At 31.7% G+C, this 115,343-nt stretch carries 105 protein-coding genes and 2 tRNA genes (2 of these 107 cut by a window edge); 46 read left to right on the forward strand and 61 right to left on the reverse strand.

The features are described from left to right. Nucleotides 1-398, reverse strand: partial view of a LacI family DNA-binding transcriptional regulator gene (locus tag RCH18_RS00415; protein WP_326934780.1) — the 5' portion only. 628 nt of this gene lie to the left of the window's left edge; 398 of the gene's 1,026 nt are visible here — the first part of the coding sequence; it begins with the start codon at nt 396-398; its stop codon lies beyond the left edge, outside the window. A 340-nt stretch (nt 399-738) separates the two neighbouring features. Here RCH18_RS00415 and rplM point away from each other — a divergent pair, with 340 nt between their 5' ends. From rplM to RCH18_RS00440, 5 genes are all read left to right on the forward strand, one after another. After that, nucleotides 739-1,194 (forward strand): 50S ribosomal protein L13, encoded by a 456-nt coding sequence (gene rplM / locus RCH18_RS00420; protein ID WP_073016233.1) that lies wholly within the window; start codon nt 739-741, stop codon nt 1,192-1,194. After that, the gene (rpsI, locus tag RCH18_RS00425; protein ID WP_326934781.1) at nt 1,194-1,580 is read left to right on the forward strand and encodes a 30S ribosomal protein S9; all 387 of its coding nucleotides are present in this window, start codon (nt 1,194-1,196) and stop codon (nt 1,578-1,580) included. The genes rplM and rpsI overlap by 1 nt, the downstream gene beginning before the upstream one ends. Before the next feature lie 197 nt (nt 1,581-1,777). After that, nucleotides 1,778-2,593: a 30S ribosomal protein S2 gene (gene rpsB / locus RCH18_RS00430; RefSeq protein ID WP_326934782.1), complete on the forward strand. Its 816-nt coding sequence runs from the start codon at nt 1,778-1,780 to the stop codon at nt 2,591-2,593. Between the two features lie 137 nt (nt 2,594-2,730). Then, on the forward strand, nt 2,731-3,555 hold the full coding sequence (tsf, locus tag RCH18_RS00435) for a translation elongation factor Ts (protein ID WP_326934783.1): 825 nt from the start codon (nt 2,731-2,733) through the stop codon (nt 3,553-3,555). Between the two features lie 117 nt (nt 3,556-3,672). Further along, entirely contained in the window at nt 3,673-4,233 is a 561-nt protein-coding gene (locus tag RCH18_RS00440) for a DNA-3-methyladenine glycosylase I (RefSeq protein ID WP_326934784.1), read from the forward strand. Between the two features lie 44 nt (nt 4,234-4,277). Here the strand turns inward: RCH18_RS00440 and aat are convergent, their stop codons facing one another. The 3 genes from aat to RCH18_RS00455 all read right to left on the reverse strand — a co-directional run bounded on the left by aat (nt 4,278) and on the right by RCH18_RS00455 (nt 6,332). Continuing rightward, nucleotides 4,278-4,916, reverse strand: coding sequence for a leucyl/phenylalanyl-tRNA--protein transferase (aat, locus tag RCH18_RS00445; protein ID WP_326934785.1), 639 nt, complete (start codon nt 4,914-4,916; stop codon nt 4,278-4,280). A 130-nt stretch (nt 4,917-5,046) separates the two neighbouring features. Then, nucleotides 5,047-5,427 (reverse strand): DUF3127 domain-containing protein, encoded by a 381-nt coding sequence (locus RCH18_RS00450; protein WP_326934786.1) that lies wholly within the window; start codon nt 5,425-5,427, stop codon nt 5,047-5,049. 29 nt (nt 5,428-5,456) lie between these two features. Beyond that, nucleotides 5,457-6,332, reverse strand: a complete 876-nt coding sequence (locus RCH18_RS00455; protein WP_326934787.1) for a flavin reductase family protein — start codon at nt 6,330-6,332, stop codon at nt 5,457-5,459. Between the two features lie 173 nt (nt 6,333-6,505). Here RCH18_RS00455 and RCH18_RS00460 point away from each other — a divergent pair, with 173 nt between their 5' ends. Then, complete coding sequence (locus tag RCH18_RS00460) at nt 6,506-7,654, forward strand: sensor histidine kinase (protein ID WP_326934788.1); 1,149 nt, start codon at nt 6,506-6,508, stop codon at nt 7,652-7,654. A gap of 97 nt (nt 7,655-7,751) precedes the next feature. On the opposite strand, the gene RCH18_RS00465 is transcribed toward RCH18_RS00460, so the two are convergent. The 5 genes from RCH18_RS00465 to ruvC all read right to left on the reverse strand — a co-directional run bounded on the left by RCH18_RS00465 (nt 7,752) and on the right by ruvC (nt 11,555). Continuing rightward, nucleotides 7,752-8,462, reverse strand: a complete 711-nt coding sequence (locus tag RCH18_RS00465; RefSeq protein ID WP_326934789.1) for a PH domain-containing protein — start codon at nt 8,460-8,462, stop codon at nt 7,752-7,754. A 60-nt stretch (nt 8,463-8,522) separates the two neighbouring features. Then, nucleotides 8,523-8,894, reverse strand: coding sequence for an MmcQ/YjbR family DNA-binding protein (locus tag RCH18_RS00470; protein WP_326934790.1), 372 nt, complete (start codon nt 8,892-8,894; stop codon nt 8,523-8,525). 10 nt (nt 8,895-8,904) lie between these two features. Then, on the reverse strand, nt 8,905-9,675 hold the full coding sequence (locus tag RCH18_RS00475) for a cyclase family protein (RefSeq protein ID WP_326934791.1): 771 nt from the start codon (nt 9,673-9,675) through the stop codon (nt 8,905-8,907). Nucleotides 9,676-9,762: 87 nt separating this feature from the next. Then, nucleotides 9,763-10,920, reverse strand: coding sequence for a radical SAM family heme chaperone HemW (gene hemW / locus RCH18_RS00480; RefSeq protein ID WP_326934792.1), 1,158 nt, complete (start codon nt 10,918-10,920; stop codon nt 9,763-9,765). 80 nt (nt 10,921-11,000) lie between these two features. Further along, nucleotides 11,001-11,555: a crossover junction endodeoxyribonuclease RuvC gene (ruvC, locus tag RCH18_RS00485; protein WP_326934793.1), complete on the reverse strand. Its 555-nt coding sequence runs from the start codon at nt 11,553-11,555 to the stop codon at nt 11,001-11,003. Between the two features lie 185 nt (nt 11,556-11,740). Between ruvC and RCH18_RS00490 the strand changes: the two genes are divergently transcribed. Together RCH18_RS00490 and RCH18_RS00495 are read left to right on the forward strand one after the other, a co-directional pair. Further along, a complete protein-coding gene (locus RCH18_RS00490) occupies nt 11,741-12,727 on the forward strand; it encodes a hypothetical protein (RefSeq protein WP_326934794.1) in 987 nt (328 codons plus the stop codon). Continuing rightward, nucleotides 12,724-13,839: a glycosyltransferase family 2 protein gene (locus RCH18_RS00495; RefSeq protein WP_326934795.1), complete on the forward strand. Its 1,116-nt coding sequence runs from the start codon at nt 12,724-12,726 to the stop codon at nt 13,837-13,839. The genes RCH18_RS00490 and RCH18_RS00495 overlap by 4 nt, the downstream gene beginning before the upstream one ends. A 76-nt stretch (nt 13,840-13,915) precedes the next feature. Here the strand turns inward: RCH18_RS00495 and RCH18_RS00500 are convergent, their stop codons facing one another. Then, a complete protein-coding gene (locus RCH18_RS00500; protein ID WP_442788131.1) occupies nt 13,916-14,341 on the reverse strand; it encodes a hypothetical protein in 426 nt (141 codons plus the stop codon). 447 nt (nt 14,342-14,788) lie between these two features. On the opposite strand from RCH18_RS00500, the gene RCH18_RS00505 reads away from it, so the two are divergent. Together RCH18_RS00505 and RCH18_RS00510 are read left to right on the forward strand one after the other, a co-directional pair. Then, nucleotides 14,789-15,289, forward strand: coding sequence for a DUF456 domain-containing protein (locus RCH18_RS00505; protein ID WP_326934797.1), 501 nt, complete (start codon nt 14,789-14,791; stop codon nt 15,287-15,289). A 523-nt stretch (nt 15,290-15,812) separates the two neighbouring features. After that, entirely contained in the window at nt 15,813-16,670 is an 858-nt protein-coding gene (locus tag RCH18_RS00510) for a class I SAM-dependent methyltransferase (RefSeq protein WP_326934798.1), read from the forward strand. Nucleotides 16,671-16,676: 6 nt separating this feature from the next. On the opposite strand, the gene RCH18_RS00515 is transcribed toward RCH18_RS00510, so the two are convergent. From RCH18_RS00515 to greA, 9 genes are all read right to left on the reverse strand, one after another. Further along, the gene (locus RCH18_RS00515) at nt 16,677-17,378 is read right to left on the reverse strand and encodes a DUF3291 domain-containing protein (protein WP_326934799.1); all 702 of its coding nucleotides are present in this window, start codon (nt 17,376-17,378) and stop codon (nt 16,677-16,679) included. A gap of 78 nt (nt 17,379-17,456) precedes the next feature. Then, nucleotides 17,457-18,098 carry a carotenoid biosynthesis protein gene (locus tag RCH18_RS00520; protein ID WP_326934800.1) on the reverse strand — a complete coding sequence of 214 codons (642 nt, stop codon included), beginning with the start codon at nt 18,096-18,098 and terminating at the stop codon, nt 17,457-17,459. Continuing rightward, nucleotides 18,095-19,555, reverse strand: a complete 1,461-nt coding sequence (gene crtD / locus RCH18_RS00525) for a 1-hydroxycarotenoid 3,4-desaturase CrtD (protein ID WP_326934801.1) — start codon at nt 19,553-19,555, stop codon at nt 18,095-18,097. The genes RCH18_RS00520 and crtD overlap by 4 nt, the downstream gene beginning before the upstream one ends. A 146-nt stretch (nt 19,556-19,701) precedes the next feature. Beyond that, nucleotides 19,702-20,160 (reverse strand): carotene hydroxylase, encoded by a 459-nt coding sequence (locus RCH18_RS00530; protein WP_326934802.1) that lies wholly within the window; start codon nt 20,158-20,160, stop codon nt 19,702-19,704. A gap of 873 nt (nt 20,161-21,033) precedes the next feature. After that, nucleotides 21,034-21,107, reverse strand: a tRNA-Asp gene (locus RCH18_RS00535). A gap of 86 nt (nt 21,108-21,193) precedes the next feature. Then, complete coding sequence (locus RCH18_RS00540) at nt 21,194-22,132, reverse strand: DUF58 domain-containing protein (protein WP_326934803.1); 939 nt, start codon at nt 22,130-22,132, stop codon at nt 21,194-21,196. A gap of 609 nt (nt 22,133-22,741) precedes the next feature. Beyond that, nucleotides 22,742-23,914, reverse strand: coding sequence for a transglutaminase domain-containing protein (locus tag RCH18_RS00545; protein WP_326934804.1), 1,173 nt, complete (start codon nt 23,912-23,914; stop codon nt 22,742-22,744). A gap of 93 nt (nt 23,915-24,007) precedes the next feature. Next, the gene (locus RCH18_RS00550) at nt 24,008-24,394 is read right to left on the reverse strand and encodes an HIT family protein (RefSeq protein WP_326934805.1); all 387 of its coding nucleotides are present in this window, start codon (nt 24,392-24,394) and stop codon (nt 24,008-24,010) included. A gap of 18 nt (nt 24,395-24,412) precedes the next feature. Continuing rightward, nucleotides 24,413-24,889 carry a transcription elongation factor GreA gene (greA, locus tag RCH18_RS00555; RefSeq protein ID WP_326934806.1) on the reverse strand — a complete coding sequence of 159 codons (477 nt, stop codon included), beginning with the start codon at nt 24,887-24,889 and terminating at the stop codon, nt 24,413-24,415. 161 nt (nt 24,890-25,050) lie between these two features. Between greA and RCH18_RS00560 the strand changes: the two genes are divergently transcribed. Further along, on the forward strand, nt 25,051-25,464 hold the full coding sequence (locus RCH18_RS00560) for a Rieske (2Fe-2S) protein (protein WP_326934807.1): 414 nt from the start codon (nt 25,051-25,053) through the stop codon (nt 25,462-25,464). Here the strand turns inward: RCH18_RS00560 and RCH18_RS00565 are convergent, their stop codons facing one another. From RCH18_RS00565 to RCH18_RS00600, 8 genes are all read right to left on the reverse strand, one after another. Next, nucleotides 25,465-28,131 (reverse strand): carboxypeptidase-like regulatory domain-containing protein, encoded by a 2,667-nt coding sequence (locus RCH18_RS00565; protein ID WP_326934808.1) that lies wholly within the window; start codon nt 28,129-28,131, stop codon nt 25,465-25,467. A 51-nt stretch (nt 28,132-28,182) separates the two neighbouring features. Then, nucleotides 28,183-28,932, reverse strand: coding sequence for a GLPGLI family protein (locus RCH18_RS00570; RefSeq protein ID WP_326934809.1), 750 nt, complete (start codon nt 28,930-28,932; stop codon nt 28,183-28,185). 65 nt (nt 28,933-28,997) lie between these two features. Continuing rightward, nucleotides 28,998-29,237, reverse strand: a complete 240-nt coding sequence (locus RCH18_RS00575; protein WP_326934810.1) for a hypothetical protein — start codon at nt 29,235-29,237, stop codon at nt 28,998-29,000. 220 nt (nt 29,238-29,457) lie between these two features. After that, nucleotides 29,458-31,668: a TonB-dependent receptor gene (locus RCH18_RS00580; protein WP_326934811.1), complete on the reverse strand. Its 2,211-nt coding sequence runs from the start codon at nt 31,666-31,668 to the stop codon at nt 29,458-29,460. A 387-nt stretch (nt 31,669-32,055) separates the two neighbouring features. Continuing rightward, the gene (gene arfB / locus RCH18_RS00585) at nt 32,056-32,457 is read right to left on the reverse strand and encodes an alternative ribosome rescue aminoacyl-tRNA hydrolase ArfB (protein WP_326934812.1); all 402 of its coding nucleotides are present in this window, start codon (nt 32,455-32,457) and stop codon (nt 32,056-32,058) included. 21 nt (nt 32,458-32,478) lie between these two features. Continuing rightward, nucleotides 32,479-34,593, reverse strand: coding sequence for a DUF4301 family protein (locus RCH18_RS00590; protein WP_326934813.1), 2,115 nt, complete (start codon nt 34,591-34,593; stop codon nt 32,479-32,481). After that, nucleotides 34,554-35,177 (reverse strand): nicotinamide riboside transporter PnuC, encoded by a 624-nt coding sequence (gene pnuC / locus RCH18_RS00595; RefSeq protein ID WP_326934814.1) that lies wholly within the window; start codon nt 35,175-35,177, stop codon nt 34,554-34,556. The genes RCH18_RS00590 and pnuC overlap by 40 nt, the downstream gene beginning before the upstream one ends. 57 nt (nt 35,178-35,234) lie before the next feature. Beyond that, nucleotides 35,235-35,963, reverse strand: a complete 729-nt coding sequence (locus RCH18_RS00600; RefSeq protein ID WP_326934815.1) for a geranylgeranylglyceryl/heptaprenylglyceryl phosphate synthase — start codon at nt 35,961-35,963, stop codon at nt 35,235-35,237. An 88-nt stretch (nt 35,964-36,051) separates the two neighbouring features. Between RCH18_RS00600 and RCH18_RS00605 the strand changes: the two genes are divergently transcribed. The 4 genes from RCH18_RS00605 to RCH18_RS00620 all read left to right on the forward strand — a co-directional run bounded on the left by RCH18_RS00605 (nt 36,052) and on the right by RCH18_RS00620 (nt 40,134). Beyond that, nucleotides 36,052-36,447, forward strand: coding sequence for a group III truncated hemoglobin (locus RCH18_RS00605; protein WP_326934816.1), 396 nt, complete (start codon nt 36,052-36,054; stop codon nt 36,445-36,447). A 333-nt stretch (nt 36,448-36,780) separates the two neighbouring features. Next, nucleotides 36,781-37,167 (forward strand): DUF423 domain-containing protein, encoded by a 387-nt coding sequence (locus tag RCH18_RS00610; protein ID WP_326934817.1) that lies wholly within the window; start codon nt 36,781-36,783, stop codon nt 37,165-37,167. 79 nt (nt 37,168-37,246) lie between these two features. Continuing rightward, complete coding sequence (gene pckA / locus RCH18_RS00615) at nt 37,247-38,848, forward strand: phosphoenolpyruvate carboxykinase (ATP) (protein WP_326934818.1); 1,602 nt, start codon at nt 37,247-37,249, stop codon at nt 38,846-38,848. Between the two features lie 182 nt (nt 38,849-39,030). After that, a complete protein-coding gene (locus RCH18_RS00620) occupies nt 39,031-40,134 on the forward strand; it encodes a DUF4407 domain-containing protein (RefSeq protein ID WP_326934819.1) in 1,104 nt (367 codons plus the stop codon). A 365-nt stretch (nt 40,135-40,499) separates the two neighbouring features. Here RCH18_RS00620 and trxA read toward each other — a convergent pair whose 3' ends face one another. The 3 genes from trxA to dnaE form a co-directional block, all read right to left on the reverse strand. Next, the gene (trxA, locus tag RCH18_RS00625) at nt 40,500-40,817 is read right to left on the reverse strand and encodes a thioredoxin (RefSeq protein ID WP_326934820.1); all 318 of its coding nucleotides are present in this window, start codon (nt 40,815-40,817) and stop codon (nt 40,500-40,502) included. A gap of 334 nt (nt 40,818-41,151) precedes the next feature. Then, nucleotides 41,152-42,039, reverse strand: a complete 888-nt coding sequence (locus tag RCH18_RS00630; RefSeq protein ID WP_326934821.1) for an outer membrane beta-barrel protein — start codon at nt 42,037-42,039, stop codon at nt 41,152-41,154. Between the two features lie 201 nt (nt 42,040-42,240). After that, nucleotides 42,241-46,800 (reverse strand): DNA polymerase III subunit alpha, encoded by a 4,560-nt coding sequence (gene dnaE / locus RCH18_RS00635; RefSeq protein WP_326934822.1) that lies wholly within the window; start codon nt 46,798-46,800, stop codon nt 42,241-42,243. A 406-nt stretch (nt 46,801-47,206) separates the two neighbouring features. On the opposite strand from dnaE, the gene RCH18_RS00640 reads away from it, so the two are divergent. The 7 genes from RCH18_RS00640 to leuB all read left to right on the forward strand — a co-directional run bounded on the left by RCH18_RS00640 (nt 47,207) and on the right by leuB (nt 54,843). Then, entirely contained in the window at nt 47,207-47,461 is a 255-nt protein-coding gene (locus RCH18_RS00640; protein ID WP_326934823.1) for a type II toxin-antitoxin system RelE/ParE family toxin, read from the forward strand. Between the two features lie 190 nt (nt 47,462-47,651). Further along, entirely contained in the window at nt 47,652-48,881 is a 1,230-nt protein-coding gene (locus RCH18_RS00645) for a DUF2254 domain-containing protein (protein WP_326934824.1), read from the forward strand. A 528-nt stretch (nt 48,882-49,409) separates the two neighbouring features. Beyond that, nucleotides 49,410-50,807: a 3-isopropylmalate dehydratase large subunit gene (gene leuC, locus RCH18_RS00650; protein WP_326934825.1), complete on the forward strand. Its 1,398-nt coding sequence runs from the start codon at nt 49,410-49,412 to the stop codon at nt 50,805-50,807. Between the two features lie 162 nt (nt 50,808-50,969). Further along, nucleotides 50,970-51,566 (forward strand): 3-isopropylmalate dehydratase small subunit, encoded by a 597-nt coding sequence (gene leuD / locus RCH18_RS00655; RefSeq protein WP_326934826.1) that lies wholly within the window; start codon nt 50,970-50,972, stop codon nt 51,564-51,566. A 64-nt stretch (nt 51,567-51,630) separates the two neighbouring features. After that, entirely contained in the window at nt 51,631-52,137 is a 507-nt protein-coding gene (locus RCH18_RS00660) for a GNAT family N-acetyltransferase (protein WP_326934827.1), read from the forward strand. Between the two features lie 49 nt (nt 52,138-52,186). After that, a complete protein-coding gene (locus RCH18_RS00665) occupies nt 52,187-53,710 on the forward strand; it encodes an alpha-isopropylmalate synthase regulatory domain-containing protein (RefSeq protein WP_326934828.1) in 1,524 nt (507 codons plus the stop codon). 77 nt (nt 53,711-53,787) lie between these two features. Continuing rightward, entirely contained in the window at nt 53,788-54,843 is a 1,056-nt protein-coding gene (leuB, locus tag RCH18_RS00670) for a 3-isopropylmalate dehydrogenase (RefSeq protein ID WP_326934829.1), read from the forward strand. Nucleotides 54,844-55,104: 261 nt separating this feature from the next. On the opposite strand, the gene RCH18_RS00675 is transcribed toward leuB, so the two are convergent. Together RCH18_RS00675 and RCH18_RS00680 are read right to left on the reverse strand one after the other, a co-directional pair. Further along, a complete protein-coding gene (locus RCH18_RS00675) occupies nt 55,105-55,470 on the reverse strand; it encodes an RNA recognition motif domain-containing protein (protein ID WP_326934830.1) in 366 nt (121 codons plus the stop codon). 188 nt (nt 55,471-55,658) lie between these two features. Continuing rightward, on the reverse strand, nt 55,659-56,138 hold the full coding sequence (locus RCH18_RS00680; protein ID WP_326934831.1) for a DUF6252 family protein: 480 nt from the start codon (nt 56,136-56,138) through the stop codon (nt 55,659-55,661). Between the two features lie 198 nt (nt 56,139-56,336). On the opposite strand from RCH18_RS00680, the gene RCH18_RS00685 reads away from it, so the two are divergent. The 4 genes from RCH18_RS00685 to RCH18_RS00700 all read left to right on the forward strand — a co-directional run bounded on the left by RCH18_RS00685 (nt 56,337) and on the right by RCH18_RS00700 (nt 59,581). Continuing rightward, the gene (locus tag RCH18_RS00685) at nt 56,337-56,894 is read left to right on the forward strand and encodes a 30S ribosomal protein S16 (RefSeq protein ID WP_326934832.1); all 558 of its coding nucleotides are present in this window, start codon (nt 56,337-56,339) and stop codon (nt 56,892-56,894) included. Between the two features lie 14 nt (nt 56,895-56,908). Next, nucleotides 56,909-57,433 (forward strand): ribosome maturation factor RimM, encoded by a 525-nt coding sequence (gene rimM / locus RCH18_RS00690; RefSeq protein ID WP_326934833.1) that lies wholly within the window; start codon nt 56,909-56,911, stop codon nt 57,431-57,433. A 54-nt stretch (nt 57,434-57,487) separates the two neighbouring features. Next, the gene (locus RCH18_RS00695; RefSeq protein ID WP_326934834.1) at nt 57,488-58,201 is read left to right on the forward strand and encodes a tRNA1(Val) (adenine(37)-N6)-methyltransferase; all 714 of its coding nucleotides are present in this window, start codon (nt 57,488-57,490) and stop codon (nt 58,199-58,201) included. 201 nt (nt 58,202-58,402) lie between these two features. Next, nucleotides 58,403-59,581, forward strand: a complete 1,179-nt coding sequence (locus RCH18_RS00700) for an acyl-CoA dehydrogenase family protein (protein WP_326934835.1) — start codon at nt 58,403-58,405, stop codon at nt 59,579-59,581. Between the two features lie 141 nt (nt 59,582-59,722). Here the strand turns inward: RCH18_RS00700 and RCH18_RS00705 are convergent, their stop codons facing one another. From RCH18_RS00705 to RCH18_RS00715, 3 genes are all read right to left on the reverse strand, one after another. Continuing rightward, on the reverse strand, nt 59,723-60,055 hold the full coding sequence (locus RCH18_RS00705; protein ID WP_326934836.1) for a ferredoxin: 333 nt from the start codon (nt 60,053-60,055) through the stop codon (nt 59,723-59,725). A gap of 432 nt (nt 60,056-60,487) precedes the next feature. Beyond that, nucleotides 60,488-60,727, reverse strand: a complete 240-nt coding sequence (locus RCH18_RS00710) for a NifU family protein (RefSeq protein ID WP_326934837.1) — start codon at nt 60,725-60,727, stop codon at nt 60,488-60,490. Nucleotides 60,728-60,960: 233 nt separating this feature from the next. Next, nucleotides 60,961-62,100 (reverse strand): Mrp/NBP35 family ATP-binding protein, encoded by a 1,140-nt coding sequence (locus RCH18_RS00715; protein ID WP_326934838.1) that lies wholly within the window; start codon nt 62,098-62,100, stop codon nt 60,961-60,963. Between the two features lie 232 nt (nt 62,101-62,332). On the opposite strand from RCH18_RS00715, the gene RCH18_RS00720 reads away from it, so the two are divergent. Next, complete coding sequence (locus RCH18_RS00720) at nt 62,333-62,929, forward strand: hypothetical protein (protein WP_326934839.1); 597 nt, start codon at nt 62,333-62,335, stop codon at nt 62,927-62,929. Continuing rightward, complete coding sequence (locus RCH18_RS00725) at nt 62,919-63,707, forward strand: hypothetical protein (RefSeq protein WP_326934840.1); 789 nt, start codon at nt 62,919-62,921, stop codon at nt 63,705-63,707. The genes RCH18_RS00720 and RCH18_RS00725 overlap by 11 nt, the downstream gene beginning before the upstream one ends. Nucleotides 63,708-63,743: 36 nt before the next feature. Here the strand turns inward: RCH18_RS00725 and RCH18_RS00730 are convergent, their stop codons facing one another. The 3 genes from RCH18_RS00730 to trmB are packed head-to-tail and all read right to left on the reverse strand — an operon-like array spanning nt 63,744 to nt 65,465. Further along, nucleotides 63,744-64,070: an MGMT family protein gene (locus RCH18_RS00730; protein ID WP_326934841.1), complete on the reverse strand. Its 327-nt coding sequence runs from the start codon at nt 64,068-64,070 to the stop codon at nt 63,744-63,746. A 38-nt stretch (nt 64,071-64,108) separates the two neighbouring features. Then, on the reverse strand, nt 64,109-64,753 hold the full coding sequence (locus RCH18_RS00735; protein WP_326934842.1) for a LysE family transporter: 645 nt from the start codon (nt 64,751-64,753) through the stop codon (nt 64,109-64,111). Between the two features lie 34 nt (nt 64,754-64,787). Beyond that, a complete protein-coding gene (gene trmB / locus RCH18_RS00740) occupies nt 64,788-65,465 on the reverse strand; it encodes a tRNA (guanosine(46)-N7)-methyltransferase TrmB (protein ID WP_326934843.1) in 678 nt (225 codons plus the stop codon). A 248-nt stretch (nt 65,466-65,713) separates the two neighbouring features. Between trmB and RCH18_RS00745 the strand changes: the two genes are divergently transcribed. Continuing rightward, nucleotides 65,714-67,309, forward strand: coding sequence for a L,D-transpeptidase family protein (locus RCH18_RS00745; protein WP_326934844.1), 1,596 nt, complete (start codon nt 65,714-65,716; stop codon nt 67,307-67,309). A gap of 44 nt (nt 67,310-67,353) precedes the next feature. Here the strand turns inward: RCH18_RS00745 and RCH18_RS00750 are convergent, their stop codons facing one another. Both RCH18_RS00750 and RCH18_RS00755 read right to left on the reverse strand, forming a co-directional pair. Then, nucleotides 67,354-67,860: a nuclear transport factor 2 family protein gene (locus RCH18_RS00750; protein ID WP_326934845.1), complete on the reverse strand. Its 507-nt coding sequence runs from the start codon at nt 67,858-67,860 to the stop codon at nt 67,354-67,356. A gap of 12 nt (nt 67,861-67,872) precedes the next feature. Next, on the reverse strand, nt 67,873-70,329 hold the full coding sequence (locus RCH18_RS00755; RefSeq protein ID WP_326934846.1) for an AsmA-like C-terminal region-containing protein: 2,457 nt from the start codon (nt 70,327-70,329) through the stop codon (nt 67,873-67,875). Between the two features lie 490 nt (nt 70,330-70,819). Between RCH18_RS00755 and RCH18_RS00760 the strand changes: the two genes are divergently transcribed. Next, nucleotides 70,820-72,412, forward strand: coding sequence for a L,D-transpeptidase family protein (locus RCH18_RS00760; RefSeq protein ID WP_326934847.1), 1,593 nt, complete (start codon nt 70,820-70,822; stop codon nt 72,410-72,412). 169 nt (nt 72,413-72,581) lie between these two features. Here the strand turns inward: RCH18_RS00760 and RCH18_RS00765 are convergent, their stop codons facing one another. Beyond that, nucleotides 72,582-72,896 carry an HPF/RaiA family ribosome-associated protein gene (locus RCH18_RS00765; protein WP_326934848.1) on the reverse strand — a complete coding sequence of 105 codons (315 nt, stop codon included), beginning with the start codon at nt 72,894-72,896 and terminating at the stop codon, nt 72,582-72,584. Nucleotides 72,897-73,181: 285 nt separating this feature from the next. Between RCH18_RS00765 and RCH18_RS00770 the strand changes: the two genes are divergently transcribed. The 4 genes from RCH18_RS00770 to RCH18_RS00785 all read left to right on the forward strand — a co-directional run bounded on the left by RCH18_RS00770 (nt 73,182) and on the right by RCH18_RS00785 (nt 76,313). Continuing rightward, complete coding sequence (locus RCH18_RS00770) at nt 73,182-73,949, forward strand: TatD family hydrolase (protein ID WP_326934849.1); 768 nt, start codon at nt 73,182-73,184, stop codon at nt 73,947-73,949. 65 nt (nt 73,950-74,014) lie between these two features. After that, a complete protein-coding gene (locus RCH18_RS00775) occupies nt 74,015-75,151 on the forward strand; it encodes a 1-acyl-sn-glycerol-3-phosphate acyltransferase (RefSeq protein WP_326934850.1) in 1,137 nt (378 codons plus the stop codon). Beyond that, nucleotides 75,141-76,172 (forward strand): asparaginase, encoded by a 1,032-nt coding sequence (locus RCH18_RS00780; protein WP_326934851.1) that lies wholly within the window; start codon nt 75,141-75,143, stop codon nt 76,170-76,172. The genes RCH18_RS00775 and RCH18_RS00780 overlap by 11 nt, the downstream gene beginning before the upstream one ends. A gap of 56 nt (nt 76,173-76,228) precedes the next feature. Beyond that, nucleotides 76,229-76,313 (forward strand) — tRNA-Ser (locus RCH18_RS00785). Nucleotides 76,314-76,583: 270 nt separating this feature from the next. On the opposite strand, the gene RCH18_RS00790 is transcribed toward RCH18_RS00785, so the two are convergent. From RCH18_RS00790 to RCH18_RS00845, 12 genes are all read right to left on the reverse strand, one after another. Further along, nucleotides 76,584-76,829, reverse strand: coding sequence for a hypothetical protein (locus RCH18_RS00790; RefSeq protein ID WP_326934852.1), 246 nt, complete (start codon nt 76,827-76,829; stop codon nt 76,584-76,586). 125 nt (nt 76,830-76,954) lie between these two features. After that, nucleotides 76,955-77,140 (reverse strand): hypothetical protein, encoded by a 186-nt coding sequence (locus tag RCH18_RS00795; RefSeq protein WP_326934853.1) that lies wholly within the window; start codon nt 77,138-77,140, stop codon nt 76,955-76,957. 38 nt (nt 77,141-77,178) lie between these two features. Beyond that, on the reverse strand, nt 77,179-78,279 hold the full coding sequence (locus RCH18_RS00800) for a DUF6371 domain-containing protein (RefSeq protein ID WP_326934854.1): 1,101 nt from the start codon (nt 78,277-78,279) through the stop codon (nt 77,179-77,181). Then, the gene (locus RCH18_RS00805; RefSeq protein ID WP_326934855.1) at nt 78,279-80,204 is read right to left on the reverse strand and encodes a DNA primase family protein; all 1,926 of its coding nucleotides are present in this window, start codon (nt 80,202-80,204) and stop codon (nt 78,279-78,281) included. Before RCH18_RS00805 ends, RCH18_RS00800 begins: the two co-directional genes overlap by 1 nt. Before the next feature lie 4 nt (nt 80,205-80,208). Then, the gene (locus RCH18_RS00810) at nt 80,209-80,496 is read right to left on the reverse strand and encodes a DNA-binding protein (protein WP_326934856.1); all 288 of its coding nucleotides are present in this window, start codon (nt 80,494-80,496) and stop codon (nt 80,209-80,211) included. Next, nucleotides 80,483-80,662, reverse strand: coding sequence for a helix-turn-helix domain-containing protein (locus RCH18_RS00815; protein ID WP_326934857.1), 180 nt, complete (start codon nt 80,660-80,662; stop codon nt 80,483-80,485). Before RCH18_RS00815 ends, RCH18_RS00810 begins: the two co-directional genes overlap by 14 nt. Nucleotides 80,663-81,108: 446 nt before the next feature. After that, a complete protein-coding gene (locus RCH18_RS00820; protein WP_326934858.1) occupies nt 81,109-82,359 on the reverse strand; it encodes a tyrosine-type recombinase/integrase in 1,251 nt (416 codons plus the stop codon). 880 nt (nt 82,360-83,239) lie between these two features. Beyond that, a complete protein-coding gene (locus RCH18_RS00825; protein ID WP_326934859.1) occupies nt 83,240-84,400 on the reverse strand; it encodes a cytochrome c peroxidase in 1,161 nt (386 codons plus the stop codon). 79 nt (nt 84,401-84,479) lie between these two features. Further along, entirely contained in the window at nt 84,480-85,943 is a 1,464-nt protein-coding gene (locus RCH18_RS00830) for a hypothetical protein (protein WP_326934860.1), read from the reverse strand. Further along, nucleotides 85,930-87,387 (reverse strand): RagB/SusD family nutrient uptake outer membrane protein, encoded by a 1,458-nt coding sequence (locus RCH18_RS00835; protein WP_326934861.1) that lies wholly within the window; start codon nt 87,385-87,387, stop codon nt 85,930-85,932. The genes RCH18_RS00830 and RCH18_RS00835 overlap by 14 nt, the downstream gene beginning before the upstream one ends. Nucleotides 87,388-87,397: 10 nt before the next feature. After that, nucleotides 87,398-90,466: a SusC/RagA family TonB-linked outer membrane protein gene (locus RCH18_RS00840; protein ID WP_326934862.1), complete on the reverse strand. Its 3,069-nt coding sequence runs from the start codon at nt 90,464-90,466 to the stop codon at nt 87,398-87,400. A 21-nt stretch (nt 90,467-90,487) separates the two neighbouring features. Continuing rightward, nucleotides 90,488-92,086: a T9SS type A sorting domain-containing protein gene (locus RCH18_RS00845; RefSeq protein ID WP_326934864.1), complete on the reverse strand. Its 1,599-nt coding sequence runs from the start codon at nt 92,084-92,086 to the stop codon at nt 90,488-90,490. 330 nt (nt 92,087-92,416) lie between these two features. On the opposite strand from RCH18_RS00845, the gene RCH18_RS00850 reads away from it, so the two are divergent. Further along, on the forward strand, nt 92,417-93,118 hold the full coding sequence (locus RCH18_RS00850; protein ID WP_326934865.1) for a porin family protein: 702 nt from the start codon (nt 92,417-92,419) through the stop codon (nt 93,116-93,118). On the opposite strand, the gene RCH18_RS00855 is transcribed toward RCH18_RS00850, so the two are convergent. After that, the gene (locus RCH18_RS00855) at nt 93,113-93,718 is read right to left on the reverse strand and encodes a hypothetical protein (RefSeq protein WP_326934866.1); all 606 of its coding nucleotides are present in this window, start codon (nt 93,716-93,718) and stop codon (nt 93,113-93,115) included. The two genes, RCH18_RS00850 and RCH18_RS00855, sit on opposite strands and share 6 nt — an antisense overlap. 727 nt (nt 93,719-94,445) lie before the next feature. Here RCH18_RS00855 and RCH18_RS00860 point away from each other — a divergent pair. The 7 genes from RCH18_RS00860 to RCH18_RS00890 all read left to right on the forward strand — a co-directional run bounded on the left by RCH18_RS00860 (nt 94,446) and on the right by RCH18_RS00890 (nt 104,877). Continuing rightward, the gene (locus RCH18_RS00860; RefSeq protein ID WP_326934867.1) at nt 94,446-96,890 is read left to right on the forward strand and encodes a bifunctional UDP-N-acetylmuramoyl-tripeptide:D-alanyl-D-alanine ligase/alanine racemase; all 2,445 of its coding nucleotides are present in this window, start codon (nt 94,446-94,448) and stop codon (nt 96,888-96,890) included. A gap of 89 nt (nt 96,891-96,979) precedes the next feature. After that, the gene (gene mscL, locus RCH18_RS00865; protein WP_326935007.1) at nt 96,980-97,393 is read left to right on the forward strand and encodes a large conductance mechanosensitive channel protein MscL; all 414 of its coding nucleotides are present in this window, start codon (nt 96,980-96,982) and stop codon (nt 97,391-97,393) included. Nucleotides 97,394-97,833: 440 nt separating this feature from the next. After that, nucleotides 97,834-98,829 carry an aspartate-semialdehyde dehydrogenase gene (locus RCH18_RS00870; RefSeq protein ID WP_326934868.1) on the forward strand — a complete coding sequence of 332 codons (996 nt, stop codon included), beginning with the start codon at nt 97,834-97,836 and terminating at the stop codon, nt 98,827-98,829. Nucleotides 98,830-99,050: 221 nt separating this feature from the next. Beyond that, nucleotides 99,051-99,440 (forward strand): hypothetical protein, encoded by a 390-nt coding sequence (locus RCH18_RS00875; RefSeq protein ID WP_326934869.1) that lies wholly within the window; start codon nt 99,051-99,053, stop codon nt 99,438-99,440. Nucleotides 99,441-99,569: 129 nt separating this feature from the next. After that, complete coding sequence (locus RCH18_RS00880) at nt 99,570-101,789, forward strand: TonB-dependent receptor (RefSeq protein WP_326934870.1); 2,220 nt, start codon at nt 99,570-99,572, stop codon at nt 101,787-101,789. A 121-nt stretch (nt 101,790-101,910) separates the two neighbouring features. Next, nucleotides 101,911-104,013 (forward strand): prolyl oligopeptidase family serine peptidase, encoded by a 2,103-nt coding sequence (locus tag RCH18_RS00885; protein ID WP_442788133.1) that lies wholly within the window; start codon nt 101,911-101,913, stop codon nt 104,011-104,013. A gap of 423 nt (nt 104,014-104,436) precedes the next feature. Next, entirely contained in the window at nt 104,437-104,877 is a 441-nt protein-coding gene (locus RCH18_RS00890) for a retropepsin-like aspartic protease (RefSeq protein WP_326934872.1), read from the forward strand. A 64-nt stretch (nt 104,878-104,941) separates the two neighbouring features. Here RCH18_RS00890 and RCH18_RS00895 read toward each other — a convergent pair whose 3' ends face one another. From RCH18_RS00895 to RCH18_RS00910, 5 genes are all read right to left on the reverse strand, one after another. Beyond that, nucleotides 104,942-105,694, reverse strand: coding sequence for a ThuA domain-containing protein (locus tag RCH18_RS00895; protein WP_326934873.1), 753 nt, complete (start codon nt 105,692-105,694; stop codon nt 104,942-104,944). A gap of 290 nt (nt 105,695-105,984) precedes the next feature. Next, a complete protein-coding gene (gene odhB, locus RCH18_RS00900) occupies nt 105,985-107,232 on the reverse strand; it encodes a 2-oxoglutarate dehydrogenase complex dihydrolipoyllysine-residue succinyltransferase (RefSeq protein ID WP_326934874.1) in 1,248 nt (415 codons plus the stop codon). Nucleotides 107,233-107,259: 27 nt separating this feature from the next. Next, nucleotides 107,260-107,385: a DUF2442 domain-containing protein gene (locus RCH18_RS00905; RefSeq protein ID WP_326934875.1), complete on the reverse strand. Its 126-nt coding sequence runs from the start codon at nt 107,383-107,385 to the stop codon at nt 107,260-107,262. Nucleotides 107,386-107,476: 91 nt separating this feature from the next. After that, nucleotides 107,477-107,647 carry a DUF4160 domain-containing protein gene (locus RCH18_RS16100; protein WP_442788134.1) on the reverse strand — a complete coding sequence of 57 codons (171 nt, stop codon included), beginning with the start codon at nt 107,645-107,647 and terminating at the stop codon, nt 107,477-107,479. 59 nt (nt 107,648-107,706) lie between these two features. After that, a complete protein-coding gene (locus tag RCH18_RS00910) occupies nt 107,707-110,481 on the reverse strand; it encodes a 2-oxoglutarate dehydrogenase E1 component (protein WP_326934876.1) in 2,775 nt (924 codons plus the stop codon). Nucleotides 110,482-110,600: 119 nt separating this feature from the next. Here RCH18_RS00910 and RCH18_RS00915 point away from each other — a divergent pair, with 119 nt between their 5' ends. After that, nucleotides 110,601-111,143, forward strand: coding sequence for a hypothetical protein (locus RCH18_RS00915; protein WP_326934877.1), 543 nt, complete (start codon nt 110,601-110,603; stop codon nt 111,141-111,143). Between the two features lie 41 nt (nt 111,144-111,184). Here RCH18_RS00915 and RCH18_RS00920 read toward each other — a convergent pair whose 3' ends face one another. Together RCH18_RS00920 and RCH18_RS00925 are read right to left on the reverse strand one after the other, a co-directional pair. Further along, the gene (locus RCH18_RS00920) at nt 111,185-111,538 is read right to left on the reverse strand and encodes a hypothetical protein (protein ID WP_326934878.1); all 354 of its coding nucleotides are present in this window, start codon (nt 111,536-111,538) and stop codon (nt 111,185-111,187) included. A gap of 79 nt (nt 111,539-111,617) precedes the next feature. Next, entirely contained in the window at nt 111,618-112,592 is a 975-nt protein-coding gene (locus tag RCH18_RS00925) for a polyprenyl synthetase family protein (protein ID WP_326934879.1), read from the reverse strand. Nucleotides 112,593-112,840: 248 nt separating this feature from the next. Here RCH18_RS00925 and RCH18_RS00930 point away from each other — a divergent pair, with 248 nt between their 5' ends. The 3 genes from RCH18_RS00930 to RCH18_RS00940 form a co-directional block, all read left to right on the forward strand. After that, nucleotides 112,841-113,362, forward strand: a complete 522-nt coding sequence (locus RCH18_RS00930) for a YceI family protein (protein WP_326934880.1) — start codon at nt 112,841-112,843, stop codon at nt 113,360-113,362. Nucleotides 113,363-113,515: 153 nt separating this feature from the next. Then, nucleotides 113,516-114,112: a TetR/AcrR family transcriptional regulator gene (locus tag RCH18_RS00935; RefSeq protein WP_326934881.1), complete on the forward strand. Its 597-nt coding sequence runs from the start codon at nt 113,516-113,518 to the stop codon at nt 114,110-114,112. Continuing rightward, nucleotides 114,112-115,343, forward strand: partial view of a TolC family protein gene (locus tag RCH18_RS00940; protein ID WP_326934882.1) — the 5' portion only. 133 nt of this gene lie beyond the right edge of the window; 1,232 of the gene's 1,365 nt are visible here — the first part of the coding sequence; the start codon lies at nt 114,112-114,114; its stop codon lies beyond the right edge, outside the window. Before RCH18_RS00935 ends, RCH18_RS00940 begins: the two co-directional genes overlap by 1 nt.

Below are 115,343 nucleotides of genomic sequence, written 5' to 3' on the forward strand. Positions count from 1 at the left end.
GCTTTTTGAGCTTCTTCAGAAACTGAAACGATAAAACCATCAATAGTTCCATTACTTAACATTTCTAGTGTGTGTGTTTCTTTTTCCAAGGATTCATTAGAAATACACATAATAACGTTGTATCCTTTCTCATCAGCCACTTTTTCGATGCCACTAAAAACTTTCGCAAAAAAGGAATTTAAAATATTTGGAATAATAACTCCTATGGTTTTAGTTTTTCTATTTTTAAGATTAAGTCCTATAACGTTTGGCTTATAATTTTTGAGTTTAGCATATTCTTTAATTTTAACTTTAGTCAAATCACTAATTTCTGGACTATCATTAAGCGCTTTTGAAACTGTAGAAACAGAAACATTTAGTTCTTTTGCAATTTGTTTTAAAGTAGCTTTGGCTTTCATAAAGAAAATTTATAATAGTTAATAGGTTAAAAAGAACCCAATAAAATAATTAAAAACAAATATAGGTGTGATTTATAAAAATACCTATTAATAAATAGATTTTGCAATGAAAACGGAACAAAAGTTCATTAAAATTAAGAAAAAGAAAGATCCTTCTCTATATATATATTTTGCACACCGTCCACAGGAATTATAATTATACCATTTATATCAATATGCATTTGATAATCAGCACTAAAAGAGAAAAGAAATAATCTTTTAAGGTATTTGTATTTAAAATAATAAATTGTACTTTTGCAACCCCTTTATTGGGGATGGAATGTTTAATTAAAATAATATTATGGACGCATTAAGCTACAAGACAAAATCAGCAAGCAAAGCCACCGTTACAAAAGAGTGGATTGTTGTTGATGCTGATGGGCATAACTTAGGACGTATGGCTTCAAAGATCGCAATGATCTTGAGAGGTAAATACAAAGCAAGTTATACACCACATGTTGACTGTGGAGATAACGTAATTGTTATCAACTCAGAGAAAATCAACCTTACAGGTAACAAAATGGACGAGAAGACTTACATTCGTCACACAGGTTATCCAGGAGGACAAAGAACTTTAACTGCTAAAGTATTGCAATCAAAAAACCCTGCATTATTAGTAGAAAAAGCAGTAAAAGGAATGTTACCTAAAAATAAATTAGGAGCTGAACTTTTCAGAAATTTAAATGTTGTTGTAGGTTCTGAGCACAAACAAGGCGCTCAAAAACCGAGAACAGTTAACCTTAACGATCTTAAGTAATGGGAGTTATTCACAAAATCGGTAGAAGAAAAACCGCTGTTGCACGTGTGTATGTTTCGGAAGGAACAGGAGTAATCACTGTAAACAAAAAATCATTCGAAACTTATTTCCCTACTGCAACTTTACAGTACAAAGTATTACAACCTATGTCTATGACAGAAAATGTAAGCAACTTTGATGTAAAAGTTAATGTTTATGGAGGTGGTTCAACTGGTCAAGCAGAAGCTGTAAGAATGGCATTAGCACGTGTTATGTGTGAAGTGAACGCTGAAAACAGAGCTGTATTGAAACCACAAGGTTTATTAACAAGAGATCCAAGAATGGTTGAACGTAAGAAATTCGGTCAGAAGAAAGCTCGTAAGAGATTCCAATTCTCTAAACGTTAATATTACTTGTCTTGTTCAAGTAGGACAAGACATCATCAATTATTTATTGAAATTAAAAAACACAGTTGTTGTTGCTCTCCTACCGAGGTAGGGAATAGTTTAGCATCTAAATAAGCCGAAAGTCTTAAAGTCGAAAGTCTTAAAGTCGTATCAAAGAAGCATATTGCTAATCAACAGAACGTAAACTAGAACAAAAAATGGCAAACAAAATAGAAGTTAAAGACTTACTAGAAGCAGGTGTTCACTTTGGACACATGACTAGAAAATGGGATCCAAACATGGCTCCTTACATCTATATGGAACGTAATGGTATTCACATTATCAATCTATATAAAACTGCAGCAAAAATTGAAGAAGCAAATGACGCTTTGAAAAAAATTGCTGCATCAGGTAGAAAAATATTATTTGTTGCTACCAAAAAACAAGCAAAAGATATCGTTGCTGAAAAAGCAAAAGCTGCAAACATGCCTTATATCACTGAAAGATGGCCTGGTGGAATGCTAACTAACTTTGTAACTATCCGTAAAGCCGTTAAAAAAATGGCTACTATTGATAAAATGAAGAAAGATGGTACATTCTTGACTCTTTCTAAAAAAGAGCGCTTGCAAGTAGATCGTCTTCGTGCTAAATTAGAGAAAAACTTAGGTTCAATCGCTGACATGTCTAGACTACCAGCTGCTTTGTTCGTAGTTGATATCAAAGCGGAACACATCGCTATAAAAGAAGCTCAAAAATTAAACATTCCAGTTTTTGCAATGGTTGATACTAACTCTGATCCACGTGAAGTAGAGTATGTAATTCCTGCAAATGATGATGCTTCTAAATCAATTGATAAAATTTTAACTTTAGTTACAGCTGCAATCGTTGAAGGACTTTCTGATAGAGGATCTGACAAAGAAGGTGAAGCCACTACAGAAGTTGCTGCTCCTGCTGCTGAAACGGCAGAAACTGCTCCAGTTGCTGAAATTGCTCCTGTTACAGAAGCTGCTGCTCCAACTGCGACTGAAGAATAAAAACAAATTTTAAGTTCCAAATTTTAAATTCCAAATTCCATAAAGATTAGTAACCACAAGTTAATAATTGATTAAAATTGGGATTTGGGATTTAAGAATTGGAATTTTTACTTTTATAACATTTAACACAATATATTATGGCAACAATTACTGCTGCAGACGTAAATAAATTAAGAACAGCTACAGGTGCAGGTATGATGGACTGCAAAAAAGCCTTGGTTGAATCAGAAGGAGATTTCGATTTAGCGATTGAAAACTTACGTAAAAAAGGACAAAAAGTAGCTGCAAATCGTTCTGATAGAGAATCTACAGAAGGTGCTGCAATTGCTGTTGTAAATGCTGATAAAACTGCTGGAGTTGTAATCACATTAAACTGTGAGACTGACTTCGTAGGTATGAACGAAAGCTTTGTGAAAATGGCCACTGAAATGGCTAATCAAGCATTAAACTATGACAACTTAGAAGCATTTTTAGCTTCTGATTTTAATGGAATCACTGTTGCTGAAAAATTAATTGAGCAAACAGGAGTAATAGGAGAGAAATTAGAAATCAGAACTTTTGAGAAATTAGAAGGTGCTTTCGTTGGATCTTATATTCACTCAGGTAATAAAATTGCCACTATTGTAGCGCTTTCAGCTAAGGTTGATGGTGCTGATGATGTTGCAAGAAACGTAGCGATGCAAGCTGCTGCAATGAACCCAATTGCTTTAAACGAAGCTGGAGTTGATGCTGCTGTTATCGAAAAAGAAATTGAAATTGCTAAAGATTTGTTGCGTCAAGAAGGAAAACCAGAAGCAATGTTAGAAAACATTTCTAAAGGAAAAATTCAACGTTTTTACAAAGACAACACTTTAGTAAATCAAGATTATATTAAGGATAGTTCTATGAACGTTGCTTCTTATGTAAAATCTGTAGATGCTAACTTAACAGTTACAGGTTTTAAAAGAGCTGCTTTAGGATAAATAGATTTTTGATTTACGTCCCGAAACGATCGAGATGATTTCAGATTTTTAAAAACTCCATTTCAAATCAGTTTGAAATGGAGTTTTTTCATTTATATTTGAGATTTAGATTTAAATATGGAAAATATAAATCGCTGCAAGTGGTGTTTATCAAGCGAACTTTACAAACAATATCATGATCAGGAATGGGGAATTCCCGTCTTTGATGATGCAGTTTTATTTGAATTTTTAATCTTAGAAACCTTTCAAGCTGGACTGAGTTGGATAACTATTCTAAACAAAAGAGAAAATTTTAGAATTGCTTTTGAACATTTCGACTTTAAAAAAATAGCTAACTATCAAGAAGAAAAAATTCAGGAATTACTTTTAAATGCTGGCATTATTCGCAACCAATTAAAAATTAGATCAGCTGTTTCTAATGCGGTTGCTTTTATAAAAGTTCAACAAGAATTTGGTAGTTTCTCTAATTACATTTGGCAATTTACCGATGGGAAACCAATTATAAACCACAGAAAATCATTAAATGAAGTTCCCGCTACCGCTCCACTCTCTGAATTTATAAGTAAAGATTTAAAGAAACGAGGATTTAAATTTGTAGGCCCTACAGTAGTTTATGCATTTATGCAAGCTGTAGGGATAGTCAATGATCATGTGGAGAGTTGCTGGAAAAGTTGTTAAAAACCAGTGGTCAGTGAATACAAAATGTATACTGTAACCATGTTCTATTCTTCTTTCAAAATTTTTATAAATGCATCTCGCTCAATTTCTCTACATCCTAAACTTTCTAGATGTGGATTATACACTTGACAATCTACTAGTTTGTAGTTTTTCTTTCTTAATATTTCTACTAATGCGATAAAAGCAACTTTTGAGGCATTAGAAACAAGCGAAAACATGCTTTCTCCACAGAAAACATGTCCTAAATCTATTCCATATAATCCGCCTACTAATTCATCATTTTGCCAAATCTCAACCGATGTGCCAACTCCCATTTCATGAAGCTTAACGTATGCCTCAATCATATCATTTGTAATCCAAGTGCCATTTTGTCCTTCGCGTTTTACTTTTTGGCAATTTGATATTACGTCTCTAAAATTTTGATTAAAAGTGATTTTAAAATTATTCCTATTGAGAATATTTCGCATGCTTTTGGAAACTATTAATTCGTCTAAAAAAAGCACCATTCTTGGATTTGGCGACCACCAAATAATTGGATCTTTTTCGTCAAACCATGGAAAAATACCGCTTTTATAAGCAAGTAGTAATCGCTTCGTTGATAAATCACCACCAAAGGCTAAAATCCCATCACGATTGGCTTGCGATACAGCTGGGAAAAATAAATCTTTAGTTAAGTGATACACGTTTTTTAATTTTAGTAGCAGTATCAATTTTATCTGCAATTCAATAGCATTATTGAATGAAAAAAACCAAATTCCAATTTTGAGATATACTCAATTTGAAATTTGGTTTTTATAAATTTAGAATTATATTTTAGAATGGCAAATCGTCTGCTTCTTCCTCATTTAAATTTGTAGCTGGCGCAAATGTTTGTGCAGCTGGCATAGGAGGCATTTGAGCAGCAGAAGGATTATCTCCTTGCAATTTAGCTATTCTCCAACCTTGAATTGTATTAAAATAAACAATTTCTCCTTGCGGATTCGTCCATTCTCTACCTCTCAAATTAATGTCGATTTTTACTGGTTCTCCGACTTGAAAATCATTTAGCAAATCACACTTATCTTGAACAAATTGTACTAAAATGTGCTGTGGATATTGCTCATCAGTAGTAACAACAATGTCTCTTTTCTTGAAACCTCCAGATCCAACTTCCTTAGTTTGATCAATCATCTTAACTTTTCCTGTAACTTCCATCTTCGCTGTTTTTTATTGTTTGGCTCTATTTATTTTTTTGCTAAAAGCACTTTCCATGCCGTTAACACTTCATTTTTAAGTAGATAATCTTTTGCAAGTAGATGTTTTTTAATAATATCATCCGCACTTAAAACACCTTTTACTTCAAAGTTATCTTTTACAAATATAGTAATTTCTTGCTCAGTTGGCAAAGCTTCAACGTTTCCTAACATGCCTAAATCATTTCCATTAAAAACAATACTTTGCTTTATTGAATTTGGAATTGCATCTACTCCAATTCCTAATGTCGAAACTGGTTTTGGCACTTCAAAAAGTCCTTGATTGGCTCTTGAATACCAATTCCCTCCTAATCTTGAAACCAAATCAATTTTATACTGATCAATTGCGCCATTCTCGTCTAAAATATTTTGATCAATATGGATTCGCAACACTTCGCATAAAATTAAATTTCCTGCTCCACCTTCTGATCCTAAAGCAATAATTTGAGTTACTTTACACTCAAATTGCACAGGCGCTTCCTTCACTCTAAAAGGGCTTACCACCTCTGAAGCAACAGGAGTCAAACCTGATTTGATAAATTCATCAACGCCATCTGCATACTCGGTGCTAGCAAGCGAAATTTGTTGTACCATATCATAATTAACAACGTTGATCACAACTTCCCTTGTTGCCTCAGCATTTATTAGTGTGTGTTTTATAGAATTGTCCCGAACACGTCTGGCTGGTGAGAAAACAAGAATAGGCGGATTGGCACTAAATACATTAAAAAAACTGAATGGCGAAACATTTGGATTTCCCTCTAAATCAATTGTACTTGCAAAAGCAATTGGTCTTGGACCTACAGAACCTTGTAAATATCCTTGTAATTTGGCCGTAGTTATTGTTGCTGGATCAATAGTAATCATACCTTAATTTTATTTCTTATCATTACAAAAGTAATCAAATGGTTTTAGTTATAAAGATTGTAGTACATAATTACGATTAGTAAAGCACGCAATAATTAACACTTTGAAATCTTAGACTGAAACTAAAATATTTACTTATTTATTTAGTTATATTTATCATTAAAATTCAATTTATGCAGTTTTCTGAAAGAATAAATTCAACTCGTTGGATCATTATTTTCGCTTCCTTTTTAATAATCTCTTTAATCCTATGGAATACTTATACTTTTTTTCAAATCTTTAAAAATGAAGAACGTATAAAAATGAATCTTTGGGCACTCGCTCAGAAAACATTAATCAATGCAAGCGAGACAACCGATGTGAGTCTTTCTCTTCAAATTTTTAGCAATAATACTTCAATTCCTATTATACTTACCGAAAACGAGCAAATAATAAATACCGTAAACATTGATGAATCTATTGTAAAAGATAAATCTCAAGCTCTAAAATTTTTAACTAAGCTTAAAAGTGAAAATAACCCTATTGTAATTGAATATGTGCCTGGCAAATTTCAAAAACTGTATTATGGCAACTCCGCCTTACTGAATAAATTGAAATATTATCCCGTTGCACTCGTACTGATCATTGTTCTTTTTAGTGGTTTAGTTTATTATTTTTATCGTACCACAAAAATGGCTACTCAAAACAAATTGTGGGCAGGAATGGCTAAAGAGACGGCTCATCAAATAGGCACACCACTTTCATCATTAATTGGTTGGGTAGAAATTCTTAAAAGTGAAGATGTGGATGAAAGTACTACTCTAGAAATCGAAAAAGATATTGAACGCTTACAAACAATAACCGATCGCTTTTCAAAAATAGGATCGGAGCCAAAATTAGAAACTAAAGATATTATTGCCGAAACACAACAATCTTATGATTATCTGCAATCTCGATTTTCAAAACAAATTGAGTTTTTATTTATTGCTCCGCAGTTTCCAATAATGGTTTCTATTAATCCTACTTTACATAGTTGGACTATTGAAAATTTAGTAAAAAATGCAATTGACGCCATGAAAGGAAAAGGCAAAATTACTTTAGAAATAGCTAATTACGGTGATTATGTTAAAATAGAAATCTCAGATACTGGCAAAGGAATTGAAAAAAAACTATTTAAAACTATTTTTGAACCTGGCTTCACCACTAAAAAAAGAGGTTGGGGTTTAGGTCTTTCATTGACTAAAAGAATTGTAAAAGAATATCACAAAGGCACTATAAAAGTACTAAGTTCTGAAATAGGAATAGGCACTGTCATACAAGTTTGCTATAAAAAACAAATTTAATCGATTACAATTTCTGATTTTAAAATTTTAAAACCTTTTTAGATTTTTAACAAAATTAAATTTAGAATTAGCTTTTCTTAAAAATCTAAATCACCTATTACATGTGGTTTAATATTTCTTTTTTAAATGCATCGTATTCCCCTTGCAAAATCAATCCATTGTCGAGTAATTTTTTATAATTCTGTAATTTTTCAAAAAGTTCGTCTTGTGACAATCCTTTTAGCATATCTTGTGCTGTATTTTCGATTGGCGCTTCTAATTTCTCGTTATTTGAATTATATAATGACGAAGTACTAGGCATTATATCTAGAAAACTAGTTACTTCTTCTGTTTCGATTTCTTCGATAACTTCTAAATTATCTCTAGTATCGTCAATAGTTTCTTCTATAATAACGGCATTCATTACTTCTACATTGATCACCATTTCTAGTTGTTCTTTAGCGTAAGTGTAAATTTTTCGAGCCTGCGTTTTTGGAAGATAGTCAATTGTAATTGTCATCTCCACATTCGTAGCAAAAGAAAATTCTGAACCTAAAATATTTTCCTTTACAAATACATCCTCGATAGTATCCCAATTGTAATCAATGAAATCCATTGACAAGCCAAGATTTTTTGGTTGGCAAATAATAATTCGTTTATTAGTTAGCACAATACTATCTGGTAAAACGGTGATGGCGGGCTTTTTTTGAACAGCTATATACCCTATCTCTTCATTCTTCATCAATAAATCACTCAATTTAGAAGCTATTTTCTCTATTGCTTTAGGATCTTGCTCTTCGTTTAAAAAATTCTTAAATTGCTCTTTCATATAACACGTTTGATTTGTATTTTACTTTTTTCTATTTATCTTCTAAAGTAAAAGTAAGACCTAATTTTCTAATTCTATAATTTCCTGTTGTAAAATCTTTTTTAAAGAATTAAAAATTAATTCATAAGAATGATCTATTAATTGTTTTATCAATTCATCTGAAGCAGATTCATTGACTGCTATTGTATTCCAGTGCTTTTTATTCATGTGAAAACCAGGCTGAATAGCATCATGTTCTATACGAAGCGCTATTGCAAGTTGCGGATCACATTTTAAATTGATTGATGGCCTTCCATTTTCCCATTGCGATAATGAAGATAAAGCAAAAATTTTTTCACCCAACTTAAAAACTAATATATCATCATCAAATGGGAAATGTTCAGTCACCCCTTTCTTTGATAGACAATAATTATAGTAGTTTTCTATCCCCATGGGTTATCCTTTATACGTTTGTTAAAGCATATAAAATGGGTTTACTAGGACTGGCATCATTCTCAAATGATGATATTTGTAAATTAAGTAAATAATCTCCATCTAAATTCTTATTTTCAACAAAGATCATCTCGGTAATCGTACAATCAATACGTGCCTCTTTGTTTAAATGATCAATATCTTTAACATTCCAAAAAGCTTTATGTGCTAGCAATTTACCATCATCTTTTTCTTTATCTACACTAGGCAAATCAATTAATAAATGCTGAATGCCGCTTTCGCAAATGAAACGCGCGGCAGCTTCACTCAAAAATGGTGGATTACTATTAGAATATTTTCTAGATACTTTATCAACAGAATTTGCTAATGTCCTAATAACGATTGCTTCAGGGATTGATCCATTTAATGCTTGTTCGACTTGATTTTTTGAAATTACAAAGTCATCATTGATTTGTTCTGGCTGAATTGTAATTAATTTAGCTGTAAAAAAGAATTGTTGCAAACACTGATTAATAGAATAAAACTTGCGTGTAATATGTCCTAAACATTCGGTATGAGTGCCATGACCGTGCGGATTAAATTGAATATTATTGAAATTTGTAGAAGCACCTTTTTGCACGCTGCCAATCCATTCTCCAAAAACAACAGGTTCTATTACCGGTTTTTCAATATACCAAGCAATTGGATTTTCATCTGTATTTGTTAATGGAATCGAAATATCAATAGGTTTTGATAAATTGACCTTTAAAACCTGATTTTTATGTTGGATCGTTGTTTGCACTTGATGATTTTTCTGCTAAAAAAAACTGAAAATAAAAATTTAAAAAGGATTTCTTTTTATTCCATACGAGTTTTTTAGCGAATTAACTTATTCCAAATTTAAGTAAAACAAATCACTTGCGATTCCATCAGTTAAAAACTTTCCTTTTTTTGTTGGTCTTAGAATTTTATTTTCAATAAACAGCAAATCATCTTTTAAATACTTGGTCGCTTGTTTATCCAGATAATTTAAATAATGAATTCCAAATTCCTTTTCAATTTTATCCAAAGACACTCCCCAAATAGTGCGCAAACCTGTCATAATATATTCATTATAACGATCTGAAAGTGAGAGTATTTCTACTTCACTTGGTAATTCATCCTGATGAATAGATCGTAAATAAATAGAATTATTAGACACATTCCAACTTCTAGAAAGTCCGTCATAACTATGTGCCGACGGACCAATCCCTATATATTTTTTACCTAGCCAGTACGCCGAATTATTTCGAGAAAAATAGTCTTGTTTACCAAAATTTGACAATTCATAATGTACAAATCCTCGACTTTCTAGCGTTTCCACTAAAATTAAAAAATGCTCAGCAGCAACTTCATCACGTGGGGGGGGAATTTTTCCGGTTTGGATTAATTTATATAATGCAGTCTTAGGTTCAACGGTTAATGCATAACTAGATATATGCGGGATTCCAAATCTTAAAGCTATTTCAATATTTTGTTTCCATTTTTGATTACTCATTTCAGGCATTCCATAAATCAAATCAATTGAAATATTATCATAATATTGAGTAGCTACTTCCAAACATTTTAACGCTTCCGCCGAGTTATGAGCCCGATTCATCGTTTTCAAATCGTCCTCACAAAAAGATTGAATGCCAATGCTCAATCTATTAATTCCAATAGCGCGATATTCTTCAAAAATATTTTTAGTATGTGAATTAATTGAAAGGTTGACTAAATCATCTGGATTTGCTTCTAAAGTAATCTCCACATCCTTAGAAACTTGATAATTTGCCGTTATTTTGTCAATCAAAAATTTCAGTTCTGAAACCAGCAATACTGATGGTGTTCCTCCACCAAAATAAATGGTTTCAACAACTTCATTTTCAAACTCTTTACCGCGTATTGATATTTCTTTGGCTAAAGCCAACACCATTTCTTCTTTCTTTTTCATAGAAGTAGAAAAATGAAAATCACAGTAATGGCATGCTTGCTTGCAAAAAGGGATATGTATATATATTCCGGACATTTTTAAATTAGATAATTTGGAAATTAAAAGATGAGTACATAATTAAAATTATTTAATTGACACACTTTCTAATTATCACATTACTTTTTCACTCTTACTTCATTTTGTTTTACAAAAGCATCCCAACCTGTGTAGCTCTTATCACCTATTACTTTTCCTGAATTAAAAAAATGACATACTGCGGCGGCTAAGCCATCCGTTGAATCAAGATTTTTGGGTAATTCTTTTAAGCCTAATAGTTGTTGTAGCATTTTAGCAACTTGTTCCTTAGTGGCGTTTCCGTTTCCGGTTATCGCCATTTTTATTTTCTTTGGCTCATATTCAGTAATAGGAATATCTCTTGAAAGTCCCGCGGCCATAGCTACCCCTTGCGCACGACCAAGTTTTAACATCGATTGCACGTTTTTACCAAAAAAAGGAGCTTCAATAGCAATTTCATCAGGATTATGAGTGTCAATTAATTCAATGGTACGCTCAAAAATCATTCTCAATTTTTGATAATGATTTTCATATTTGGACAATTGCAATTCGTTTAGTTGTAAGAAATACATTTTTTTATTGACTATTTTTATCAATCCAAAACCCATGATTGTAGTTCCTGGGTCAATTCCTAATATAATGCGTTCGTTTGCCATTTTGTTCTGGGATCGTTTTATGCCTACAAAGGCTCAAAGACACAAAGCTTTTTGGGATAAAAATTCTTTTAAAAGACAGCAAAAGAGTCGCCACGCTACTTTAATAGCTCGGGAAAGCATTGCCATTTTTTTGTGAATCTTTGTAAAATAGCTTTTACGCTTTAATTTTCCTTTACTTTGCATTGATGATTTCAATTCCCCACAAAACTAAGCAATTCCTTGTACTTCTAATCAAACTTTTGATTGTAGGCGGAGCGTTTTATTTTATTTACAATCAATTAGCCAATAATGAAAAACTAGATTGGCAAAAATTTATTGTTTTATTCCAAAAAAATCAGTCAATTGGAGGCATAGTGTTTATTTTGCTTTTAAGTGTTTTGAATCGATATTTTGAAATTTTAAAATGGCAGAATTTAGTACGCGTAATCCAAAAAATAAATGTTGCCGAAGCTACAAAACAAGTTTTAGCAGCATTAACAGCTGGACTTTTTACTCCTAATGGTGTGGGAGAATATGCTGGAAAAGCGCTATTTTTTGAAAAAAAAGACACAAAGAAAGTAATTTTTTTAAACTTAATTTGCAATGGCATCCAAATGGTTTTGACTGTTATTTTTGGAATTTTTGGATTGCTCTATTTTAATACGCAGCATGCGGTGATTACTTCTGAAACAGTTATTTTAGTATTTGGAGCACTTCTTTTACTTATTGTTATTTTATTTTCAATTAAGAAAATCACCTTAAAAGGATATTCGATTGAAAAACTAATTTATAAAATTAATGAAATTCCAAAATCGATTCATCAAAAAAATATATTCTTAGGAATTTGTAGATATATCGTTTTTTCACATCAGTACTATTTTTTATTTGTAGCTTTTGATGTTGATTTACCCTATCTAACCTTGATTGCAACCATTTCTTCCGTATACTTTTTAGCATCTTCATTGCCTACATTTCAGTTTTTAGATTTTGCTGTAAAGGGAAGTGTTGCAGTTTATTTCTTTGGGATTTTAGGAGTAAATGAGTGGATTGTTATCTTTATTTCGACTTTAATGTGGTTTTTGAACGTAGTGCTGCCCGTGATCATTGGAAGTTATTATGTATTAAATTTTAAAAGTAGAATTCCCGTGAAAACGGACTCAGTAAACAAGAGTAAAACTCCTTTTGAAAAATGATTGCCTTGCTAGTAAGTACTGTAACGCTACTTTATATTTCTTTTATTGGACTTTTACTGTATGGCTTTAATAAAGTAATTGATATTGATTCAACTAGTTTAAAGCCAAAATTTAAGTCTGCTTGTACAAAGTTTACAATTATAGTTCCTTTCCGCAACGAAGCACAAAATTTACCTGTCTTATTAGATAGTTTATCTAAGCTTAATTACCCTATAGATTTATTTGAAGTTATTTTAATTGACGATGATTCAGATGATCAATATAAAATTACAGAAAAAAATTACAGAATTAAAATCATTAAAAATATTCGAGTATCTCACTCACCTAAAAAAGACGCTATTACTACTGCAATGGAATACGTAAATTCAGATTGGGTAATTACCACTGATGCTGATTGTGTTGTACCTATAAATTGGTTGTCAGCATTTGACCATTATATTCAAAAAGAAGATGTAACAATGATAGCAGCGGCAGTAACCTACAACTGCACGAATTTTTTTATACACCATTTTCAACAATTGGAATTGGCTAGTTTACAAGGAGCTACCATAGGAGGCTTTGGTATAAATAAAGCGTTTATGTGCAATGGTGCCAACTTTGCTTACACTAAAACACTTTTTAAGACACTTGATGGGTTTAATGGAAACAACAATATAGCAAGTGGCGATGATGTGTTTTTATTACAAAAAGCGGTTGCACGTTTTTCAGAGCAAGTCCATTATTTAAAATCAAAAGAAGCAATTGTAACCACAAAACCATTGAATAATTGGAAATCTTTATTTTATCAAAGAGTGCGCTGGGCATCAAAAACGAGTTCATATCAAAGCGTTTTTGGTAAGACTACAGGTTTAATTGTTTTTTTAGGGAATTTGAGTGTTATAGCTAGTCTGACCCTGCTAATTATAGATTACTTATCTTGGAATTACTTTTTTATCCTTATTTTATTAAAATTCACAGTCGATAGTTTATTGATATACAGATCAAATAATTTCTTGACTAAAACTAAAATACAGCACTTAATTTTGAGTAGTTTATTATATCCTTTTTTTAGTGTTACCGTGGCTATTTATTCTATATTTGGAAAGTATGGATGGAAAGATCGGCGATTTTAAGACTTTCAAGTTATCAAAGATGATTTTATTGAAAAACTGTCAATTGTTTATAATTTCCATTATCAACATTAATTGATTACTCCACTTTTATGATTACAGGAAGTATAAATTGAGTTTTTACAGGAATACCCCTTTTTATTGCAGGATTTACTTTTGGAAAATTAACTAAACGCACTTTTAAAATGCTATCGATTTTAATACGATCATAATTTAAAGAATCATTTGGAAATTGCGGTTCAAACTGCATTGTAGCATTTGGAAAAATAGTGACTTTTACTTCTATCGTATCAAGTTTTGGATAAAGAAGTGAAAGAGTATCAATATTTAATTTTTCTTGAATTAATTGGGTGAGTACCGTAAAAAAGCATTGTTTTCTCTGTGCTTTATCTTCAATTTTATCGCACCCTGCAACTGATGGATATTCATCAACCTCTTTCCAGTTGATAGCTTTCAATTCTTTTTGCAACAACTCCTTTTCCGACGGCACTTGTTTATCAAACAATTGACAGGAATTAAAAAGTATAATTATTAAATACAGAAAATAATGCTTCAAGATTTCGGTGTTTCAGATATAAAATTACGGTATAAAAATACAATTATTTTTTGTGCTTAGCTTGTTAAAGCAAATAATCTTCATTTTTTAGATACATTGCTTTATAAAATAAAGCAATTAAAATTACAGACCTTTAGTGTAGTAATCTTGTTTTTAACATAAGCTAATACTTTACACCTATTATTATAATTGTAATGGCGCTCATTCAACTTTAAAATTAAATAACATTAAATTCTTTTTATTAAGTTTGATTACATTTACTTTAGAGCGATCAGTTATCTTTATATTATTTTCTTGGATTTAACATTTATCAATAAAAGTCAAGTAGTCAATAAAAGGTAACCGTTCTATCGCTACCATCAAGTGACAAACTGCTAAATTTTAGAAAATAAATTTATGGATATTTTATTTGTATCATTTGGTTTCTCATTTATGCTATTGGGATTGTTAGGAAGTTTTCTGCCTGTTATACCTGGGCCAAGTATTAGCTGGCTTGGTTTGGCACTACTTTATTTTACTAATGCTATTCCAGCTAATTACTGGATTCTTGGATCAGCTTTAGTCATCACAATTATTATATCGATTTTAGATTATATAATTCCTTCTAAAGGAACTAAAAAATTTGGAGGAAGCTCTTATGGAATATGGGGAACAAATATTGGCTTAGTAATTGGAATAATTGCGCCTATCCCTTTTGGTTTTCTCATTGGTCCATTTTTAGGCGCATTGATTGGTGAATTAATTTATGATAATAAAGATCATAAAAGGGCATTGAAAGCCGCTGCAGGATCTTTTGCGGGTTTTTTAGCTTCTAGTTTTTTGAAATTTATAATTTGTATAATGTATTTAGGATTATTTTTATGGATCGTGTGGGAACACAAATCTCAATTGTTCTAATAGCTCTTAAACTAATTTTTACTTCGTAATAGAGTATTATAATTTTAATTGGTTTTTTTATGGAAATATAAAAATACTGGAACAGCAACCATTTTTATAGTTTGCGAAAAAAAATGTTATTTAACTTTGAATCGTATATAAATAAGTTTGGCAGGACTTTTAAAACTTTACTTAAATACCATTATTTTCACGCTAATTTAGATAAATAATGAATTACAAATAGTATATGATATATTAAAGTATTTATTTAAACTTGCACCACTATTAAAAATGAAATTATTACTTCTCGCTAATTTAAATCAAAGTGAGCTAAAGTTTATAATTCTAATTGCAACAATTGATTTAGCAAGCGGGGTTAAAATATTTTTGACGTAAACATTTTACTTGGACTATGCAATATTGCATATTCAAAATCATAAACAGAATTTATAAAAAACATACGGAACACATTATGTACCAACTTAACAATTGCCCAATTTGTAATTCAACAACTATAAATTCTTTTATCCAAACAACGGCTCAAATGCATTCAAGCAAAGATTTATTTAATTTTGATCAATGCGCCGAATGTCAATTAGTTTTCTTAAATCCCAGAGTTGCTTTAAACAAATTAAAAAATTATTACACCTCCCATTATTTACCTTACAGGGGTTCAGAAGCTTGGAGTAAATTCGAAAAAATAGTTGAAGGAAGTCAGCATAAGTTAGATTCAAAGCGAGTGAAAGTCGTGAAAAATATTCAAACCCTATCATCAAATCCACTAATTTTAGATATTGGATGTGGCAAACCAAGTTTTTTAAAAGCTTGTCAGCAAAAGCTCAAATGTCAAACTATGGGAATTGACTTTAGTGATGAAGGATGGAAGGGCCAAGAATCTAATTATAGTGAACTGGATTTACAAGTTGCAGAAATCAAAGATTTGCCAAGTGATTTGCAACCCGATATAGTTACAATGTGGCATTATTTAGAGCATGACTATACACCATTAGAAAATCTTACCTATTTAAAATCTATTGCAAAGCCATCAACTACCCTTGTCATTGAAATTCCTAATTTTGATTCGACTAGTAGAAAAAAATATAACGAAAAATGGGCAGGTTGGCATACACCTCGTCATATTTCTTTATTTTCTCCCAATAATATAGAGCTGTTACTCAATAAAAGTGGTTGGAAAGTAGATAAATTAGTAACGTATGGTACAATGAATCCTTATTTACTTTATTGGATGAGTGAAATGGAAGAAAAAGGAATTGAATGGGATAAAAATATGCAAGACGAATTTCTAGGATTTATGGTGGGAATGGTACAATTTGTGCCTAAAAAATTAATGGAAAAGAAATCATCACTTGGTATTATGACTATAATTGCAACGCCACTATAAATCATTTTAGAGACTCAAAAGATCATTTCCTTCCCAAGTTCCTGTTGATTTATAAGGCTGAAATCTGGAGAAAAGTTCTTCTGAATACCATTCATATTTCCGTGTTTTCTTAATAGCCTCTTGATGTTGCTTGCTTTTATAAGCAAATTGTTTTACCGATTCAAAATCTTTCCATAAACTAAAGGTTGCCATTTGAATAATGGGAACTTCCCCCACACCTTTAGTATAAATTAATCCTTCATTTCCATCTAATCCTTCTTCAGAAGTAGGTACGTACTTCCAAAATTTATATAGCCAATTCCACTTGATTGTTGCTCTAGTTATAATGGCAATCGGTAAATTTAGATCTAAATCAGCCGTTTTCTCGAAAGGATTCTTGCCAACCCAAGTCCCAGACGCGGATATATTTTTCATATAAAGAGTAAACAGTTCCTGGGTATGATTGTTATATTGCTTTATTAAATCTGAAGAGTTGAAAAAAGTTTCTGCCGCTGCTTCAGATTCCCAAACTTGTAATAGACAATATACAGACCAATCAGGCATTGGATTAAAACCTCTCCCCTTTCCACTACCCATTAATCTATAAAATGTGAGTCCTTTTATTTGACGTAAATCTTTATTGGCAAATTGCATCATCCCAAAGCCCCACGCTTTGTCACTTAGCGAAGCATATTTAAAAAAGGTAATAGTGGTGATTTGTTTGCTCATTTTAAGAATGGTACTAAAAATTTTTTATCTACTAAAGATATTATGGAATGCAATAAACTATGAACTACTAATTAATATTTAGGTAATCAGAGCATATAAAATGGTAAAAAAGAAAAATTGAACAAATAAAACGACAAAACTGATTTTAGCATTTATTTCTGGACGGAAATAGTAGATTATTCCATGAATTAATGCACTTGTTACAAACCACATCACATAATTTTGAAATGGAATTATATTGTTTTCCCAACCCCAAAAGCCCAATTCCATAGCAACTGGTTCTATAAAAAAGTCCAAACCAGTCATTATTAAGGAGGGAATGATGATTAAAAGTATTGACTTTTTGGTAAAATATTGAACAACTCCATGAGAACTTAATGCTAAAAACAGCCAATTGACACCAATCAGTAATGGAGTTTCAAAAAGTTTAATTCCAAAATATTTACCGTAGGAATAACTTCCAAATAAAATTCCTGTTGCAACGCCTATCGCCTCAACTGAATATCCAATTAAAAAAATTATAAATGACAGCAATAAAAAACGTTTACTAAAATCATTATTCACTTTATAAAATATAAAAAGTGTAAGTAATAAATTGAAAGGAGTAAGTGGCAGAAAGAAGTGTTTAAACTCCTCAGAAGATATTCCTAGTGTTCCAAAAAAATAGAACAAAAATAAAAGTCCAATCCAACGGTTTTCTCTACTAATGTTTTTTATCATTTTACTAATTTGTCAATAATTTTTGCAGATAATAATGCCAGTGGTATTCCACCACCAGGATGTACGCTTCCGCCACAAAAATAAAGGTTTTTATATTGCGATGAAAAATTCTTATGCCTAAAAAATGCTGCAAATCGATTGTTACTTGATGTTCCGTATAACGATCCTTTAAAAGAATACGTTTTATCTTGTATTAGTTGTGGAGTTAATTGCTGTTCAAATTGAATTAAAGTCTCAATATCCTCGCCTAAAACTCTTGAAATTTTGCTTACAATATTCCTTCTAGCTTCTGCAATCATTTTGTCCCAATCTTGCCCGTAAACTGAAGGTACATTTATCATTACAAACCAGTTTTCTTTTCCTTTCGGCGCATCACCTTCAATCTTTTTACTAGTAATATTGATATAAACTGTAGGATCTTCATAGATAGTTTTAGATTCAAATATATGATCAAATTCTGTTCTATAATCCTCAGTAAATATAATATTGTGAACATCTAATTGCGGAAATTCTTTATCGATTCCCCAATAAAAAATAAGCGCTGAACTTGATCGTTCTTGTTTATCTACTTCTTTTAACTTCTTGGCTGAAGGAATTAATTTTTCGTAAACAGTGTGAATATCAGCATTACAAACTATAATATCAGCAACATAATTAGCAGATGTTGTGCTAACGCTCTTTGCTAAATTACTTTTAGTTGCAATAGCAATAACTTCCTGATTAAAATGAAATTCAACCCCAATTTCCTTGGCTAATTTCACTAAGCTGTTTGTAATTTCATGCATACCACCTTTAGGTAGAAAAGCACCCAATCCAAATTCCAAATGGGGAATAATGTTTAAAATTCCTGGAGCTTTATATGGATTTGATCCATTATAGGTAGCATATCTATTGAATAGTCTAATTGTTTTGCTATCGTTAAATACACTTTGATTAACTTGATTCATGGAACTAAAAATGTTTAAAAAGGGCATTTTAAACACAGCAATTAATGTCGAAAGAGAGAAAAAAGAACTTAATTTGTGAAGTGATTTGTTAAGAAATTGTTCTTTAGTAGCGCCATATATAAAGGCACTTTTTTCTAAATGTCTTTTTACATTTTCGGCAGAATCGTTTGTTTTACGTTCCATTTCTTGTGCAAAGGTATCTATATCTGAGCTTGCTATGATTTGCGTCCCGTCCTCATAAAAGTAATTACATAATACGTCAAGCTGATCAAAATTAAAATAATCAGAAGATTTCTTTCCTGAAAGTTCAAAAAGCTCCGTAACTAAATTAGGCATTGTAAAAAGAGAAGGGCCGGCATCAAACCGAAAACCACTCCCTGATAGTTGAGTAAGTTTTCCGCCAGGATAGGCGTTTTTTTCAAGAACCTTTACAGCGTAACCTTTATTTTGCAGTCGAATTGCAGCGGCAATACCCGCAATTCCTGAACCAACGATAATTGCCTGCTTCATAAAGATTTACATATTAAAAAAATGACAATATTGAGATTATTATAAAATTAATTTTAAACTCTCAAAAGTAATATGATATCTAAAAATTTTGAAATTTGAAGCTATTGCAAATCAAATTTTTAGAATCGTTTATATAGATTACAAAATTAGCTGTTTTCTTTTTTAAGTTCCTGTTTTAAAAATTTCCACGGAACAATTAACATCCCAAAACATTCTCCTTCTTCTTTACCTCTATGTTTGTGATGCACCTTGTGAGCGCGACGAATGGCTTTCAAATAAACATTATTCGTATTTCTAAACCATTTGAACCTTTGATGAATAAATACTTCATGCACTACAAAATAAGCAAGTCCGTAAGCTAAAATACCAAATCCAATATACATAACCGGCCAGATACCGTACATGGAACCCAACATAATACACAACCAAGAAGGAACTGCATATATTAGAAAAAACGCATCATTTTTTTCAAAAAACACTTCTTTATTAGGCGTATGATGATCAAAATGTAAATTCCATAAAAAACCATGCATAACATATTTATGGGTCATCCAAGCCATAAATTCCATTCCCCAAAATGTTAAAAAAATAATTAGAAACCCCATACCTATATTGTTTAAAATTTGAACTGATATTAAAAATCTACTTCCTTGAAATTCTAAATACTATTATAAATAATAATTACCTTATCTGGCTACTTAATCCTTTAATTGATCAAAATTAGTATTTGAAGATCATTTTTTGACAAAAATAACAGCTAAAAAATCATTATCAATTTATATTTTTTCAAGGGTGTAAAATTAAGAATTTAAAAATATATTAAATCAAATTTTTTGAATTTTTTAATATATCATCTCATTTAGTACAGGCGTTTCCGCAATTAATAAATATAAAAAAATGCAGACTGATTTTTAACAATTGTTTTATAAAAAAAGTCAATAAATCTTTATATTTTGCAATATAGCATGTTCTTAAAAAATATTTCATAAATAAAATAGTAGTTAAATATAAAGGACCATCCTTTTTAAATTATGTAAACATGGATGTTATTTGTAATAGTTCGTAATATTGATTGAAAGCAGAAAAGTGTTATCTGGGAAAATAGCTAAACTGTTTACCAAGTATTACTTTCAATTGTATTAGTAATCCGTTGACAAAGATTATAGAAATATTTTGAGGCGAGCACTCTACACTCTATCTAAAACTCTCTTTATTAAAATGAGTATTTGAGTTTTTAAATGGGTGAAATAAAAAACTGTTATATTTAAATCTAATTTTGTTTTATATACCTAGTAACACTTTAAAATAAAAAACGCTTCTAAAGCAAAAAAGCTATTCGCCGAGGCGAAAAGCTTTTCATTGGTCTAACTACTAAACCCGCTACGAGTTACAAATTCGTAGCAAACAACACAACTAACGTTAAAAACGGTAAAGGGGCAAAAAAGCCTTTCCGTTAAGAAAGGCTTTCCCCAATATTGCGGTCTGGACGGGACTCGAACCCGCGACCCCATGCGTGACAGGCATGTATTCTAACCAACTGAACTACCAAACCTCTGCGTTATTGCGGTGGCAAAGATACAATAGATTTCCGTTTACACAAGTGTTTTTTGAAAAAAAATTTCATAAAATTTCATTATTTTATCCAAAGTTTTGTTTCTCAACCAAGTAAGTAAGTAATATTTTTTCAAAACTTTCGTCAACACTTACTGGAATGTACTTTATTCTATTTTGTGAACATGTCAAAGCCAATTTTTCAAAGTAAATTTTTGTTTGTTTTTCGTATTCTTCCTTTACATTATCGGCAAATACCACCACTTCTTCACCTGTTTCTACATCAGTAAATTTTCTAGGAGCATTGTCAAAGTCAAAATTTAGCTCCGTTTTCTTATCGACAACATGAAATAATACAACTTTGTGCTTATTGTGTTTTAAATGTTGAAGAGCATTAAATAAGGCTTCTTGATCATTCAGCCCTGAAAGTGTTTGAAACATATCTGTAAACAATATAATCATTGAACGGCGATGAATTTTTTCAGCTATCTGATGTAAAAACGTAACGGTGTCTGTAGATTTTTGTACAGTGGATTTTATAAGTAAGCTTTCAAGCATGCTTAAAATCATTCGATGATGACGATCACTGCCTTTTTCAGGTGCATAGTACTCATATTTATCTGAAAATACACTTAGCCCTACTGCATCGCGTTGTTTCTTTAAAAGATTCATTAAAACTGCAGCTGCTAAAACAGAAAATCCAATTTTATTTTCAAAAAAATTTTGACTCTCTCCTAATTTTGGATAATGCATGGAGGATGAATTGTCAATAATAATATGACAGCGCAAATTAGTTTCCTCTTCATAACGCTTAGTGTACAACCGATCCGTTTTAGCAAATAATTTCCAATCGATATGTTTAGTGCTTTCACCAGTATTGTAAACTTTATGTTCAGCAAATTCTGCTGAAAAACCATGGAAGGGACTTTTATGCATTCCCGAAATAAAGCCTTCGACTACTTGATTGGCTAATAATTCTAAGTGTTGAAAACTAGCTACTTTTTCTAATTGCGATTCAATTTTCATGTACTAAATATATTAGAATATTATTTTTTTTGCCGTCTGTAATTAAACTATTTACTTTTACATTATTCGCAACTATAAACTATGTAGAATTACTGTATTGTAAATTATAAAAAAATTGCAGCGCAATAAGTCTTAAACAGTTAACAATTACTAAATACCACTATTGAGTAGTTGCAATTTATTTTTTTAGATAATCTTTTTAAATATGTCTTATCCATTAGTATTAAAAAAATCTATGAATTTTTCTATCTAATTACAATTTTTTTTTGCACCATTAAAAAAGTATAATTTAAGCAAAGTATAATTGCAACTGAACTAAAATTATTGTTTAAATAATAGCCATTTTTACTACTTCATATCAACAAACCACAGTTAAAAATAATCGAAGTGTAAACAGAAAGTTGCTAGATAAATCATTAATTATCAGATTCACAATGCAACATATTGATTGCGAAATTTTAATAAAAAACATATTCGTCTATTAGTTAATAAACATAAAATATAAATTTATTAAAATATCATTAACAAATACCACAAAATTTATTCTATATCTCTATTTTAAAATTATAAAAAGATGAAACAATAATAATTGTCAAAGAAAAGACAACTCTACTTTAATGGAATGCCAAACCATGATGCTTTTGAAAACATCGTTTTTCGCACTAATTTAGATTTGCTGAGATACGCTTTAACAAATTCTGAGTGTTCTTCCGCTTGCGCCAAAGTGCTAGCTATTGATTTTTTCATGCCAGACACTTGAGCCTCATTCTCTTTATTGACAGATCCTACTTTATAAATATCATCTAAGCATTTAGTCAATTTCTGTTTTGGTAACTGAATCATCGTACTTAGTTGATCATCAGGAATTACAGGTTTGAATTTATTATTTCTATAAAATATAAAATCATTTAGCAATACCACAGCCTCATTCATTTCATTTACAATTGCATTTAGCTTATCTATGCTATTGTTATTTCTAACAGTAGCTAACTGCGATTTTTTTCCTTGGTAACGCTCAACAATCATCCCGTTTTTTAAGCCGTTTTTCTGAATCCGGTCTGCTGATTCAAACAATTGATCTACTTCACTTAAAGTTATGTGTTTCTCGATCTCTTTCTCAAAATCAAAATACTTTTTAGCTTTATTGATTTGCGTTTTGCCTGCATAAAACTCTACGTTAGTAATAGGATAATTTAAAAATTGCCACAAATAATCAAATGGAATATGTGACACAATCATCTTAGCGGGATCGACTTTAAAATAGCTGTTGTTCAGTTTTTTAAAAAATTTTTCTTTATCGACATAACCAGAGCCCCATGTGGGATCAAATAAATACCACTTATTATCTATTCTTGCAGCATTCCAAGCATGGGCTAAATCTGCTACTCTGCCCTCTTTTTTAGTGTATCCATCAATTACATAGGATTGAATTCCCATTTTGCTATTGATATCATTAAAAATTTCAGCATAATGAATACAAACTCCTTTTTTAGACTTTAAAGTTCCTGATATTTTTTCCTGAATAGTGTTATTGTAATCAATATCAAACATATTGGCAACGTCATAACTGATAGTAGAGGCTGTCCAATAAAATGATGCCCTTACCCTATCTGAATCAGTTTTAAAATTAGATTCAATATATTTAGCAATTTCAGTTGTTGAGGTAATGGAAGCAGCTGGAATAGCTGCCATTTTAGCATCAATTACTGCGTATCCATTAAGAGTTTGGCCAAAACTTATAAATGATATTAAGAAGAAAAAAAATAAAAAAATGTTTTTCATAGTGTAGCGTAGAAATTATATGACAAAAGGGAGTAGTTTTCACTTTCTCCCTTTTAACGAAAACCATACCAATATATTTTAAAGAATACGACCTTATAAGCTATCTTTAATTTTTTGAGCTAAAGTTTCAAATTCCTCTTTAGTCATCGAAACTTTGTTTTGGAAACGCATATCATCCATTTCGTTCAACGGAATTAAATGTACATGTGCATGTGGCACTTCTAATCCTATGACTGCCATACCAATACGCTTACATGGAACCGCTTTCTCTAAAGCAATGGCAATTTTTTTTGAAAACTGCATTAAACCTAAATACAAAACATCATCTAATTCAAAGATTTTGTCAATTTCTTGCTTTGGAATACAAAGTGTATGCCCTTTTGCATTGGGGTTTACATCTAAAAAAGCCAAGAATTTATCATCCTCAGCAATCTTATAACAAGGAATCTCACCGTTTACTATTTTGGTAAATATTGACATTTATAGTTGTTTAAGTAGTTAATCTCTTGAAATTTCTAATATTTCAAATTTCAATACACCATTAGGAACAGTGATTTCGGCAACTTGACCTACTGATTTGCCTAGTAAACCTTTACCTATAGGCGAGGTTACTGAGATTTTTCCGGTTTTTAAATCGGCTTCACTTTCTGCTACTAAAGTATATTTCATTTCCATGCCGTTCGTTTGATTTTTGATTTTCACATTAGATAAAACCAAAACTTTAGAAAGGTCTAAATGCGTTTCGTCAATTAAGCGAGCATTTGAATGTACCTCTTCCAGCTTTGCAATACGCATCTCTAACATTCCTTGTGCTTCCTTAGCAGCATCATATTCAGCATTCTCAGAAAGATCACCTTTATCTCTAGCTTCGGCTATATCAGCTGATGCTTTTGGACGCATAACGCTCTTTAAATGGTCCAGCTCTTCCCTTAATTTTTTTAACCCTTCAGCGGTGTAATACGATATTGTACTCATAACTTGCTTCTTTATATAAATAGAAAAAATCCCATCAGGACGGGATTTCTTTCCACTAAGATTTTACTATTTTTTTTCGTTTATAAATATATGTTAATCATATATAATTCAAAGTTAAATAAATTAAATTTGTTTCACTAATACTTTGACACTATTTTAAAATGAAAAAATATTCCTTCTTTTTATTATCTATTATACTATTAACTTCATGTACTGAACAAGGAATTAGAAACAACAATCCTTACTTACCAAATTATGCTGTACTAATCGATTTGAACCTCAAATTACCCGAATATTCCAGCCTTAAATTTGTGAGTAATGCTGTTTTAATTCCCGGTAAAGGTGTGCGAGGAGTTGTAGTTTTCAACACCGGTAGTGGTTATAATGCTTTTGACGCAGCTTGTCCTAATCAAACTTTATCATCCTGCTCTACTATGACAATTAAAGGAATTAACTTATTATGTCCTTGTGATAATGAAGAATACAGCTTGTTTTCTGGTCAAAGTAAATTACAATATCCGCTGAAACAATATCGAGTTCAAGTAAATGGCGATGTGTTGAGGGTATATAATTAATTATAATTTATAACTTACTGAAAAGAGGAAAACACGCGGTAAAACATAAGTTGTTCTCTCGCTGATTAAATAATCAGAAAAAGAATAATCGTTTTTTAGTTTATTGTCAAATAAATTATTAGCAGTTAGCTCAAATCCAAAAGGACTATTTTTCTTTTGGTAACGTAAAGAAGCATTAGCAATATCATAAAAATTGCTTTGATTTGCGTTATTTGTATTTTTCAAGTTTTCATATTCCAATTTAAAAATCCACGATTTAAAAAAATTCACATTTGCATCTGCATTTATTGCATCGGTTTTGTAATTTGACTTTGTTAATCCTGAAAGCTGACTAAAACCTTTATTATAACCAATGCTGAAATCTGGCCATTTGCGATAAGCCGTTTTAAATACCAAACCTAAATTTTGACTATTTCTATCATTTGTGCTAACAATAGCATTTATAGTTTGACTGTAATTGAACCAATTTAAACGTGTATTTAATTTCAAATTAAAACGATAAATCCGTTTACTAAAAGAACCATTTAAACCATAAGTAGTTTCTGGATTATCACTTAAAATTGGCGTGTTAAATTGATCAATTCCATCTAATTGAATCTCATTTCGAATGCTTTTTACTTTTTTATTGAAATTAGCCATTGCATTCCAAGTAATACCTCGATACATATTCATTTTGGAATACCTTAAATTAGCCGTGTGGAATTGTTCGTTCTCTAAAATTGAATTTCCTTTGTACACCAAATTGTAATTTTGCAAAGTATAATTAGTAGCTAACTGGCTTACTTCTGGAAAATTATTTTCTAATTTATAAGTAAAATTAAGCGTTTCAGATTTATTAAATTCATACTCGCTATTCCATTGTGGTTGTAAAAGTGTTTTAGATACGTGTTGTTCTTTACTATTTTGATCCGTTTTCAACTTATAAAAATGGAGATAAAGACCAGGTTTATTAGTCCATTTTCCTATTCTAAATTTATACTCAACGCCAGCGTAAGCATCATTCAATTGGTATTTTACATCGTTACCAAATCCAGCCGATGCAAAATCATTACTAGTTCCGTTAGTAAGAATTTGTTTTTCGGCAGTTACAAAACTTGAAGTACCCAAATTATTCCCAACATTAGTATACAAATGGTTGAAATTATTAATAATCCAATAATGCTTAAATAAAGCATCAATACTATTAATTCTTACTTTTTTGATTTGGTTAATCGTGTAAGAAACATCATTTTGCAACGGAATTAAGCCTACAAAAAAAGGTTTATCAGTAAACCATTGATTTTTTGGTGTATTGTTATCATACGCTTGGTTTATTACAAAAGTAGTAGTGTGCTGCTCATTGTAGCTTTTGTGCCATTCTAAATATTGCTTTACCGAAACATTATCTGCCTTGCTGATGGTTTCAAAAACAGTTGAATTTGCAGCTGTTATTGAATTTACAGTGCTCGATAAATCATTAGTACTAGATTGATATTGGGCGTTATAATACCATTTCTCTTTATTACTAGGCGAATAATCTAGTTTGACATTCCCTATTCCCAATACGGAACGATTTTCGCCATTTTGTAATTTATTTTCGAAAGCAATGGCACTATTTTGTAGATATTCGTTTTTACTTTCTGTTTTGGTTGTAGTAAATACTTTAGAAAAAATACTAAAACCAGAAATCGTTAATTTTGAAGAGGTTTCGTGGCTAAAATTTAAAGCTGCAAATTGCGATTGATTGGTTACCAAATCCGTATTATCGTTAGCAAAAGAATACAGATTAGTAAACGATTTTCTACCCGAAAGAAACGTGCTCATGCCTCCGCCAAAACGCATTAAATCATCAAAAGTAAACGTGCTTCTACCGATGTTATTGGCATCGCCTATAAAACTCAAATTTGTTTTGGGCGCATAATAAAACAAAGCAGTATGAGCGAGATAAAAACCGTTATCAGCATTGCCTACTTCGGCTCCAGCTTCGACATCACCAAAGACAAACTTTTTTTTATTGGCTTTTAGTTTTACGTTCATAGCCAGTTCATCACTATCCGAAACTTGTTTCATAAAGCCTACCTCATTAAAGTTATCTATAACTTCAATTTTGTCCATCGCATCCGCAGGAATATTTTCGACAGCTAGTTTTGAGCCTCCGCCAAAAAAAGATTTTCCCTCAACGAGCATTTTGGTTACTTTTTTGCCTTGTACCGTAACATTTCCTTTTTTATCTACTTCAACACCGGGTAATTTTTCTAGAATTTCTTTCATTTTGCGCTCGTTACCGTTGGCAAAACTTTTAACATCAAATGTCATCGTGTCTTTCTTGATGACTATAGACTTAAACTCATGTTTGATGACAATTTCTTTGAGTTGTTCCCCCGTAGGTTTTAGCTTAAAATTATGACTTGTACTAGTGTCTTCAGGTTTCATTATAATGACCTCTTCTACAAAACCAATATAGGAAACAGTGATTTCGTATTTTACGTCTGCATCTAGTTCTAGACGATAGCGCCCTTTGTTATCTGCAATAGCAAATTTTAGATTGGCTTTTTCTTGCAATGGTTTTGCAATAACGTTGGCAGATTCTAGTGGTTTATTTAGATCGTCAGAAACCACACCAGTTATTATACGGCTTTGAGAATAAGAAAGTGTTGTTATTAAAAAAAAGAATAGGATTTTAAACATGATGTATTAGATAGTATGGAGAATGAAACTTGCCTAGCAACTTGTATTAATTTAATTTTTCTCTTTTGCTTCTTCTCTTTTTTTCGCAAGTAAAATACCACCAATACTGCTTTCCATTGCGTTTTGATAATCCTTTTTTGTTATCGTATTCCCTTTAGGGAAAGTTATATTCAAATCTTCTTTTTCAATTGTGATTTTGCTAGCTACATATGTGGTTATTCTATTTGCTGCCAATTCTAGAATAAGGCCCGGTAAACCACAAAAATTCTCTGGGCCAAAAGCATAGGGTAAACTAGGTGCAAACCAAGCTTCTATTATTTTAATTTTTGATTCTCCAAATCTATTAATGTAAGGCGTCTTTAGAATTGCTTTATAGCATAAATAGTCTCCTATTTTTTTTGATTCGTTAAGAATTTGCCAGTTTTTATTAATAGTATCTTGAACTATAGTACCATCTCTTTTTTTACTAAACTCAGTATTGGTGTTTAAATCAATAAATACATCATCATTAGATGTATACGCAGATTTTGCTAATTTATTTATTTTATCGTCAAAATTTATATCAGAATTTAACCTTTCTTTATATTTAAAACTTGATTGATTCTTGCCAAATATCAATTCAAATTGTTGCATCATGGCATATTTATTCATTTTCATATCTATATCAGCCCATTCCTTTGTTAATTTAGATCTAGTTTTATTATGACCTGTGGTATCTAATTGTATAGAATAAATAACGACCCCTGACTGTGCAAATAAAATATTTGCAAATAATAGAAATAAGTAAAGTATATTTTTCATAAGTATTGTTCATATTTAAAAAACACTATCAAAATGTATTTTTGATAGTGTTTACATTTACCTTTTTAATGACATAGTCCTATAAGATCGTTTAATAAATCGATGTCGTCTTCTTTGTCATATCTATTACTAATAATTACTTCATAAGCATCAATAGCCGCGTCTTCACAAGGTGTCGCTTGCAGCATCTCAGCTTTTTTAACGGTACTCTGCAAAGTTGCAACTTCTTTTACTTCTGCAGATTTTGCCATTGCAACTCCACTAAATGCTACCACTGCAAAAGCGGTAAATACTAATTTTTTCATAATTAAATTATTTTACAGTTATAAATAGTTTTTTGGTTAACCAAGGTAAAGATGAAAAAAAAAAAAAAACTAATTAGTAAGTATTTTTTTTAATAAAAAATTAACAAGTCTTATCGCTTAAACCACTAAACATGCAGATAAGTAAAATTCCTATAAAAAATTAAAAAAGGCTAGAAGTTCATAAACTCCCAGCCTTCTTCAATATAAAGTTTACTTTAAATTAAAACTTCAAAGTCAAACCTACTAAAAAGTTAATTCCTGCTTGTGGATAATAACCTGCGCCTTCTACTGTAGCAATCGCTGGCGGATTAGAATAATCATCATCGAAGGTGTAGAAAAAACCATTCGAAATGTATTTATAGTTAAAGATGTTGTTCACTAATGCCGAGAGAAAAATTGATTTAAAAACCGCTTTTGGTGTAAACTCATACGAAAAATTCAAATCATTCGTAAAATAGGATTTTAGTTTAGATCCTTCTGAATCAATGTTGGCCATATACTGCTCTCCTACAAACTTTGATAAAAATGATATTTGAAGATTTTTTAGTGGCACGAAGCTCACAATATTTCCTGCAATAAAATCAGGTGAAAAAGCAATATTCGTATCACCTAATGAAGTTAAAACTCCATCTCTTTTAAAGAAAAAATCTTTATTTTTATTAGTACTTACGGTCACGTTTGGTCTAATAAATAAATTATCTAAAACTGAAATCGTTGCATCTAGCTCAACTCCTAAACGGTAACTATCGCCACTATTTTCACGTATTGGTGCTCCTACATCGTCTAGCGCTCCAGTTACAATCAACTGATCTTTGTATGCCATGTAATAAATATTAGCATTCAGTTTTAATTTTGAATCTAGATGACGCAATCCTAATTCAAAATCATTTAATTTCTCTGGTCTTGGACTTCCATTTTCATAATCAGATCTATTGGGTTCGCGATTAGCTCTAGCGTAGGAGATATACAAAGCATTTTTATCGTTAACTTCATAATTTAAACCTGCTTTTGGATTAAAGAAATTAAAATTATCATTCACTATTCCTGCCTCTGCACTATTGGCTTTATAATGCACATTTCTAATTTGTAAATCACCGTACAAGTTAAGCTTTTCAGCGATTTGATAATTGGCTTTCGCAAAAAGATTACCATCTGTTTTTGTTGCAAAATCTTCATAATAACGATCATCTAATTCCGATTTTGAAGCATATCGAGCCCAGATAATTTGCCCGTAATGATCGCCTTCATATTTATTATAACCGCCACCTAAAACAACATTTAATTTCTCCTGTTTATAATTGGCTGAAAAAGTGGTTCCATAAAAGTCGTTTTCCAACCATTTTTGGCGAATTAAATCAGTTTTATTAATGGTAGTTCCTCCAACAACTATTGGAGTTAAACCATAACTAGAAAATTTTGCGTTCTCTTTATAATTTTCATAATACCCCTTTCCCATTGTGTAATGAACAGCAAGATTGGTACTCCATTTTTCATTTATTCTTTCATTCCAGTGCAGCTGATAATGATCTTGCTGGTAATTATCGGTTTCATTTTTATAAAAACGCTTTTTTCCAAATTCATCAGTAAACTTTCCGGCAGGATTGAATGTTCGGTCATTTCTTAATTTATCCAAATCTTCTAAACCATTCCAGGCTTGATAAGTTTGCTCATTTCCGCCAAAAGCCAAAGCTTTTATCAAAGTAGTTTTCCCAACATAAGTTCCCTGCAAGAAATACGATTTTAAATCAGAAAAAGCTCTGTCAATATAACCATCTGATTTTAATGCAGACACACGTCCTGCTAATTCAAAATGATCGTTTAATAATCCTGTGCTGAATTTGACGGTGTGTTTTCTGGTGTTAAAGCTTCCAAAAGAGTTTGAGATTTCGCCAGAGCTTTCGTTAGAATAACTATCAGTAAGCATATTCAAACTAGCCCCAAAAGCGCCAGATCCATTTGTTGATGTTCCTACGCCTCGTTGCAGTTGCAAACTTTCTAAGGACGAAGCAAAATCAGGCATGTTTACCCAAAAAGTTCCATGACTTTCAGAGTCATTGTACGGAATTCCATTTATGGTAACGTTTACGCGGGTTGCATCACTACCACGCACTCGGATTCCTGTGTATCCTACTCCATTTCCGGCATCTGTAGTGGTTACAACTGAAGGTAAAAAGTTCATCAAGATAGGAATGTCTTGTCCAAGATTACGAGATTTAATATCCTTTTTGGTTAAATTACTAAAACTGACCGGCGTTTTAGAAGTTGCACGAACAGCAGAAACTAATACAGCATCGAGCTGATTTACCTCAGTAGTATCTGTGACTTGTGCGAAAGAAAGAAATGAGAAAAGTAAAAAGAAAATAGACAACAAATAAGATACACTCTGTGTCTTTGTGCCTTTGCGGCGAGAGAAATTTGAAATAGTTTTCATCCGTAAAAGTTTACGAATAAAAGGGGCAATTATTCTTTTTTGTTAATTAATGATTGTTTCCTACGACATAATAATAGCGTGCACTCTACAATTGTATCGTTTTTTCCCTTAGCAACATTACTTGCTCAGGTTCGTTGGGTATAATCTCAGCCTATTTCTGAATTTTAGAATTAAGCACCCCTTTGAGACGCAGCAAAGATAAAGCTATATATTCTTATAAAACAAATTTAAAATTCCAAAAAAAAGAGTAAAAGTTCAGTCGTTTTTTAGCGTAAAATTAAACGAATCAACACCAAGAAAAGTAGTTTAAAAAAAATTTTATTCTTCAAAACGTAGTATACCTTTTAATCTTTTGAATTTGTGTGTTTTGTGTCTGACTTAGATTTTTTAAAACTCTGGTCTTTTTCTATTCTTCTTAATTTCAGAAATGCTTTTCTTATCCTTAATTCGCTTACGAATGACTGATTTTGGAATTCGAGTCGGTTTTCTTTCTTTTGGAATGAACAAAGCTTTTTTTATCAGCTCTAAAAATCTTTTAGTAACAATTTCTTTATTTCGAAACTGACTTCGATCCTCATCACAATTCAAAATCAAAATTGAATCAGTAGTTAATCGGGAGGCCAAATTATTTTCTATTAATTCTTTTTGCTCCTCAGATAAAGCTTGAGAATTTTTTAAATCAAAGCTCAACACCACTTTTGAAGAGACTTTATTGACGTTCTGACCGCCTGCTCCACTACTTCTAACAGCCTTGAAATTAAGCTCTGACATTATTTTATAGATTTCCATTAAATATGCTTTGTAACTAAATTAAAGCGACTGATGCGCTGGTTTCAATAAATCATTCACGGTTTTTACCGGATTAAAAGTAGCGAGCGGGACTTCGACAAAAATAGTTAACCAGCTTGACATTGCTCCGTTCCACAATCCTGGTAATTCGTAGCCTTTTATTTTTTTTCCTAACACATTTTTATCGACTATAAATCCACTATTTTGATCTATAAAAGTGGTTAAATCATATCGTTCATTCTTGTAATTTTTGATTCCACAAACGAGATCTACAGGGTTAAAATGCGTTGCCGACGAGAGAATATTTTTTTGCTGCTCATTGTCTAAATCCACTTGCGAACTCTCCACTATTTGTAGCGAAATTTCACCAGCACTATTTGTTACCCAAAATGGACCGCCGCCTGCTTCGCCTTCATTTTTAACCATTCCACATACACGAAAAGGTTTATTTAAAGTTTTTATAATATAATTATTTTTCAATTCTAAAGTCAATTCATCAAACGAATCACCAACATTGATAAAAAGTTTTTCTTTCAAAAAAGCTTTTATTTCTTCTGATTTTTGAGGAGTTAGTTTACCCTTTTCGACAGTTTCTACAAAGCTAAAAACCTGTTGCTGCAAATCAAGTAAAATTCCTGCCAAAGCGTTTTTATACAAAGTGATTTGTGGATTGTTTCCATAATTAACGTTGTCAATGTTTTTTATAAAAATAATATCTGCGTCTAATCTATTTAAGTTTTCAATTAGTGCACCGTGTCCGCCCGGTCTAAAAAAAAGTTCATTTGAATTATTTCTAAAAGGTTTATTTTCTAAATCGACGGCGAGCGTGTCTGTGCATTTGTTTTGATAAGAGTAGCAAACTGTAATAGCTAAATTTGTCTGCTCTTCTAAATCACTTTTGACTGATTTAACAATGGCTTCAAATTGTGGTTGATGTGCTTCCGAAACCGTAAAATGCAATTGTGAATTTCCATTAGCATTGCAATACGATATACATTCTTTCAAGTGTTCCTCAACTGGTGTAACTGTACTTGTTGTATATTTATGAAAAGGCAAAATTCCCTTTGGCTTGTTAGCAAAATCAAAATAGTCAACAGATAACAAGATTTTTATAAAGTTAAAATTCTTTTCGTCTGTGGTCAAATTAACAAATTCTGGAATTGTATTTTTCAATACCGCAACAATAGTTTCAAAAAATGGAAGTTTCTCTTTTGATTCTATAAAAAGGGCAAGTTCATTATCTTTTTTTCGTTTTATATAATCGCTTATTATTTCATTTTTTAAACTATATTCCTCTAAAAAAGTGATTAAAAATTTAAACATTCGCGTTGCAGCGCCTGAAGCGGGAACAAATTTTAAAAGCTTTAATGAATGCTTATTATTTTCAAAAACAATGGCTTTACTTTCAATCTCTTCGTCTGAAAGTCTAAGTATTCCATCACCAATTACGGCTGGCTTTACTAAGTTAGTTTTAGAGATTCCGTTTTGTAAAAAGTGTAACTGTTGCTTGACGTTTTTTATTGAAACTCCTCTATCATAAATTTGCACAAAATCTAATGACGAAAGTCTTAATTCTTTTGCCTGAGCTAAATCGTCAATTATCGAAATCGCCTTTTTCAACCTCAACTCTTTATCGCCTGATAGCGTTATAAAAGGCTTTTGGTTATCAATTAATGACTGTTTAAATAATTCAAAAACGCTTTCTCTACCTTCTTGTTTGTCTCGTAAATCGTCTTTTTCCCAAGGCACATCGATATCGGTGAGGAAAAATAATTCATATTCATGTTCCGTTGCAGCTTTTTCTAGTAATGGATCACAAAAATTATAATACACCTCTGAAAAAACTTTTGTAACTAGCAAATTAGTATCACAAAAAAGATATGTATTGGCCTGAGCTAACTTTTCATTTTCGAGTTGCACTTGACCATAAGCAATAGGCAACATATCACTACTATCGCAAGTATGCTGATTTTGATTCCATTTTTCTTGCAAATAATCACGTGCAAATTCAGGAGCCCAAACCGTTTTATAATGCAGTGCAAGTTGTTTTGCTAAAGTTGTTTTGCCAGTGCTTTCTGGTCCAAACAAAGCAATTTTTAAAATTGCTGAGTGTTTTTGTTCAAGATTTTTCTCCATTCTAAATAGGCTGAAATTGCCAGTAATGTAAATATTAAATATTGCAGTGATAATATTCCTAATCCGCGGTATGCGTACAAAGGAGTTACAATGATGTCACCGATAATCCAAAGTGTCCAGTTTTCAATTTTTTTATTAGCCATAAACCACATTCCCGTAAAAAATATTCCCGATGCAATGATATCGAAAATATTCTCAAAATGGATTTCATAGTTAAAGTACTTATAAATGCCATAAACGAATACAATTGTAATCAAAAAAAGTAGAATGCCAATACCTTTTTCTCTTGTATTTGTTCTAGTGATGGGCAAATCATCGGTTTGATTTTCTTTTTTAGACCACCGATACCAGCCGTAAATACTCATTATTGAAAAATAGCCATTAATCATCATATCGCCTAAGTAACCAGCAACGTACAATAAATACACTGAAATAATAGTGGCGATCAACCCAGTAGGATATACCCAAATATTCTCTTTTTTAGCAAACCAAACGCTTAAAATTCCAAAGATAAAAACGATAATCTCTAAATTAATCTGAGTTAAAGAAGCATTTTTATAAGCATCAAGAAAAAAATCTATCATATTTTAATAATTGTTTTTTGATTCTATCACAAAGCTCTAAATTAATTTTTACATCTATTAAGAATCAAAGAAATGAATGTTATTTTCAAATGCTGTACCTATAACGATCAAGTCAGCTCCAGCATTATATGCGTCTTGAATTCCTTGCAAACTTACAATTCCACCACCAACAATTAATGGGATTCCAATATTTTTAGAAACTAATGTTATCACTGTTAATGGAATCGATTTTTTTGCACCACTTCCCGCCTCAAGATAAATTAATTTACTGCCTAACATTTCCCCTGCTTGGGCTGTTGCCAAAACTAAACTCCCATTTTCCCTGTCCATTGGTTTAGTTTTACTCACGCGCGCCACTGCAGTTTCATTACCGCTTTCTACTAAGATATAACCCGTTGAAATAATTTCAAGTTTTGTTTGTTTTAATATAGGTGCCGCTTGTACCTGATGCTCTATCAAATAATCAGGATTTCTACCTGAAAGAAGCGACAAAAATAAAATAGCATCTGCTTGATCAGATATTTGTGATGGATTTCCTGGAAACAACACAATTGGTAAAGTAGTTTTTTGTTTTATTTCCAATATCAATTGGTCAATACTATTATTTTCGACTACGCTCCCACCGATAAAAACATGGGATGCTGGAGATTGATTGATTTTCAAAATAATATTTTCTAAATTCTCCCAAATAATTTTATCAGGATCTAGTAAAATAGCTAGTAATTTGCAATTTTCTGACTTTGCATGAAGCATTTGACTGTAAAAATTAATATCTTTATTATTCATAATACAAGCAAAAGTAATTAGTATTCAATAAAAAATAACATTTTATAAATTTTAAATTTTGAGCTTTTAATAGAAATAATAGATACCGATGATTCCTAAAAAACAAATTGAAAACCGCAACGATATTGCATTACTTGTAAAAGAATTTTACAGTAAAGTTAGAGCAGATAATGAAATTGGGTATGTATTTAATGAAACAATAACAGACTGGGATGAACATCTAGAAAAACTTACTGATTTTTGGGAAACAAATTTATTTGGCACAAAAAAATACAACGGAAATCCTATCATTGTTCACAATGAAGTTGACAAACGTTTTAATGAGGTTATCACTTCTACTATGTTTGGAATTTGGCTAAACCATTGGTTTGCTACATTAGATGAATTATATGAAGGCGAGAACGTCAGTATTTTAAAACGAAGAGCACAGAAAATGAGTTCATTCCTGTTTATAAATATATTTAAAAGCCGAGCTAAAAGTTAATTTATTGATCATTAATAGCTCATTGTGTGCTTTTATTCTTTATTCAATATAGCGCAATATCATTGAATTTGGATTCTCATATTTACTGAAAATAGTTCTAGAAAAGCGATTATATATTTAAAATAAATCTTTTATTTCACTTTTATTTAATCGTGTTCTTAAATAAATAAGCATCGAGGTATTGGATTAAAAAAGGAAAAAATTACAGCAACGCAATACAATGTACTTTTGTAGCCTCTTGTAAAATTTGAGATGTAAATTGCGTTAAACAAAAAATAGGATTGGTACGAATTTCACTGAATAATTAATAAGTTTGCACAATAAATCTAAGTAATGGAAAAAAAAATATTTTCAACAGCAGCCGTATTAGGTATGATTGCTATAATATTAGGAGCTTTTGGAGCTCATGCCTTAAAAAAATTATTATCAGTAGATCAATTAGCTACTTTTGAAACTGGAGTGCGATACCAAACCTATCATGCCTTATTTCTACTTATTATTGGAATAATTCCCAACTTGGCACTAAAAACAAAAAGAATAATTTATTACTTCACTATTTCTGGAGTTATATTATTCTCTGGATCTATATATTTATTAGCCACAAATAGTCTCACTTCATTTGATTTTAAAGTTATTGGTTTTGTAACGCCTATTGGCGGACTGCTATTAATTCTAGCTTGGGGAACCTTACTCTTGCATTTTTTTAACAAAAAAACATAAAAACTCAATAATCAAAACTTTTCTAAGATATAATTTCTATTTTTGCAGTCGATAAACTAATCCAAAATATTAAAATTATATGAATAATAACACACCGTTTACGAAATCGATTTCGCTTACAGACATAGGAATCGAAAACGCAAAGATTCATTATCAATTATCAGCCAACGAATTGCACCAAAAAACTATTGAACTTGGTCAAGGAGTTGAAGTTTCAACAGGAGCCCTAGCCCTTGATACTGGTAAATATACGGGACGCTCTCCTGAAGATCGTTTTATTGTTAAAGATGCTACAACAGAAGATAAAGTTTGGTGGGGCAAAGTAAATATCCCTTTTGAACCGGCTGCTTTTAATGCGCTTTATGATAAAGTTACGGCATACCTTTCTAATAAAGAAGTTTATGTTAGAGATTCTTACGTGTGTGCTGATCCAAATTATAGATTAAATATTCGTGTGGTTACAGAAACTCCTTGGGCTAATTTATTTTGCTACAATATGTTTTTACGACCAGAAGAAAGTGAATTGGATGACTTTACAGCTGATTGGACTTTAATATGTGTTCCAAGTTTTATGGCAGACCCAGCTGTAGATGGCACACGTCAGAGTAATTTTGCAATAATCGATTTTACCAGAAAAATTGCTCTAATTGGCGGAACTGGTTATACTGGAGAGATGAAAAAAGGAATTTTTTCGGCTTTGAATTTTATTCTTCCTGTTGACAAAAATACTTTACCTATGCATTGTAGTGCTAATGTTGGAGACAATGGAGACACAGCCATTTTCTTTGGTTTATCTGGAACAGGTAAAACGACACTTTCTGCAGATCCTGAAAGAAAACTTATAGGAGATGATGAACATGGCTGGACTACTGAAAACACCGTTTTTAATTTTGAAGGCGGTTGTTATGCAAAAGTGATCAATCTTTCTGAAGAAAGTGAACCGGAGATATTTAGAGCTATTAAAAAAGGTGCTATTTTAGAAAATGTAATTATTAATAAAGAAACTAATGAAGTTGATTTCGCAGACATTTCAATCACACAAAACACACGTGTAAGTTATCCTATTTTTCATATCGATAATATTCAGCCTGGTTCTATTGGGGAAAACCCAAAGAATATATTTTTTCTAACAGCTGATTCATTTGGAATTTTACCGCCTATTGCAAAGTTAACTCCAGGTCAAGCTGCTTATCATTTTATCTCTGGATATACTGCTAAAGTTGCAGGAACAGAAGCAGGAATTACAGAACCTCAACCTAACTTCTCAGCTTGTTTTGGCGCGCCATTTATGCCGTTGCATCCTACAAAATATGCTGAAATGCTTAGTGAAAAAATGCAAGAAGCTAATGTAAAAGTTTGGCTGATTAATACAGGATGGACGGGTGGCCCTTATGGTACTGGAAGTAGAATGAAGTTAAAATACACTCGTGCTATGATTACAGCGGCATTGAATGGAGAATTAGATAATGTTGAATATAAAAATCATAAAGTTTTTGGAATTGCAATTCCACAATCGTGTCCTAATGCACCGAGTGAAATTTTGAATCCTAGAAACACTTGGCAAGACCAAGATATGTACGATGTAAAATCAGAAGAATTAGGAAAAAAATTTAGAGCTAATTTTGCTAAATTCGAAGAATTTGCAAATGAAGAAATAATGGCTGGAGCTCCATTGGCATAACTAAATTTTAATTCAATTATTAAAAGAGCTGTTCCTTGTGAACAGCTCTTTTTTGTTTCACTATATTGTAACAAAAATATGCAAAACTGCACCAATTCTTTTCTTATACCAATATCCACTATTTAGCGTTACCAATATAAATCAATCGTACAGACAAAAATAATTTGTCAAATCAATCCATTATGTTAAAACAATTTTTTATTATCTGTTCTGGTTCTGACAAAAATTTACTTGAAACTTGCTCGGAAGGTGAGCAAACAAAATATGTTGGTATAGGCGCTACCGTTTTTTTCACAGCAGTGATGGCCTTTATTGCCAGTGCGTATGCACTATTTACTGTATTTGATAACGTTTTTCCTGCTGTCCTTTTTGGATTAGTTTGGAGTTTACTTATTTTTAATCTCGATCGTTTTATTGTTTCAACCATTCGCAAAAGAGATAAAAAAGGAAGCGAATTGTTACAGGCAACACCTCGAATCATCTTAGCTATTATTATTGCCATCGTAATTTCAAAACCTTTAGAAATCAAAATATTTGAAAAGGAAATCAATACGGTTTTGCTTAAGGAGAGAAATGCAATGGCTTTAAATAATAAAAAAGAAGTTGCAGCCTACTATAATAGCGATTTAGATAAAAACAAAGCTGAGATTGATAGTTTAAATTCAGCTATTAGTAAAAAAGAGAAAGAGGTTAATATCCTATATGAAACTTACATTACCGAAGCCGAAGGAACTGCAGGGACAAAAAAATTAGGAAAAGGCCCAGTATTTAAAGAAAAAATTGCTAAACATGATTTGGCTTCCAATGAACTAGATACACTTCGCAAAAACAATTTAGAAAAAATTGCCGAGAGGGAAAACAAAACTAAAATTTTGCAGGCAGACTTAGACAAGAAAATAAATAATACCCAACCTATAATTGATGGTTTTGATGGTTTAATGGCTAGAATAAATGCGTTAGATAAACTACCATGGTTGCCATCTTTCTTTATTATGCTACTTTTCTTAGCGATAGAAACATCACCTATAATTGCTAAATTATTAGCACCAAAAGGAGAGTATGACTTTAAACTTGAAGATTTAGAAACAGCGTTGAAAGCATCATTAGAACAAGATAAATACCAACGTGATTTATTGGTAAAAACGAGTGCTGCCATGCACGACCGAGTATACGAAGATATTGCTCAAGACCAAAACTTATATTCGCTTCAAAAACAAAAGGCAACGGAATTAATGGAATTACAAGCTCAAAACTTTATTGAAAAGCAGAAAAAGACGTTTCAGTAACTGAATTTAATACTCTCTTATTGCACCTGCTTATTACTTTCAATTAACAATATTTTCAGCCATTAGTTTATAAAATGATATCTTCTAATTAAACTTTTTTTATGTGTTGCTACCAAAAAGTATGACGCGCATTTAAAATAATAATAATAATAGCCGACTCATCAAAAAGAAGTTATAACAGTAAGTAAAGATATAGGATTAGTTTTATTCGCGATTTAGCTAAAGCTATAAATTGTACTATTGAAGTACATTCAGTTTTAAATCATGGAACTACTTTTAAAATCATTATATAAAAAAAAGGCTTGACTTTTGCCAAACCTTTTCTCTGAACCGATTAAGATCCTATATAAATCATAATCTAACGATTACAACAAAGCGTCTAAACTATCAGCGTAAGTTTGTTTTGGAGCAACTCCTACTTGCTTTCCTACTACTTCACCTTTATGAAAAACTAAAACCGTTGGTATGTTTCTCACTCCGTATTTAGCAGCAAACTCTTGATTTGCGTCAACGTCCACTTTACCTATTACAACTTTACCTTCATATTCAGTGCTCAATTCGTCAATGATTGGACCTACCATTCTACAAGGTCCGCACCACGCCGCCCAAAAATCTACCATTACAGGTTTGTCTGATTTCAAAACTACTTCTTCAAAAGTAGCATCTGTTATTGCTAATGCCATATTGTTTTATTTAAAGATTAAAAGCTTTGAATTTATTCAAAACTGAAAGACAAATTTAAAGATTAAATATAGACTAAACAATACATAAAAATTAGTTTTGACTATTTCCCCATTATCAATTCTTATGTAAGAAACTTTTAGGACTTGAAATTTCCATTTTTTAGAGGTAGTAATACCTTCAATTAAATGAGATCGGATCTCGTTTCTGAGCGATGGAAAAACTGTTTCTTCTATATTCCCATTTTAAAATAATGACATAAAATGACTGCTCTAATTCGCGCTAAAAAAAGAGACTGCCATAAGACAATATCTTTTTTAATTTTAAATCAAAATTTTACAAACTATATTTTAAACCTAATGTCAAACCAATGCCGCTGATACTGATATAAGAACTTAAATCATCTCCTGGTTTAGATTCATCATAACCAGTAGCATTCGTTAATTTATTATTTGAAGTACTATTTAAACTACTTCCGTAATTGATATTAATTTCTGACTTTGAAATGTGCAATGGATTTCCAACAGGCAAACTAAAACCATCCGCACCATTTACAGTATACCCTTCAACGGTTTTATCTTTTCCATGCACGGTAAAGTTTCTATATTCAATTTCTGCGTATGCAGATAAATTTTTACCTAGTTGATATGAAGTTCCTAGCACGGCTAAAAAACCAACTGTTGGCTGTGGCTTGATTACATCTTTACGATAAACAGGACCTAATGCAGTAACCGCATTTGTTTTGATTTCTAATTGTCCGTCAACAGGCACTATAACACCCACCTTTGTATACGGCTCAAAACCATTATGCTCGCCTAAAAACAAAACCAATGCTGGTGCTAAATCTAGAGCTTTGACTTGACCTTTAGATTCAAATGCTTTAACATCGTTCAATATAGTTTCGACCATTGTTTTGCTATTACTCTTGTAATAGTTAATTCCCATTTCAACTCCTAATCGATTAGTAAAACGATATCCAACGTTTCCACCAAAACGAAAGCCTTCACCAAAAGATCCTGTGATACTTTCTCTAGATGCTAATTTTCCTCCAATTAAAACATCCTTGTTTGGCTCTCTACCATTTACACTTGGAAATTCAGTTGCAGTAGCCTGTGTAAAATAAGAACCTCCTAATTTAAAATACCAGCTTTCTTTTTTATCATTTTGCCCCATCATTGATATAGAGCAAATCATAAATCCTAATGCAAAAAGATTCTTTTTCATGTTTTCATTTTTATCATTTAAACAAAAATATTGCTTTTATAATAGATTTTCCATTTAACAAATAAGATTTTGGATTAAAATATTACATATACTTTAAAATCAGAGACTTCTTTATAATCACAAAATAAGATTCTATATTGTTGTTTAGCTCAGTTTTTTTATTAGATTTAGTTTTCTTGCACTAGTATTAAATCAGCCATTTTAATTTAGTTTAAAATTGATTTGCATTTTTTCTAACTCCATTAATAATTCATTAGAAATTTTAATCTTTAATTTTCTACTTGGCATTGTCAATTTAGTGATTACTTTAATTTCTTCAACTTCTTCAACTTTTACCTTTGAGGCCACGACCACATTTGTAAGTTCTTCATTTTCTATATCAGCCTCATCATTTTCATTAGTAAAAACATCATCTTCTTCAATATTTACATCCACTTCCGAAGTAGCGACTTCTACTAATCGCTTCGTCTTTTCCAATTCCATAATTTCAAATGAAACGGTATTGTCTCCTCTATTTTCCTGAAAAATATGACTTAACTTATGAATAAAATCAGTCTCTAAGTCAGATATATTCAATAGAACGACTAATTTTCTAGCAAATTCTTGTAACACATCTTGTAATTGTCTAACCTCGACAAATTGTAGCCTTGGTTCTCCTTTTTTACCGGTATCTCGATCTGCCCAGCCTTCTTTTACCAAAACTTTCATAAATGTAAAATTGTTTTGAATAAAGAAATGACGAAATTTTAAATATTCATCACCAAATATTTTAAATTCATAACTTTCATCGTATCCTTCTAATGTAAATATTGCCCAGCCTTTTCCGTTCTTCGCAATTCGATGTTGCACGTTATTTATGATTCCGCCAAAAGCTAAATTCTTATTGAGATGTGCTTCCATATTTTTAAGTGCCTCTAATTTAGCATTGCAAAAATATTTCATCTCAAACTTATAATCATCCAGTGGATGTCCAGAAATATAAATCCCTACCACTTCTTTTTCTTTAGCTAATTTTTCCATTGTACTCCAGTCCTCACAAGGAGGCACTATAGGCTCTGCGATTTGTACATCACTACTTTCACCAAATAAACTTACTTGAGCTGAATTCTCATTTTCTTGATACTTCACGCCATATCGGATCGCCTTTTCGTAAAATGTAATTCCATCACCATCATCATGGAAATATTGTGCTCTTGTGGTATTCCCAAATGAATCAAAACCACCTGCTAATGCCAAGTTTTCAATTGCTTTTTTATTTGCAGCTCGCAAATCAATTCGCTTAGCTAAGTCAAAAATAGACTTATACTTACCATCTTTTCTACTATTGACAATTGTTGCCACCGCTGCAGAGCCCACACCTTTTATAGCACCCATCCCAAAACGCACAGCATAATCATCATTTACCGTAAATTTATAAAAAGACTCGTTTACATCAGGGCCTAAAACCTGCAATCCCATTCGCTTACATTCTTCCATAAAGAACGTAACTTGCTTTATGTCACTCATATTATTTGACAAAACTGCCGCCATATACTCTGCAGGATAATTTGCTTTTAAATAAGCCGTTTGATAGGCAATCCAAGCATAACAAGTGGAGTGCGATTTATTAAAGGCGTATTCTGCAAAGGCTTCCCAGTCTTTCCAAATTTTCTCTAGCTTATCCTCGGCATGACCTTTGGCAACAGCCTGATTGATAAATTTAGGTTTCATTTTGTCCAAAACTTCCTTTTGCTTTTTACCCATCGCTTTACGCAAAACATCTGCATCACCTTTAGAGAAATCCGCTAATTTTTGAGATAGAAGCATTACTTGCTCTTGATAAACCGTGATTCCGTAAGTATCTTTTAATAACTCTTCGCAGGCATCAAGATCATAAATAATCTCTTCTTCACCATTTTTTCGCTTTACAAAACTCGGAATATAAGCAATAGGACCTGGACGATACAATGCATTCATGGCAATCAAATCAGGAAAAACCGTAGGTTTCAATTCCTTCATATATTTCTGCATTCCTGGACTTTCGTACTGGAAAATACCTACCGTTTCTCCACGTTGAAAAAGTTCATACGTTTTTAAATCATCAATAGGGAAAGTGTCTGGATCGAGATCAATTCCAGATCTATATTTCACTAATTTAACGGTATCTTTTATCAAAGTCAGGGTTTTTAGACCCAAGAAATCCATCTTAAGTAAACCAGCACTTTCTACCACCGAATTATCAAACTGAGTTACATATAAATCAGAATCTTTGGCTGTAGCTACAGGAACAAAATTAGTAATATCACTAGGCGTAATAATTACCCCACAGGCGTGAATCCCCGTATTTCTTAAGTTTCCTTCTAAAACTTTAGCCTGTTGAATGGTTTCTCCTGCTAAATCATCTTCATTAGCAAGTCCTATTAATTCTTTTATATTTACATATTCCTCTGGACGAACTGCTTTTTTGATTAGGTCTTCTTTCTCATTTAAAAAACGTGCTAAATTCCACTTTGCAGGCATCATTCCAGGAATCAACTTTGCAATTTTATCCGCTTCAAATAATGGTAAATCTAATACTCTTGCTGTATCTCGAATGGCAGACTTAGTCGCCATTTTACCATAAGTGATAATCTGCGCAACTTGTTTTGATCCGTATTTCCTGATCACATAATCCATAACACTACTACGACCTTCATCATCAAAATCGATATCAATATCCGGTAGTGACACACGATCAGGATTCAGGAAACGCTCAAAAAGTAGGTTGTATTTAAGTGGATCAATATTAGTAATCTTCAAACAATACGCTACTACTGAACCCGCTGCAGAACCCCTTCCTGGTCCAACAGAAACACCCATGCTTCGAGCTTCAGCGATTAAATCTTGTACAATCAAAAAATATCCGGGATAACCAGAATTCGAAATGGTGAGTAATTCAAAATCCAATCGTTCTTGAATTTCCTCAGTGATTTCAGGATAACGTCTATTTGCTCCTTCAAAAGTAAGATGTCTTAAATACGCGTTTTCCCCTCGAACTCCGCCATCAACAGCATCCTCAACAATAGTAAACTCAGTAGGAATTTCAAACTTAGGAAGTAAAACTTCTCGTGCTAAGTCGTAAATTTCTATTTTATCCACAATCTCTGAGATATTCGAAATTGCTTCTGGTAAATTATTAAAAAGTTTCTTCATCTCGTCACCTGATTTGAAGTAATATTCCTGATTAGGTAATCCGTAACGATACCCGCGACCACGTCCTATTGGCGTGGTTTGCTTCTCGCCATCGCGTACACACAGTAAAATATCATGTGCATTTGAATTCTCTTTGTCTATATAAAACGTATTGTTAGTGGCAATTATCTTGACATCGTGTTTTCTGGCTAATGAAATTAATGAAGTATTCACTCGATTTTCATCTTCTTGATTATGGCGCATTACCTCAATATAAAAATCGTCTTGAAACTCATTTTTCCACCAAATTAGCGCTTCCTCTGCTTGGTTTTCACCAATGTTTAAAATCTTATTTGGGATTTCTCCATAAAGATTCCCAGACAAAACGATAATATCTTCCTTATACTCCTGAATGACTTTTCTATCAATTCTAGGTACGTAATAAAAGCCTTCTGTATAAGCTATGGAAGACATTTTAGCTAAATTGTGATAACCCTTTTTGGTCTTTGCCAAAAGCACTATTTGGTATCCATTATCCTTAACCGACTTATTTTTATGGTCTTCACAAACAAAAAACTCACAACCTACAATAGGTTTCATAACAACTTCAGTAGGCTCTTCTCCAGTTTCTATTAAAGCTGCATTTTTAGCTTTAGCCGCTTTGTTATGAGATAGTATATCACGTACAAAGTGAAAGGCACCCATTAAATTCGCATGATCCGTCATGGCAACTGCAGGCATTTTTTGCTGTGCTGCTGCTTTGACTAATGCTGGAATGCTGATAGTGGATTGCAATACCGAAAATTGAGTATGGTTGTGCAAATGAACAAATTGCGTGTCAACAAGCACTTTTTTATTCTCAGAAAGCTCTTTTCTTGAAACCACTGGCGCTTGTTTCTCTCCAAACTGCTGCCTGATTTTTTCGGATGCTTCTTTAAGATTGATGTGTTTTAAACCAATTAGCTTTATTTCAGTGGGATTTCTATTTTGAAAGTCGTTGAAATAGTTAGGTGCTACATCAAGCTCTTCCTTAGTGAAAATCTCACGTCTAATTAATTCTAAGAAACAACGCGTAGTTGCCTCCACATCGGCAGTTGCGTTGTGTGCTTCGCCAAAAGGTTTGTGAAATAAATAACTATGTAATTCAGTAAGTGTTGGTAATTTAAATTTCCCACCACGGCCTCCAGGTAATTTTAATAAAGATGCAGTGACTTCTGTACAAGTATCAAGAATGGGCATGGAACTCATTTGGCTTTCCACTCCCATTCTGTAAAATTCGCAACCCATGATATTGATATCAAAACCTAAATTCTGACCTACAATATATTTGGCTTTGCCTAAAGCGATATTGAATTTCTCTAAAACTTCTGCCAAAGAAATTCCTCCGGCTTGCGCTAATTCAGTAGAAATTCCGTGAATTCTTTCGGCATCATACGGAATATTAAAACCTTCTGGCTTTATCAAATAATCCTGATGCTCGACGAGTTTCCCCATATCATCATGCAACTGCCAGGCAATTTGAATACATCTTGGCCAGTTGTCAGTATCAGAAATAGGTGCGCCCCAGCGCTTAGGTAGTCCTGTCGTTTCAGTATCGAATATTAAGTACATATCTGGAATTGAAGTGTTTGTAATTATTTAAAATCACAAAAATTGAATTTCAAATTTAGGCTATTTTTAAAGGAAGTAAAAGGGAAGTTATTAATAGTTGATAAATTAATTTTAAAAAATGTTTGTTTAATAATTGTAATGAAAAATTAAGTCGGAATACCTATTTCTGTTTAAGACTTACAAAATACATTGTCATGGATTTAGCAAAAAGGAAGTACAATTTAATACAAAAAGTATTTGAAGTAAACAAAACTGTTTTTAAAGAATTAGAAAAAATCATAAACAGCAACAATTTAGCTGAATCAATTTCTTTAAAATAGTATAATGATGAGTTAGACCAAGCTAATTTAATAGTTGAAAAAGTAGATTTTTATACTGCAGAGGAAGTTGAAAAAATGACTTCTCAATGGTAAACAAAAGAGTTATTATTTGGGATAAAAAAGCTGTTGAACACTTGAAAGAGGCTTATAATTCATTTAAGACAGACGATAATTCAAGTTTAGCTTTAAAATTTAAAAGCACAATTTTAAAAACTAAAACCGACTTACTTATAAATCCTGAAATTTATGAACAAGATCGTTTTAAGTATGAAAACAATGGCAGTTATAAAGCTTTTGAAAAGTTTCATTATCAAAGTGTATATAGAATAACTCAAACTTAAATTAGAACATTAAGAGTAATACACAGGCAGAGCGTCTTTAAAACATTAACCGCGGGGAGAGCAGCAGACTTTAATGTTGTAAACTTTTTGAAAAAATATTTTAAAGGAGTTATAACGGCTACTTAAAAAAACTACTTAAAAAAAAATAATATCATAACATTACTAAACTTTCTCAACGTAACTTTATAAAATGGAAATTAATTTACCCAAACATTTTAGAATCTATTACAATAAGATCACAGGTAGTATTGCATTCTATCCTGCTGTATTAGCCATAAGTTTTTTGTTGTTGAAATGGGTTATGCTAGTTATTGACTTTTCTGAATGGGGCAAAAGTATAAAATCAAATACTAGTTGGCTCAGTTTAAAGGATGCAACCACAGCAAGATCTATCATCTCTACAATTGCTGGTGCCATAATTTCATTGACCGTTTTTAGTTTTTCTATGGTGATGATTGTGCTTAATCAAGCAGCTTCTCAAATGACTAATCGGGTGTTGAGTAGCATGATTGGCAATAGATTTCAACAAACAGTATTGGGATTTTATATTGGAACAATTGTTTATGCACTATTCCTTTTAAGTACCATTAGGGATATTTCAAGCGGTATTTATGTGCCTGCACTCAGCATTTACCTTCTTATTTTATTAACAGTTATTGATATATTTCTATTCATTTATTTTTTAGATTACGTCACTCAAACTGTTAAATATGAAACTGTAATTACTCGCGTTCAGAAAAAAACAATGCATAAAATGCAACAAGAATACAATCAAGACCCACAGCAAACAGTGACTTGGAACGAGCTTCCATTTGTGCAAATAAATACGCTAAAGTCAAATTATTTTCAAGGTTACAATAAAAAAATCTTACTTGAAATTTGTGAAAAAAAAGATCTTTATATCACTTTCTTATACCCTAAAAGCAGCTATTTGCTTAAAGAAGTTCCGCTTTTGAGAGTCTTTAGTAAAAACCCTATAGACCCCGGTGTTTTACTTGATATTGCTTCGGCAACTGATTTTTATAATGGACAACCCATAGACTTAAATGCAGATTATGGTTTTAAACAACTCTCAGAAATTGCCATTAAAGCGCTAAGCCCTGGTATAAATGATCCTGGAACTGCTGTTCTTGCACTTTATTCATTAGCTGATTTACTCTCCTTCAGACTATACAATAATTGTCAAAAAATCGCGACGGATTCACAAGGAGAGACTAGAGTTTTTATCCCAAATTCATCATTCGAGGAGTTGTTTAAAAACTGCATAAATCCCATTTGGAAATACGGAAAACAAGATCAATATATTCAGATTGCCTTAAGAGATGTTATAGAGCAACTTAAAATTGTTGATTTTAGAAAAAGCCAAGGTAAATTATTTGAAGACTTTAACAAACTAATCGCTTTACATACTGAGAATTAGCAAAAAATCAGTCAATAGTTTCTACAGTAAATAGTAGGTGATTTATTTTTCTATAGCAAAATTTAATCGCTGTTGAATTTCGTATTTTTTATAAGAAAAACTAAGTAAATATATTTGAACATAGATGATAACTTTCAATCTAAAATGTTTTATAATATAAATCTATAAAAAATAATGGTATACTTTTCTAATTTAATTTGTTTGTCACGAGAAGATATTAGTTTTGTAACTAACTCAATTTCAGTTGTTTAATAAATGATAAAGTTATCTGACATGGATTTATAATTATCGTCTTAAATAGTAATGAAATATTTCTAAAAAAATAAAATTTAGCTTCATGATGATAAGCAGCTAACTTAGTTTTAATATTTACTCTTTTGTATTATTCAAAAAGTTATTTGGGCATCGTATATAGCGCAATAACACAACTGGCAATTCTATTGATTTTGCTATTTTTGTTTCTTTACTTGGAAACACATCCATATATTTTTGGATTTGAAGATAGAAATACACTTAAAAATATTAAAAATGAGTACTACATTATTTGACAAAGTATGGGATTCGCATGTTGTGCGTAAAATAGAAAATGGACCAGATGTTTTTTTTATTGACCGTCATTTTATTCATGAAGTTACTAGCCCTGTTGCTTTTTTAGGTTTAAAATCCAGAAATATTAGCGTTCTATATCCAGAACGCACCTTTGCAACTGCAGATCACAATACTCCCACTATAGACCAGCACCTTCCTGTTGCAGATCCATTATCAGCAAATCAATTGAAAGCTTTAGAAGATAATGCTGCTGAATATGGTATTTCGCATTGGGGTTTAGGCCATAAAAAAAATGGTATTGTTCACGTTATAGGTCCGGAAAACGGAATTACACTACCAGGGGCAACTATCGTATGTGGCGATTCTCACACTTCTACCCACGGTGCATTTGGCGCAATTGCATTTGGAATTGGAACTTCTGAAGTGGAAATGGTAATGGCTACACAGTGCATAATGCAACCCAAACCAAAGAAAATGCGTATCAACGTAAATGGTACACTGAGTAAAGGTGTTGGCCCAAAAGACGTTGCTCTTTATATTATTTCAAAATTAACAACATCAGGTGGAACAGGCTATTTTGCTGAATATGCTGGAAATGTTTTTGAAGAAATGTCAATGGAAGGCCGTATGACAGTTTGCAATCTAAGTATTGAAATGGGTGCTCGTGGCGGAATGATCGCTCCTGACCAAACAACATTTGATTTTCTTGAAGGAAGATTATATGCGCCAAAAGGCGAAGCTTGGACTAAAGCAGTTGACTATTGGAAAACTTTAAAAACAGATGCAAATGCCGTTTTTGATACAGAGCTAGTCATTGATGCTGCTGATATCGAACCTATGATTACTTATGGTACTAATCCAGGAATGGGAATTGGTATTTCAAAAAAGATCCCTAACGCAAATCAAGTGGAAGGTGGAGCAGAAACGTATAAAAAATCATTAGCCTATATGGGTTTTGAAGAAAATGATGTCATGATTGGTAAACCAATTGATTTTGTTTTCTTAGGAAGTTGTACCAATGGTAGAATAGAAGATTTTAGAGCCTTTACAGAAATTGTAAAAGGGCGAAAAAAAGCAGATAATGTGACGGCATGGCTAGTCCCAGGTTCACATGTTGTAGAAGCACAAATTATTGAAGAAGGTTTATTAGACATTTTAACTGAATCTGGTTTTGTATTGCGTCAACCTGGATGTTCAGCTTGTTTAGCTATGAATGATGACAAAGTGCCAGCTGGAAAATATGCGGTGAGTACCTCAAATAGAAACTTTGAAGGACGTCAAGGTCCTGGTTCAAGAACGCTATTAGCAAGTCCTATTATGGCGGCGGCGGCGGCAGTTACAGGAGTACTGACTGATCCAAGGGAATTAATGATTTAAGAATGTGGATTAACGATTTATTATTTCAAATCTCGATAGTCAACAATATTCAACTAAAATTATTTATTAAGAACACACAATAAAAAATAGTACCGATTAAATTTTTCTTTTTTGCTGAGAAAATCTTAAATCAACAATCGATACTCTAAAATCACAAATCAAATGGCTTACGATAAATTTAATATCCTTACCAGTAGCGCAGTACCGTTACCAATAGAAAATGTAGATACTGACCAAATAATTCCAGCTCGTTTCTTGAAAGCGACCGAGCGTGTAGGTTTTGGAGATAATCTTTTCCGTGATTGGAGATACAACGGAGATGATACACCAAAGGTGGATTTTGTTTTAAATAATTCAATGTATTCAGGAAAAATTCTGGTGGGTGGAAAAAACTTCGGTTCCGGTTCTTCACGCGAGCATGCTGCTTGGGCAGTATATGATTACGGTTTTCGTGTTGTAGTTTCAAGCTTTTTTGCAGATATATTCAAAGGCAACTGCTTAAATATTGGTGTTTTACCAGTTCAAGTAAGTGCGGGATTTGCGAATAAAATCTTTGCCGCAATTGAAAATGACCCTAAAACAGAACTAGAAATTAATCTTCCAGAACAAACAATCACCATTTTAAATTCAGGCGAGAAAGAATCATTTGACATCAACGGTTATAAAAAGAACAATATGTTAAACGGTTTTGATGATATTGACTATTTACAAAACATAAAAGAGGAAATAATAACTTTTGCTGAAAAGCAATTGATTTAAACTCAAAGTGTATTCCTTACCTGTTTGTTGAACTAATGTTTTCTATTTTTGCCAAAAAAAAGATATGACATTCGAAGCAAGCACAATAAATGATATCGAGACGATTTTCGAGTTTTACGATATGGCTGTAGAATACCAGAAAACCAAATTTAATAAACATTGGCAAGGTTTTGAATTAGAGTTGGTAAAAAAAGAAATAGCTGAAAACCGACAGTGGAAAATTATTATCAATGATGAAATTGCTTGTGTTTTTGCAATCACATTTGAAGATAAAAGTATTTGGAAAGAAAAAAACAGCGACAAAGCGGTTTACTTTCATAGAATTGTAACGCATCCAAAATTTAAAGGACAACAGTTTGTAAAAAGGATTATCGATTGGGGAAAACAATTTGCCAAAGAAAAAGATTTAGACTACTTGAGGCTAGACACTTGGGGTGATAACACAGAATTAATTGATTATTATCAAAAATGTGGATTTGAATTCTTAGGAATTATAACTCCAGATTATAACGGATTACCAAAACATTACGACGGGATTACACTTAGTTTATTTCAGATAAAATTAAATTGAGACTTTAATGGTTCGTGATAATTTATGTCTAAAGTGACAATTATACACAATGAAAAAAAGAAAAATTGAAATAATGGACACGACACTTCGCGATGGTGAACAAACCTCGGGAGTGTCTTTTTCTGCGGCAGAAAAACTGACCATTGCGCAATTGTTGCTCGAAGAATTAAATGTTGATCGAATCGAAATTGCCTCGGCACGTGTTAGTGAAGGCGAATTTCAAGGTGTAAAAGGAATTATGGCCTGGGCTAAAGAAAAAGATTATGAAAATAGAATTGAGGTGTTAACTTTTGTTGATGGCGGACTTTCTATTGAATGGATGAAAAGCACAGGTGCCAAAGTTCAAAATTTATTAACAAAAGGATCTTTAAATCATCTTACGCACCAGTTAAAAAAAACGCCAGAACAGCACTTTACCGAAATCGCACAAGCCATTACATTAGCACAAGAAAATAATATTGAAACTAATGTTTACTTAGAGGATTGGAGCAACGGTATGCGTAATTCGCCTGAATATGTATTTCAGTATTTAGATTTTTTGACTCAGCAGCCAGTTAAAAGAATTTTACTACCAGATACTTTAGGTGTTCTTATTCCATCTGAAACATTTCAATTTATCTCGGAAATAATTAAAAGATATCCCAACACTCATTTCGATTTTCATGCACATAATGACTACGATCTAAGCATTGCTAATGTTATGGAAGCAGTAAAAGCAGGTATTCAAGGTCTTCATGTAACAGTAAACGGAATGGGAGAACGCGCTGGAAACGCACCTTTAGAAAGTACTGTTGCCGTGATCAATGACTTTATGCCAGAAATTGAAATGAGTGTAAAAGAATCCTCGTTATATTCAGTGAGTAAATTAGTGGAGACCTTTACAGGTTATAGAATTCCTGCAAACAAACCTATTGTAGGCGATAATGTTTTTACCCAAACTGCTGGTATTCATGCTGATGGAGATAATAAAAACAATTTGTATTTTAATGATTTACTTCCAGAACGTTTTGGACGAAAGCGACAATATGCTTTAGGAAAAACATCTGGAAAAGCTAATATTGAGAAAAATCTCCAAGAATTAGGATTGCAATTAAATCCCGAAGATTTAAAACTGGTAACGCAACGTATCATAGAATTAGGTGACAAAAAAGAGACCGTAACTAAGGAGGATTTACCTTATATTATATCTGATGTTTTAGACAGTCAGACCTACTTAGAAAAAATAGTAGTCGAATCCTATATTTTATCTCATGCTAAAGGAATGAGACCTTCTACAACCTTATCTTTAAAAATAGATGGAGAAATTATTGAGGAGCATGCTCAAGGAGACGGACAATTTGATGCGTTTATGAATGCACTAGCAAAAATTTATAGAAGTAAAAATTTAGAATTGCCAAAATTAATTGATTATGCTGTTCGAATTCCACCCGGAAGTAGTTCTGATGCTTTATGCGAAACTATAATAACTTGGACTAACAATGGAAAAGAATTTAAAACAAGAGGATTAGATTCGGATCAAACGGTTGCTGCTATTGTTGCTACTCAAAAAATGTTGAACGTAGCGATAAATTAAAAAATAAAATAATTTAAAGACTAAAATAGTAACACTGAACTAAAAACCATTTAATACAATAATTTTAAGATAAAAACATGAAATATACTATTGCGCTATTAGCTGGAGACGGAATTGGACCAGAGGTAATTAATGAAGCTGTGAAAGTCTCGGATGCTGTTGCTAAAAAATTTGGACATGAAATTATATGGAAACCAGCCTTAACTGGTGCAGCGGCGATTGATGCAGTAGGAGTTCCTTATCCTGACGAGACGCATGAAATTTGTTTGGCTGCAGATGCAGTACTATTCGGAGCTATTGGTCACCCAAAATACGATAATGATCCACTAGCACCGGTGAGACCAGAGCAAGGCTTATTATTGATGCGTAAAAAGTTAGGTTTATTTGCTAACGTACGTCCAACTTTTACATTCTCTTCTTTATTGGATAAATCTCCTTTAAAAAGAGAACGTATCGAAGGAACTGATTTAGTTTTTTTAAGAGAACTAACAGGTGGAATCTACTTTGGAGAAAAAGGAAGAAGAGACGGTGGAGAAACAGCTTTTGATAATTGCGTGTACACTAGAGCTGAAGTACAACGTTTAGCAAAAAAAGGTTTTGAATTGGCAATGACACGCTCTAAAAAACTTTGCTGTGTAGACAAAGCAAACGTAATGGAAACGTCACGCTTGTGGCGGGAAACAGTTCAAGCTATGGAAAAGGACTATCCTGAAGTTACTGTATCATACGAATTTGTTGATGCTGTTGCCATGCGTTTAGTACAATGGCCAAACACGTATGATGTATTAATTACGGAGAATTTATTTGGAGATATTTTAACTGATGAAGCTTCAGTAATTTCTGGGTCGATGGGACTTATGCCTTCTGCATCTATGGGAGATAAAGTATCTCTCTTTGAGCCTATTCACGGTTCATACCCGCAAGCGACTGGTTTAAACATTGCTAATCCTATGGCTACTATTTTATCGGCTGCAATGATGTTCGAAAACTTCAACTTGATGGAAGAAGGACAAGCCATGAGAGACGCGGTAAATAAAGCGTTAGAAGCGGGAATCGTTACTGAGGATCTCGCAGATGGTGGAAAAGCATACGGTACGAAAGAAGTTGGAGATTGGTTAGTAGCTAACTTATAAGTTTTTTACTATTTGGTCAATACTATTTAAAAAAGCTATTTGTTCAGACAAATGGCTTTTTTATTACTTTAATTTTTTAATCAGAATTTCTCACTTCGTAGTTTTATACTAAGTCTTTCCGCTATATGTAAGTTTAAGAATACTACAGTTTAAATATAGATGTTCGATGCAAATTCGGCTAATCAAATTAAAAAAGTAAAACATAACAAAAAAGGTGTCAATTTTCATTGACACCTTTTTTATATATGATTGAAAAGAATATTAATATCTTCCTCCTCTGTCTCCACCACCACGGTTTTCTCCACCACGGTTGTTTCCACCACCATAACCACCGCGTGAATCTCCACCACGACTGTTATTATTAAAACTTCTTCTTTCGCCTTCTGGTTTTGGCTCAGACTTGTTAACTACAATTGCACGTCCTTGAACAGTAGCTCCGTTCAATTCGTCAATAGCTTTTTGAGCCTCGTCATCATTTGGCATCTCAACAAAACCAAACCCTTTACTTCTTCCTGTAAATTTATCTGAGATAATTTTAACTGAATCAACTGCTCCGTAAGCCTCAAAAGACTCTCTTAAATCTGCTTCCTCAATACTGAATGGAAGACTTCCAACAAAAATATTCATATGTACGTATTTAAATAATAACACAAATGTAAGGCAATTTTTTTCTAATCTACTATCTATTAACTAATTTATATATTTTATTTTAGCTAAAATTAGAATATATACTTAAAACCTGAAGAGTTACATAATAATATGGCTAAATATCCACTTTTACATCTAGCAAATTTTATTTTAAAAACATTAATCAGTTATTTGCCGACAATCACAATTGGAACGTTATAAAAAAAGCCTTGCTGGAAATTTAAATTTGGCTCTTCATTTGAAATAGTTTCTGTGTATATAGCATTAAATTTGAATGTACCAGATATAGTATTATTGATATCATCATAATCAGTTATTTTAATTTCTCCATTTGCACCTCCAATAGAGGTTGAATAATTGGTCTCATATATGCCTCGATCCTCAGTATAAACTACTATATTAAAACTATCTGGACCTAATAAATAAATTCCTTTTCCCGGTGATGTTGTTGTAAATGATAAAAACTCATTTGAAGTGTATGCTTCAATTATTAAAGAACCATTAGTAGCTAATTTTGCCTTAAAATCAGTAGCTCTCCAAAATACATTATTCTTCAACCCCTGAAACGCTGGATCATTAAACCGAATGTCCTCTTCGCATGAAATGAAACAAAAAAGAATCACTGTTAATAATAAAAATTTTTTCATAAATTCTATTTTTTGATTAACAAAATTAAGGTTTTTAGATTTAAAAATCAGAATTACAACTAAAATCGATAGCTCAAATTAATTTAATATTACAACGAACATTAAAACAGAATAGGTATTTGCTATTATCAATAAAAAAAGTATCTTTGCAAACTTAATTAATAGAGGTCGAGTACCTCAAAATTTAATCACACGATTATGTCAGTAAAAATTAGATTACAAAGACACGGTAAAAAAGGAAAACCTTTTTACTGGGTTGTAGCTGCAGATGCACGCTCAAAAAGAGATGGTAAATATTTAGAGAAAATTGGTACTTACAATCCAAATACAAACCCAGCAACTATCGACTTAAACATCGACGCTGCAGTAAAATGGTTGCACAATGGTGCTCAACCAACTGATACTGCTAAGGCAATTCTTTCATACAAAGGAGCTTTATTAAAGCATCACCTTGATGGCGGTATCCGTAAAGGAGCTTTAACTCAAGAACAAGCAGACGTGAAACTAACAGAATGGTTAGACGCAAAATCTGGAAAAGTTGATGCTAAAAAAGACGGTTTAACTAAAGTTCAAGCTGACGCTAAAGCAAAAGCTTTCAAAGCAGAACAAGATGTAAATGCAAAACGTTTAGCTGTAGCTGCACAAGCTGAAGCAGATGCTATTGCTGCTGCAAATCCAGCTGTGGAAGAAGAAGTTGAAGCTTCGACTGAAGAAGCTCCTGCTACAGAAGAAAATAATGAAACAACTGAAGCATAAATTAGTAAGCGAAGATGCGTAAAGAAGATTGTTTCTATTTAGGTAAAATCGCTAAAAAATTTAGTTTCAAAGGGGAAGTTCTTGCCTATTTAGACACGGATGAACCCCAGTTATACGAAAACTTGGAATCAGTGTTTGTTGAATGCAACAAACACTTGGTTCCTTTTTTTATTACAAGCAGTTCACTGCATAAAAACGATTTTCTCAGAATCCGTTTTGAAGATATGAACTCCGAGGAAGAGGCTGATGCCGTTATGGGCAACGCTATTTATCTCCCATTGAAAATGCTGCCAAAACTTACTGGCAACAAATTCTACTTTCATGAAGTAATAGGATTTGAAGTTGAGGACAAACGTCTTGGAGTTGTTGGAAAAATTCAATCTATAAATGATACCACAGCACAGCCACTTTTTGAAGTGCTCAACGGAGACGTGGAAATTTTGATTCCTATGATCGATAATTTTTTAGTAAAAATTGATCGTGAAAACAAAAGGGTGATTATGGATTTACCTGAGGGATTAATTGAAATATATTTGTAGAAAGGTTTAATCGGTTATTTTTTTTATTTGGTTAATCGAAAATCTGAAAACACTATGCCTAAATTTTCATTTAAACAATTTATTGTTGAACAAGACCGCTCTGCCATGAAAATAGGCACTGATGGCGTTTTACTAGGTGCTTGGGCTCCAATAGATCATAATCCGTTTAGCATTTTAGATATTGGCGCCGGAACAGGAATAATTGCTTTGATGTTAGCACAAAGAAGCAACGCTGAGCAAATTGATGCATTAGAAATTGATGAAGATGCGTTCGAACAAGCGACAGATAATTTCGAAAATTCACCTTGGAGCGATCGTTTGTTTTGTTTTCACGCTGGTTTAGATGAATTTATCGAAGAACCGGAAGACGAGTATGACCTAATCATTTCAAACCCTCCATATTATAGTGAAGATTATAAAACCGAAAATGAACAACGCGACTTAGCACGTTTTCAGGATGCTATGCCTTTTGAAGATTTAATAGAAGCAGCTGATCTATTATTATCTGAAAATGGAATATTAGCAGTAATAATTCCATACAAAGAAGAAGAAAAATTCTTAGCTCTTGCTCAAGAATTTGAATTATATCCTTTCAAGATTACACATCTAAAAGGCACGCCAACTTCAGAAATCAAACGTAGTTTACTAGCTTTTTCTCGAATTGAAACAACCGACCATAATATTGATGAATTGATAATCGAAATAGAAAGACATGTATACACTCCAGAATACATTGCGTTGACAAAGGAATTTTATTTGAAGATGTAACCTAGTTCGTTTCGTAATTTATTTTAAAATAGTATTAATTTTTTCAACTAAGCGAACGTAATTTACATTCTAAAACTTTATTATTTTCCAAATTATTTATATTATATTCCTCCAAATATTAAAATTGAAAAATTATAACATTTGTTAATCGATTTGTTATATTTCTTTCAGTAGATTTGTAGTACATAAATTAGCGATACCATGAAACCAGATTTATTTCAAGCCCCGGATTATTACAATTTAGATGATTTATTAACAGAAGAACATAAATTAGTTCGCGATTCTGCCCGTGCATGGGTAAAACGTGAAGTGTCCCCTATTATAGAAGATTATGCTCAAAGAGCTGAATTTCCCAAACAAATTATCAAAGGTTTAGGAGAAATAGGTGGTTTTGGCCCTTATATCCCTGAGGAATATGGCGGCGCTGGTTTAGACCAAATTTCATATGGTTTAATAATGCAGGAAATTGAACGAGGAGACTCTGGAGTTCGTTCTACATCGTCAGTTCAGTCTTCATTAGTTATGTATCCTATTTGGAAATTTGGAACAGAAGAACAACGACTGAAATATTTACCAAAATTAGCTACTGGAGAATTTATGGGATGTTTTGGTTTGACAGAGCCAGATCATGGTTCAAATCCAAGCGGAATGACAACCAATTACAAAGATATGGGCGACCATTATCTTTTGAATGGTGCTAAGATGTGGATCTCTAATGCTCCTTTTGCTGACATTGCTGTAGTTTGGGCTAAAAATGAAGAAGGCAGAATTCATGGTTTAATCGTAGAAAGAGGAATGGAAGGCTTCACCACTCCTGAAACGCATAATAAATGGTCTCTTCGTGCCTCTGCAACAGGCGAGCTAATTTTTGATAATGTAAAAGTTCCAAAACAAAACTTATTACCAGGCAAATCAGGTCTTGGCGCTCCTATGCAATGTCTTGATTCTGCTCGTTACGGAATAGCTTGGGGTGCAATAGGCGCTGCAATGGATTGTTATGATACTGCTTTGCGTTATGCCAAAGAAAGAGTCCAATTTGATAAACCAATCGCTGGAACACAATTGCAACAAAAGAAACTAGCCGAAATGATCACTGAGATCACAAAAGCGCAGTTATTGACATGGCGATTAGGAGTCTTAAGGAATGAAGGAAGAGCCACTACAGCTCAAATCTCAATGGCAAAACGTAATAATGTTGACATGGCGATCAATATTGCACGTGAGGCAAGACAAATTCTTGGCGGAATGGGGATCACCGGCGAATATTCTATTATGCGTCACATGATGAATTTAGAATCTGTAATTACTTACGAAGGAACGCATGACATTCACTTGTTGATTACGGGTATGGATATTACGGGAATTGCCGCTTTTAAATAATAATCATTAATTATTACAATAAATATAATATTGAAAAAAAGCTTCTTGGAAAAAGAAGCTTTTTTTTTTTGCGAGAAAACCCAATTTTATTTTTCAATTTTTTACAAAGAAAGCCCTTCAAATATAAAGTAACTTTTACTATTAATTCTCTGGAGCTAGTTCTAGTTCTAAACCTTGAAGATTTTCTGTGATTGGGATTTGGCAACCCAATCGACTATTAGATTTTACATAAAAAGCCTCTGAAAGCATTGCTTCTTCATCTTCACCCATTTCTGGTAAGGCTACATCATTCAAAACATAACACTGACATGAAGCACACATCGCCATTCCACCGCAGGTTCCTACCGTGCCTTCCTCCGCCAATTCATACATTCTAATAATCTCCATGACATTCAAATTCATATCTGTTGGAGCAACAACTTCGTGAGCTATACCGTTTCTATCGGTAATTTTAATAGTAATATCTTGTGGCATTATTTTTCTTCTTCTTTTTTAATTGCTTTTGCCGGCTAAATCTTTCTAACAAATAAAAGCTTTATTTATTATAATTTTGTAAACTATGTCTACCTTAAAATTTTAGTATTACTCCTTTTTATAAAGACACATAAAGCATAAAATAGCATCAATTAAGGAAAATTGATTATCTACTCTCAAAATTTCTAAGAAACTTCATTAATCAATTTTGCAAATATCAATGAATTATGTTATTTCATGAACTATAAATCTACCTTTTTTTATACATGAATATTAAAAAAAGATTTTGTTTTACAGACAAACACAATTTAGTTATTCTATTATAATTTTTATAAACGAAAAAATAATATTTCCGTCTCTTTCGTAAATACAATACGCTACAACCAATTTATTATTGAACTATAATAACAATCATTTGATCATATCAAATAATTACAAAATATTGGTCACCGTTTCTATTTGTGGTGCAAACTTTTTAATGGTTGTTTCTACACCTGCTCTTAATGTCATTTGGTTTACGCTACAACTAGTACAGGCTCCTTCAAGTCGCACTTTTACGTGTTTACCATCTTCAATTGAAATTAATGTAATATCGCCACCATCAGAATTTAAAAAAGGTCTGATTTCTTCGAGTGCTTTTTGAACTTCTAGAGTTAATTCTTCTGTTGTCATATCTTTTGATACTATGAAAATGTGAAAATGTGAGAATTAGAAAATTTGACAATTAGATAATTGGATCATGTGATAGTTGGCCAATATGATAATTTTAATCATATATAATTGGTGAAATTATAAATCACATTATTCAAATAAAATACAAATTGCATCTTGATTAACTTTTTTTTAATTCTCCAACTTTCTAATTTTCTAATTCATTGCTAATTTTCTAATTTCTTACTAATTTTCTATTTTTTTTTTACTGCTGAGCAACCTGCCATAGTTGTGATTTTTACTGCTTCTGTTGCTGGTAAATTTTCATTCCTACTGACCACTTCACGCACTACATTTCGAGTAATTTCTTCGAATACTTTTTGTGTAACTGAATCTGCTTGCATTGCAGCTGGACGACCAAAATCTCCTGCTTCACGAATGGACTGAACAATAGGCACTTCTCCAAGGAAAGGAACTTCTAAATCTTCAGCTAAATTTTTAGCGCCTTCTTTTCCAAAAATATAATATTTATTATTAGGCAGTTCTTCAGGTGTGAAATAAGCCATATTTTCAATAATTCCTAAAACAGGAACATTTATAGCATCAGACATAAACATCGAAACTCCTTTTTTGGCATCAGCTAAAGCAACAGCTTGCGGCGTACTCACGATAACAACTCCTGTGATGGGCAATGCTTGTACGATGGATAAATGGATGTCTCCTGTACCTGGAGGCAAATCGACTAACATAAAATCTAATTCACCCCAATCAGCGTCAAATATCATTTGGTTCAGCGCCTTTGAAGCCATTGGACCTCTCCATATAACAGCTTGACTTGGAGATGTAAAAAAGCCGATTGACAGGATTTTCACTTCGTAACTTTCAACCGGTTTCATTTTTGATTTACCATCAATGGAAACTGAAATTGGCTTAGCACTTTCCACATCAAACATAATTGGCATTGAAGGACCGTAAATATCGGCATCTAATATTCCAACAGAGAAACCCATTTTAACTAATGAAACGGCAAGATTAGCAGTAACTGTAGATTTTCCTACTCCTCCTTTTCCAGAAGCTACGCCAATAATATTTTTAATTCCCGGAATTGCTTTTCCTTTTATTTGGTTTGGATTTTCGGCTGCTACAGCTTCCACCTTTATGTTTACTTTTACGATAACATCTGATGAAAATTTCTCGTGAATTAATTTTTTTATATCGTCCTCAGCACGTTTTTTTATATGCATGGCTGGAGTTGCAATTACTAAATCAACGGTAACCTCGTTTCCAAAAATCAGTACGTTTTTTACAGCACCACTCTCCACCATGTTTTTCCCTTCGCCAGCTATAGTAATTGTCTCTAAAGCTTTCAGAATATCTTTTCTATCTAATTTCATTTTTAGTCTACTTATCAACTGGTATTTACAACCAGAATATTATCTTTATTTATACTGATTTCAGATTACAAAGATAGCAGATTAAGTTCTTAAAATAAAGGAATTAGATTGGATTTATTGATAAGGGAATCGTTGCTGATTATTTGAATTTTTAATATGAAGCCTTAATTTTTAAATTATTTACCTTAATTTAGATTTGTCATTTATAACGGCAAATTAATAATTCTTGATTATGGGACTAAGCGTACATTACAAAGGGCAACTAAAAAAGTCATCTTCACTAAAACACCTCATTGATGCATTGGCTGATATTGCCAAAACAGAAATGTGGAACTACTTTATTTTTGAAGAACAGTTTCCAAATCAAAGTTTTTCACTAGTTAGTAATACTGAAAATCTTTATGGAATCATGATAACGCCACCAGAATGCGAACCATTATGTATTTCATTTCTTGAAAATAGGCGGATGTGCGGAATTATAAACTTTAACATACTTCGACTTGACCCTTCAATAGGTAAAGAATTAATATATTCTGTTTCCACAAAAACGCAACATGCAGGTGCTGAAATCCACAAGAAGCTAATTTTGATTTTAGATTACATCAATACAAATTATTTGGTTGATTTTGAATGTTATGATGAAGGTCAATTCTGGGAAACAAGAAATACCCAATTATTGGACGAGATTTTTGAGAGACATACTAATTTAATATCAAGTTTTACTGATTCCTTCTCTATTTTTCCGATTCTCGATAATGAAAAAATAGAGAATTACTGCATTCGCATTGCTGAGATAACTCATAAAAAAGATACTAAAAATGGAAAATAGAGACGATGAAGATCTTCCAAAACTTACCATAGAACAAGAAAATGAATTCAAAAAGCTAAAACTTTCTATAGAACACGGAGGTATTTTTTTTAATAAAAAAAATCCAAATATACCGCCAGAAATTGAAGGTCAATTCCTAGATTATGTTTCGAATTTTGAGAATTCATTTAAAAACTCGATAAGGATAACCGTTTTTGAAAAAATGGGCAAACCTGCATTTAAGATCCCAGAAATGCTAACGGATGCTGAAATAACAATAGAACTGGACACGATAATTCAAATAATGCAATCTTTCGATATCGCCTTAGATTTGATATGTAATTATGCGGATGAGGAACGGCTAATTTACACTTTTATCGTTACTGAACTTTTTCAGCAAGAAATTGAAGACATCAATATTGATGGAATGGTAACACATTTTATTTACGAGGATTTTCATCAAAACCATAAATACGATTTAGAAGTCGCTACAATCGATTTTTTGAAAATGTTTTTAAATAAAAAATCAACGTTTTACAAAGATCATCACAGTGAAGACGCCGTGAATGAAGCAGAAATTAATCTCTTTCGAGATTTGTTTGATGAATTTGAATTGCAATTATTTGAAATTTCTGATATCGCTTTTAATGAAAAAAATGCGTTGGTACAATTTAAAATCGAATTTTCAGCACAAAACGAAGACCATCGCCCTAAAATAAGCTATTCTGGTGATGGAAGTATTAGCTTTGAGTATGAATTTGGTTATTGGTACATAAAAATGGTTCACCTTCCTATCTAGGATTGATTTAAATATTTCATTAGCTTTAAATACTAATTACTGCTCAACTTCCGGCATCCAAAAAACAGTTTTAAAATCCTTTATTTGATTGTCAATTACAACTATCCCTTCATTCTCGAGTAATTGTTGCATCAAGTTTGTTCCATCAAAATGAAGTTTACCTGTAAGCAAACCATTTCTATTTACTACTCGATGCGCTGGAACATCTTCAAGATGATGTGAGGCATTCATTGCCCAACCCACCATTCTAGCAGAGCGCGCGGTTCCTAAAGCTTTTGCAATAGCGCCATAAGAAGTTACTTTTCCATAGGGAATTTGTCGTACTATAGCGTATACACGATCAAAAAAATTATTGTCTTCCATACAATCAGATCCTATGTGTGACTATTAGCTTTTTACGCCTATTTTATATAAAATTTCACAATATTGATTAACGTAATTATAGCTATGATTCCGGTAATACTACCAATAATAGAATTCATATTTCGCATTAAGTAATCTGTTTTGTCTTGAATTTTTTGAAAAAAGGCGATATAGAAATAAAATACTAAAAACGAACCTAATACAACTCCTGTTACAAAAAATAGAATGTAGTTTATGTCAAAATAAAATAAATTGTAACTAGCCAAAGTAATACTGACAAATACATAATAAGGAATTGGAAAAAAATTAAGGACTGATAGTAGCATTCCTAAGAAAAAGCGTGTTGTAGTGCTCCTTTTTTTTATTTTGCCGATCTTTTTTTTCTGCTTTTTTGCGATAAACAAAAAATAAATAGAGAGTATCAAAAAAATAGCGAAACCTAATTCTCTTAATAAAACAATAACATCTGGATGGTCTTTTATAAATTGAGCAAATAATATGGCTAACGCTGCCTGAATAAAAATGATGATCACAGCGCCTAAAATAAACCAGTAAGCACTTTTTTTCCCTTCCTTAATGTTTACCTTAGCGGCGGTCATATTTATCAAACCTGGAGGAGTGATCCCTATAACAGCAGTAACAAATCCTAAAAATAAAGAAGTAAGTAAATTAATTGCCAGCATAAAATTGTGATGAAAATCCTTTTCAAATATAGAACTATTCTTTAATTTTAAATCGGATATAGGTAATTGCTTTATTAGTTTCTAAATATTGTTTTTCATAAAATGTTTGAAAAGCAGTTACCTCTTCTGGACTTCCTTCATTTACATAAACATTATGATTGGCATATAAAACTTCATGTCCTTCGCCATGTAATAATCCTAATGTATAACCATGCATAAATTCGCTGTCTGTTTTTAAGTTGACAACTCCATCTTTTTTGAGTATCTTTTTATACAATTGTAAAAACTCTGAATTGGTCATTCTATGTTTCGTACGTTTGTATTTTATTTGTGGATCTGGGAAAGTAATCCAGATTTCATCTACTTCATTATCTGCAAAAATATGATTGATTAACTCTATTTGAGTACGGATAAAGGCAACATTATGCAACCCATCTTCCATGGCTGTCTTAGCACCACGCCAAAAACGAGCTCCTTTAATATCAATTCCAATAAAATTTTTGTTTGGATATCTCTCCGCCAGACCTACCGAGTATTCGCCTTTACCACAACCCAGTTCAAGTATTAAGGGATTATCATTTTTAAAAAAATCGGAGTTCCATTTACCTTTAAGTGGAAATAAATCTCCTACTACTTCCTCTCTTGTAGGTTGAAAAACATTATTAAATGTCTCATTTTCTTTGAACCTCTTTAATTTATTTTTACTTCCCACTTTTATAATTTTTTTTACTTGATAAAATTCGTCCTTGAATCTCAGGTGCCAAAATTAAGAAATTATAAAACAATCATTACTATCTATGAAAAAACGTTTTTGAATATCATTTAGTAGTGATTTCGAAAGATTAGAAAGCCATTTAAACGTTCAAAAGAAGGTTTAAAATTACATTACAATGTCTATCAAATTGTTAATGCTCTTTTTAACACTCATTTATTTTATTACCTTTCGACAAAATTTACATCATGAAAACCTTTTTTTTAGCAACCGCACTTTTATTTTTTAGCTTCTCTGATGCCAGTGAAAGCTATTTTATAAAAAAAAGAGTAGCTGACAAAATCAATCCTGTACTTAAAAGTCAACCCACACCTTCTTCACCTAAAATTGATAACGTTGTTATTACCAATTTTTTAAAAAAATATCCAAATTTAAAGTCACAAAGAGCAAATCTTGTTAACTTATATGCTCAACGTAAATATAAATCAATATGGTTTGATAAAAATCAGTTTGTAATAAGTGCTAAAACTTTATATTCTAAATCTAATAATTTAGAAGAGGAAGGCGTAATTTCTCAATTTGCATATAAAGATAAATTTAATGCTATTTATGAACAAGCACCTTCTAAAAAAAGTAATTTATCTGAAACGGAATTATTGATGTCCGCTATGTACTTATTTTATGCTAAAAAAGTATTTCACGGTATTGATTCAAAAAAGGTAAAAGAAATAGGTTGGTTACTGCCTCAAAAAAACCTGTCATACACTAGTTTACTAAACACTTTTTTAAAGAATCCCGCATCATTTGATAATGATGATCAATTACTTTTTGGACAATATTATAAGTTGCGTGAAATTTTAAAAAAATACCGCCAAATAGAACAAGAAGGAAATTGGAATTTGATAGTTAAAGATTCTTTAGTTAGAGAATATAAACCGGGTGATAGCTCTAAAACTATTGGCCAAATTAGGCAAAAACTTGCAATAGTAGGCGATTTAAAAAAAGATTCTCAAAGTAATTTGTATGATGAGGAGCTGAAAACTGGAATTTTGCAATTTAAAAATAGAAATGGTTTCGATCAAAGTCCCGCATTTACCTCAAGTCATATTTTAAGATTAAATATTCCTATTGCAGAATATATTGAAAAGATAAGAGTAAATATGGAGCGTTGCCGCTGGATTGATCCACAAGTAGCTAAAGCAGAGCAATATATTTTAGTTAACATTCCTTCTTATGAGCTTTATTTTTATAAAAAAGGTAAAATTGAATTGGAATCTAATGTTTTTGTGGGAGGAACTATGAATGAAACTGTTATTTTTAGCGGCACCATCAATCACATGGTTTTTAGTCCGTACTGGAATATCCCAACAAGTATAGTTCAAAGTGAAATTAAAACTGCCTTACAAACAGATAAAAATTACTTAGTTAATAACGACATGGAATTAAAGAATGGCCGGATGAGACAAAAACCTGGTCCTAAAAACCCATTAGGAAAAGTCAAATTTATATTTCCAAATATTAACGATATTTATTTGCATGGTTCTCCCTCTAAAGATTTGTTTAATTCTGAATATCGCGCGTATAGCCATGGCTGTATCAATGTAAATAAATCAGAAGAATTAGCCTATTTAATCTTAAAGGACAATAAAACTTGGCCTGTTGAGCGCATTCAAAAAGCGATGGATGGCGGTGTAGAAACAACTTGCATTTTAAAGGATAAGCTACCTGTGCACATGGGATATTTCACCACTTGGGTTGATGATAATGGTGAAGTAAACTTTTTTTATGACATTTATGAAAGAGATGAACGTGTATCTAAATTACTCGCGGCTGATATTCACTAATTCTACTTTTAATAAATATATTTTGTTGTCTTATTATTTTCAAACTATTGCTTTAATTTCAGTTTTTCGATTATAAAATCCTCAGAAGTTTTAATTTTAATAACTTGATTCGAGTTTTCGTTAGGAATGGTCATTGATAATACATAATGCTTAATTTTCCATTCATTTTTTATTTTTACCAAAACCCCTGAACCTCTACAAATTTTCATTTGTGTTTCAAGCAGCTCATCAAACCACGCTATATTACCTGTTTTCTCAAAAAAAAGATTTCTTTCTAAAGTGGTGAAACTCCACGCCTTTCCTTTATCAAAATGAGGTTTAGCATACGCTTGAAAATCTTTTTTATTCCAATTTTCTGTTGCATCTGTACCAATAAAAACTGCATCATCTGACATTAAATCAAAATAAGTTTTATAATCAGCATTGGCCGCTGCTTTATGCCAATTGTCTAAAACTGTATTCACCTTAATTGATGAAGATGCATCGCTGATAGCTGTATTTTTACAAGCGAATAAGGTTAAGAATATTAGGATTACACTATATTTTTTCATTGTTGCTAAGATTTATTTGTGATTTTTGTTCCATCGAATCTTAATTTCTCCCTCATCATCTATCGCTAATAAGTGCAATACAATTCCATCAAGACGCTTTTCTGCTCGTTGCTCTTTATCAACAATTAATTGATCCTTTTTAGGATTTCTGAGAGGAATAGTTAATGCTAAATTTGTTCCTCTACCAAAAGAATATACCCCGTTGATATCTAAATTTAAAATATTGGAACTAACCTTTAAATTGTTTACCGTAATTGCCTCTCCACGAATTATAAAATTACCTGATAAATCACGAAATACAATGTTATTAACGTCTCTAAAAGGCAAAGCAAATTTGGCAATATTAGTGATTGGTTTAAATTCAATAAGTTTTCCCTGACTCACTTTTACAGTTGCTTTACCTAAAAGGGAGTTTGTTTTTAGTTCACCACCCGCTAGTAACTTACCTTCAACTGAAGCTGAAGCTGTTAAAAACCCTTTTAAATTGGCAGGCGTAAATGATGTAATTCCAAAATTATTTAAAGAGGCTAAGAATTTTGCAATATCTACATTTTCTATTTTAGTATCTGATTTCAATACAAAACCCTCCCCTTGAGGGGTTAATTTTCCTTGAAACGTAACTTTGCCATCTGCACTTTTTACCACACCATTTTTAACTATTAGCTCGTTATTTTGTAATAGGATTAGAACTTTAGCGTCACTAGCCTCGAGTTTACCATAAACCATTTTATCTGCTTTGACGTTGATCACTACCTGAGATTTTTTTATAGCAGAAAAAAGCTCTTCGGAAATATCATTCTCTGAATCTTTTTGATTTATTTGTGTTTTATTAGGGTTAGTAAAATTGGCTACCAGTTTTTTTACGTCAATAAAGGGAGCATAAATATCCCAATCGATTACAATTAAACTTGGATTTTCGTAGTATAAATTTAAAAAATTATCTATTTTACCTTCAATAAAAACGTTACTTTCATTGTCTTTTAAATTAATTTTTTTTATCAAGAGTGCTTTTTCAGTAAAGTCAAGTTGAACATTTGATCTTACAAAACTTAAATTTCGTGGTCCATAACTAGCAACGGCATCCTGAACCATTACCTTTCCTATAAAATAAGGTTTTTCAATTTTTAAATCCACTATAGAAAATCTAAAATCCATATTCATTTTAGCCTGCCCAGTGGTAAAGTGCATCAAATTCTTTGATATAATTTTATTTAATTTGGCAACATCAAAGTCAGAATTAAAACTCCCTGAAGCAATTGTTGCTTCAAAATTTAAAATCTTTCCCAAAGGAATTGCGAACGGAATTGTTTTGTATTTCCCTTTAAACTTGGTAATTATAATTCCAGAATTAATATCATTGCATCCAGCCCCTTTTTTATAATGATTTGTAAATTTGGCATCAAAAAAACAATCTGTTATTAATCCATCAGGGATTGTAAGCTCATTATCAATACTTTTAGTGGAAACTGTAATTTTAGGATCTTCGGTTGCACTCATATCACCATCAATAATACAACCCACTGTAATAGGATCTTTAAAATCAAATTGGTTTACTTTAATATAAATATTATCACTCATTAATGCCGCAGCATTTTTCCATAGAATATTTGTCTTTATAGCAATTTTAAAAGGTGATTTGTGTTCATTTAAACTGAATTTTGCATTTATATCAAAAAAATCTTTGCCAATAGATAGTTTTTCAGTGGTCACACTTATTTGATTTTTTGTAGCAGAAAAATTTGCTGCCAGCATACCTTCTACTTTTTGATCTTTAATAAAACTTCCGTGTTTTGTATTAAAGGTCATGCTTTTAGCAAAAGTTTTTAGATACACCACTGTATTCCAATCATCGTTTATATGGTTTATAGTAGCTCGTAAATCGATATTGTCAAAATTAAATAGTTTTTTTCCAATTAAATTCTCCGAAATAAAATGTACCTGTTTTAAATTGATCAAATGAATTGTAGATGTTGTTGCACTTTCCGTTTTTTGACCGCTTTCCTTGGATCTAAAAATATTAGTATTCGATAATCCATTCTTACCCTTAAATAAATATAATGTTGCATTCTGAATTTCGATTTTATCAATATTTATTTCATTTACAATCAAATCTATAACATTAATGCGTACTTCTATTTGCTGCGCTTTGAGTAATGTTCTCTTATGATTAGCCCACAAACTATCTCTTAATTCCACTTGGCTTAAAGCCAAAGTCATATTAGGAAATCCTTTTAGGAACTTATAATTAATATTACCAATAGTAACAGTTCCCGATATATTTTCGTTGATTTTACTATTAATTTGAGTGCTGATTTTTGTTTTATTAGCTTCAAAATAAAGAGCTAATATACCGGCAGAAACAATTATCAATACTAATAATCCCAAAAAGAAAAAAACAACTTGTTTTATGATCATCATAAAATCTACTTTACTGATAGCTGCTTTGTTTCTATCCCAAAATTCTTTCATAAATTGTACTTTACTATTTGTACAACAATATAGTTAAAAATTGTAAAGTCTCCATCTTTTCTATGATACTTGATTATTCAGCAGTCAAGTTGTAAAAATTTAGAGTATAAACGCTGATAATAAAATCCATACTTAACTAATAATTACAGGTTTACAGTTGTGATTATTAACACCTTACAATTGACATCACTTAACTTGAATTTTATTCTTAAAGTCTATATCGAATAGAGATTGTTTATATAATGCCAAAATATTGTTTCAAAATTATTTGGATTAGTTAATGGTTTTTGTCTATAGTAACTGTAATATCATTAATTTTATGTAAACAGTTTTCTCATTATCAGATAGTTGTACTATTTTTATTTAATAGACAGCAGCGACTATAAAATTATTTCTAAAAATCGAAAAATAATAACGGATTAGTTACTGTCAGATTTATTGTATTTTTGTTTGCTCTGCATTACATCTTTTGCAAATTGTACTTTTAACTATGAAACATTCATTCTGTATATTCTTTATATTAGCTTTCACTCTGATAGTTACAACAACCTCTTGTAAAAAGAAAATAGAAAATGATCAAGTTGAAGTCCCAGTTACACTTAATACAATCGAAGTCACTTTTGATAGTATTCAAATAAAAACATTTTTTACTAAATATCCCGATCTCGAAAAATACCAAAGCGAAGTGAAACAATTATATAGAAAACATCAGTTCCGCTATATCTGGTTTGATCAAGATGGACTCAATGAATTTTCGAGTTTATTATACAATAAAGTTAATAATCTAAATAGTGAAGGCGTACAAACCAGTATTCCTTATAAAAACATCTTGGATACTATTTATAGTAATCCACAGAAAAATCAGAAAGCAAATGTGAATACAGAACTACTAAGTTCTTCGCTCTATTTTTTTTATGTTGATAAGGTATATAAAGGTATCGACAAACAAAAATCAAAAGAATTAGGATGGTTTTTACCTAGAAAAAAACAATCTTATATTCATTATTTGGATTCGCTACTTATAGATCCTTCATTAATCAATAAAAAGGGAAAAGGCGTTTTAGAGCAATATTATCTATTGAAAGATATATTAGTGAAATACCAAAAGATTGAGAAAAAGGGAAGTTTGGAAACCATCATTATAGATTCTAAAATAAAATCGTTTAAACCTGGCGATAGTATTGCGACAATTGCACAAATAAGAACCTATTTATTTCATCATGATATAATTACTTCGGATTCTAAAAGTTCTATTTATGATGATAAATTGGCTACAGGAATATTAGAGTTTAAAAGAATTAATGGGTTTGCAATTAATAAAACTATATTGCCAAAACATATTAGATATATGAATGTTCCTATTGCACAGCGTATAAAAACGATTATGGTAAATATGGAACGATGCAGATGGATTTCAAATGATGTGATCAAAGCTAAAGAATTAATAGTAGTCAACATTCCTGCCTATGAATTAACGTTTTTTAGAGATGGAAAGCCTGAATTAAAATCTAATGTCGTTGTAGGTAAAACTTTAAATAAGACTGTAATTTTTAGTGCTCCTATGAAATATATCGTGTTTAGACCTTATTGGAATATTCCAGCTAGTATTTTAAAGAAAGAAATACTTCCTGCTATTGAGAAAAATCCAAATTATTTGCAACAACACAATATGGAATGGAAAGACGATTTTGTAAGGCAAAAACCTGGAAGTTCTAATTCCTTAGGTCTTGTGAAATTTTTATTTCCAAATTCTGATGCGATTTATTTACACGATACTCCTTCAAAAAGTTTATTTGAGCGAGACAATCGCGCTTTCAGTCATGGTTGTATTCGAGTGGCTAAACCAAGAGAACTGGCAGCAGCAATTATGAAAAATGATTCGAAATGGGATAGAGATAAAATTGATGCCAAAATGGAAAACGGCGATGAATACTGGTATGTTTTAAAAAATAAATTTCCAGTTTATATAGGGTATTTTACTGCTTGGGTAAGTCCAGAAGGTGTCGTTCATTTTTATGATGATGTTTACAAAAGAGATGATAAACTAGCAGCATTATTATTTGAAAACAAAGCACAAGATTGACACATTTATAATTCTACACCTTGATAAAAGATAGTTATTCTGGAAATTGACACTTATATTTATTTCGTTAAAAATTTAGAAAAATAATACATTTAGAATCTTTAGTTTAAAAAAAATGACACTATAGCGTTCCCATAGTGTCATTTTATATTGTATTACGATATATTAACTAGTACGTTTTCTTTTTCTCAAAAGTGGTTTCTAAGACTTTTTTAATTTTGTCTAGTGCACCATGAAATGCTTTTTCTATTGTGTCAGATTGATTTGTAACAGCTACAGGCTGTAAGTTTTCTGGTCGTGCTTCAATAACGCATCGCTTATCATTTACACCTGATTTATCACTATTTTCATCTGCTAAGTGAACTTCTACACGTGTAATTTTATCTTCAAAACGAGCTAGACTTGATGCCAACTCATCAGCAATATAGGTTTTTAAACGTTCGTGACCTTCTACGTTATTGTCTGTGTTAATTTGAACTGTCATATTAAATTATTTATTGATTGTCTTTCAAATTTACCAAATACGAAATTGAAAAACGAATGAATTAATAAAAGATTGTGAAATAAAACAAACCAAATTTAACATTCTCAAACTATATTATTTTAGAAAGCAAAAACCAGCAAACCCTATTTTATAAGGAGTACTATTTCAATTGTAGATAGTAATATAAATAGCCAATTGGCTTTTAACTAGTCCAAAAAACTAATTCAACATTGGGATTCTTACTTAATAGTTGTAATTTTGCGGGTTAAAATTTTATGATTACAAATGATATTAACTGACACGCATACTCATTTATACAGCGAAGAATTTGATCAAGATCGAGATGAAATAATATTACGTGCTATAAAAGCCGGCGTTTCTCGCTTCTTTATTCCAGCTATCGATTCTACTAGTACCAAAAGCATGTATGAATTAGAGACAAAATATCCTGAAAATATTTTTTTGATGATGGGTTTACACCCCACTTATGTAAAAGAGGATTATATTGCACAATTAGAACATGTTGAAAACGAGTTAAAAAAACATCAATTTTATGCTATTGGTGAAATTGGGATTGATTTATATTGGGATAAAAGCTTTTTACAACAGCAGCAACTTACTTTTAAAACTCAAATTCGCTTAGCCAAACAATATAAATTACCAATTGTAATACATTGTAGAGATGCGTTTGATGAAATATTTGAAATATTAGAAGAAGAGAAATCAATAGATTTATTTGGTATCTTTCATTGTTTTACAGGAACCTATGAACAAGCTTTAAAAGCTATTTCCTATAATATGAAATTAGGAATTGGCGGAGTTGCCACTTTTAAAAACGGTAAAATCGATCAATTCTTAAATAAAATTGCTCTTAAACATATTGTTTTAGAAACGGACTCACCTTATCTCGCCCCTATTCCATATCGAGGTAAAAGAAATGAGAGTAGTTATACCCTGACCATTGCTCAAAAAGTAGCAGCGATTTATGATAGACCCTTAAATGAAATTGCAGAGATCACCACTGCGAATTCCAAAGCTATTTTTGGGATTTAAAATAGAATTCACAATATTTAGATATTTTTTTTGTTCTTTTGCCAATTAAATAATTTAGAATTACAATGCAGAAATTTGACGCTATTCGGCCTTTTTACGACTCCGAAATAAATGAAGCACTTCATAATGTTATTAATCATCCAATGATGAAAGCATTGATGAATTTCTCTTTCCCAGATGTAGCCGAAGAAGTGTGGAAAGAACAACTTCGAAAGACCCAATCAATCCGAGACTTTCAATGCAATGTAATTTATCAATCTGTTCAAAGGGTTTTAGAAAAAAGTTCTGATGGCTTAACAACTTCAGGTTTTGAAAATTTAGAACCTAATGTATCGTATTTATTTGTTTCAAATCATCGCGATATTCTGCTTGATACTACTTTATTAAACACGGCTTTGTTTGAGCACAATTTAGTAATGACGGCATCAGCTATCGGTGATAATTTGGTCAAAAAATCATTCCTAAACACATTAGCTAAATTAAATAGAAATTTCCTTGTACAACGAGGCTTAACGCCAAGGGAAATGCTGCAAAGCTCAAAATTATTATCTGAATACATAGGTCAATTATTACTTCATGAGAATCGTTCCGTGTGGATTGCACAAAGAGAAGGTCGTACCAAAGATGGAAAAGACGAGACTAATCCTGGTATTTTAAAAATGCTTGGAATGGGTTCTGATGAAAAACACCTGATGGAATATTTCAAAAAAATTAAAATTGTTCCTGTTTCAATTTCTTATGAGTACGATCCTACTGATGCTCTCAAAATGCCACAATTAATAGCTGAAGCTAATAATCAGGTTTATGTAAAGGAAAAAAATGAAGATTTTATGACTATCTTAAGTGGTGCTTTAGGTCAAAAGAAAGGAATCCATATTCATGTGGGCAAAGTTTTAGACACAGAAATTGACCAAATAATAACTAATAACGAAAGCACAAACAAGCAAATTGTTTCATTAGCGCAGGTAATAGATGACGCCATTTTGAGTAATTACAAATTGTGGCCTACTAATTTTATTGCTTATGATATCGTTAATAAAACAAATCTTTATTCTCATTTATACACTGATAATGAAAAATCATTATTTGAACGCCGACTAGAAATGCGAATTGACCGTGACAATCCAGTGGCTCTAGATAGTTTTTTAGCCATGTATGCTAATCCTGTGGTAAATAAATTGAAATACCACGATGTCGTATAAAGCAAAAATCCTTTTGATTTATACTGGTGGCACCATTGGTATGCGTAAAGATTTTGATACCGGTGCGCTTAAAGCTTTTAATTTTAGTAAATTATTACAGCGCATTCCAGAACTGAAACAGTTAGACTGTGCAATAGAGACAATTTCTTTTAACAACCCAATCGATTCATCCAATATGAATCCTGCGGCATGGGCTAAAATTGCAACAATTATAGAGGAAAATTATATTTCCTTTGACGGTTTCGTAGTTCTACATGGTTCAGACACCATGTCATACTCTGCCTCAGCATTGAGTTTTATGTTGGAGAATCTAGCTAAACCAGTTATATTCACAGGTTCGCAATTGCCCATAGGTGATTTACGTACTGATGCTAAAGAAAACTTAATTACTGCAATCCAAATTGCTTCCTTACGAAAAGACAACCAACCCGTTATCAGTGAAGTTTGTTTGTATTTTGAATATAAATTATACCGAGGTAATAGAACCACTAAAATAAACGCTGAACATTTCAAGGCATTTACTTCACCTAATTATCCTGATTTAGTGGAGTCAGGTGTGCATTTAAAATTATATCCAGAGCTATTCTTAAAATATATTCCAGATGAGAAACTTCAAGTTCATAAAGATTTAAATACAAATGTAGCGGTGATCAAAATGTTTCCTGGAATCAGCGAAGTTGTGTTAGCAGCTATACTAAATATTCCAAGTCTAAAAGGAATTGTATTAGAAACGTATGGTAGTGGAAATGCTCCGACAGAAGATTGGTTTTTAAGCCTATTAAAAAAAGCTATAACTAATGGATTATATATCATTAATGTCACGCAATGTTCTGGCGGCAGCGTAAACATGGGACAATATGAAACCAGTACAGGTATGAAAGAGATAGGCGTGATTTCAGGCAAGGATATTACAACCGAGGCAGCAATTACAAAACTGATGTATTTATTAAGTCAAAATATAGCAAGAAATGAATTTAAAATCCTGTTTGAAACTTCCTTACGTGGAGAAATAACATATTAGTTAGATTTTATTTTTCTAACTCATTTTTTTTGATGTTCTTTGCAGTCTTAGAAAATAGAGAGGTGGCCGAGTGGCTGAAGGCGCACGCTTGGAAAGCGTGTATATGGCAACATATCGAGGGTTCGAATCCCTTTCTCTCTGCTTGTTTAAACCGTAATAGCCTTATATTTAATGCTTTACGGTTTTTTATTTACTACAATTGTACGATTTTCGTACGGTCAAAAAAATAACCTATCAAAATAGGTTATAATTAATTAAGTTTCACGCATGAACAGATAGTAATGAACTTTTATCAGTATTAAGATTCATCTTCTATCTGATCAGGATTGATGCCTTTACCTAAAATAATTCTTATATTTTCGTTTTGGCTATTGTCATCAATTGTTTCTATTTTTATCTACTTTAGACAATTTAATCAAAAAAGTTGTGTTCCGTTGGTTCGCCAAATGAAGCTCGAACGGTTTCAATTTTTGGCAATACGTATGGAATTAACTTAACAACGATTTCCAAACGTTCCTTTGGTTGCATCTCGTTTAGTAGTGTTTCAATATTTATTAATTCATTATTGATAACGCTCTTTAATACGGTTCTTATTTCCTTTGTCGTTTTATTTTCCGTGCCAGCTTTACGCCCGCCCGTTTTTAATCCTATTGCCATTTTATACTATTTTAATATTGTAAAAATACGAAATTTGTTTATATTTGTTAAGGTTTTACGCATTGCCTGTGTGATACTATTTGAACAAAAAAAGAGGGTTGCCGTAATGGTTTCCCTCTTTTGTTTTATTCTATACAATAGGAATATTTTAATCTTAAAAACTCCATTAATTCAGTTGTGTTATTATCTAATGATAAAGTATGTACTGCTTTTAAAATTGGAATTAGCTCTTTACCATTTCCTGTTTTTTGCTCCAGCTTATTAATTAGCTTACAAAGTTCTTTTTGTTCTGTGGTTTGTTGAATAATCATATTAAATAATTTTATAGTTAAAAATAAATGTTTTGTTTTTACTGCATTTCGTGCATTTCGTGCATTTCAAAATAATAATCGGCTAAATCAAAACCGCTTTTAAAGTCTGTTTGTTCTATTAGTTCACTAACTGCAATTTTAAAACCTATTGCGTTTAAATCGGTCGCCTTGTTATTCCAGTTATAAAATTCGCCTTTATCAGGAAATAGAATAATACTTCGCTTTTTTAAAGGTTTCAATAATTCAAATTTTAAATTTTGCTTACTTCCTGTTGCTAACCAAATGTAGTCAGGAATATAAATACTCATTATTATTGCGGTCTTTTCGCTTTCAACAATTGCAATAGTTTTTTGATAGTCTTCATTGATCCTATGTAAACCAAATAAGCATTGATTAAGTTTAAAATCAGGCTCTTTTAAAGCTATGTGAAGCCAGTTAATATGATTATAAGGTTCTTTTATTCTTTTGCCTGTAAATCTATCGTATAACATTATTTTACCAGCGTGAAACTGTTCTTTGTCATCAATTTGACAAAATACGGTTGCATTATTCCAAAAATGATTTGTTCCTGTAATTAAATAATTTTGCATTGCATTAAAAACCTCATCTTTTGAAAACTTACTTTTTAGAAACTCACTTAAATTGTTAATTTGTGAATTTTTAAAGTACATTTTATCCAATAGCTCCAAACTGTGAAAACTTGGTGCAACTGGTGGCGGTGGCTTTACGGTTCTAACTTCATTTACAAAACTAACCTCATCAGTAAAATACTTACTTTCATTTATCAAATAGTTTATAGTTGAGGTTTTTAAATACCATTCCGTTATCCAGCAATTATTTTTTGTTTGCTCCAGTATTTGCGACTTTGGAATAATCGAAATAATACCGTTTAAATCAGTTATTTTGCAAGCCTTTTCGCTTATGCTACCAATTGCTAAAAAGTCTATTAAAAACGCTCGTTTGCCCTTTGGCGGTGCTTTGTGATAACCGCAATTTGTCAAGCGGTCACACTTTCCGAAGTCATCATTTAGATAATTTCCTGTTTCACTATCTACGTAATAAACAAAACTTTTTTTGGTACAATTAGGACAAAGAAACTTCTTACTTCCTTTGTCCAATGTATATTTAAAAACTTCCATTACATTAAACTTCTATCGGTTGTAATATATGCCACGTTCCCACTACTAATGCGGTTAACTATAATTTTATAATGGTTTAATCGCTTCATAAAATTTGACTTGTTTACGGGTCTAAAACCGTCCTCAATACAAAAACTTTTATACTGATTGTACAAAATACTGATCGGTGTATAATCAGCTGAGGTGTTATATTCAAACTCATCAATAAACATTTTCACACTATCGCTTTGCTTTTCGTAATTACTTCTAGCGTTCTCGACTGCTTCACATTTACTAAAACTCTTTTGTTCCAGTACTCTATCCAGTCCTTGCAATATCCAATTAAAAACGCCCGATAATTCCGAAGCAATTATTTTTTGCGGTAGTTGTTTATCCTGTTTGTCTTCGGGAATAGTAACATCAAAACCAATAATTAGAAAACGTCTAAAATATGCGTTAGTGTGTTCTACGTCTTTTGGTAGGTCATTACAGTTAAAAATTAGTTTTGCGTATTCGGTTAATATAAAAGGTTCGCCGTATGGTAAACGTGCCTCTATTGGTTCGCCCGAAGCCATTTGTTTAAATATATCAGTTTCAAGCTTGCCGTTTATCTCACTCGCATAATTTACCAGCTTGTTACCTATTTTTGCTCTAAAATATCCGTTATCATTCGTTAAACTTTGTAATGAATAGTTACTTATGTTTTGAGTTCCTAAAAGTGCGTTAATGATCTCAAAAAATACACTTTTACCGTTTGCGCCTGTTCCGTAAAGTATCAACATTTTTTCAAGTTTTAAAACACTTGGCTTAATAAAAATGTAACCGCAATATTCTGCAAATATTCTTTGTTTATCAGGATCAGGCAAAACTTCATCTAAATACTTTTGAAATAGTGGTGCAACTGCTTCGGGTTCGTATTCAAATGGTAATTGGTGCGTTATAAAATCTTTGCTTTCAAATGGTTTTAAACCTCTTTTTTTCGGTGTGATCTCAAACGTACCGTTTTGTAAATTGATTAATACATTCTTTTTATTTGTCTTTGGTGTAGGTAAATAAGCATCACTCATAAACTGTTTAAATAACTCATCTTTAAAGGTGTGAATTTTACATTTGAATTTTTCAACTCCCATTTTTAAAGCTACGTTTCCTAAAAATGATTGAAAACTTTCTTTGTCGATTTCGCTCCAATAGTTACCATTGTACAAATAAATATATCCGTTCTTTTTACATAAACCCCAGTTGTTTGTCTTTGCAATTTTTAAAAGTTGTTCGATACAAAGTATTAAATAATGATTTTTATTTAATTTATAACTGCTTAATTTTTTTTTGAGTTCGTTGTATTTATTAAAATCAGCTTTATTCTCATCAGTAACTTTAATCGCTCCTTTGTCATCAACTAAAAGGGTCTCTAAAATATTTATTTGTCCTTTCAGGTCTTCGATATCTGGGAACGCTAAAAGTTGAAAATCTATATTGTCAATACTTTTAGTAAGTTCCTGTAAAATGTCATCAGTTGTATTTTTAACAACTTCTAAGGTATCGATTAGTTTACTTATATCTTTAGTGATAAGGTTTTTAAGATTGTCATTGTTTATAGGAATAGTAGCATTTAAAACAATTTTTAATAGTTCCGCTTCATTTGTAGCGTTTTCAATTAGTATGTATTTGTCTTCGGAAACCTTTTTTGAAATTGGCTTTTTACACTCTTTCAAAAGTTCTTTAGCATACAAACTATACCATTTATCGGATTTCTCTTCGTTTTTTCGTTCACTTGCTTCACAAAACCATTTATAATATTTTAAAATGTTTCCGTTTGTTGTTGAGGTTGGTAAAATCTCGTTTGCTCCAAAAAGTAAAGCGGTTTTTTTATCCTCAAAACTCAAAATATAATCCGTATCTTTGCTGTGTTCTAAACCATTAAGGCTTTGTGTATTTATAGTACTCATAGCCTTATTTTTTTAGTTTGATTAATGATTCCATTATCTCACTACGTTTATAAAAGCATTTAGTAGCGAATTTATAAACGGCTATCTTGCCAGCGGACTGCCAGCGGTGCAAAGTTGAAGCGTTGATTTGAAGTAAGTCCAAAATTTGTTCCCTACTTAATAGGTCATCATTTGCATTTTTGTTAGATAATTCTTTTTTGAAGTCATCTAATTGAGTTTTGACAATTGTACTCAATAGAGTTTTAAAGTCATCAGGATTCAATTCTGTTATCAGGGTGCTATTCTTTATCATTGCTTACTTTTTTAGAGTTAAACAATTCGATTTCTTTAGCATCAAAAAGAAAAAAATCTTTGTGATCGTTTACTGGTTTAAGTTTACCAGCCTTTACCAACAATGCAATATTGCGCGGTGTGTAGCCTAAAAGTTCAGCTACTTCTTTTGTTTTTAATAACGTCATTGTATTTGCGTATTAAGTTGTTAATTACGCAAATGCTTTAAATCCTTAGTTCTTTTTAATAATTTTGATTTGTTAATGAAATGTTAAATTAATCATTAGTGTGCGTTTTTTAGACATTAATGTCACTACATTTGTAAAAGAATTAAACGTTAAAAGTTTCCCGACCTCAACGATTAATTTTTAGAAATTTCAAAATATTAAAGAAGCATTTGTGATTTGTTCGCACTTGCTTTTTTGTGTTTCTACTTTAGAAACTTTTACAAATATACTTCTTATCTTGTATTTTATTCTAATTTTAGAATAAAAAGATTATTAAAATGTTAGTTAGTTGTTAACAATTATATTTTTTGTGATCTTTACTTCGCTAAACATCAAATATAAAAATGACTTAAAATGCACCAAATGCACCAAATGAAGCTAAAACAAAACATTATATTTTTGTGTTTTTAAAAATAGTTTGTCAATTCCATTGCTAAATCCTTATTACTTTTACCTATGTAGTTTAAAAACATTGCTTCAGTACTGTGGCCAGTAACATAAATTAAATAAGTTGTTGGAATAGTTCCGTAAAAGTTAGTAGCAAAAGAACGTCTTCCAATGTGTGACGTTATTAAATCGCATTTTCTATACATTCCAGTTTCTTTGCGAAATATTCCGCTTTTTGGTGTGGTTTCTAAATGTTTACTTCCTTTTACTTTTTGCGTTAATTCTGCTATCTCACAAACTGTTTTGATATAATCATTATATCGTTGATCTGAAATTGTATAAGGAAACGAACCGTTTCTTTTATCCAATATCTCTATAACTTTCGGGTGTAATGGTACGGTCATAATTTTACCAGTTTTAACTTGTGTAAATTCAATTAGCTTTTTGCCTTTCTCAATACGTATCATTTCAGCAGTAAACCGCATAAAATCTGAAACTCTTTGGCCTGTGTAAACTGAAATTATTAACCAGTCTTTTGCATTATGTAAACTATCACTAAATTTATTGCTTTCAACTTTTTGAATTTTGTCCAGTTCCTCAAAACTTAAATATATTTTTTCAACTTTTACACTATCTAAGCGCAAACTGTCTAACTGTGGGTGTGTTTCAAGTCCTAAAAAGCGTGCGTGTCTGCAAAAAGTTTTAATAAAAGTTAATTCTCTTTGCATCGTATTTTGTGCGTAATTTTTAGCTTTATAGTATTTGACAAATTCATTTTTAAAATAGTCATTCACATCTTTAATTAAAAACGGTGCTTTTCTTAAAATTTCCATTTCCTCAATTTTAGTTTTGATAACTTTAAACTTTTGGATCGAGGTTTGTTTTAATTCGTGTTTACGATATTCAATATAAAAATCAATATACTTTATTAATTCAGTTGGTAAAGCATCAGCTTCTTTGGGTGGATTGTAATAATTATCAATTTGACTTTGTAACCATTCTTTAGTAACCTCATCAGGATTAACAGAATTAAAAACCTTTATAATATGGTCTTTTATTAATTTAAGTTTATCGTTTATCTCAATTTGTAAGTTTTCAATTGTGACATTTTTAGACTTCTTTTTGTGTTGCTTATTCCAATACTCTTTTGATACTTCGCATTTGGTATTTGCACCAAAAACAAAATCAATATCATTGAAACGATACAATAAACGCAAACTTAAATTTGCCTTTTCTTTAGTTGAACGGTATAAAAAATTAACTGTTGCCATATTTAAAACTATTTGAATAATACAAATATACTTTATTTGTACGATAGTTGTACGGCTAATAGAGAACTAATAAGAATTAATGCAATTTTACGCAATAAATAAATACTTTGTAAAAGCCTTTAAATAATGCATTTACACTATATTTGTAATGAATTAAGAGGACTAACAAAACTATTCATTGCAGTATAAGCAGTCCCTTTCTCTCTGCAATAAAACTTGATTTTTAAGTGTTTACGATATTTACATCCAATTTTACATCCATAAAATGAATTTGATTGGTAGATAATTTAAAAAAAGCCAACTATCAAGTTGGCTTTTTTATGTTTCAAAGTGACTTCTAATAATCATTTAAATATGTTACTTCTTATTGATTTGTTTAACATGAGTAGTATAACGTGTTAACTTTTTTATGTTTTGTTAACATGACAAGACAATTTTGTTGCTTTAATGTACTAATAAATTCAATTGATGTATTATCGCAATCTATGTATTTTGTAAGATATGTTTAAGCAAATTTAAAACCATCAATATAGCAATTTATAACAATTTCGAATACACGTCACAATACTGAGTTTCTTTAATAAAAACCTTTCTCCCGACAAATTTTGGTTTGCTCACAATATTATCGTCATCTTCAGGATATTGGATGATAAGATTTTCTATAGTTCTGTCTTTTAGAAAATATAATTGCCGCAGGTTCAAGCCTATCTTTGTCAAAGTTTTAAACTTTGACAAAGATTGTAGATATTGAATGATAAAATTTTCTTCAGTTTTGACTTTCATAATCTACCGAGTTTAATCTACTTAGGATAAAGCAGATCGTTATCCTGTTCAGGTTGAAGAAGCACAGATTAAACTTTTAAATTAGTAAGCTATGTTATTAATTTTTTGGTAGTTCAGGCATTTTCATTCGTTGGATTGGAGTAGATAACGTTTCTAAAAATGCTACTAAAGCCTTTTCTTCGTCTCGAGATAAATTTAGTTTCTTTAACATAGCTGAGGTAGTAGGTAACAAAGAATCTCTTTTGGTTCCTAAATATTTTTGCTGTATTGGAGCAGGATTACCTAAATTATAAAATTGAACTACATCAATTAAACTTGGAAAATGACCATGATGCATCCAAGGACCTGTTCTAGAAACTTCTCTTAAAGTTGGAGTTCTAAATTTTCCAATATCGGCTTTATCTTTAGTTATTAAATAACGACCAAAATCCTCATTTATAGTTCCAAATAACGTTTGCCCATCATTATGAAATTCATTATCACTAAAGTATGGTGTGTTATGACAATTAATACATTGCGCTTTAGTTCTAAATAAATGCAAGCCTAAAACTTCATCATCACTATATATTTTAGCATTTCCCTTGATGAATTTATCAAATTTACTGATATTACTGCCACTTGTTAAAGTTCTTTCAAAAGTTGCAATTGCTTTCTGTACATTTTCCAAACTCACTTTTTTATCTACAAATGCGGATTCAAATAAAGTTTGATATCCTTTTAAATTTTTAATTTTATCGATCGCAAAATCAATATGTGCGTTCATTTCAAATGGATCCTGAATAGGAAATTTTGATTGATCTTCCAACGAAGAGGCACGTCCATCCCAAAAAAGCGACGTCGCATAGCCAGTGTTTATAATTGTCATTGCATTTCGCTGTCCGTTTTGCCTATCGTGACCAAAAGATCTAGTCAAATTATCTGTCCATGCCAATTCAGGATTATGACAATTAGCACAAGAAATCTGACCACTTATTGAAAGCCTCGGATCGAAAAACAATGCCTTTCCTAAAGCTGCTTTTTCTTTAGAATACGCGTTATCAACTGGAAAGGGCACAGCTGGCAAGACCCCAATATCTTGAAATTTAGATAAATCAACTAATTCGCTTAATTCAGGTTTTGGCCATTTTGATGGATCGCCATTGCTATATATAGCACGTAAATCATCAATATTAAGGTACGGAGAATCTGGATTATTATTGCGAACAAAACCCATTAAACCAAATATTATCACAGATAATAGTAGTAAACTCTTTTTCATAATTTTATTTTATATTAAGAAAATTAAAAATTATTTCAACAAAAGTACGACAGACTTATTTAAAATTAGTATCTGATAGCTACAAATTTGATCGTTTTGGACAAGGAAGTGATAATGCATCAGGATCAGCATATCCATTATTGTTACTATAAATATACATAGGTTTAATTACATCACTATTCCCATTTAAGAGTGTTTCATCACAATGTAGCTCTAAGTAAATAACCCATCTATTTTTTACTGACTCATAGAAATAATTACCGCTACCACATATAGGAATATTTATGGTTGCGCCGTTTGATGTTTTTATAAAACTCAAAACTTGAGGGACAATCTTTACAATACCTTTTGATGTGCTTGTGCCATTATCAGGAAAAAAATCTAAAGCTTGTATGACAGTATAGCCAGGTGAACTAACATTAGCACCAGCATAAAACCGCCTTAAATCAAAGGGATTTGTACCAATAGGTGCGTTATTAGCAACAAATCCTATCCTATATTTATGAAATCCTTTTCCGTTATCAAACTCTGAACCTAATGGAACTGGAACAGGTTTGGTAAAAGTATTAAAATCGCTCCAATCACATAAATTTGTTGAAGTATTAAAATACCACGCTTTTCCAAAGGTTCTATAAAATAAATCAGTGGAATTATAGAAATTTACAGCAACATCGCCTTGTCTATTGACATTTAATGGTTTTAATAAACTGGTTTGATTAGCTCCAAACAATATAAAATTATTTAAACCAATATTCAAATTAAGTTTTAAATTTGAGGCAAATGGAGTTGTTTCCAACAATTTAAATTTATAAAATATTTGGGAAACACCATCTGTAAAAGGCATCCTTTCTAATGAATATTTAAAACTGGAACCTAAACCATCACAAGCACTTAGCACCTCAAAATTGGGTTTAATAAAATTAAAATTTCCAATTATAGCATTAGTTACTGGTTGAGAAAAAAGAATAGGTATTAATAATTCTTCATTTTCCACTCCGGCTAAACTGTAAATGTTTTGATTAAAGAAATAACGTGTTTTCTCTAAATCGCCAAGATTTATAGTGAGCACATTCATTTTTTTGACACTATTCGGCCAGCCAATAGTAATAGAGGGATCAGAAGTGCCAATAATTTTAACTTTGATTTTATTTGCATTCGCTTCTTTCCAGTTATTTTTAAAGGTAATGCGTAAAGTGTCTACTAATTTTCCTGCAGGAATAGTGATTTTATTTTGTGGCGAAGCAACAAACTCATTAAAACTTCCTTCAGTATTAATTTCATAAAAAACATCAGTAGGCGTATTTTTTAATTTCGAGGTAAGAACAACAGGGATTTTTATTGTTCTAATTGTAACGTGATTGTAAGTATCCGTTTCAGGAATATTCTGTTTAGCGTTTGGATATTCTATAATTTGCCCATTAGGGTTTACTAATAATCCGAAACGCACAAAGTTGTACTCCTCTTGCTCATTACTGTTCTCGGTGCAAGCACCAATAAATAGCAGCAGAAATAGTATAGCAATAATGATCTTAATATCCTTCATTTTGTTTTATGTTTTGGTTAACGCTAATGGTTTCTTGTGGTATTGGTAAAACAAATTTTGGATTAGGATAATTTAAAATACACGTGAAGGCATAACAATCTAAAATTTTAATGGTGTTTTTTTTAAATCTTGCAACATCAAATAATAAAAACCCTTCAAAGCAGAGTTCTCTCCTTCGTTCTAAAAATATTTTTTCAAGTAAACTATCATTTGAAGTAATATTAGATAAATTAGCTCTATTTCTAATCATATTTAAATTGCTTTTAGCCTCTTCAAACTGATCTAAGCGCGCCTTTGCCTCTGCTATAATTAGATACATTTCTGATAAACGAATACTTAATGTACCCGCATTATCTTGAAATTTTTTAGTATTATAAAAAGTTCTATTTTGCAATCCATTAACAGTGTTTACTGTATAGTTTTTTTCTATAAAGTTGTTTCTTCTAATATCCTGCGGGCTGTAAAGTTCTATCAAATCCAATGAAGCTGAAAGTCTAAATAATGAAGAAGTGTTTCCAAAAGAATTATAGTAACCTGCTACAGTACTAGAAACCAATTGTCCTGAATTGTCTTTAGGTGCTGTAAACTCTAAGATTACTTCAGAAATTGGCAAATTGGGTTTTTCCCATTCTTGTATGTAATTTGCATTGGGCGTTAAAACTAAACCCGACAATTTAATTGCCTCTTTTGCAAAAAGGCTAGCCTTATCATAATCATTACTTTGCAAAGCAATTCTAGCATATAAAGCTGTTGTAGTTGTAGTATTAAAATAAGAATATCCAGGACCAGACATCGCTTGACTGGTAGTGAATAAACTTAAAGCTTTATCTAAATCATCTTTAATTAGTTTGTAAGTGACCGCAACTGATTTTCTCGATTCAAAGTCGACTCCGCCTTGTAATATTCTATCGGCATATACTATTCCTGAGTGCGAAGCATCATTCGAAAAGCTATATGTTTGCGCATAGAATTGCAGCAAATTGTAATGTATAAATGCTCTTAAAGCTAATGCTTCCGCTAAAATCTGACTCTTCTTTTCAGTAGACATTGCTCCAATATTTGGTGTAAACGCAATGACATTATTAATGTTAGCAAGTGTTTTATAAGCATCTTGATAAAAAGCAGAATAAGTAGATTCAGTAGCGTTATCATTAAAATTGTAGACATTCAATAAAGATGAAGGTACAATGATTGCGTTTAATGATGTCCCAGATTGAATGGGTATAAATGATAAATTCCCACCTTGTAAATCAGCATAAATAAATGCATTGCTACTCATTAAATCTTCTGTTTTTACATAGGCGCCATTCAAAGCCTGTAAAACTCCTTCCTGAGTAGAAAACTGCTGTTGTATTGATACATCTTCACGAGGCTTTATCTCTAGAAAATCACTACAGCTGGTAAAAACCAAAACTAACATCATATAATAGATACTCTTTTTCATATCTTTTAATTTAAAAACTGGCTTGAAAACCAAAAGTTATGGTCCTAGCTTCTGGATATTCAAACCGATATTCTGCTATTCCATTTTTATTTCTTGCACTCTTATCTTTATAAAAATAAGCCACATTAGATACATCTAAATTTACCGTCGACGACTTTAACCATGCCGCTTTAAACAAATTAACTGGTAATTTATAACTTAAATTTATATTCTGAATTTTTATATGAGAAGCATCGTAAACATTTCTGGATGAATTAGTGACTATAGGATTGCTAGAAGAGACTAACGGGAAAGTAGCAATATCACCTTGTTTTGTCCATCGATCCATAACATTTGTACTTAAATTTCTATTAATGACAACTCTATAATTGCCCTCAAGATTATTATCAATCAAAATTTTGTCTCCATACCTAAAAGAAGTCCGCACACCTAGAGACAAATTATCATAAACCGTAAAATTATTTTGTAAACCACCATAGAAATCAGGTTGTGAATTGCCTATGATCTCCCAATCGCTAGGATTAAAATTAGCTCTATAAGTTGCTGCATCGTATAACTGATCATCATTTAAAAAAAGTTCTCTGCCGGTTGCAGGATCCACTCCAGCATATCTAACACCCCAAATCGCAGAGGTTGACGATCCTACTTTTTGAGCTCTAGCTCTCTCTGAACTTGAAAAAGTAGATCCTAAACCCGTTAATGAGGTTATTTTATTTTTGAGTGTACTGATATTAAAATTAGTATTCCATTTAAAGATTTGTGTATTAATCCATTTAGCATGAATGGAAAATTCAAGTCCTGAGTTATACATATTAGCTCCATTTATTTGAATGGTATTATATCCTATTTCAAGAGGAATTTCTCTACTAACTATCATATCCTGAATATTATCTCTAAAATATTCCGCAGTAAATTGGATTTTATCTAAGATATTTAAATCAATTCCTAAATTAAATTTATAGTTTTTTTCCCAAGTCAAATTTGGATTTGGAGCAGTGCTTGGGGTGGCATAATTACCAGAATTGTACCCGCTAAATCCAATATTACTTACATTGTATAATCCTAAAGAGCGATAAGGACCTATTCTAGAATTTCCTGTTACCCCATAACTTATCCGGGTTCTTAAAAAATTAATCCATGAAACATCTTTTAAAAATTTTTCATTACTAATATTCCAGGAAAGTCCAGCGCCTCCGTTGTAAGCCACATCCTTATCACTTCCAAAAGCAGAACTTTCATCGCGGCGAAGATTTAACAAAAAGAAGTATTTAGAATTATAATTGTAATTGAGTTGAGTATATAATGATCTTCTAGCATTTTCAGATAAATAGGTGTTATATTGATAAGAACTTGCTTGAATCGCCTCGTTTATAGGCCCAGGATTAATAAAACCTCTTCCTAATTGTCTTTGATTATCTATGCGTTCTCTTTGGATTTCAATTCCCGCTATAGCGTCATAATTATGATTTTCTTTTTTAGTCTCAAAAACAATTTGGTTGCTTTGATTCCAGCGTAAACTTTGTCTAAAAGAGTCTAATCTTCTACCTCTGTTAGGATAAGTTATAGTATTTCCATTACCATCTACTTGAGTAAAAGTTCCATTAAACCATCCACTTTCATTATCACCAGATGTGTATCTATTTTGGACCTTATCTCCATAGTCTAAACCAAAAATACTTACTATTTTAAAATTTTTATTTATTTTAAAACTAGTGTTTATACTTCCTACAACTCCTATATTTTTAGTTTTATCTGTATTTTGATTGGCCACAGCCAATGGATTTCCAAAACCTGCATAACCAAGTAATGAATAATCACCATTCCCATCAATTTGCGCAATATTGGGTGGCAAAGGAAAGGAATATAAAGTGTTTGGAGCTGTTTTAGAAATAATAGATGGAGACACTACAAACTGAATCGAAAGTTTTTCCTTAGTATATCCCACATTTAAATTACCCGCATATCTATTATAGGAATTGGCTAATTGCGATTCGTTATTCAACAATACGTTAAACGAGGTTCGAACATTCCAATTTTTAATTTTTTTGCCTATATCAAAATTATATCTTTGAAAATTTCCTGTCCTATTTAATAAGTCAAACCAGTTTGTATTAGTAGTAGGAGAACCTGCACCCAAAAAGGCTTGGTTTTCATTTTGTCCTTGACTAATTAAATAACTTTTATAAAGCTCATGATATTGGGGACCTGTCAAATATTTTATTTGATTAATGGGGTTTGAAAATCCAGTTTGAGTACTAAAATTAATTGATAATTTAGAGGATTTTGATCTTTTTGTAGTAATGATAATTACACCATTGGCGGCATCTGAGCCATATAAACCCACTGCTGCAGCATCTTTCAATATACTAAGAGATTCTATATCTTCTGGGGAAATTTTAGATAAAGGATTGGAAAATCGTTCTGAAAGCAATCCAGAACCATCAAAAATTTCATTGTCAAAGCCTGCTTCTTCAGTTAATAAAACTCCATCAATAATAATTAAAGGTTGTGTAGATGATCCAACTAAATTATTATTTAATGAAGTTAAAGAACCTTGACCTCTAATATCTATTTTTACAGGTGTGCCTGTTGTGGAACTACCGGAAATTAAAACTCCGGTAGCCACGCCATCAAGCATTTTATCAAAACTTTCTACACTTTGACTGGTTTGTAGTTCAGCATTAGTTATTTGTTGAATGCTCCCTACCACTTCCTCACGCATTTTTTTTGTACCATAAGAAGAAGTGACAACAACTTCATTTAAAAAAGCACTCTCCTCTTCTAATTCAATTTTAAAAAAAGAAAGTTTGCCTACTTTAATTTTTTTTGTTTTGTAACCGATATAACTTACAATAAGAACTACCTCATCAATGTTAGCATCTGAGATTGTATATTCAAATTTCCCCTCTTGATTAGCAACGCTACCTATCGCTTTTTTCTCTATTAAAATATAAGCTTGCTCTAAAGGTTCTTTGGTTTTCTTATCGATTATAATCCCGTTAATTTTTCTTTTCCCTTGGCTGTAACAGAGAACAGATGAGATTATAAAAAATAGTACTATTAAGTTACTAAATTTCAAAATGTGCTGTTTTTATAAGGATTAATCAATAATTATTTTTTTAGTAATAGACTGTTTTTCTGAAGATAATTTTAGAAAGTATATTCCCCTTTTTAATCCCAAGTTTAAAACATCTGACTCCATTTTATCAGCTTTAACTTTTTTTCCTAAAATATCATAAACTTCATAAGTTGTAGACGAAAAATCTTCAATATTTGTTTTAATTGTGCCGTTAGACGGATTAGGATATATGGTTATTTCAGAAAGTTTAGTAAACTTATCATTTTTAAGTGAAGGTGGTGTGTAAGTAAATAACTCTTGTCCGTCTGTATTTGTTGCGCTAAAAAATAACTTGTCACCTACTTTTGTAAGATTAGAAACGGTATTTGGATTAATACTACCAGTTAGTAATGTACTAACTGCCTTTGTTCCTGCCGCGGTTCCATCGGTTTGCCATAATTCTCTTGAATCACTATTATCACTATCCGCCCCAAAATAAATGATATCATTAAGCACTACAAAATTAGTTGTAACTGTACTCGATTTAGCATTAAAATCATATAGTTTGGTCAAGGTAGTGCCATTGTATATATACAAATCATAATTAAGATTATCATCAGCGGCAAAAAAGTATAAGTTATTATTTACAACAGTCAATTGATCTGGATTAGAATCTCCTGAAGTATTTATGTCAGCCACTTCCAATGTTCCCGCAGCAGTTCCATCTGTTCTCCATAATTCTTCACCATTTGCTCCGGTGGCCTTAAAGTAGATAATCCCATTAGCTTCAGCAAAACGTATTGGATTTGAATTGGTTGATCCAGAATTAATATCTTTTACCAATATTGTACCCGCAACTGTGCCATCGGTTTTCCATAATTCGAATCCTATTGATCCATCATTTCCAGGAAAATAAACAGTACTACCAGTGCTGTAAGAAGCAGTGTTTACCCCGTTTGCACTTCCTGGATTTATATCTATTAATAAGGAAGAGTTTGCAGCTGTTCCATCAGATTTATATAATTCACGTCCTGTTGTGGAAACAATTTGACCCAAAATTGCATTACTTCCTACTTTTTCTATCCATGTAATACTATTAGTAGTTCCAGGATAATCAACTACTAGAGATGTTCCTGCGGTCGAACCATCAGTTTTCCATAGTTCAGTTCCGTTAGTTCCATCATTAGCAGAAAATAACATTGTTGTTGGATTCAAGATCAAGAAATTTTGCGGATTACTAGAGGCCGATGAGCCTGTTCCTGGTCTTATGTCCTTTACCAGAACCGTTCCAGTAGCGGTTCCATCCGTTTTATATAGTTCTGTACCACTTACGGTTGTGCCAGTTGTGGCACTAAAATATACTGCTCCATTAAAAATAGTGAAATTTGCTGGATTTGAATTTGAATTTGATGCTGGAGTTCCTGTATTTATATTTTTCACTTGAACTGTACCAGATGCAGTACCATCAGACTTCCATAATTCAATACCATCTGCATCAGCAGCACGAAATAGTAACGTTCCGTTGTAATCAAATAAATTTGTAGGAGTAGAACTTCCACTACTTGAAATATCTTTTACTTGCACAATTTGTGCAAAAGATAGTGTAGAAATTAAAATAGCTAAAAGGTAGATTTTTTTCATAATACTCGATTTAATTAATAATAACAAAGTTAAAGAAAGTAATATAAAGAATTATAGAAAAAACTTTTAATCTAATTTATTGTGAAAATCATAAATTTATAAAAACACAAATATGAAATTAGCCACATAATAGTGCCGTATTTATATCGAATTATTATTTATTAGTAAATTAACAGATTTTACAACCCTTCGTATAAAAAAATAGTATTTTTAAAAAATTGATATCTCATAGTTTACATATTTTAATCCTTTATAAAAACCCTCAATATCTTATATTTGTAAACGAATAAAAAAATTAAAAAGTTTATCACTGTAAAAACAAAAAATAATATGCGATTCCCTTTAAGTTGTTTTCTTTTTTTATTTTTTACAACTGCTTTTTCGCAGGAAACTGGAGCGCCTATCGTTGTTGCTGAGATAAAAATTGATTCTTTATATAGAGAAGATCAATTTTATGTGGGTATTACTTATAATACACTTGCAGATAAAACGGCAGGACTAACACAAAGTAAATTTTCTGCTGGATTTACAGCTGGATTTTTACGAGATATGCCTATAAATAAATCGAGAACAATAGCCATTGCACCTGGAATAGGATTTTCCTATACTAATTACAATCAAAATTTAATGATTACTGGCACATCCCAATCCGCGATTTATTCTACTATAAATTCTGAGGATCAGTACAGTAAAAATAAATTCTCTTATTTATCAGTTGATGTACCTATCGAGTTGAGATGGCGTAGCTCTACCTTTGAGAGTCATAAGTTCTGGAGGGTTTATACTGGAGTAAAATTGAGTTATTTATTGTATGATAAATCGGTTTTTAACAGTGAAAAAACGAATATCACTATTAAGGGAAATGATGATTTTAATCAGTTTCAATATGGGGCTTATGTCTCAGCGGGTTATAACACCATTAATTTATATGCGTATTATGGTTTAAACCCTTTGTTTAAATCAGCAAACTTAGATGGTGAAAAAATTAAAATACGCTCACTAAACTTAGGGTTGATATTTTATATTTTATAACCATAATACAATCAACAGCAACTGTGGAATAGCTCCCAAAAAAAATCCCATTACAAGTTCTAGGTTAGTATGTGCTTTCATCTCAAGCCTAGATGATGCTATAATACCATTGAGAAGTAAAAGCAGTGCCACCGTAAAAACACTATTTATTTGAAGGTGTATGCTTATTCCCGCAATAAAAACGGTCATAGCACTTATAGCGATCATGTGCAGACTGGCTTTGAAATACCCAAATAATAAAATCATGGCTAACATAATACTGAATAAGCCACCTAAAAAGAAAAAATGCAATTCAGGATAGCGATCCACGGTGATGCTTTTTTTGACTAATAAAATGATTAAAAAACAATGCACTACAAGTGGAATTTTACGTTCGGATATTTTTGCCATCATTATCGTTTCTACATTTCCACTAGCGCGTAGTAAAACAAAAACTAAAATGGGAATTACAATAGTGACAATCACCACTTGAAAAAGAATAAATAATTTTTCTTGTGTAATAAAATCGCCTTTATGATACGCTAAATACAAAAGCGTAGCCATCGTAGGTATCAATATAGGATGAAAAATATAAGAAAATGATGTAATAAATTTTTTCAAGACCGCTGGTTGTTTAAACAAATATAATAAATATCAAATTTTACGCAACATATTAGTATTGTTTATTATATTGAAAATGTTCTGTTTTTGTGTAAATATAATCAGTGTGACTAATTACTATTAGCAATATATAATCAATAGATGATGAACAATCACTAATAATGAATTTACAGATCTTTTTTTAAAGCTTCTTACCGTTGCGCTTTAAAAATTTAGTGAATATATATTTTTAACGGATTTTTAAATAGTTTTAAAAATCAACAATTGATTTCTATATAATAGCCCTATTTTTAACTCTTTAAAGGCGTAATTAGGATTAATAATAACAATCAAAACACTTCATTTGTAATTACAAATACAAGCAGGAAAACACATATTTATATTGTAATCAAAAAAGAAATCATTATGGTTGAACTTGTAATATTAGGTTAATATTTCTTTTTGCCAATACTATTTTTAAAAAGATATGCTATTTTTGAAAGGCTTACTTTTACATTAAGTAATAGGAATGAAGTATTGTATCATCGTTCTGTACTCAGTAATTTACTTATATGGACTTAATTTGAAAAACAATACGATGATCTTTTGATGGTATTTTCTCAGTATAATTCAAGATTAGACTTAAAACTTACATTGCTTATATGTTTAAAAACAACAACAGTATTTTCTTCTAATAACTTAAATATTCTTTCTTACAAAAAATTTGATTATTAATTACTCTTACTTTATGAATCACAAAATATTAAATAGTATTCAAAAAATTAATGCCCAATTTATAAACAATCATTTTACGGTAGCACTAGATACTGTTTCTATTGACAGTCGCTCGTTGCAAAATGGTTCTGAAACTTTATTTTTTGCATTAATAGGAACTAATATTGATGCTCATATTTATGTTGGGGATTTAATAGAAGTTGGCGTTCGTAATTTTGTGGTAACACACATTCCTAAAAATTGCGAGAGTAAAGCTAATTTTTATATTGTAGATGACACATTATTATCCTTACAGGAATTTGCAGCACAATATAGAAGTTTGTTTGATTTTCCGATTATTGGCATTACTGGAAGCAACGGAAAGACGATTGTAAAAGAGTGGCTCAATTTTTTATTAAGTCCAGATTTTAATGTGATTCGAAGTCCAAAAAGTTACAATTCACAAGTAGGCGTTCCATTATCTGTAATAGCGATTAATGAGCAACACAACTTAGGGATTTTTGAAGCTGGAATTTCGGTGCATGCTGAGATGAAGAATTTAGAAAAAATCATTAAACCAACTTTAGGTGTTTTAACCAATATTGGTTCTGCACATGACCAGGGATTTGTCAATTTAGATGAAAAAATAAAAGAAAAGATGTCGCTATTTCAAACGGCTGAAACCGTAATTTACCAAACTAGTGATCAGATAAGCTCTTTTATTTCATCAAATTCAAATGCATTTACTTGGAGTTTTACACAAAAAGGAGCAACTGTTTTTATTGGTAAACAAATAATGGATGAACAAACCATTTTAAATATTCACTATAAAAATGATAATTTTAAGGTTAAAATTCCTTTTCAAGATCAGGCTTCTATTGAAAATGCGATTTCTTGTTTGATGGTTTTATTGTACTTTAAATACGATTATGTAATCATTCAAAACCGAATGCAATTGTTATTTCCAGTAGAAATGCGCTTGAAAGTAAAAAACGGAATCAATAATTGTAGCATTATTGATGACAGTTATAGTTCTGATTTTCAATCGTTGAAAATAGCACTCGATTTTCTTGAAAGTCAAAAACAAGGGGATAATAAAACAGTAATTATATCTGATATTTTTCAAAGCGGATTAACTAAGGATGAATTGTATAACAAGGTTTCTGACTTGATTACTTCTAATAAAATAAGCCGCGTTATTGGTATAGGGGTAACCATTTCAGAATATAGACATAAATTTGATAACTGTATAACCTATCAAACCACTGCTGATTTTATAGCCGATTATGAGAATTTAGATTTTACTAATGAAAGCATTTTAATTAAGGGAGCGCGCTCGTTTCAGTTTGAAGAAATTGTACAACTATTAGAGGAGAAAACCCACGAAACTGTTCTTGAAATCAACTTGAATGCGATAAGCTTTAATTTGAATTTTTTTAAATCTAAACTTAAACCCACTGTTAAAATAATGGTGATGGTAAAAGCCTTTGGATACGGAAATGGAGGTTTTGAGATCGCTAAATTACTTGAACATCAAAAAGCAGATTACTTAGGGGTGGCTTTTGCCGATGAAGGAATTGCGCTGAAAAATGCAGGAATTCAATTGCCTATTATGGTTTTAAACCCTGAGAATACAAGTTTTAGCGCTATTATTCAATACCAACTGGAACCAGAAATATATAGCTTAAAAGGATTACGTGCCTTTCTAAAAATCGCAGCACAAAAACACTTAAAGCATTTTCCAATTCACTTAAAAATTGACACCGGAATGCATCGTCTAGGATTTGAAGACAATACAATTGATGAATTGATTTCCACTTTAAAAGGCAATCAAAACATTCAGGTAAAAAGTATTTTGTCACACATGGCTACTAGTGATGACGTATTGCATAAAGATTTTGCTACTGGACAAATAGCTTTATTTGAAAAACTATCATCAAGATTGATGCATGAATTAAATATCCAACCCATAAGGCATTTAATGAATACATCAGGTATCAGTAATTTTCCTGATGCACAATATGACATGGTGCGTTTAGGAATAGGACTTTATGGAATTTCGAATGATAGTCAGGAGCAAAAAAAGTTAGAAAATGTAGGGACACTTAAATCTATAATTTCACAAATAAGAACAATTCCCTCAGGCGACAGTGTAGGTTATGGCAGAAAGTTTATGGCTGAACAAACAACTAAAGTGGCTACTATCCCCATAGGTTACGCAGATGGACTTTCTAGAGGTTGGGGTAACGGGGTGGGATATGTTACTATAAAAAATAAAAAAGCAATGATTCTAGGCAGTATATGTATGGATATGTTAATGGTGGATGTTACTAAAATAGACTGCAAAGAAGGCGATGCTGTGATTATTTTTGGTCAATCACCGTCAGTTATTGAAATAGCTAAAGCGCTGGATACTATTTCTTATGAAATACTCACAAGTATTTCTCAACGGGTAAAGCGCGTATTTTATCGCGATTAATATTTATAACTAAGAAAAAGTAAACATTGTTAAATATTTAATTATTTTTGTTAACTATGAACGAATTCACAAACATGAAGAGTGAGACTATGGGATTTTTTAGTGATTTTAAAGCGTCATTAATGAGAGGCGATGTTTTAAGTTTAGCAACTGCAGTTGTTATAGGCGCTGCTTTTGGAAAAATTGTAGGCTCAGCAGTAGATGATATTATTATGCCAATTATAGGTTTGATAACCGGAGGAATAGATTTTACTCAAAAATTCATTGCTCTTGATGGTAATAGTTATGCGACCCTTGATGCGGCAAAAGCCGCTGGAGCTGCTGTTATTACCTACGGTAATTTTATACAAGCTGTAATTAATTTTGTAATTATTGCATTCTTTATTTTTGTAGTTCTAAGAGCTGCTGAAAAGACAAAAAAGAAAGAAGTTGTTGTTGTTACGCCTACCGGACCAACGCAAGTTGAATTGCTAATGCAAATTAGAGATTTATTAAAAAAGTAATTTCCGCTACATTATATATTCTAACCTATCCTGATTATTTCAGGTCCAAACCGCTTCTTAATTGAGGCGGTTTTTCTTTTTAATTGACTCAATTGTTATTATTTCGAAAATAAAGATGACTGAAATGACTACTGCTGTATTAGGCGTTTTTTTTCAACTTACAACGAAGTAAAATTTTGCTTTTAATTATTTATATCAAGATTGTAATTGACAACTTATGCAAACACAAAAAGAAAGGTAGACAAGCGCTTATGTAAATCTCAATTTATATTTTAAGTTAATACACCGATTTAACCGTTTAGTAAAATCCCATACATTTTTAGAGACTCCGTTTTGTTATTTTTATAACATTTTGTTATTTTTTGTTAATGCAATTGTTTTCGTTTTGATATTACTTACTTTTGCGCTTTGAAATTTATATTTACTATTAAATAAATACTATGAAAATAGCAGTTGTTGGGGCTACCGGAATGGTTGGCGAAGTGATGTTAAAAGTATTGGCAGAGAGAAATTTTATTTCTGCTACTGATGAATTAATTCTTGTAGCTTCTGAACGATCTGTAGGAAAAAAAATTGACTATAATGGGAAACCATTAACTGTTGTAGGTTTACAAACAGCGGTTGATATGAAAGCTGACATTGCATTATTCTCAGCAGGTGGTGACACTTCACTTGAATGGGCTCCCATATTTGCAGCAGCAGGAACAACAGTTATCGATAATTCTTCTGCTTGGAGAATGGATCCAACTAAAAAGTTGATTGTCCCAGAAATTAATGCCTATGAATTGACCAAAGCCGATAAAATTATAGCTAATCCAAACTGCTCTACCATTCAAATGGTTTTAGTTTTAGCACCTTTACATAAAAAATATAATATAAAACGCGTAATTGTTTCTACTTATCAATCCATTACAGGAACTGGTGTCAAGGCCGTGCAACAACTTGAAAATGAATATGCAAATGTGAAAGGCGAAATGGCTTATAAATACCCAATTCATAGAAACGCAATTCCACAATGTGATTCATTTGAAGAAAATGGTTATACAAAAGAGGAGATGAAACTGGTTCGTGAAACTAAAAAAATATTAGGTGATAATAGTATTGCTGTTACAGCAACTGCGGTTCGCGTACCTATTGTAGGAGGACATAGCGAAGCCGTAAATGTAGAATTTACGAATGATTTTGATCTTAACGACGTTAGAAAATTACTACATGAAACTGATGGCGTTGTTGTTCAGGATAATAATGATACTTTTACCTACCCTATGCCTATGTATGCACAAGGGAAAGATGATGTTTTTGTAGGCAGAATTCGCCGCGATGAAAGTCAAGAAAATACGCTCAATATGTGGATTGTAGCTGACAATCTTAGAAAAGGAGCAGCAACAAACACCATTCAAATTGCCGAATATCTTGTAGCTAACCAATTAGTATAAAGCCGAATCCTAATTTAGAGTAATAAAAATAAATCTCATTTAGTCCGCTTTTATGCAATGAGATTTAAAAATTCTCTTAGCGCGAAGAAAAGTAGCGACGCGTATAGGCATTTTTAATAAAACATTAATTGAATCATCTATTCCAATTTGTTAGACCTGTCAAATCTTCTATCAGGTAATAAATAAACAACCATTTGTTTCTCAATAATAAATTTGATGATATGAATGGTTTTCTTTTTTACGATTTACTACCTTTGCGTTGGATGAAGAAAAACAAACTCATAGTAAGTCTTTTAATGGTTGTAACAGTATTGTTTTCAATATTGTTTCAGGCGTTTCATACTTATGAGCATATAGCAACTCAACTTTCTGAGAAACAATGCGATCATAAATACAATATTTCAGGAACTGAAATTACGCATCAGCATCATCATATCGATCATTGTTATGTTTGCCATTTTGCGATAAGCAGCTATATTTCTCCAGCACAATTCTCTTACCAATTAGTTATTGCGTATAGTGAAATTCCTTATTTCACCATTGATAATGATGCCGTTGTGTCATTTTCTGGCAGCCTATATTCACAGCGTGGACCACCTGTAAATTCATAACCGTTCATCAATTCTTCTTGCAATTTCATTTCATTGATTTTGCAGAACGCATTTATTATTTACTAAAATCTTCACTTCTCATCAATCTATTTATCTACAGATTACCGGAAGAGAATAAAATTTATTTCAATGAAAAAATTTATAATATCCCTATTTTTGGGAATTTCTACCATGCTTCATGCTCAAAACACAATTTCGGGAACCATAACTAATTCCGCTAACACACCAATACCAGGTGTTTCAATAATACTATCTGAACTCAATAAAGGAACTACTACGGATGAAAACGGAAAATATTCCTTTTCTAATTTGCCTAATAAAACCCTTAAAATTAATTTCTCTCTCATAGGTTATGGCACTCAAAACATAACCGTTAACGGCGAAAAAAGAGAAAATAGATTAGATATTATTCTGGAAGAAATGATATTCGAGATGGATGAGGTTATTGTATCTACTGCTTTTAATAAAATTCAATCACAAAATGTGATGAAAGTCGAACATGAGAGCATCAAAAAATTACAACGAAAAGGAACCGCTACATTAATTGAAGGTCTAGCTACTATTCCAGGAGTGTCGCAAGTATCTACAGGAACTTCTATAGGAAAACCAGTAATCAGGGGTTTGAGTGGCAATCGCGTGCTGGTATATTCCCAAGGTGTTCGTATAGAAAATCAGCAATTTGGTGATGAACACGGTTTAGGGTTAAATGATGCTGGTGTTGAAAGTGTCGAAGTCATTAAAGGTCCCGCTTCATTATTATATGGTTCTGATGCACTTGGAGGCGTATTATATTTTAACCCAGAAAGATTTGCTAATGTCAATACCGTTAAAGCTAATTTTAGTCAAAAATATTTCTCTAATACATCCGGACGCAACACTTCAATAGGATTAAAAACATCCACTGATAGTTGGAAATTTATCACTAGAGGAAGTTACAATACGCATTCTGATTATCAAATTGCAGGTGGTGATAGAGTGACCAATACGCGTTATAATGAAACTGATTTCAAAACCGGTATAGGTTACAACAATTCTAAATTTTCTACCATCTTTCGCTATAACTATAATAAGTTAGATTTAGGAATTACTGAGAACGGAATTGATGAGCAAACTACTAACAAAAAAACTGCCTATCCAGCACAAGGAATTTCTAATCATCTTTTAAGTGTAAACTCGGTTATATTTTTAAAAGATTCAAAAATAGATTTGGACTTGGGCTATATTGCTAATGACAGAAGTGAATTTGAAGATAGCGATCAAGCGGCATTGCAAATGAAATTAAAAACATTTAATTACAATGTTAAATATCATTTTCCAAAAGCGGGAAAAATAGAAACTATCGTTGGCGTTCAAGGAATGCATCAAACCAATAAAAATTCAGGAGAAGAATACTTGATTCCTGATGCTGTGACTACTGATTTTGGTGCATTTGGAACGGCAAATTATGAATGGAATGCTAATGTACTACAAGCAGGATTGAGGTTTGACAATAGAAATATTTCAACTGATGCAAATGGAATAGCTGGTCAAGAAGGATCATTTGAAGCGATTGATAAATCATTTGATAGTTTTAATGCATCATTAGGTTATAAAACCAGTTTAACTGCTGATTTAACGATGCGATTGAATCTTGCTTCTGGTTTTAGAGCGCCTAATTTAGCAGAATTGACTTCAAATGGGGTGCATGAAGGAACAAACCGTTATGAAATAGGAAATAGCGATTTAAAAACGGAACAAAATTTTCAAACCGATGTCAATCTAGAATACAACAACAGTCATTTTGAATTTTTTGTAAATGGGTTTTATAATCACATTAATAATTACATTTATACTTCTCCAACAGGAGCGGCTATCGATGACAATTTAGTTTTTAAATACATTCAAGACAATGCTAATTTATATGGTGGAGAAATTGGTTTGCATTTGCATCCGCATCCTTTAGATTGGTTGCATTATGAAACTAGTTTTGAAACGGTAACCGCTAGAAAGAAATCTCAAAATGGCGGAAGCGTATACCTACCATTGATTCCTGCAAACAATTGGGAGAATACCATTAGAACAGAATTCAAAATTAAAAAATGGCTCGAGGACGGATTTGCAACATTAAACATTTCTAGTACTTTTAATCAAAAAAACATAAGTATGTTTGAAACCAAATCCAATGGATATACTCTAATTAATTTAGGATTAGGTGGAACTATCAAAATAATGAAAACAGTTTTTGAGCTTAATATCAATGCTAATAATCTGTTTGACAAAAGATATATTGCACATTTATCACGATTAAAAAATGATGGTTTAGCTAATATTGGAAGAAATATTGTTTTAGGATTGAATTTTACGTTGTAAAACAATTATTAAATTCAGCTTTTTAGTTTTATTTAAGACTCTAGCACATTTACAACACTAACTATTTCCCTATTTTTGTAATAACCTAAAAAACAAAATAATGAAAAAAACTTTTTTAATTATGGCTGTATCTTCGGCGATGGTTAGTTTTGGTCAAGATCAAAACTTAAAACCACTTACATATCCTATAACAAGTAAAGGAACCACTGTTGATGTATATTTTGACACTGAAGTTCCAGATCCTTATCGTTGGCTTGAAGATGATAGATCAACCGAAACAGGTGCTTGGGTAAAGGCGCAAAATGAAGTTACTTATGATTATTTATCTCAAATACCTTTTCGAAATGTGCTAAAAGCAAGAATGGAAAAGTTATGGAATTATGAAAAGATAAGTGCGCCTTTTAAAGAAGGTGACTATACATATTACTACAAAAATAACGGTTTGCAAAATCAGTCGGTTTTATACCGAAAAGATGCCAGTGGAACTGAAACAATATTTCTAGACCCTAATACTTTTTCTAAAGATGGGACCACTTCTTTAGGTGGATTAAATTTTTCTAAAGATGGATCTAAAGTAGCATATTCTATCTCGGAAGGAGGTAGCGATTGGAGAAAAGTGATTATCATGGATGCCCTTTCTCAAAAAATCATGGAAGACACTATAGTTGATGTCAAATTCAGCGGGGTATCTTGGAAAGGAAATGAAGGATTTTATTATTCTAGTTATGATAAACCAAAAGGAAGTGAATTATCCGCCAAAACAGACCAACACAAGTTATACTTTCACAAATTAGGAACAGCACAAAAACAAGATCAAGTTATTTTTGGCTCAGATCAAAAACGTCGTTATGTAGGCGGTGGCGTTACTGAGGATGATCGTTATCTTGTAATTACAGCGGCTAACTCCACTTATGGAAATGAGTTATATATCAAAGATTTGACAAAGCCGAATAGTGCTATAGTTACAATAATAGATAATTTTAAAAGCGACAATAGTATTATTGAGAATCAGGGAACAAAATTGTTTATAGAAACAGATCTAAATGCGCCAAATAAACGCATTGTCACTGCTGATGTAAGCAATCCTAAACCACAAAACTGGAAAGATTTTATTGCAGAAACTGAAAATGTATTGTCACCATCAACTGGCGCTGGTTATTTCTTTGCTAATTATATGAAAGATGCCGTTTCACTGGTGAAACAATATGACTACTCTGGAAAATTAGTACGTGAAATCGAATTACCAGGTGTAGGAACTGCAGGAGGTTTTGGAGGTAAGAAAAAAGAAAAGACACTTTATTATTCGTTTACAAATTATATAACGCCAGGTTCCATTTTTTCATTTGATCCTGCAACGGGAATTTCTGCAGTGTATCAAAAACCGAAAGTAGATTTTGATAGCGAATTATATGAGTCTAAACAAGTTTTCTACACGTCGAAGGATGGAACTAAAATTCCAATGATTATTACCCATAAAAAAGGTCTAAAACTTGATGGAACTAATCCTACGATGCTTTATGGTTATGGTGGATTTAATATTAGCTTAACTCCTAGTTTCAGCATTGCAAATGCAGTATGGTTAGAAAATGGTGGTATTTATGCTGTACCTAATTTACGTGGCGGAGGCGAATATGGTAAAAAATGGCATGATGCAGGAACTAAAATGCAGAAACAAAATGTATTTGATGATTTCATTGCTGCTGCTGAATATTTAATTGCTGAAAAGTATACTTCTTCAAACTATCTAGCTGTACGTGGTGGATCAAACGGTGGATTATTAGTAGGAGCCATAATGACACAACGACCAGACTTGATGAAAGTGGCTTTACCAGCCGTTGGTGTGCTAGATATGTTGCGTTACCATACTTTTACTGCAGGAGCAGGCTGGGCTTATGATTATGGAACAGCTCAAGACAATAAGGAAATGTTTAGCTATATCAAAGGATATTCACCAGTACACAATATTCGCAAAGGAATTCAATATCCAGCGACTATGGTAACTACAGGTGATCACGATGATAGAGTTGTGCCAGCGCATAGTTTTAAATTTGCAGCTGAACTGCAAGAAAAACAAACAGGAGCTAATCCAGTCTTGATTCGTATTGACATTAATGCAGGACATGGAGCTGGTAAATCAGTAGCGGCTACGATTCAAGAAAATGTAGATATCCAAGCTTTTACATTCTACAATATGAGGATCGTAATTTTGCCTAAATTGTATTAAACATCATTTTAAACTTTTGCAATTAAATCAAAGATTTAGATTATTATTTTTAAAAGCATAGTTAACAATTGGACTTTATTGCTCTTAACAAAAAGAATGATTACTAAAAAACGCTATTCAAAAGAATGGCGTTTTTTTTTAGGTTTTGTATTTGTATGTAAAATAAAACCAAATACGAATAAAGCAGTATTTTTGACCAACAATACCGTTGATACGAATCAGGGTTTACTATTCTAATAATTATTTAGATTTAGAGATTAAAATAAAAATTTTAAATTGACATTAATATTTAAAACATACTAGTTTGCGCATCATTAACCACATCTACTTAAAAAAGATGATGCGGGCATTAGTGGATATATTATCTTTATAAAACCAATAAAATCAAATTCCCATTTAAAAAATTTTGAAATAAGTTTAAAAATGAAAGACCTGCACCTAATCCTTAAAAAGGAAAATTATAAAAAAATAAAATTTAAGATTTCTAAAACGCAGCACTTACTAATTAAAGCAAAAATAAATGGCATATTGGGAAATTTCATATTAGATACTGGTGCTTCCAATAGCTGTATTGGATTTGAAAGCATAGATTTATTTTTATTGAATGCTGAAAATTCAAAAACTAGAGCTTCTGGAGCTGGTGCAACAGGAATGTTGACACAAATGGCTACTCAAAATAAATTACAACTAGGAAACTGGAAAGACAATGAATTTGACTTAGTTATTTTTGATTTATCACACGTAAATGAAGCATTAATGCAACATAAAGCCAAACCTGTTCATGGAATCATTGGTGCCGACGTTTTGATGAAAGGAAAAGCAATTGTTGATTATTACAATCACTATTTATATTTGCTGAAATGATTCAAGAATTAGAATTCGAAAATTAACTAACTAAGACTTTAGTTTACACTGGTCTAAAATTTCTTTAGTTTTTGCCTAAAGCCCATAAAAGCCCTCCAGTAAGATGCTGTACAAACAAAGGTTCTGAATAATCTTTTTCATCATGTCCTAAAGCAGTGTAAAATACTCTAGCACCTTCAAACTCATGACACCATGCTAAAGGAAAATAATCGCCAAAAGTACGACCAGGATAGATACTTTTTTCACTGTCTATTACCGTTCGTAAATCAGCGGCTAATAATACTTGACTAATTGGATTAAGTTCAGTCATAAAGTAACATTCATCCTCTTTTTTCCAAACGGCAGGAAGCATAGTAGTAGCTGGATGCTTTTTATCAATTACTTTTATGTCAAATAACTGATAAGCGGGATGTCTGATAAATAAACCACCAATCATTTCATGAAACCATGGCCAATTGCGCTCAGAACCCGAAGCAATATGAATTCCAACAAACGCACCACCATTGCGAATATAAGTTGCAAAATCTTGCCGTTGTTGCTCATTATCGAAAATTTCATTGTTGGTATTCGAAAAAATGAGACAACTATATTTCGACAGATTTTTATTATTCATTACAGAAGGATCATTTGACACATCAACTATCAAATTATTTAGCTGCCCTATTTTTATAAAAGCAGTGACGCTTGCAGCAATATTAGTGTGCACAAATCCTTTGCCGTTTTTAGTATAGACTAAGACCCGTTTTTTGGTAAGTGGATTTGCCCAAACAACACTTGTACTAAAAATGACTGCTAATAATATTACTTTAATTTTCATAGGCTCCTTTTAATATACGATCATATTTTTGCACGATAAAACCGTGATAAATATGAGGTAACTATTGCATTTTTTAGCTTATTGTATTACTTATTTAATTCCAGCTTATTAATGCTAATTTCACACAAAGCCGCAATAAATTAAACTAAAAAATTGTCAGTTGCGTTTTTGCGTTAATTATTTTTACAAATCTAACTAAATAAAAATGTAGTTAAAAAATAATGATTTGAATAAAAAAATCCCAAAAACCTGATTTGGAATTTGGGATTTCTATTTTGAAAATTAACTATTTACAATTCAAATGCTTTTTTAGGATTGTTATCCAATAGTAATTCCATTGGATTTTCTAGCGCCTCTTTTACAGCAACTAAGAATCCTACAGACTCACGACCATCGATAATTCTATGGTCATAAGATAATGCGACATACATCATAGGATGAATTTCTACTTTACCATTTACAGCAATAGGACGCTCGATAATATTGTGCATTCCTAGAATTCCTGATTGTGGAGGATTAATAATAGGGGTTGATAACATTGATCCAAAAACACCACCATTAGTAATCGTAAAAGTTCCACCAGTCATATCATCAACAGTAATTTGACCATCACGTGCTTTTATCGCTAATCTTTTAATGTCTGCTTCAACACCACGAAAAGTTAAATTCTCAGCGTTGCGAACCACAGGAACCATAAGTCCTTTTGGTCCAGAAACGGCAATGGAAATATCGCAAAAATCGAATGCAATTTTATAATCGCCATCCATCATTGAATTTACATCAGGATACATTTGTAGTGCTCTAGTAACTGCTTTTGTAAAGAAAGACATATAACCAAGACCTACTCCACCGTGCTTCGCTTTGAATGCATCTTTGTATTCATTACGAATGGTATTAATTGGTGTCATGTTTACTTCGTTAAAAGTAGTCAACATTGCGGTTTCATTTTTTGCAGACACTAAGCGCTCCGCTACTTTTCGACGTAACATCGATAATTTTGATCTTTCCGTGCCACGAGATCCACCAGTAGGTGTTCCCATTGACGGAACTGCATTTACAGCATCATCTTTAGTAATTCTTCCCGCTTTTCCAGTACCTGTTACTGAACTTGCTTCTATGTTTTTTTCATCTAATATTTTTCTCGCAGCTGGAGATGGATGACCAGCAGCCGCTGATGGCGGAGTTTGAGCTACTGATGGAGCCGCTGCAACTTCAACCTTTTTCTCTTCAACCTTTTTCTCTTCAACTTTAGTTTCTGCTTTTGGAGCTGCAGCTGCTGGCGCATCACCTGATGGCTTAACACCTTCAGTATCAATATGGCAAACTACTGCCCCTACAGCAACAGCATCACCTTCTTCTGCTTTCAAAGTAATGATTCCGCTTGCCTCAGCAGGTAATTCTAATGTTGCTTTATCAGAATCAACCTCAGCTATTGCTTGGTCCTTCTCTACATAATCTCCATCTTTTACTAACCAAGTTGCAATTTCAACTTCTTTTATTGATTCCCCTGGTGATGGGACTTTCATTTCTAAAATCATCTTTTATAATTTTATTTGTGTGTTATTTTATTCTAATAAATTCCTAATCGAAATATCTTCGTCAATCTCTTCCCAATGAACGCCTTCGCCTTTACCAATGATTCTCCATTTTTTAAGATGCTCTTTAATTGCTTTTCGCAATCTAGGAAACAATTCCAGAGGAACGGCTTACTCACGATCATCTTCTAAGAAAACAATCATTTTGTTTTCAGAAAAAACAATATCTACTTCATTTTTTTATTTACTAATTATTGAAAAACTCATCCCATTTTTGTATTACAAGATCTAGATTTGCTTCTACTAAATTACGTAATGTTTTCAATTGAGTTGAATTAAATCTTGACGATTTTACCAATTCAATATTTTCCAAATCTAATTTTGCAATTTTTTCAACTTTACTAATGTAAATATAAATTGGCTAATGCTCATGATTATAAATTAAATCAAAATTCATCAATTAGTAATACCGTAGCACTAAATAAATAAATTTTTATCAAATACCATTCTTATAGCATCGGCGTGACGACGCTTAGCTCGAGTATAACTTCCAGACGCTGGAGCTGCATAAGCTCTCAGCGATGCTAATCTCCATTTTACTAAATCAAAATTCATCAGCATAAAGCTGTAAGCACCCATATTTTTTGGTTCCTCTTGTGCCCAAACATAATCATCAGCGTTTGGATATTTAGAAATTATATCTTTAAGCTGTTCTATCGGTAAAGGGAATAATTGCTCAATTCTTACTACTGCAACATCATTACGACCGTTGATTTCTCTTTCGGCAGTGATATCATAATAGAATTTACCGGTACAAAAAACTAATGTTTTTACTTCCGCCTTATTCACTTTCTCGTCATCAATAGTTTCTTGAAACGATCCTTGTGTGAAATCTTCAATTGGAGACATACATCTTGGATCACGTAACAAACTTTTAGGTGTAAATACTATAAGTGGTTTACGGAAAGTAGTTTTCATTTGTCTTCTCAACAAGTGAAAAAAGTTAGCTGGTGTGGTACAATCAGCAACATACATATTATGACGTGCACAAAGTTGTAAATACCTCTCCATTCTTGCAGAAGAATGCTCAGCTCCTTGTCCTTCATATCCGTGAGGCAATAATAAAACAATTCCATTTTGATTATTCCATTTGTCTTCGCCACAAGAAATATATTGGTCAATCATAATTTGAGCTCCATTAGAGAAATCCCCAAATTGTGCTTCCCAAATTGTTAAGGCATTTGGATTTGCTAATGCATAACCATAATCAAAACCTAAAACTCCGTATTCAGACAGCAAGGAATTATAAATATTAAACATTCCTTTTCTGCCTTCTAATTTGTTAATTAACGTAACCTCTTCCTCAGAATCTTCCACTTTTACAATAGCATGGCGATGCGAGAAAGTTCCTCGTTCTACATCCTGCCCAGAAATGCGAACATCATATCCTTCTTGTAGTAATGAGCCATAAGCCAAATGTTCAGCCATTCCCCAATCTAAAGAGTTGTTTTCGAAAAACATGGTCTTTCTATCGTTAATCAGTTTTTGGATTTTATTAATAAATTTTTTATCAGTTGGCAAGTTACAAACTGCATTTGCAACATCAGTAAGACCTTCTTTTGTATAAGAAGTGTCTACTTTTTTAAGCATTTCTTCAGTAGAGACTCTTGTAAAACCTTGCCACTCATTTTGCATAAATGGAGTGATGATAGTCAAATCTTTTTTACGAGATTCCTCAAGATTTACCTCTAAGTTAGATTTATATTCTGTTTCTAAGCCTTTGATATAAGTAGAATCAATTACACCTTCTGAAAGCAACTTATCAGTATATATATCTCTAGGATTTTCATGCTTTGCAATCAATTTATAAAGTACGGGTTGTGTAAATCGAGGTTCATCACCTTCATTATGTCCGTATTTTCTATAGCCTAATAGATCAATAAACACATCACTACCAAACTGCATTCTATAATCTAAAGCAAATGACATTGCGTGTACAACAGCTTCAGCATCATCTGCGTTTACATGTAATACTGGTGAAAGAGTAACTTTGGCCACATCAGTACAATATTTAGAAGAACGCGCATCCATATAATTTGTAGTAAACCCAACTTGATTGTTTATCACAATATGAATTGTCCCACCAGTTTTATATCCTTCTAATTGCGCCATTTGCACAATTTCATATAAAATCCCTTGTCCAGCAATTGCAGCATCTCCATGAACGGCTATCGGCAATACTTTTGAAAAATCATTTGGGAAATATTTATCTTGTTTTGCTCTTGTAATTCCTTCAATTACCGCACCCACTGTTTCGAGGTGCGAAGGATTAGGAGCTAAATTGATATTGATTTTTTTTCCTGAGCTTGTAGTTTTATCAGCCGTAAGACCTAGGTGGTATTTTACATCACCATCAAAATATTCTTGATCGTAATCTTTACCATCAAATTCTCCAAAAATGTCTTGGGTAGATTTACCAAAAATGTTGGCTAAAACATTAAGACGACCACGGTGCGCCATTCCCATTACAAATTGCTCTACTCCTTTTTCTGCTGCTTTTTCAATTAAAGCGTCCAAAGCAGGAATAATTGATTCGCCACCTTCCAGAGAAAAACGTTTTTGTCCTACATATTTAGTATGCAAAAAGTTTTCAAATGAAACAGCTTGATTTAATTTATTAAGAATCGCTTTTTTCTCATCAGTAGAAAATCTAGGTTGGTTATCATTAACCCCTAGTTTATTCTGAATCCATTGAATTACTTCTGGATTTCGAATATACATATACTCAACCCCTATATGCTGACAATATATAGAATCTAAATGCTTCAAAATTTCTTGTAGCGTGCTGGGCTGAAGATTCATTACTTTAGCCGCATCAAAAACAGTGTTTAAATCAGCTGCTGAAAGTCCAAAATTAGTAATTTCTAGTGTAGGCGATGAGGCACGTCTTTCTCGCACTGGATTTGTTTTAGTAAACAAATGACCGCGAGTACGGTACCCATCAATTAATTTTAATACATTAAATTCTTTTTGAAGATTGTCAGATACTAAACTACAATCGGTATTGTCTGTGGCAAAATTAACAATTTGCTCAACCGGATTTTCATCATTGTAAGTAGTCATTCCAAAGTCAAAACCTTGAAAAAAACTTCTCCAACTAGGTTCTATGCTATCTGGATTCTCTAAGTACTGATCATATAACTGGGAAAAAAATTCTGTATGTGCTGCGTTTAAAAATGAAAACCTATCCATAATATTTATTGAATATACTGATTTTGTTAAAATAGATTGGCAAAAGTACAATAATACAATAAATTTATACTTTAATTTAAGATACTTTTACATTGAATCTTGTTAAATACACTAAACTCATGAGAAACTACAACTATTTAAAAGCTTGCTCAACTTATTTAGTATGGGTAGCGCTATTATTTTCAGCTTGCATTTATGCACAACAAAACGGTAATACCAGTAATTTACAAAATAACTTTTGGAGACAGGTACAATTTGGAGGTGGGTTAGGTTTGGGATTTGGCTCTGGTTACACTGATATTTCAGTGGCTCCAAGTGCAATTTATAATTTTAATGAATACGCCGCATTAGGTGTAGGTTTACAATACAAATATTTAAAACAAAAAGATTTTTACGCTTCAAATTTATATGGTGGAAGCGTAATAGGCTTATTGAACCCCATAAGATCGATTCAACTTTCGGCTGAATTAGAGCAACTAAGAGTAAATGTAGATTTAGATGGTTCGAATAGTAATTCACAAAATTTTTGGAACACAGCCCTTTTTGTTGGTGTAGGATATAGATCAGGAATCGCTACTATAGGAGCGCGATATAATGTTTTGAGTGATAAAAATAGTATTTATGGAAGTGCGTTTATGCCTTTTGTGAGAATATATTTTTAATGAAATTATAAAAGATTTTGAGAAAACGAACGAAATGTTTACTATTTATACCTATTTCGGAACCAAACCTTTTGCCATTCCCTCTTTAGAATTAAAAAAGAAACTTGTTCCGCTAGAATTACTAAATCTGAACCATCAAGTTTTTTTATTGCCTCTTCGGATACATCAACTATGTAAAGTAAATTGAGGTATTCAGCAAATTTATATGATATAAGACGATAAATTTTTTCGTGCAATTGACTTTTGAGATTGTCAGGAGTAATACGTAATGCTAAATCAATAGACTCATTAGCCAAATTAAAATCTTTATTCAGTTGCTCAACTAATGCAAGATATAAACTTTCTTTTTCAGCCTCGAATAGCAGTAAGTCAGTATTGATAGGTGCTAAGTACATGGAATTTCAGATTTGCAAAATAGTCTTGATTGTAGATTGTAGATTAACGATTTTAGATTTCAGATTTGGGATTTGGGATTTACACTTTTCTTCCCATCAAATTCTCGCCAAAACTTTTGAGAATATCCTTTTTTTCAACACTAATATTTATTTTTTCCAGTGTTTGAAAAGCTTTCAAAGTAAAATCATGAATGGCATCCTGAGTCGCTTTTGAAGCTCCTGAACTATTAAACAGTGCTTTAACCACCTCAATTTTTTCTGAACTATCTTCTGGATGAATCGTAAATAAATGGCTCAATTGTTTTGCGTCTTTTGCATCAGAATAAGCCATGGCTTTTAAATACAAATAGGTTTTTTTATTTTCAATAATATCGCCGCCAACTTGTTTTCCAAAGGTTTCTGGATTGCCAAAAGCGTCTAAATAATCATCTTGCAATTGAAAAGCTAATCCCAGATTTAATCCAAAATCATAGATTAAGTTTGCATCTTCGGTAGAAGTCTCAGCTATAATTGCTCCCATTTTCATAGCTGCAGCAACGAGAACAGCAGTTTTATACTGAATCATTTTTAGATATTCAGCGATAGTAACGTCATCCCTTTGTTCAAAATCGACATCCCATTGTTGTCCCTCGCAAACTTCTAATGCTGTTTTGCTAAACAACTTAGCCAAATCCCTAAAAACCGTGGGTTCATATTGTTCAAAATATTGATAAGCTAAAATCAACATTGCATCACCAGATAATATTCCAGTATTTAAATCCCATTTTTCATGTACCGTTTCGTGACCTCTTCGCAGCGGAGCGTCATCCATAATATCATCATGAACCAATGAAAAATTATGAAAAACTTCAACAGCTAGTGCTGCTGGTAATGCTTTTTTATAATCTACATTAAAAATTTCAGCAGTCATTAAGGTGAGCACTGGACGAATTCTCTTTCCGCCAAGATCTAATATGTAATGGATAGGCTCATATAAATTTTTTGGTTCTTTAGATTCATATTGAGACTGTAAATATTCAGAAAGAAATTCTTGATATTGATATATGGTATGCATTATACTTTTTGTTTAAACTTCCTGTTCAGGAAAATGTGGTAAAACAAGCTTCTTTTACTTCTACAATGCAAAGAAACTCAATAAACTTAATTTTTGAACTTTGACAAATGTTAAAAAAATAAAATACATTGGAAACTATTGTGGTATTTAGCGTTTCCGATTTACATTTGCACGAAAATTTAGTGGGGCAATTACTGGATGTAGTATCAAGATCACGCTCGATTAAATTCTAAATACAACAGATAATTATGAAAACGAAGTGGAAAATTGATCCTAGTCAATCAGATGTACTTATCAAAATGAGACATTCACTGATAGCCTATTTAACAGGCACAATGAACAAATTTGATGGACATATTGACATTGAAAACAATGAAATTGCAGACGCTTCAATAGAATTTTCACTTGATGTAAATACTAAAGAAACTCGAACAGGACAAAAAGATAAATCTTTAAAAATGAATCATTTATTTGATGTAAAGGAATATCCACTTATTCAATTTAAATCCACTTCTTTTGAAAAGATAAATAGAAATATTAATTTTCTAAAAGGAAACTTAACTATAAAAAACATCACCAGATCAGTAGAGCTTGATGCCCAGTTTATAGGAATAAATAATTATGATGGAGATCAAAAAGCCGCTTTTGAAGTCAGTGGTAAAATTAATCGTAATGATTTTGGTTTAAACTTTACTTCTTTTAATCAAAATGGCGGTTTAGCTTTAGGAAAAGATATTAAGCTGATTGCCAACTTAGAATTTAGCATTTAAATAAACCAAAGTCTAAATGTTAAATAAATTAGAAATAACAGGAAACTATTTTAGTGTTTAAAGTTTCCTTCTTACATTTGCAACTTAATAAAATAACCATTTGCCATCAATTTTAACTCAATTAAAAAATACTGAATTATTTCAGCATAAAAGATGAAAGAAAAAATTATATCAAAAGCAAGCGAAATGTTTTTAAAACTAGGTTTTAAAAGTGTCACTATGGATGATATTGCAGCAGAAATGTGTATTTCTAAAAAAACTATATATAAATATTTTAGTAATAAAGAGTTGTTAATAGAGCAAACTACTGCAACAGTACATAAAGAAATTCATGAAATTATTAATACTATAATTTTAAAAGAGTATAACGCCATTGAAGAGAATTTTGAGATTAGAAAAATGTTCAAGGAAATGTTTAAATCCTCAGATAACTCACCTGTTTATCAATTAAAAAAACATTATCCAGAGATTTACGAAATTGTAATGGCGAGGGAAATTAATGAATGCAATACCACATTTGAACAAAATATCGTAAAGGGAATTAAGCAGGGATTGTATAGAAAGGAAATTAATATCAAAAACTATATTCAGTTTTATTACAATCTTGTTTTTGCTATCAGAGAGAATATTAGTTCAGAGAAAGAAGGTCAAAAAATTGAACTTGAAGTATTAGAATATCACACTAGAGCCATGGCTACCGCTACAGGAATTACAGAATTAGAAAATCAATTACTAAACTACACCATATAATGAAGAGAATACTTTTAATACTGACTCTAACTTTTGGGCTAATCGCTCAATCTCAAAACCTGAGTAGCAGTGCGACAGCTCCTATAAAAACGCTTACGCTCAAAGAAGCGATTACTTATGCTTTAGAAAATAAAGCAGACGCTAAAAAAGCAAAATTGCAAGTAGAGAATAGTGAATATCAAATTCAAGAAGTGCGCTCTAGAGCATTACCTCAAATTACTGCAAATGGTAATTTGACTTACAATCCCGTTATTCAAACTACAGTTATTGATGGGTCAGGTTTTGGACAACCTGGAACCATTATTCAAGCGGCGTTTGGTCAACCATGGATTTCAACTGCAGGAGTTTCTTTGACACAAGCCATTTTTGATCAAGCTGTTTTTACAGGATTGAAAGCAGCTAAATCTACCAGAGAGTTCTACCAAATAAATGAACAACTTACAGAAGAACAAGTTATTGAGCGTGTGGCTAATAATTATTATCAGGTTTATGTACAGCGTCAAAAATTGACTTTAATAGATAGTACGTATAAAAACACTACCAAAGTAAAAGACATTATTAAAGGTCAATTTGAAAATGGACTAGCTAAAAAAATAGATTTAGATCGAATTTTAGTTAAGCTTTCAAACATCAATACTATGCGTCAGCAAGTGCTTAACGCTGTTCAAATTCAAGAAAATGCTTTAAAATTTTATATGGGCATGCCTATTGAAACGCAAATTGAGATTCCACAAAAAGCTTTCGAAGTAAGTCCGCAGTCATTGACAGAGGTTCCAAATACCGCCAATAGAAGTGAATTTGTATTGTTGAAAAAACAAGAAGAACTTTTAAATTTTCAGAAAAAATCAATAGAAGCTTCTTATTACCCTACTCTTTCCTTGACCGCAGGATACAATTATATAGGTCAAGGTCCTAAAATGCCTATTGGTGGAAAACCAGTAGATGGGGTGTATTGGTCTGATTTCTCTTCCATAGGATTAAATTTGCGAGTTCCTATTTTTACTGGTTTTAGCACTCGCTCTAAAGTACGTCAAGCGGATATTAAGTTAAGAACTATCGAAGCAGATATTGATGATACTAAGTTATCGCTGGACTTGGCTTACGCCAATGCTAAAACGCAAATCGATAATAGTTTAATTACTATTGAAAGCCAAAAAGAGAATGCGCAACTTGCTAAAGAGGTTTTAGATAATACTCGTAATAATTATGTGCAAGGGTTAGCTCCTTTAAC

The organism is Flavobacterium sp. PL11 (assembly GCF_035985025.1).
Lineage (GTDB): Bacteria > Bacteroidota > Bacteroidia > Flavobacteriales > Flavobacteriaceae > Flavobacterium.

What these genes read in the sequence shown, in the direction of transcription:
- RCH18_RS00825 (WP_326934859.1), bottom strand. Translation starts at nt 84,400, where the DNA reads ATGAAAAAGAGTTTACTACTATTATCTGTGATAATATTTGGTTTAATG.
- RCH18_RS00800 (WP_326934854.1), bottom strand. Translation starts at nt 78,279, where the DNA reads ATGGAAGTTTTTAAATATACATTGGACAAAGGAAGTAAGAAGTTTCTT.
- RCH18_RS00705 (WP_326934836.1), bottom strand. Translation starts at nt 60,055, where the DNA reads ATGCCACAAGATATTACTATTAAAATTACCGATAGAAACGGTATAGCT.
- RCH18_RS00675 (WP_326934830.1), bottom strand. Translation starts at nt 55,470, where the DNA reads ATGAATATTTTTGTTGGAAGTCTTCCATTCAGTATTGAGGAAGCAGAT.
- RCH18_RS00700 (WP_326934835.1), top strand. Translation starts at nt 58,403, where the DNA reads ATGAAACCAGATTTATTTCAAGCCCCGGATTATTACAATTTAGATGAT.
- RCH18_RS00830 (WP_326934860.1), bottom strand. Translation starts at nt 85,943, where the DNA reads ATGAAGGATATTAAGATCATTATTGCTATACTATTTCTGCTGCTATTT.
- RCH18_RS00735 (WP_326934842.1), bottom strand. Translation starts at nt 64,753, where the DNA reads ATGCTGGCAATTAATTTACTTACTTCTTTATTTTTAGGATTTGTTACT.
- RCH18_RS00605 (WP_326934816.1), top strand. Translation starts at nt 36,052, where the DNA reads ATGATTCCTAAAAAACAAATTGAAAACCGCAACGATATTGCATTACTT.
- RCH18_RS00760 (WP_326934847.1), top strand. Translation starts at nt 70,820, where the DNA reads ATGAAACATTCATTCTGTATATTCTTTATATTAGCTTTCACTCTGATA.
- RCH18_RS00620 (WP_326934819.1), top strand. Translation starts at nt 39,031, where the DNA reads ATGTTAAAACAATTTTTTATTATCTGTTCTGGTTCTGACAAAAATTTA.
- RCH18_RS00860 (WP_326934867.1), top strand. Translation starts at nt 94,446, where the DNA reads ATGAATCACAAAATATTAAATAGTATTCAAAAAATTAATGCCCAATTT.
- leuB (WP_326934829.1), top strand. Translation starts at nt 53,788, where the DNA reads ATGAAATATACTATTGCGCTATTAGCTGGAGACGGAATTGGACCAGAG.
- RCH18_RS00440 (WP_326934784.1), top strand. Translation starts at nt 3,673, where the DNA reads ATGGAAAATATAAATCGCTGCAAGTGGTGTTTATCAAGCGAACTTTAC.
- RCH18_RS00580 (WP_326934811.1), bottom strand. Translation starts at nt 31,668, where the DNA reads ATGAAAACTATTTCAAATTTCTCTCGCCGCAAAGGCACAAAGACACAG.
- RCH18_RS00890 (WP_326934872.1), top strand. Translation starts at nt 104,437, where the DNA reads ATGAAAGACCTGCACCTAATCCTTAAAAAGGAAAATTATAAAAAAATA.
- RCH18_RS00465 (WP_326934789.1), bottom strand. Translation starts at nt 8,462, where the DNA reads ATGAAAGAGCAATTTAAGAATTTTTTAAACGAAGAGCAAGATCCTAAA.
- RCH18_RS00710 (WP_326934837.1), bottom strand. Translation starts at nt 60,727, where the DNA reads ATGACAACAGAAGAATTAACTCTAGAAGTTCAAAAAGCACTCGAAGAA.
- RCH18_RS00575 (WP_326934810.1), bottom strand. Translation starts at nt 29,237, where the DNA reads ATGAAAAAATTAGTATTTACCGCTTTTGCAGTGGTAGCATTTAGTGGA.
- RCH18_RS00545 (WP_326934804.1), bottom strand. Translation starts at nt 23,914, where the DNA reads ATGAAAAACATTTTTTTATTTTTTTTCTTCTTAATATCATTTATAAGT.
- RCH18_RS00530 (WP_326934802.1), bottom strand. Translation starts at nt 20,160, where the DNA reads ATGGGGTTTCTAATTATTTTTTTAACATTTTGGGGAATGGAATTTATG.
- RCH18_RS00470 (WP_326934790.1), bottom strand. Translation starts at nt 8,894, where the DNA reads ATGGGGATAGAAAACTACTATAATTATTGTCTATCAAAGAAAGGGGTG.
- rpsI (WP_326934781.1), top strand. Translation starts at nt 1,194, where the DNA reads ATGGGAGTTATTCACAAAATCGGTAGAAGAAAAACCGCTGTTGCACGT.
- hemW (WP_326934792.1), bottom strand. Translation starts at nt 10,920, where the DNA reads ATGTCCGGAATATATATACATATCCCTTTTTGCAAGCAAGCATGCCAT.
- RCH18_RS00450 (WP_326934786.1), bottom strand. Translation starts at nt 5,427, where the DNA reads ATGGAAGTTACAGGAAAAGTTAAGATGATTGATCAAACTAAGGAAGTT.
- rpsB (WP_326934782.1), top strand. Translation starts at nt 1,778, where the DNA reads ATGGCAAACAAAATAGAAGTTAAAGACTTACTAGAAGCAGGTGTTCAC.
- RCH18_RS00780 (WP_326934851.1), top strand. Translation starts at nt 75,141, where the DNA reads ATGTCGTATAAAGCAAAAATCCTTTTGATTTATACTGGTGGCACCATT.
- dnaE (WP_326934822.1), bottom strand. Translation starts at nt 46,800, where the DNA reads ATGTACTTAATATTCGATACTGAAACGACAGGACTACCTAAGCGCTGG.
- rplM (WP_073016233.1), top strand. Translation starts at nt 739, where the DNA reads ATGGACGCATTAAGCTACAAGACAAAATCAGCAAGCAAAGCCACCGTT.
- RCH18_RS00520 (WP_326934800.1), bottom strand. Translation starts at nt 18,098, where the DNA reads ATGATAAAAAACATTAGTAGAGAAAACCGTTGGATTGGACTTTTATTT.
- RCH18_RS00850 (WP_326934865.1), top strand. Translation starts at nt 92,417, where the DNA reads ATGCGATTCCCTTTAAGTTGTTTTCTTTTTTTATTTTTTACAACTGCT.
- RCH18_RS00725 (WP_326934840.1), top strand. Translation starts at nt 62,919, where the DNA reads ATGGAAAATAGAGACGATGAAGATCTTCCAAAACTTACCATAGAACAA.
- odhB (WP_326934874.1), bottom strand. Translation starts at nt 107,232, where the DNA reads ATGATTTTAGAAATGAAAGTCCCATCACCAGGGGAATCAATAAAAGAA.
- RCH18_RS00815 (WP_326934857.1), bottom strand. Translation starts at nt 80,662, where the DNA reads ATGACGTTATTAAAAACAAAAGAAGTAGCTGAACTTTTAGGCTACACA.
- RCH18_RS00640 (WP_326934823.1), top strand. Translation starts at nt 47,207, where the DNA reads ATGGTAAACAAAAGAGTTATTATTTGGGATAAAAAAGCTGTTGAACAC.
- RCH18_RS00920 (WP_326934878.1), bottom strand. Translation starts at nt 111,538, where the DNA reads ATGTACTTAGCACCTATCAATACTGACTTACTGCTATTCGAGGCTGAA.
- RCH18_RS00665 (WP_326934828.1), top strand. Translation starts at nt 52,187, where the DNA reads ATGAAAAAAAGAAAAATTGAAATAATGGACACGACACTTCGCGATGGT.
- RCH18_RS00910 (WP_326934876.1), bottom strand. Translation starts at nt 110,481, where the DNA reads ATGGATAGGTTTTCATTTTTAAACGCAGCACATACAGAATTTTTTTCC.
- RCH18_RS00515 (WP_326934799.1), bottom strand. Translation starts at nt 17,378, where the DNA reads ATGAGCAAACAAATCACCACTATTACCTTTTTTAAATATGCTTCGCTA.
- RCH18_RS00730 (WP_326934841.1), bottom strand. Translation starts at nt 64,070, where the DNA reads ATGGAAGACAATAATTTTTTTGATCGTGTATACGCTATAGTACGACAA.
- RCH18_RS00695 (WP_326934834.1), top strand. Translation starts at nt 57,488, where the DNA reads ATGCCTAAATTTTCATTTAAACAATTTATTGTTGAACAAGACCGCTCT.
- RCH18_RS00810 (WP_326934856.1), bottom strand. Translation starts at nt 80,496, where the DNA reads ATGATAAAGAATAGCACCCTGATAACAGAATTGAATCCTGATGACTTT.
- RCH18_RS00550 (WP_326934805.1), bottom strand. Translation starts at nt 24,394, where the DNA reads ATGTCAATATTTACCAAAATAGTAAACGGTGAGATTCCTTGTTATAAG.
- RCH18_RS00590 (WP_326934813.1), bottom strand. Translation starts at nt 34,593, where the DNA reads ATGGAGAAAAATCTTGAACAAAAACACTCAGCAATTTTAAAAATTGCT.
- RCH18_RS00610 (WP_326934817.1), top strand. Translation starts at nt 36,781, where the DNA reads ATGGAAAAAAAAATATTTTCAACAGCAGCCGTATTAGGTATGATTGCT.
- RCH18_RS00845 (WP_326934864.1), bottom strand. Translation starts at nt 92,086, where the DNA reads ATGAAAAAAATCTACCTTTTAGCTATTTTAATTTCTACACTATCTTTT.
- RCH18_RS00745 (WP_326934844.1), top strand. Translation starts at nt 65,714, where the DNA reads ATGAAAACCTTTTTTTTAGCAACCGCACTTTTATTTTTTAGCTTCTCT.
- RCH18_RS00750 (WP_326934845.1), bottom strand. Translation starts at nt 67,860, where the DNA reads ATGAAAAAATATAGTGTAATCCTAATATTCTTAACCTTATTCGCTTGT.
- RCH18_RS00490 (WP_326934794.1), top strand. Translation starts at nt 11,741, where the DNA reads ATGATTTCAATTCCCCACAAAACTAAGCAATTCCTTGTACTTCTAATC.
- RCH18_RS00880 (WP_326934870.1), top strand. Translation starts at nt 99,570, where the DNA reads ATGAAAAAATTTATAATATCCCTATTTTTGGGAATTTCTACCATGCTT.
- RCH18_RS00645 (WP_326934824.1), top strand. Translation starts at nt 47,652, where the DNA reads ATGGAAATTAATTTACCCAAACATTTTAGAATCTATTACAATAAGATC.
- RCH18_RS00925 (WP_326934879.1), bottom strand. Translation starts at nt 112,592, where the DNA reads ATGCATACCATATATCAATATCAAGAATTTCTTTCTGAATATTTACAG.
- RCH18_RS00885 (WP_442788133.1), top strand. Translation starts at nt 101,911, where the DNA reads ATGGCTGTATCTTCGGCGATGGTTAGTTTTGGTCAAGATCAAAACTTA.
- crtD (WP_326934801.1), bottom strand. Translation starts at nt 19,555, where the DNA reads ATGAAGCAGGCAATTATCGTTGGTTCAGGAATTGCGGGTATTGCCGCT.
- arfB (WP_326934812.1), bottom strand. Translation starts at nt 32,457, where the DNA reads ATGGAAATCTATAAAATAATGTCAGAGCTTAATTTCAAGGCTGTTAGA.
- rimM (WP_326934833.1), top strand. Translation starts at nt 56,909, where the DNA reads ATGCGTAAAGAAGATTGTTTCTATTTAGGTAAAATCGCTAAAAAATTT.
- greA (WP_326934806.1), bottom strand. Translation starts at nt 24,889, where the DNA reads ATGAGTACAATATCGTATTACACCGCTGAAGGGTTAAAAAAATTAAGG.
- leuC (WP_326934825.1), top strand. Translation starts at nt 49,410, where the DNA reads ATGAGTACTACATTATTTGACAAAGTATGGGATTCGCATGTTGTGCGT.
- RCH18_RS00895 (WP_326934873.1), bottom strand. Translation starts at nt 105,694, where the DNA reads ATGAAAATTAAAGTAATATTATTAGCAGTCATTTTTAGTACAAGTGTT.
- trxA (WP_326934820.1), bottom strand. Translation starts at nt 40,817, where the DNA reads ATGGCATTAGCAATAACAGATGCTACTTTTGAAGAAGTAGTTTTGAAA.
- RCH18_RS00660 (WP_326934827.1), top strand. Translation starts at nt 51,631, where the DNA reads ATGACATTCGAAGCAAGCACAATAAATGATATCGAGACGATTTTCGAG.
- RCH18_RS00755 (WP_326934846.1), bottom strand. Translation starts at nt 70,329, where the DNA reads ATGAAAGAATTTTGGGATAGAAACAAAGCAGCTATCAGTAAAGTAGAT.
- RCH18_RS00685 (WP_326934832.1), top strand. Translation starts at nt 56,337, where the DNA reads ATGTCAGTAAAAATTAGATTACAAAGACACGGTAAAAAAGGAAAACCT.
- RCH18_RS00495 (WP_326934795.1), top strand. Translation starts at nt 12,724, where the DNA reads ATGATTGCCTTGCTAGTAAGTACTGTAACGCTACTTTATATTTCTTTT.
- RCH18_RS00680 (WP_326934831.1), bottom strand. Translation starts at nt 56,138, where the DNA reads ATGAAAAAATTTTTATTATTAACAGTGATTCTTTTTTGTTTCATTTCA.
- RCH18_RS00915 (WP_326934877.1), top strand. Translation starts at nt 110,601, where the DNA reads ATGAGAAACTACAACTATTTAAAAGCTTGCTCAACTTATTTAGTATGG.
- RCH18_RS00930 (WP_326934880.1), top strand. Translation starts at nt 112,841, where the DNA reads ATGAAAACGAAGTGGAAAATTGATCCTAGTCAATCAGATGTACTTATC.
- RCH18_RS00820 (WP_326934858.1), bottom strand. Translation starts at nt 82,359, where the DNA reads ATGGCAACAGTTAATTTTTTATACCGTTCAACTAAAGAAAAGGCAAAT.
- RCH18_RS00765 (WP_326934848.1), bottom strand. Translation starts at nt 72,896, where the DNA reads ATGACAGTTCAAATTAACACAGACAATAACGTAGAAGGTCACGAACGT.
- RCH18_RS00870 (WP_326934868.1), top strand. Translation starts at nt 97,834, where the DNA reads ATGAAAATAGCAGTTGTTGGGGCTACCGGAATGGTTGGCGAAGTGATG.
- RCH18_RS00790 (WP_326934852.1), bottom strand. Translation starts at nt 76,829, where the DNA reads ATGGCAATAGGATTAAAAACGGGCGGGCGTAAAGCTGGCACGGAAAAT.
- RCH18_RS00715 (WP_326934838.1), bottom strand. Translation starts at nt 62,100, where the DNA reads ATGAAATTAGATAGAAAAGATATTCTGAAAGCTTTAGAGACAATTACT.
- tsf (WP_326934783.1), top strand. Translation starts at nt 2,731, where the DNA reads ATGGCAACAATTACTGCTGCAGACGTAAATAAATTAAGAACAGCTACA.
- RCH18_RS00875 (WP_326934869.1), top strand. Translation starts at nt 99,051, where the DNA reads ATGAATGGTTTTCTTTTTTACGATTTACTACCTTTGCGTTGGATGAAG.
- RCH18_RS00570 (WP_326934809.1), bottom strand. Translation starts at nt 28,932, where the DNA reads ATGAAAAATATACTTTACTTATTTCTATTATTTGCAAATATTTTATTT.
- ruvC (WP_326934793.1), bottom strand. Translation starts at nt 11,555, where the DNA reads ATGGCAAACGAACGCATTATATTAGGAATTGACCCAGGAACTACAATC.
- RCH18_RS00510 (WP_326934798.1), top strand. Translation starts at nt 15,813, where the DNA reads ATGCATTCAAGCAAAGATTTATTTAATTTTGATCAATGCGCCGAATGT.
- RCH18_RS00630 (WP_326934821.1), bottom strand. Translation starts at nt 42,039, where the DNA reads ATGAAAAAGAATCTTTTTGCATTAGGATTTATGATTTGCTCTATATCA.
- RCH18_RS00835 (WP_326934861.1), bottom strand. Translation starts at nt 87,387, where the DNA reads ATGAAAAAGAGTATCTATTATATGATGTTAGTTTTGGTTTTTACCAGC.
- RCH18_RS00600 (WP_326934815.1), bottom strand. Translation starts at nt 35,963, where the DNA reads ATGAATAATAAAGATATTAATTTTTACAGTCAAATGCTTCATGCAAAG.
- pckA (WP_326934818.1), top strand. Translation starts at nt 37,247, where the DNA reads ATGAATAATAACACACCGTTTACGAAATCGATTTCGCTTACAGACATA.
- RCH18_RS00565 (WP_326934808.1), bottom strand. Translation starts at nt 28,131, where the DNA reads ATGTTTAAAATCCTATTCTTTTTTTTAATAACAACACTTTCTTATTCT.
- RCH18_RS00540 (WP_326934803.1), bottom strand. Translation starts at nt 22,132, where the DNA reads ATGAAAATTGAATCGCAATTAGAAAAAGTAGCTAGTTTTCAACACTTA.
- RCH18_RS00455 (WP_326934787.1), bottom strand. Translation starts at nt 6,332, where the DNA reads ATGATTACTATTGATCCAGCAACAATAACTACGGCCAAATTACAAGGA.
- RCH18_RS00935 (WP_326934881.1), top strand. Translation starts at nt 113,516, where the DNA reads ATGAAAGAAAAAATTATATCAAAAGCAAGCGAAATGTTTTTAAAACTA.
- RCH18_RS00805 (WP_326934855.1), bottom strand. Translation starts at nt 80,204, where the DNA reads ATGAGTACTATAAATACACAAAGCCTTAATGGTTTAGAACACAGCAAA.
- mscL (WP_326935007.1), top strand. Translation starts at nt 96,980, where the DNA reads ATGGGATTTTTTAGTGATTTTAAAGCGTCATTAATGAGAGGCGATGTT.
- RCH18_RS00770 (WP_326934849.1), top strand. Translation starts at nt 73,182, where the DNA reads ATGATATTAACTGACACGCATACTCATTTATACAGCGAAGAATTTGAT.
- RCH18_RS00720 (WP_326934839.1), top strand. Translation starts at nt 62,333, where the DNA reads ATGGGACTAAGCGTACATTACAAAGGGCAACTAAAAAAGTCATCTTCA.
- pnuC (WP_326934814.1), bottom strand. Translation starts at nt 35,177, where the DNA reads ATGATAGATTTTTTTCTTGATGCTTATAAAAATGCTTCTTTAACTCAG.
- RCH18_RS00560 (WP_326934807.1), top strand. Translation starts at nt 25,051, where the DNA reads ATGAAAAAATATTCCTTCTTTTTATTATCTATTATACTATTAACTTCA.
- RCH18_RS00505 (WP_326934797.1), top strand. Translation starts at nt 14,789, where the DNA reads ATGGATATTTTATTTGTATCATTTGGTTTCTCATTTATGCTATTGGGA.
- RCH18_RS00460 (WP_326934788.1), top strand. Translation starts at nt 6,506, where the DNA reads ATGCAGTTTTCTGAAAGAATAAATTCAACTCGTTGGATCATTATTTTC.
- RCH18_RS00775 (WP_326934850.1), top strand. Translation starts at nt 74,015, where the DNA reads ATGCAGAAATTTGACGCTATTCGGCCTTTTTACGACTCCGAAATAAAT.
- leuD (WP_326934826.1), top strand. Translation starts at nt 50,970, where the DNA reads ATGGCTTACGATAAATTTAATATCCTTACCAGTAGCGCAGTACCGTTA.
- RCH18_RS00795 (WP_326934853.1), bottom strand. Translation starts at nt 77,140, where the DNA reads ATGATTATTCAACAAACCACAGAACAAAAAGAACTTTGTAAGCTAATT.